Annotated in this window: 109 protein-coding genes and 4 tRNA genes (2 of these 113 running past the window's edge); 27 read left to right on the top strand and 86 right to left on the bottom strand. The window is 67.0% G+C overall.

Features of this window, described 5'->3' with window-relative positions:
• The 4 genes from ntrC to ccsA form a co-directional block, all read right to left on the bottom strand.
• Positions 1-1,388, bottom strand: partial view of a nitrogen regulation protein NR(I) gene (gene ntrC / locus BLS34_RS01565; protein ID WP_028794846.1) — the 5' portion only. It extends 94 nt beyond the left edge of the window; 1,388 of the gene's 1,482 nt are visible here — the first part of the coding sequence; it begins with the start codon at positions 1,386-1,388; its stop codon lies beyond the left edge, outside the window.
• Complete coding sequence (locus BLS34_RS01560; protein WP_093147635.1) at positions 1,385-2,566, bottom strand: two-component system sensor histidine kinase NtrB; 1,182 nt, start codon at positions 2,564-2,566, stop codon at positions 1,385-1,387. Before BLS34_RS01560 ends, ntrC begins: the two co-directional genes overlap by 4 nt.
• Positions 2,563-3,579, bottom strand: coding sequence for a tRNA dihydrouridine synthase DusB (gene dusB, locus BLS34_RS01555; protein WP_093147632.1), 1,017 nt, complete (start codon positions 3,577-3,579; stop codon positions 2,563-2,565). The genes BLS34_RS01560 and dusB overlap by 4 nt, the downstream gene beginning before the upstream one ends.
• 117 nt (positions 3,580-3,696) lie before the next feature.
• Positions 3,697-4,503: a cytochrome c biogenesis protein CcsA gene (gene ccsA / locus BLS34_RS01550; protein WP_093147630.1), complete on the bottom strand. Its 807-nt coding sequence runs from the start codon at positions 4,501-4,503 to the stop codon at positions 3,697-3,699.
• An 87-nt stretch (positions 4,504-4,590) separates the two neighbouring features.
• Here ccsA and BLS34_RS01545 point away from each other — a divergent pair, with 87 nt between their 5' ends.
• From BLS34_RS01545 to BLS34_RS01535, 3 genes are read left to right on the top strand one after another with little or no spacing between them, the layout of a single operon-like run.
• Positions 4,591-5,802 (top strand): bifunctional 2-C-methyl-D-erythritol 4-phosphate cytidylyltransferase/2-C-methyl-D-erythritol 2,4-cyclodiphosphate synthase, encoded by a 1,212-nt coding sequence (locus BLS34_RS01545; protein WP_093147627.1) that lies wholly within the window; start codon positions 4,591-4,593, stop codon positions 5,800-5,802.
• Complete coding sequence (locus BLS34_RS01540; RefSeq protein ID WP_093147625.1) at positions 5,799-6,296, top strand: phosphatidylglycerophosphatase A family protein; 498 nt, start codon at positions 5,799-5,801, stop codon at positions 6,294-6,296. Before BLS34_RS01545 ends, BLS34_RS01540 begins: the two co-directional genes overlap by 4 nt.
• A 20-nt stretch (positions 6,297-6,316) precedes the next feature.
• Positions 6,317-6,802, top strand: coding sequence for a CinA family protein (locus tag BLS34_RS01535; protein WP_093148116.1), 486 nt, complete (start codon positions 6,317-6,319; stop codon positions 6,800-6,802).
• A gap of 196 nt (positions 6,803-6,998) precedes the next feature.
• Here BLS34_RS01535 and BLS34_RS01530 read toward each other — a convergent pair whose 3' ends face one another.
• The 6 genes from BLS34_RS01530 to pdhA form a co-directional block, all read right to left on the bottom strand.
• Entirely contained in the window at positions 6,999-7,433 is a 435-nt protein-coding gene (locus BLS34_RS01530) for a type II toxin-antitoxin system RatA family toxin (RefSeq protein WP_093147622.1), read from the bottom strand.
• A gap of 19 nt (positions 7,434-7,452) precedes the next feature.
• On the bottom strand, positions 7,453-8,505 hold the full coding sequence (gene lipA / locus BLS34_RS01525; protein WP_093147620.1) for a lipoyl synthase: 1,053 nt from the start codon (positions 8,503-8,505) through the stop codon (positions 7,453-7,455).
• 43 nt (positions 8,506-8,548) lie between these two features.
• Complete coding sequence (lpdA, locus tag BLS34_RS01520) at positions 8,549-9,961, bottom strand: dihydrolipoyl dehydrogenase (RefSeq protein WP_093147618.1); 1,413 nt, start codon at positions 9,959-9,961, stop codon at positions 8,549-8,551.
• Between the two features lie 13 nt (positions 9,962-9,974).
• Positions 9,975-11,297, bottom strand: a complete 1,323-nt coding sequence (locus BLS34_RS01515) for a pyruvate dehydrogenase complex dihydrolipoamide acetyltransferase (protein WP_093147616.1) — start codon at positions 11,295-11,297, stop codon at positions 9,975-9,977.
• Positions 11,298-11,310: 13 nt separating this feature from the next.
• Positions 11,311-12,759: a pyruvate dehydrogenase complex E1 component subunit beta gene (locus BLS34_RS01510; RefSeq protein WP_093147614.1), complete on the bottom strand. Its 1,449-nt coding sequence runs from the start codon at positions 12,757-12,759 to the stop codon at positions 11,311-11,313.
• Between the two features lie 90 nt (positions 12,760-12,849).
• Entirely contained in the window at positions 12,850-13,815 is a 966-nt protein-coding gene (gene pdhA / locus BLS34_RS01505; protein ID WP_245701885.1) for a pyruvate dehydrogenase (acetyl-transferring) E1 component subunit alpha, read from the bottom strand.
• Here pdhA and BLS34_RS26345 point away from each other — a divergent pair.
• Positions 13,805-13,963 (top strand): hypothetical protein, encoded by a 159-nt coding sequence (locus BLS34_RS26345; protein WP_211228908.1) that lies wholly within the window; start codon positions 13,805-13,807, stop codon positions 13,961-13,963. The two genes, pdhA and BLS34_RS26345, sit on opposite strands and share 11 nt — an antisense overlap.
• A 124-nt stretch (positions 13,964-14,087) precedes the next feature.
• Here BLS34_RS26345 and BLS34_RS01500 read toward each other — a convergent pair whose 3' ends face one another.
• The 3 genes from BLS34_RS01500 to eno form a co-directional block, all read right to left on the bottom strand.
• The gene (locus tag BLS34_RS01500) at positions 14,088-14,441 is read right to left on the bottom strand and encodes an FtsB family cell division protein (protein WP_245701884.1); all 354 of its coding nucleotides are present in this window, start codon (positions 14,439-14,441) and stop codon (positions 14,088-14,090) included.
• Positions 14,442-14,562: 121 nt separating this feature from the next.
• Positions 14,563-15,117, bottom strand: coding sequence for a hypothetical protein (locus BLS34_RS01495; protein ID WP_028794855.1), 555 nt, complete (start codon positions 15,115-15,117; stop codon positions 14,563-14,565).
• 33 nt (positions 15,118-15,150) lie between these two features.
• Positions 15,151-16,437, bottom strand: a complete 1,287-nt coding sequence (gene eno, locus BLS34_RS01490) for a phosphopyruvate hydratase (RefSeq protein WP_028794856.1) — start codon at positions 16,435-16,437, stop codon at positions 15,151-15,153.
• 228 nt (positions 16,438-16,665) lie between these two features.
• Here eno and BLS34_RS01485 point away from each other — a divergent pair, with 228 nt between their 5' ends.
• Entirely contained in the window at positions 16,666-17,091 is a 426-nt protein-coding gene (locus BLS34_RS01485; RefSeq protein ID WP_028794857.1) for a hypothetical protein, read from the top strand.
• A 135-nt stretch (positions 17,092-17,226) separates the two neighbouring features.
• Positions 17,227-17,715, top strand: coding sequence for a cupin domain-containing protein (locus tag BLS34_RS01480; RefSeq protein WP_051244815.1), 489 nt, complete (start codon positions 17,227-17,229; stop codon positions 17,713-17,715).
• 111 nt (positions 17,716-17,826) lie between these two features.
• Here BLS34_RS01480 and BLS34_RS01475 read toward each other — a convergent pair whose 3' ends face one another.
• The 6 genes from BLS34_RS01475 to tpiA all read right to left on the bottom strand — a co-directional run bounded on the left by BLS34_RS01475 (position 17,827) and on the right by tpiA (position 23,872).
• The gene (locus BLS34_RS01475) at positions 17,827-18,555 is read right to left on the bottom strand and encodes a class I SAM-dependent methyltransferase (protein WP_093147610.1); all 729 of its coding nucleotides are present in this window, start codon (positions 18,553-18,555) and stop codon (positions 17,827-17,829) included.
• A 71-nt stretch (positions 18,556-18,626) separates the two neighbouring features.
• Positions 18,627-20,027, bottom strand: coding sequence for a tetratricopeptide repeat protein (locus tag BLS34_RS01470; protein ID WP_093147608.1), 1,401 nt, complete (start codon positions 20,025-20,027; stop codon positions 18,627-18,629).
• 42 nt (positions 20,028-20,069) lie between these two features.
• Positions 20,070-20,915 carry a 3-deoxy-8-phosphooctulonate synthase gene (kdsA, locus tag BLS34_RS01465; RefSeq protein ID WP_093147606.1) on the bottom strand — a complete coding sequence of 282 codons (846 nt, stop codon included), beginning with the start codon at positions 20,913-20,915 and terminating at the stop codon, positions 20,070-20,072.
• Positions 20,916-20,935: 20 nt separating this feature from the next.
• Positions 20,936-22,570, bottom strand: a complete 1,635-nt coding sequence (locus tag BLS34_RS01460) for a CTP synthase (RefSeq protein WP_028794862.1) — start codon at positions 22,568-22,570, stop codon at positions 20,936-20,938.
• A 112-nt stretch (positions 22,571-22,682) separates the two neighbouring features.
• Positions 22,683-23,006, bottom strand: coding sequence for a preprotein translocase subunit SecG (gene secG / locus BLS34_RS01455; RefSeq protein ID WP_028794863.1), 324 nt, complete (start codon positions 23,004-23,006; stop codon positions 22,683-22,685).
• 98 nt (positions 23,007-23,104) lie between these two features.
• Positions 23,105-23,872 (bottom strand): triose-phosphate isomerase, encoded by a 768-nt coding sequence (gene tpiA / locus BLS34_RS01450; protein ID WP_281241196.1) that lies wholly within the window; start codon positions 23,870-23,872, stop codon positions 23,105-23,107.
• Positions 23,873-24,064: 192 nt separating this feature from the next.
• On the opposite strand from tpiA, the gene BLS34_RS01445 reads away from it, so the two are divergent.
• Entirely contained in the window at positions 24,065-25,957 is a 1,893-nt protein-coding gene (locus BLS34_RS01445) for a peptidyl-prolyl cis-trans isomerase (protein WP_093147603.1), read from the top strand.
• On the top strand, positions 25,954-27,459 hold the full coding sequence (gene trpE / locus BLS34_RS01440; RefSeq protein WP_093147602.1) for an anthranilate synthase component I: 1,506 nt from the start codon (positions 25,954-25,956) through the stop codon (positions 27,457-27,459). Before BLS34_RS01445 ends, trpE begins: the two co-directional genes overlap by 4 nt.
• A gap of 93 nt (positions 27,460-27,552) precedes the next feature.
• On the opposite strand, the gene BLS34_RS01435 is transcribed toward trpE, so the two are convergent.
• Entirely contained in the window at positions 27,553-28,785 is a 1,233-nt protein-coding gene (locus tag BLS34_RS01435; protein ID WP_093147601.1) for an MFS transporter, read from the bottom strand.
• Positions 28,786-28,889: 104 nt separating this feature from the next.
• On the opposite strand from BLS34_RS01435, the gene BLS34_RS26720 reads away from it, so the two are divergent.
• Both BLS34_RS26720 and BLS34_RS01425 read left to right on the top strand, forming a co-directional pair.
• Complete coding sequence (locus BLS34_RS26720) at positions 28,890-29,201, top strand: hypothetical protein (protein ID WP_425441414.1); 312 nt, start codon at positions 28,890-28,892, stop codon at positions 29,199-29,201.
• Between the two features lie 73 nt (positions 29,202-29,274).
• Positions 29,275-29,772: a hypothetical protein gene (locus BLS34_RS01425; RefSeq protein ID WP_028794868.1), complete on the top strand. Its 498-nt coding sequence runs from the start codon at positions 29,275-29,277 to the stop codon at positions 29,770-29,772.
• A gap of 82 nt (positions 29,773-29,854) precedes the next feature.
• Here the strand turns inward: BLS34_RS01425 and BLS34_RS01420 are convergent, their stop codons facing one another.
• The 9 genes from BLS34_RS01420 to BLS34_RS01380 form a co-directional block, all read right to left on the bottom strand.
• Positions 29,855-31,033: a hypothetical protein gene (locus tag BLS34_RS01420; RefSeq protein ID WP_093147598.1), complete on the bottom strand. Its 1,179-nt coding sequence runs from the start codon at positions 31,031-31,033 to the stop codon at positions 29,855-29,857.
• A gap of 142 nt (positions 31,034-31,175) precedes the next feature.
• The gene (locus BLS34_RS01415; RefSeq protein WP_028794869.1) at positions 31,176-31,943 is read right to left on the bottom strand and encodes an aldolase; all 768 of its coding nucleotides are present in this window, start codon (positions 31,941-31,943) and stop codon (positions 31,176-31,178) included.
• 81 nt (positions 31,944-32,024) lie between these two features.
• A tRNA-Pro gene (locus BLS34_RS01410) sits at positions 32,025-32,101 on the bottom strand.
• A 145-nt stretch (positions 32,102-32,246) separates the two neighbouring features.
• Complete coding sequence (locus tag BLS34_RS01405) at positions 32,247-32,759, bottom strand: MerR family transcriptional regulator (RefSeq protein ID WP_028794870.1); 513 nt, start codon at positions 32,757-32,759, stop codon at positions 32,247-32,249.
• 20 nt (positions 32,760-32,779) lie between these two features.
• Entirely contained in the window at positions 32,780-33,082 is a 303-nt protein-coding gene (locus BLS34_RS01400) for an integration host factor subunit alpha (RefSeq protein ID WP_028794871.1), read from the bottom strand.
• 66 nt (positions 33,083-33,148) lie between these two features.
• On the bottom strand, positions 33,149-34,183 hold the full coding sequence (locus tag BLS34_RS01395) for a beta-ketoacyl-ACP synthase III (protein ID WP_028794872.1): 1,035 nt from the start codon (positions 34,181-34,183) through the stop codon (positions 33,149-33,151).
• Complete coding sequence (plsX, locus tag BLS34_RS01390; protein WP_028794873.1) at positions 34,180-35,241, bottom strand: phosphate acyltransferase PlsX; 1,062 nt, start codon at positions 35,239-35,241, stop codon at positions 34,180-34,182. Before plsX ends, BLS34_RS01395 begins: the two co-directional genes overlap by 4 nt.
• A 186-nt stretch (positions 35,242-35,427) precedes the next feature.
• Positions 35,428-36,009, bottom strand: a complete 582-nt coding sequence (locus BLS34_RS01385) for a YceD family protein (protein WP_051244816.1) — start codon at positions 36,007-36,009, stop codon at positions 35,428-35,430.
• Positions 36,006-36,488: a ubiquinol-cytochrome C chaperone family protein gene (locus BLS34_RS01380; protein WP_245701883.1), complete on the bottom strand. Its 483-nt coding sequence runs from the start codon at positions 36,486-36,488 to the stop codon at positions 36,006-36,008. Before BLS34_RS01380 ends, BLS34_RS01385 begins: the two co-directional genes overlap by 4 nt.
• Before the next feature lie 158 nt (positions 36,489-36,646).
• Here BLS34_RS01380 and BLS34_RS01375 point away from each other — a divergent pair, with 158 nt between their 5' ends.
• Positions 36,647-37,102 (top strand): outer membrane protein assembly factor BamE, encoded by a 456-nt coding sequence (locus tag BLS34_RS01375; RefSeq protein WP_038014219.1) that lies wholly within the window; start codon positions 36,647-36,649, stop codon positions 37,100-37,102.
• A gap of 71 nt (positions 37,103-37,173) precedes the next feature.
• Here the strand turns inward: BLS34_RS01375 and BLS34_RS01370 are convergent, their stop codons facing one another.
• Entirely contained in the window at positions 37,174-39,267 is a 2,094-nt protein-coding gene (locus tag BLS34_RS01370) for a sodium-translocating pyrophosphatase (protein WP_028794876.1), read from the bottom strand.
• Positions 39,268-39,478: 211 nt separating this feature from the next.
• Complete coding sequence (locus BLS34_RS01365; protein ID WP_093147593.1) at positions 39,479-40,666, bottom strand: MFS transporter; 1,188 nt, start codon at positions 40,664-40,666, stop codon at positions 39,479-39,481.
• A gap of 201 nt (positions 40,667-40,867) precedes the next feature.
• On the opposite strand from BLS34_RS01365, the gene BLS34_RS01360 reads away from it, so the two are divergent.
• Complete coding sequence (locus BLS34_RS01360; protein WP_175474058.1) at positions 40,868-41,563, top strand: PAS domain-containing protein; 696 nt, start codon at positions 40,868-40,870, stop codon at positions 41,561-41,563.
• Here BLS34_RS01360 and BLS34_RS01355 read toward each other — a convergent pair.
• From BLS34_RS01355 to rpiB, 10 genes are all read right to left on the bottom strand, one after another.
• On the bottom strand, positions 41,520-41,999 hold the full coding sequence (locus BLS34_RS01355) for a flagellar basal body-associated FliL family protein (protein WP_028794879.1): 480 nt from the start codon (positions 41,997-41,999) through the stop codon (positions 41,520-41,522). The two genes, BLS34_RS01360 and BLS34_RS01355, sit on opposite strands and share 44 nt — an antisense overlap.
• Before the next feature lie 14 nt (positions 42,000-42,013).
• Positions 42,014-43,006 (bottom strand): thiamine-phosphate kinase, encoded by a 993-nt coding sequence (gene thiL / locus BLS34_RS01350; protein WP_093147589.1) that lies wholly within the window; start codon positions 43,004-43,006, stop codon positions 42,014-42,016.
• A 25-nt stretch (positions 43,007-43,031) separates the two neighbouring features.
• A complete protein-coding gene (gene nusB / locus BLS34_RS01345; RefSeq protein WP_038014222.1) occupies positions 43,032-43,532 on the bottom strand; it encodes a transcription antitermination factor NusB in 501 nt (166 codons plus the stop codon).
• Positions 43,529-43,975: a 6,7-dimethyl-8-ribityllumazine synthase gene (ribH, locus tag BLS34_RS01340; RefSeq protein ID WP_028794881.1), complete on the bottom strand. Its 447-nt coding sequence runs from the start codon at positions 43,973-43,975 to the stop codon at positions 43,529-43,531. Before ribH ends, nusB begins: the two co-directional genes overlap by 4 nt.
• Positions 43,976-43,991: 16 nt before the next feature.
• Positions 43,992-45,146 (bottom strand): 3,4-dihydroxy-2-butanone-4-phosphate synthase, encoded by a 1,155-nt coding sequence (gene ribB, locus BLS34_RS01335; RefSeq protein WP_093147587.1) that lies wholly within the window; start codon positions 45,144-45,146, stop codon positions 43,992-43,994.
• Entirely contained in the window at positions 45,146-45,775 is a 630-nt protein-coding gene (locus tag BLS34_RS01330; protein WP_093147585.1) for a riboflavin synthase, read from the bottom strand. Before BLS34_RS01330 ends, ribB begins: the two co-directional genes overlap by 1 nt.
• A 9-nt stretch (positions 45,776-45,784) precedes the next feature.
• Positions 45,785-46,921 (bottom strand): bifunctional diaminohydroxyphosphoribosylaminopyrimidine deaminase/5-amino-6-(5-phosphoribosylamino)uracil reductase RibD, encoded by a 1,137-nt coding sequence (gene ribD, locus BLS34_RS01325; protein WP_245701882.1) that lies wholly within the window; start codon positions 46,919-46,921, stop codon positions 45,785-45,787.
• Between the two features lie 25 nt (positions 46,922-46,946).
• A complete protein-coding gene (gene nrdR, locus BLS34_RS01320) occupies positions 46,947-47,417 on the bottom strand; it encodes a transcriptional regulator NrdR (RefSeq protein WP_028794884.1) in 471 nt (156 codons plus the stop codon).
• 20 nt (positions 47,418-47,437) lie between these two features.
• Complete coding sequence (glyA, locus tag BLS34_RS01315) at positions 47,438-48,745, bottom strand: serine hydroxymethyltransferase (protein ID WP_093147583.1); 1,308 nt, start codon at positions 48,743-48,745, stop codon at positions 47,438-47,440.
• 84 nt (positions 48,746-48,829) lie between these two features.
• On the bottom strand, positions 48,830-49,279 hold the full coding sequence (gene rpiB / locus BLS34_RS01310; RefSeq protein WP_028794886.1) for a ribose 5-phosphate isomerase B: 450 nt from the start codon (positions 49,277-49,279) through the stop codon (positions 48,830-48,832).
• Positions 49,280-49,595: 316 nt separating this feature from the next.
• On the opposite strand from rpiB, the gene BLS34_RS01305 reads away from it, so the two are divergent.
• A complete protein-coding gene (locus BLS34_RS01305; protein ID WP_028794887.1) occupies positions 49,596-50,045 on the top strand; it encodes a Ros/MucR family transcriptional regulator in 450 nt (149 codons plus the stop codon).
• Positions 50,046-50,087: 42 nt separating this feature from the next.
• Here the strand turns inward: BLS34_RS01305 and BLS34_RS01300 are convergent, their stop codons facing one another.
• Entirely contained in the window at positions 50,088-50,291 is a 204-nt protein-coding gene (locus BLS34_RS01300; RefSeq protein WP_028794888.1) for a DUF6898 family protein, read from the bottom strand.
• A gap of 80 nt (positions 50,292-50,371) precedes the next feature.
• Between BLS34_RS01300 and BLS34_RS01295 the strand changes: the two genes are divergently transcribed.
• Entirely contained in the window at positions 50,372-51,601 is a 1,230-nt protein-coding gene (locus BLS34_RS01295; protein ID WP_093147581.1) for an acyl-CoA dehydrogenase, read from the top strand.
• Between the two features lie 136 nt (positions 51,602-51,737).
• Here the strand turns inward: BLS34_RS01295 and BLS34_RS01290 are convergent, their stop codons facing one another.
• The 20 genes from BLS34_RS01290 to BLS34_RS01195 all read right to left on the bottom strand — a co-directional run bounded on the left by BLS34_RS01290 (position 51,738) and on the right by BLS34_RS01195 (position 70,719).
• Positions 51,738-52,163: a hypothetical protein gene (locus BLS34_RS01290; RefSeq protein ID WP_093147578.1), complete on the bottom strand. Its 426-nt coding sequence runs from the start codon at positions 52,161-52,163 to the stop codon at positions 51,738-51,740.
• A 661-nt stretch (positions 52,164-52,824) separates the two neighbouring features.
• Positions 52,825-53,076 (bottom strand): DUF1467 family protein, encoded by a 252-nt coding sequence (locus BLS34_RS01285; RefSeq protein WP_028794890.1) that lies wholly within the window; start codon positions 53,074-53,076, stop codon positions 52,825-52,827.
• Positions 53,077-53,082: 6 nt separating this feature from the next.
• The gene (mce, locus tag BLS34_RS01280) at positions 53,083-53,487 is read right to left on the bottom strand and encodes a methylmalonyl-CoA epimerase (RefSeq protein WP_028794891.1); all 405 of its coding nucleotides are present in this window, start codon (positions 53,485-53,487) and stop codon (positions 53,083-53,085) included.
• A 14-nt stretch (positions 53,488-53,501) separates the two neighbouring features.
• Positions 53,502-55,181 carry a ribonuclease J gene (locus tag BLS34_RS01275; RefSeq protein ID WP_028794892.1) on the bottom strand — a complete coding sequence of 560 codons (1,680 nt, stop codon included), beginning with the start codon at positions 55,179-55,181 and terminating at the stop codon, positions 53,502-53,504.
• Positions 55,178-55,996 carry a type III pantothenate kinase gene (locus BLS34_RS01270; RefSeq protein ID WP_028794893.1) on the bottom strand — a complete coding sequence of 273 codons (819 nt, stop codon included), beginning with the start codon at positions 55,994-55,996 and terminating at the stop codon, positions 55,178-55,180. The genes BLS34_RS01275 and BLS34_RS01270 overlap by 4 nt, the downstream gene beginning before the upstream one ends.
• A 64-nt stretch (positions 55,997-56,060) precedes the next feature.
• On the bottom strand, positions 56,061-57,512 hold the full coding sequence (gene nuoN / locus BLS34_RS01265; protein ID WP_028794894.1) for an NADH-quinone oxidoreductase subunit NuoN: 1,452 nt from the start codon (positions 57,510-57,512) through the stop codon (positions 56,061-56,063).
• Between the two features lie 19 nt (positions 57,513-57,531).
• Positions 57,532-59,043: an NADH-quinone oxidoreductase subunit M gene (locus BLS34_RS01260; protein WP_028794895.1), complete on the bottom strand. Its 1,512-nt coding sequence runs from the start codon at positions 59,041-59,043 to the stop codon at positions 57,532-57,534.
• A gap of 4 nt (positions 59,044-59,047) precedes the next feature.
• Entirely contained in the window at positions 59,048-60,979 is a 1,932-nt protein-coding gene (gene nuoL, locus BLS34_RS01255; protein ID WP_028794896.1) for an NADH-quinone oxidoreductase subunit L, read from the bottom strand.
• A 4-nt stretch (positions 60,980-60,983) separates the two neighbouring features.
• Positions 60,984-61,292, bottom strand: coding sequence for an NADH-quinone oxidoreductase subunit NuoK (gene nuoK, locus BLS34_RS01250; protein ID WP_028794897.1), 309 nt, complete (start codon positions 61,290-61,292; stop codon positions 60,984-60,986).
• A 1-nt stretch (position 61,293) separates the two neighbouring features.
• Positions 61,294-61,902, bottom strand: a complete 609-nt coding sequence (locus BLS34_RS01245; protein ID WP_028794898.1) for an NADH-quinone oxidoreductase subunit J — start codon at positions 61,900-61,902, stop codon at positions 61,294-61,296.
• Positions 61,903-61,998: 96 nt separating this feature from the next.
• Positions 61,999-62,487: an NADH-quinone oxidoreductase subunit NuoI gene (gene nuoI, locus BLS34_RS01240; RefSeq protein WP_028794899.1), complete on the bottom strand. Its 489-nt coding sequence runs from the start codon at positions 62,485-62,487 to the stop codon at positions 61,999-62,001.
• Between the two features lie 20 nt (positions 62,488-62,507).
• Entirely contained in the window at positions 62,508-63,512 is a 1,005-nt protein-coding gene (nuoH, locus tag BLS34_RS01235) for an NADH-quinone oxidoreductase subunit NuoH (protein WP_093147576.1), read from the bottom strand.
• 22 nt (positions 63,513-63,534) lie between these two features.
• Positions 63,535-65,634, bottom strand: coding sequence for an NADH-quinone oxidoreductase subunit NuoG (gene nuoG / locus BLS34_RS01230; RefSeq protein ID WP_093147573.1), 2,100 nt, complete (start codon positions 65,632-65,634; stop codon positions 63,535-63,537).
• A gap of 30 nt (positions 65,635-65,664) precedes the next feature.
• A complete protein-coding gene (gene nuoF, locus BLS34_RS01225) occupies positions 65,665-66,969 on the bottom strand; it encodes an NADH-quinone oxidoreductase subunit NuoF (RefSeq protein WP_028794902.1) in 1,305 nt (434 codons plus the stop codon).
• 1 nt (position 66,970) lies between these two features.
• Positions 66,971-67,642 (bottom strand): complex I 24 kDa subunit family protein, encoded by a 672-nt coding sequence (locus tag BLS34_RS01220; RefSeq protein WP_028794903.1) that lies wholly within the window; start codon positions 67,640-67,642, stop codon positions 66,971-66,973.
• On the bottom strand, positions 67,639-68,817 hold the full coding sequence (locus BLS34_RS01215) for an NADH-quinone oxidoreductase subunit D (RefSeq protein WP_093147571.1): 1,179 nt from the start codon (positions 68,815-68,817) through the stop codon (positions 67,639-67,641). The genes BLS34_RS01220 and BLS34_RS01215 overlap by 4 nt, the downstream gene beginning before the upstream one ends.
• Positions 68,817-69,455 (bottom strand): NADH-quinone oxidoreductase subunit C, encoded by a 639-nt coding sequence (locus BLS34_RS01210; protein ID WP_028794905.1) that lies wholly within the window; start codon positions 69,453-69,455, stop codon positions 68,817-68,819. The genes BLS34_RS01215 and BLS34_RS01210 overlap by 1 nt, the downstream gene beginning before the upstream one ends.
• A 65-nt stretch (positions 69,456-69,520) precedes the next feature.
• Positions 69,521-70,060 (bottom strand): NuoB/complex I 20 kDa subunit family protein, encoded by a 540-nt coding sequence (locus tag BLS34_RS01205; protein ID WP_028794906.1) that lies wholly within the window; start codon positions 70,058-70,060, stop codon positions 69,521-69,523.
• Entirely contained in the window at positions 70,051-70,416 is a 366-nt protein-coding gene (locus BLS34_RS01200) for an NADH-quinone oxidoreductase subunit A (RefSeq protein WP_028794907.1), read from the bottom strand. Before BLS34_RS01200 ends, BLS34_RS01205 begins: the two co-directional genes overlap by 10 nt.
• 226 nt (positions 70,417-70,642) lie before the next feature.
• Positions 70,643-70,719: transfer RNA gene (locus tag BLS34_RS01195), tRNA-Asp, on the bottom strand.
• A 280-nt stretch (positions 70,720-70,999) separates the two neighbouring features.
• On the opposite strand from BLS34_RS01195, the gene BLS34_RS25770 reads away from it, so the two are divergent.
• Together BLS34_RS25770 and BLS34_RS01190 are read left to right on the top strand one after the other, a co-directional pair.
• On the top strand, positions 71,000-71,425 hold the full coding sequence (locus BLS34_RS25770) for a hypothetical protein (RefSeq protein WP_051244819.1): 426 nt from the start codon (positions 71,000-71,002) through the stop codon (positions 71,423-71,425).
• A gap of 17 nt (positions 71,426-71,442) precedes the next feature.
• Positions 71,443-72,153, top strand: a complete 711-nt coding sequence (locus tag BLS34_RS01190) for a DUF2161 family putative PD-(D/E)XK-type phosphodiesterase (RefSeq protein ID WP_245701881.1) — start codon at positions 71,443-71,445, stop codon at positions 72,151-72,153.
• Between the two features lie 27 nt (positions 72,154-72,180).
• On the opposite strand, the gene BLS34_RS01185 is transcribed toward BLS34_RS01190, so the two are convergent.
• The 10 genes from BLS34_RS01185 to BLS34_RS01140 form a co-directional block, all read right to left on the bottom strand.
• A tRNA-Val gene (locus BLS34_RS01185) sits at positions 72,181-72,256 on the bottom strand.
• Between the two features lie 112 nt (positions 72,257-72,368).
• The gene (locus BLS34_RS01180; protein WP_028794908.1) at positions 72,369-72,641 is read right to left on the bottom strand and encodes an HU family DNA-binding protein; all 273 of its coding nucleotides are present in this window, start codon (positions 72,639-72,641) and stop codon (positions 72,369-72,371) included.
• A gap of 239 nt (positions 72,642-72,880) precedes the next feature.
• Complete coding sequence (gene lon, locus BLS34_RS01175) at positions 72,881-75,295, bottom strand: endopeptidase La (RefSeq protein ID WP_028794909.1); 2,415 nt, start codon at positions 75,293-75,295, stop codon at positions 72,881-72,883.
• A gap of 129 nt (positions 75,296-75,424) precedes the next feature.
• Complete coding sequence (gene clpX, locus BLS34_RS01170) at positions 75,425-76,702, bottom strand: ATP-dependent Clp protease ATP-binding subunit ClpX (protein ID WP_028794910.1); 1,278 nt, start codon at positions 76,700-76,702, stop codon at positions 75,425-75,427.
• Positions 76,703-76,866: 164 nt separating this feature from the next.
• Positions 76,867-77,502: an ATP-dependent Clp endopeptidase proteolytic subunit ClpP gene (gene clpP / locus BLS34_RS01165; RefSeq protein WP_028794911.1), complete on the bottom strand. Its 636-nt coding sequence runs from the start codon at positions 77,500-77,502 to the stop codon at positions 76,867-76,869.
• 122 nt (positions 77,503-77,624) lie between these two features.
• Positions 77,625-79,205, bottom strand: a complete 1,581-nt coding sequence (tig, locus tag BLS34_RS01160; protein ID WP_093147569.1) for a trigger factor — start codon at positions 79,203-79,205, stop codon at positions 77,625-77,627.
• Between the two features lie 85 nt (positions 79,206-79,290).
• A tRNA-Leu gene (locus BLS34_RS01155) sits at positions 79,291-79,375 on the bottom strand.
• An 87-nt stretch (positions 79,376-79,462) separates the two neighbouring features.
• Positions 79,463-79,909, bottom strand: coding sequence for a GFA family protein (locus tag BLS34_RS01150; RefSeq protein WP_093148106.1), 447 nt, complete (start codon positions 79,907-79,909; stop codon positions 79,463-79,465).
• 60 nt (positions 79,910-79,969) lie between these two features.
• Positions 79,970-81,403, bottom strand: a complete 1,434-nt coding sequence (locus tag BLS34_RS01145; protein ID WP_093147566.1) for a malonyl-CoA decarboxylase domain-containing protein — start codon at positions 81,401-81,403, stop codon at positions 79,970-79,972.
• 95 nt (positions 81,404-81,498) lie between these two features.
• A complete protein-coding gene (locus BLS34_RS01140; RefSeq protein ID WP_028794915.1) occupies positions 81,499-83,088 on the bottom strand; it encodes a peptide chain release factor 3 in 1,590 nt (529 codons plus the stop codon).
• 154 nt (positions 83,089-83,242) lie between these two features.
• Between BLS34_RS01140 and BLS34_RS01135 the strand changes: the two genes are divergently transcribed.
• Positions 83,243-85,045 (top strand): adenylate/guanylate cyclase domain-containing protein, encoded by a 1,803-nt coding sequence (locus tag BLS34_RS01135; RefSeq protein ID WP_093147563.1) that lies wholly within the window; start codon positions 83,243-83,245, stop codon positions 85,043-85,045.
• Here the strand turns inward: BLS34_RS01135 and BLS34_RS01130 are convergent.
• Positions 85,038-86,072: a Gfo/Idh/MocA family protein gene (locus tag BLS34_RS01130; RefSeq protein ID WP_093147561.1), complete on the bottom strand. Its 1,035-nt coding sequence runs from the start codon at positions 86,070-86,072 to the stop codon at positions 85,038-85,040. The genes BLS34_RS01135 and BLS34_RS01130 overlap by 8 nt on opposite strands.
• Before the next feature lie 83 nt (positions 86,073-86,155).
• Here BLS34_RS01130 and BLS34_RS01125 point away from each other — a divergent pair, with 83 nt between their 5' ends.
• Positions 86,156-88,681 carry a mechanosensitive ion channel domain-containing protein gene (locus BLS34_RS01125; protein WP_093147559.1) on the top strand — a complete coding sequence of 842 codons (2,526 nt, stop codon included), beginning with the start codon at positions 86,156-86,158 and terminating at the stop codon, positions 88,679-88,681.
• Positions 88,682-88,952: 271 nt separating this feature from the next.
• Here BLS34_RS01125 and BLS34_RS01120 read toward each other — a convergent pair whose 3' ends face one another.
• Complete coding sequence (locus tag BLS34_RS01120; protein WP_093147557.1) at positions 88,953-90,578, bottom strand: acyl-CoA synthetase; 1,626 nt, start codon at positions 90,576-90,578, stop codon at positions 88,953-88,955.
• A 79-nt stretch (positions 90,579-90,657) separates the two neighbouring features.
• Positions 90,658-90,930 (bottom strand): LuxR C-terminal-related transcriptional regulator, encoded by a 273-nt coding sequence (locus BLS34_RS01115; protein ID WP_093147555.1) that lies wholly within the window; start codon positions 90,928-90,930, stop codon positions 90,658-90,660.
• Positions 90,931-91,021: 91 nt separating this feature from the next.
• On the opposite strand from BLS34_RS01115, the gene BLS34_RS01110 reads away from it, so the two are divergent.
• Positions 91,022-91,360, top strand: coding sequence for a hypothetical protein (locus BLS34_RS01110; protein ID WP_093147553.1), 339 nt, complete (start codon positions 91,022-91,024; stop codon positions 91,358-91,360).
• 135 nt (positions 91,361-91,495) lie between these two features.
• The gene (locus BLS34_RS01105) at positions 91,496-92,155 is read left to right on the top strand and encodes a DsbA family oxidoreductase (protein ID WP_028794920.1); all 660 of its coding nucleotides are present in this window, start codon (positions 91,496-91,498) and stop codon (positions 92,153-92,155) included.
• Between the two features lie 57 nt (positions 92,156-92,212).
• Here BLS34_RS01105 and BLS34_RS01100 read toward each other — a convergent pair whose 3' ends face one another.
• The 4 genes from BLS34_RS01100 to BLS34_RS01085 all read right to left on the bottom strand — a co-directional run bounded on the left by BLS34_RS01100 (position 92,213) and on the right by BLS34_RS01085 (position 98,001).
• Positions 92,213-93,172 carry an ABC transporter transmembrane domain-containing protein gene (locus tag BLS34_RS01100; protein ID WP_038014227.1) on the bottom strand — a complete coding sequence of 320 codons (960 nt, stop codon included), beginning with the start codon at positions 93,170-93,172 and terminating at the stop codon, positions 92,213-92,215.
• Position 93,173: 1 nt separating this feature from the next.
• On the bottom strand, positions 93,174-93,998 hold the full coding sequence (locus BLS34_RS01095) for a formate/nitrite transporter family protein (protein WP_028794922.1): 825 nt from the start codon (positions 93,996-93,998) through the stop codon (positions 93,174-93,176).
• A 219-nt stretch (positions 93,999-94,217) separates the two neighbouring features.
• Entirely contained in the window at positions 94,218-97,715 is a 3,498-nt protein-coding gene (gene mfd, locus BLS34_RS01090) for a transcription-repair coupling factor (RefSeq protein WP_093147551.1), read from the bottom strand.
• Between the two features lie 19 nt (positions 97,716-97,734).
• Positions 97,735-98,001: an FAD assembly factor SdhE gene (locus tag BLS34_RS01085; protein ID WP_093147549.1), complete on the bottom strand. Its 267-nt coding sequence runs from the start codon at positions 97,999-98,001 to the stop codon at positions 97,735-97,737.
• Between the two features lie 127 nt (positions 98,002-98,128).
• Between BLS34_RS01085 and recG the strand changes: the two genes are divergently transcribed.
• A complete protein-coding gene (gene recG, locus BLS34_RS01080; RefSeq protein WP_093147547.1) occupies positions 98,129-100,207 on the top strand; it encodes an ATP-dependent DNA helicase RecG in 2,079 nt (692 codons plus the stop codon).
• A 26-nt stretch (positions 100,208-100,233) separates the two neighbouring features.
• Positions 100,234-100,674, top strand: coding sequence for a type II 3-dehydroquinate dehydratase (locus BLS34_RS01075; RefSeq protein ID WP_028794926.1), 441 nt, complete (start codon positions 100,234-100,236; stop codon positions 100,672-100,674).
• Between the two features lie 18 nt (positions 100,675-100,692).
• Here the strand turns inward: BLS34_RS01075 and BLS34_RS01070 are convergent, their stop codons facing one another.
• The 5 genes from BLS34_RS01070 to BLS34_RS01050 all read right to left on the bottom strand — a co-directional run bounded on the left by BLS34_RS01070 (position 100,693) and on the right by BLS34_RS01050 (position 106,385).
• Entirely contained in the window at positions 100,693-101,637 is a 945-nt protein-coding gene (locus tag BLS34_RS01070; protein WP_093147545.1) for an alpha/beta hydrolase, read from the bottom strand.
• 128 nt (positions 101,638-101,765) lie between these two features.
• Positions 101,766-103,379 carry a TRAP transporter large permease gene (locus tag BLS34_RS01065; RefSeq protein WP_051244822.1) on the bottom strand — a complete coding sequence of 538 codons (1,614 nt, stop codon included), beginning with the start codon at positions 103,377-103,379 and terminating at the stop codon, positions 101,766-101,768.
• A 3-nt stretch (positions 103,380-103,382) separates the two neighbouring features.
• The gene (locus BLS34_RS01060) at positions 103,383-104,042 is read right to left on the bottom strand and encodes a TRAP transporter small permease subunit (protein ID WP_093147543.1); all 660 of its coding nucleotides are present in this window, start codon (positions 104,040-104,042) and stop codon (positions 103,383-103,385) included.
• Positions 104,043-104,209: 167 nt separating this feature from the next.
• Positions 104,210-105,160, bottom strand: coding sequence for a TRAP transporter substrate-binding protein (locus BLS34_RS01055; RefSeq protein ID WP_245565616.1), 951 nt, complete (start codon positions 105,158-105,160; stop codon positions 104,210-104,212).
• A 316-nt stretch (positions 105,161-105,476) separates the two neighbouring features.
• The gene (locus BLS34_RS01050; protein WP_093147541.1) at positions 105,477-106,385 is read right to left on the bottom strand and encodes a sugar kinase; all 909 of its coding nucleotides are present in this window, start codon (positions 106,383-106,385) and stop codon (positions 105,477-105,479) included.
• Positions 106,386-106,580: 195 nt separating this feature from the next.
• On the opposite strand from BLS34_RS01050, the gene BLS34_RS01045 reads away from it, so the two are divergent.
• The 4 genes from BLS34_RS01045 to BLS34_RS01030 are packed head-to-tail and all read left to right on the top strand — an operon-like array spanning position 106,581 to position 110,195.
• Positions 106,581-107,285, top strand: coding sequence for an RraA family protein (locus BLS34_RS01045; protein WP_093147539.1), 705 nt, complete (start codon positions 106,581-106,583; stop codon positions 107,283-107,285).
• A gap of 10 nt (positions 107,286-107,295) precedes the next feature.
• Positions 107,296-108,270 carry a hydroxyacid dehydrogenase gene (locus BLS34_RS01040; protein WP_093147537.1) on the top strand — a complete coding sequence of 325 codons (975 nt, stop codon included), beginning with the start codon at positions 107,296-107,298 and terminating at the stop codon, positions 108,268-108,270.
• Between the two features lie 27 nt (positions 108,271-108,297).
• A complete protein-coding gene (locus BLS34_RS01035; RefSeq protein WP_175474057.1) occupies positions 108,298-109,068 on the top strand; it encodes an HpcH/HpaI aldolase family protein in 771 nt (256 codons plus the stop codon).
• The gene (locus BLS34_RS01030; RefSeq protein WP_245701880.1) at positions 109,065-110,195 is read left to right on the top strand and encodes an Ldh family oxidoreductase; all 1,131 of its coding nucleotides are present in this window, start codon (positions 109,065-109,067) and stop codon (positions 110,193-110,195) included. The genes BLS34_RS01035 and BLS34_RS01030 overlap by 4 nt, the downstream gene beginning before the upstream one ends.
• A 44-nt stretch (positions 110,196-110,239) precedes the next feature.
• Here BLS34_RS01030 and BLS34_RS01025 read toward each other — a convergent pair whose 3' ends face one another.
• Both BLS34_RS01025 and rpmF read right to left on the bottom strand, forming a co-directional pair.
• Positions 110,240-111,520 carry a GGDEF domain-containing protein gene (locus BLS34_RS01025; RefSeq protein WP_028794935.1) on the bottom strand — a complete coding sequence of 427 codons (1,281 nt, stop codon included), beginning with the start codon at positions 111,518-111,520 and terminating at the stop codon, positions 110,240-110,242.
• Between the two features lie 272 nt (positions 111,521-111,792).
• Positions 111,793-111,978: a 50S ribosomal protein L32 gene (rpmF, locus tag BLS34_RS01020; RefSeq protein WP_028794936.1), complete on the bottom strand. Its 186-nt coding sequence runs from the start codon at positions 111,976-111,978 to the stop codon at positions 111,793-111,795.
• Between the two features lie 178 nt (positions 111,979-112,156).
• Here rpmF and BLS34_RS01015 point away from each other — a divergent pair, with 178 nt between their 5' ends.
• Positions 112,157-113,218: the 5' portion of an alpha-D-ribose 1-methylphosphonate 5-triphosphate diphosphatase gene (locus BLS34_RS01015; protein ID WP_093147534.1), read on the top strand. It continues 78 nt past the right edge of the window; 1,062 of the gene's 1,140 nt are visible here — the first part of the coding sequence; it begins with the start codon at positions 112,157-112,159; its stop codon lies beyond the right edge, outside the window.

Below are 113,218 nucleotides of genomic sequence, written 5' to 3'. Positions count from 1 at the left end.
GCGCGAATCTGATTGCCCCGCGTCGCCCTCAGGCTCAGCGAGATCAGCGGCCGCTCCACCTCGCGCAGCACCCGCTCGTGCAGGCCGGAGGCGGGAAGCTCGTCCTTGTGGGCGTTGAAATAGGCCGACAGGTGCCGTTCCACCGCGCTGGACAGGTTCTCGTCGTCGACCGCCGGGGCCACCCCGTCGCCGTCGACCATCGGCGGCTCGGCCAGCTCGGCATCGATCGCCTCGGCGCCGATGATTTCCTCGACATAGAGCGCGGCGAGGCGGCGGCAGAGGTTCTCCAGCTCGCGCACGTTGCCGGGCCAGGAATAGGCCTGCAGCCGGGTGATCGCGCCGGCGTCCAGGTGCTTGCTCGGCAGGCCCTCGGCCGGCATCTGCGCCAGGAAATGGCGGGCCAGGTCGGGCACGTCCTCGCGTCGTTCCCGCAAGGCCGGCAGGCGGATCGGCACCACGTTCAGGCGGTAGAACAGGTCCTCGCGGAACAGGCCCTGGCGGATCAGCTGGCGCAGGTCGCGGTGGGTGGCGGCGACGATGCGGACATTGGCCTGGATCGGCGTGCGGCCGCCGACGGTGGTGTACTCGCCTTCCTGCAGCACGCGCAGCAGACGGGTCTGCGCCTCCAGCGGCATGTCGCCGATCTCGTCCAGGAACAGGGTGCCGCCCTGGGCCTGCTCGAACCGGCCGGTGGCGCGCACGGTGGCGCCGGTGAAGGCGCCCTTCTCGTGGCCGAACAGCTCCGACTCGATCAGTTCGCGCGGGATGGCGGCCATGTTGATGGCGACGAACGGCCCCTCGGCGCGCTTGCCGTAATCGTGCAGGGCGCGAGCCACCAGTTCCTTGCCGGTGCCGCTCTCGCCGGTGATCATCACCGTCAGGTCGGTGCCCATGAGCCGGGCCAGGACCCGGTAGATCTCCTGCATGGCCGGCGAGCGGCCGATCAGCGGCAGGGTGTCCTCGTTACGCTCGGCGAGCTGGCGGACCTCGCCTTCCTGTTCCTTCACGCCGGGCGCCGGGGCGGCCAGCGCCTTGCCGACGGTCGCCACCAGTTCGTTCAGGTCGAACGGCTTGGGCAGGTATTCGAAGGCGCCGCGCTCGCTCGCCTTGACGGCGGTCAGCAGGGTGTTCTGGGCGCTCATCACGATGACCCGCAGGTCCGGACGGATCTTGCGGATGCGCGGCAGCAGGTCGAGGCCGTTATCGTCCGGCATCACCACGTCGGTGATCACCAGATCCCCCTCGCCGTCCTCGATCCAGCGCCACAAACCGGCGGCCGTGCCGGTGCTGCGCACGGAATGGCCGAGCCGGGTCAGGGCATGGCCGAGAACGGTCCGGATCGCGCGATCGTCGTCGGCGATCAGGATGGACGCCGCCCGCTGGCTCATATGCTGGTGCTCCCACCGCTGTCGGTTTCCGGGGCGGACGGCTGATCGCGCCGGCGGCGCACCCGGCGCGGCTTCGGCGTGTCGACGATCGGCAGGGTGAGACGCAGGATGGTCCGGCGCGGCACCGAATCCACCTCGATCACGCCGCCATGGTCGGCCACCGCCTTGGCGACGAAGGCCAGTCCCAGCCCGGATCCGTTGGTCTTCGTGGTCACGAAAGGTTCGAACAGGTTGGCCTGAAGCTCCTCGGGGATGCCGGGGCCGTTGTCCTGCACGGTGACCTGCAGCGGCAGATGCACCCGCTCGCGCGAGCCGGCGACGGCGACCCGCATGCCGTGGCGGTAGCTGGTGGTCAGCGTGATCTCGCCCCCCTCCTCCGGCACCGCCTCGCTGGCGTTCTTGATCAGGTTGAGAAACACCTGCACCAGCAGGTCGTGGTTGCCGAGCACCGCCGGAAGCGACGGGTCGTAGCGCTCGATGAAGGTCGCCTTGCGGCCGAAGCCGTTCTGGGCGACCCGGCGGCAGCGCTCCAGCACCTCGTGGATGTTGACGGCCGTGCGCTCGATCGGCCGTTCGTCGCTGAACACCTCCATGCGGTCGACCAGGGCGCAGATCCGGTCCGTCTCGTCGCAGATCAGGCGGGTCAGGATCTGCTCGTCCCCGTGCACCGACTGTTCGAGAAGCTGGGCGGCCCCGCGGATGCCGGACAGCGGGTTCTTCACCTCATGGGCCAACATCGCCGCCATGGCGCTGACCGACCGCGCCGCCCCGCGATAGGAGAGCTGGCGGTGCATCTTCGACGCGATGGTGCGCTCCTGAAGATTGACCGCCACCGCACCCGGCACTTCCGGGATCGGCGCGATCTGCACGTTCACCACGATCTGCCCGATGCGCGGGGACTCGATCTCCAGGTCGTAGTCGCTGAGCCCCGATTGGGAGGCGCGGGACTGGGCGACCATGCCCAGCAGCGGGCTGTCCTGGGGCACCCAGTCGGTCAGGCTGCGGCCGGCCGCCGCCGCCACGCTGGAGGCGAGAAGGTTCTCCGCCGCGATGTTCAGCGACAGCACGCAATTGTCGCCGTCCAGCACGATCACCGCCCATGGAAGGGCGTTCAGGACCGTGTTGCCGTCCAGATAGGAGGGGAGCTTGCCCGGCTCCAATGTGGCCACTGCCGTCATGCGGCGATCCTCCCCGCATTTTCATTGCCCGACTTCCCGTCGGAGCCGAAGTCGGCGAAGAACCGGTCGATCTCGGCGAAAACGACCGACGGCTCCGTGGTGTTGTTGACGCGCTGACGGAAGGCGGCCGAGCCGGCCAGGCCCTCGGTGTACCAGCCGATATGCTTGCGGGCGTTGCGGATGCCCGACTGCACGCCGTAATGGCTCAGCATCGCGTCCAGATGCTCGGCCAGAATGTCGCGGCGTTCCCGAGCGTCCGGGTCGGGCCGCGGCGTCTCGCCGTTGAGCGCGGCGGCGACCTGTGCCGGCAGCCAGGGCCGGCCGTAGCAGCCGCGCCCGATCATCACCCCGTCGGCGCCGGACTCCGCCAGGCAGGCCCGGGCGGTCGCGATATCGACCACGTCGCCATTGGCGACCACGGGCAGCGACACGGTGTCGACCACCGCGCGGATACCGGACCAGTCGGCGGTGCCGGTGTACATCTGGCAGCGGGTGCGGCCATGCACGGTGATCAGCCGGATCCCGGAGGTCTCCGCGATGCGGGCCAGTTCCGGCGCGTTGCGGTTGTCGGCGTCCCAGCCCAAGCGCATCTTCAGCGTGACCGGCAGGTCGACGGCCCCCACCACCGCCTCCATGATCCGGCCCGCCAGCACCTCGTCGCGCATCAGCGCCGAGCCGGCGTATCTGTTGACGACCTTCTTGGCCGGGCAGCCCATGTTGATGTCGATCGCATCGGCACCGCGATCGGCCATCATGCGCGCGGCCTCGGCCATCACCTCGGGCTCCCAGCCGGCGATCTGCACCACAGCGGGCGTATCCTCGGCGTCGATCTCCGCCTTGCGGGTCTCTTCCAGGACGTCGCGCAGCACCGCGTGGCTGGCGATCATCTCGGTGACCACCAGCGGCGCACCCAGGCGGCGCGCCAGCCGGCGGAAGGGACGGTCGGTCACCCCGGACATCGGCGCGACCACGACGGGCGCCGACAGGGTATGGGATCCGATTTGAATGCACATTAAATAGGCATCCACCGATTGTGATCAATGTTTGGGCAAGATAGCCGGGAATCTATGTATCGCAAAGGGTCTATGCGTCCCGGCCCGGATCGATCCGCTCCGCGCCCCCGAAACGCGTCAGTTCCCGACCAGCGCGTGCACCGCTTTCACACCGGGATAGGCAAGGGTGAGAAGCAGATAGACCGCGAGAACGCCGCGTACCGCGCGCCGGCCCCGCAGACCCAGCCGGGCATGGGCGAACAGGATTCCCCCTACCACGGCGAAGGCGCCGAGCGACAGAACGGACTTGTGGTCGCCGCTCAGCCAGACATGACCCGCTGTCACGTTCAGGGCGATTCCCGACAGGATGCCGACACCCAGAACGATCTCGGCGGTGGTCAGCAGACGGAACACCAGCGCCTCGGCATCGGCGACTGACGGCAGTCCGGCGCTCATGCCGCCGGAGCGCTTGGCCTTGAGCGCGCGCTCCTTGAGGACCACGCCGAGACCGGCCACCGCCGCCAGGGTCGCCAGCGCATAGGTCGCCAGCGACACCACGATATGCAGGATCACCCAGCCCTCGGGCATGCCGCCGACGCCGCCGACCGCCGGCGCGTCGAGCACGCTGGCCAGGGCGACCATGATCAGCAGATACGGGCCGAGCAGGCCGGCGAGCCGGGCCATGGTCCGCGACAGCGCGGAGACCGCCGCGAACAGGCCGACCGTCGCCGCTGCCGACACCCACAGGGCCGCCCCCAGGCCGCCGTCCCAATGGTCGCCGAACCGCACCAGGGTCCAGCCGACCACGCCGAGGGCGGCGACCGCCACCGCGATCCAGAACCGCCGGTCGCGGGCCGGCTGCGGCCGCGACGCCAGCAGCGCCATCGGCAGGATGGAAACCACCGCCGACAGATTGACCAACAATGAGTTGCCCAGCAGAGACATGGGCCGTTGCCTACACTAAGATCCGCCCCCACTCCAGCGGCCACGATAGACCCTATTTTCTGCAATGACTTCCCGGATCGTCCACCCATGACCACCATTGCCCTGATCGTCGCCGCCGGTAAGGGCGAACGCGCCGGCGGCGGCGTGCCGAAACAGTACCGGCCGCTCGGCGGCCTGCCCGTTCTGCGCCGGGCCGTGCTGGCCTTCAGCCGGCATCCCCGGATCGACGCGGTACGGGTGATGATCGCCGAGGAGCATCGCGCCCTGTACGACGCGGCGGTGGCGGGTCTGGATCTCGGCGCGCCGGTGATCGGCGGGGCGGAACGCCAGGCCTCGGTGCTGAACGGGCTGGAGAGCCTGGCCGATGCAGCTCCGGAGATCGTGCTGATCCACGACGCCGCCCGGCCGCTGGTACCGGCCGGCGTGATCGACCGGGTGCTGGACGCGCTGGACGCGGCTCCCGCTGCCCTGCCCGTGCTGGCGGTGGCGGACACCCTGAAGCGCGGCGAGGGCGGGCTGGCCGCCGGCACCGTCAGCCGCGACGGTCTGTGGCGGGCGCAGACGCCCCAGGGCATGCGGTTCGACGCCGTGCTCGACGCCCATCGCCGGGCCGCGGCCGAGGGTGTGACCATGACCGACGACGCGGCCCTGATGGAATGGGCCGGACACGCGGTGGCGCTGGTGGCCGGATCGGAGGATGCGATGAAGATCACCACGGCGCAGGACTTCGCGCTCGCCGACCGGCTGCTGGCCGGCGCCCTGGAGACGAGGGTCGGCACCGGTTTCGACGTGCACCGGCTGGGCGCCAAGACGCCCGGCGGGGTCGACGGCGTGGCGCTCGGCGGCATCGTCATTCCGCACGACCAGGCCCTGCTCGGCCATTCCGATGCCGATGTCGGCCTGCACGCGATCACCGACGCCCTGCTCGGCGCGCTCGGCGACGGCGATATCGGCGCCCATTTCCCGCCCAGCGACCCGCAATGGAAGGGGGCGGCCTCCCATATGTTCCTGGCCGATGCCTGTCGGCGGGTGCGAAAGGCCGGCGGCGCTATCCGCCACCTGGACCTCACCGTGATCTGCGAGCGGCCCAAGGTCGGCCCGCACCGCGAGGCCATGCGCGCCCGCATTGCCGAGATCTGCGGCGTGCCGGTGGCCCGGGTGTCCGTGAAGGCGACCACGACCGAGCGGCTTGGCTTTCCTGGCCGCGGCGAGGGCATCGCCGCCCAGGCCGCCGCGACCATCGCCCTGCCCGCGCCTGATCTTACCGTGCCCGACCTTACCGACCAGGAGGACCTGTGAGCGACCGCCCCGCCCCGGCGCGCCCGTCCCTCGCCTCCCCGGCGGTGCTGATCGCCACCGGGCTCGGCACCGGCTACCTGCCGAAGGCGCCGGGCACCTGGGGCTCGCTGCTGGCGGCCGTGCTGGCCTGGCCGATCGCCCAGGCCGGCGGCACCCCGGCGCTGCTGGTGGCGGCGGTGCTGGCGACCGGGGTCGGCACCTGGGCCACGGGCGTCTACATGGCGCGCACCGGCACGCACGATCCGGGTTCCGTGGTGATCGACGAGGTCGCCGGGCAGTGGCTGGCCCTGGCCCTGTGCCCGCTGCATCCGCTGTGGTGGGTCGTCGCCTTCGTCGCCTTCCGCGCGGCCGACATCACCAAGCCGTTCCCGGCGAACCGGATCGACCGCGACATGCGCAGCCCGTTCGGCGTGATGCTGGATGACCTGGTGGCCGGCGCCTATGCCGCCCTGGTGGTCTGGATCGCCGCCGCCTGGCTGTGGACGACACCTTGATCTTTGCCTCGGAGGTTCTGATGCTCCCCGCCCCGCTTCTCGCGCTTGCGACCGACGTTCTGGACCGGGCCAAGGCGCGCGGCGTGATGATCGCCACCGCCGAATCCTGCACCGGCGGCCTGATCGCCGGATGCCTGACCGAGATCGCCGGGTCCTCGGCGGTGGTGGAGCGCGGGTTCGTGACCTATTCCAACGAGGCCAAGACCGAGATGCTGGGGGTGGCGGCCGACACGATCGAAGCTGTGGGCGCGGTGTCGGAGGAAGTGGCCCGCGCCATGGCCGAGGGGGCTCTGGCAAGGTCCCGGGCGGGGCTGACCGTGGCGGTCACCGGTGTGGCCGGGCCGGGCGGCGGCTCGGCGGAGAAGCCGGTCGGTCTGGTGCATTTCGGCTGCGCGCTGGACGGGGGCGAGACGCTGCACCGCCGGGAAGTGTTCCCCGGCGACCGTTCCGCCGTGCGCGAAGCGACGGTCCGCACAGCGCTTGAGATGCTGCTGGGACGGTTGTAGGCGGACACGCGGCAACGGAGTCGGCTGGGTCCCGGCCGACCTCCGGGTCAGGCCCGGAGCTCGCCGGGATGACGATAAAATATAAATGAAATCATAAGATTAAATACACTCACCCCGTCATCCCGGACGCATCCCGGACTTGATCCGGGGGCGGGCCGGGACCCAACCCGGGCGCTCGGGGCTTGTCCCGCGTCCCTTACCCGTACAGCGTCTTCGCCCGATCCTCGAAGGCCTGGACCATGCGGCGGACGGCCTCGTTGAAGAACAGGCCCATCACCCGCTGCAGCACCATGTTCTTGAACTCGAAATCCACGTAGAAATCGATCATGCAGCCGCCCTGCTCCTGCGGGACGAAGACCCAGTGGTTGTTCAGGTAGCGGAACGGACCGTCCGTATAGGTCACGTCGAGCCGGTGCTCCTCGGGGTGCAGCTCGACCCGGGAGGTGAAACGCTCGCGGATCAGTTTGTAGCCGATCATCAGGTCGGCGAAGAACACGCTGCCCTCGCGCTTCTTGATCCGCGCGCCGACGCACCACGGCAGAAACTCCGGGTAGGTCTCCACGTCGGCGACGAGCGCGTACATCTGGTCCGGGGAATACGGAACGATGCGCTTTTCGGCGTGTGTCGGCATTCAGCGGCGATCGGGTCGGTTAGTCGGCGGCGGGCGCGGCGGCCGCCGGCTCGATCGGTGCAGAGTTCGGCGCAGTACCGGGAGCGAGAACCGCGTCGGCCTCGCGCACCGGCTTGCCCGCCAGCCGCGCGTCGCGGGCGGCGCGGAGCCGGGCGAAGTCGTCGCCGGCGAAATACGACGAGCGGGTCAGCGGCGAGGACGAGACCATGAGGAAGCCCTTGTTGAAGGCCCGGCTCTTGTAGGTGTCGAACTCCGCCGGCTCCACGAACCGGTGGACCGGATGGTGCTTCGGCGTCGGCTGCAGGTACTGGCCGATGGTCATGAAATCGACCTCGGCCGAACGCAGGTCGTCCATCACCTGATGAACCTCCTCCGGCCCCTCGCCCAGGCCGACCATGATGCCGGACTTGGTGAAGATCGACGGGTCCATCTCCTTTACCTGGTGCAGCAGGTGTAGCGAGCCGAAATAGCGCGCGCCCGGCCGCACTGTGCCGTAGAGCCGCGGCACGGTCTCCAGGTTGTGGTTGAACACGTCCGGCTTCGCACCCACGACAATGGCCAGCGCATCCTGCTTGCGCCGGAAATCGGGGGTCAGCACCTCGACCGTCGTGCCGGGCGAGTGCTTGCGGATCTGCAGGATGGTCTCGGCGAAATGTCCCGCCCCGCCGTCGGGCAGGTCGTCGCGGTCCACCGAGGTGATGACCACATGGTTCAGCCCGAGCTTGGCGACCGACTTCGCCACGTTCTCCGGCTCGTGCGGATCGAGCTGGTCCGGCCGGCCGGTCGCGATGTTGCAGAAGGCGCAGGCCCGGGTGCAGACCGAGCCCAGGATCATCATCGTGGCGTGCTTCTTCGACCAGCATTCGCCGATATTCGGGCAGGCCGCTTCCTCGCACACGGTGTGGAGGTTGTGGTCGCGCATGATCTTGCGCGTCTCCTGATAGGTCGCCGAGGTCGGCGCCTTCACCCGGATCCAGGCCGGCTTGCGCTTCTGCACCGGATTGTCCGGCTTATGCGCCTTCTCGGGATGGCGGACCCGCGCCTTGTCGGCAGATGTGGTCGCCTCTGTCATTGCTCGGTCCTTTGCAGGCTCGATCCGTGCGGAATTGCGAACCTCAGAAGTGGATGGCCCGGCCGTAGGCGTCAAGGACGGATTCGTGCATCATCTCGCTGAGGGTCGGGTGCGGGAAGATGGTGTGCATCAGCTCCGCCTCCGTGGTCTCCAGGGTCATGGCCACGCCATAGCCCTGGATCAGCTCGGTCACCTCGGCGCCGATCATGTGGGCGCCCAGGAATTCGCCGGTCTTGGCGTCGAAGATGGTCTTCACCATGCCCTCGGGCTCGCCGAGCGCGATCGCCTTGCCGTTGCCGATGAACGGGAACTTGCCGACCTTCAGCTCGTGGCCCTTTTCCTTGGCCTGCGCCTCGGTCATGCCGACGCTGGCGATCTGCGGGCGGCAGTAGGTGCAGCCAGGCACCAGGTTGGTGTTCAGCGGATGCAGGCCCTTCACCCCGGCGATCTTCTCCACGCAGAGCACGCCTTCGTGGCTGGCCTTGTGGGCGAGCCAGGGCGGGCCGGTCAGGTCGCCGATGGCGTAGACGCCCGGCTCGCCGGTCTCCATCCATTCGTTGGTCACCACGTGGGTCTTCTCGACCTTCACCTTGGTGCCGTCTAGGCCGATATCCTCCACATTGCCGACGATGCCGACGGCGAGAATGACCCGGTCGACCTCCAGGGTCTCCTTCTTGCCCTTCACCTCGATCTCGGCCTTGGCCCCCTTGGCGGTGGCCTCCAGCTTGTGGACCTTCGCACCCGTGTGGATCTTCATGCCCTGCTTGGTGAACTGCTTCAGGGCAAAGGCGGAGATCTCCGCGTCCTCGGCCGGCAGGATGCGGTCCACGACCTCGACCACGGTCACTTCCGCGCCCATGTCGTGATGGAAGCTGGCGAACTCCATGCCGATGGCGCCGGAGCCGATGACCAGCAGCTTCTTCGGCATGGTCTCGGGCACCATCGCTTCCTTGTAGGTCACGATGGTCTTGCCGTTCGGCTCCATGCCCGGGAGCGTGCGCGCACGGGCACCGGTGGCCAGAATGACGTGCTTGGCGGTGTAGGTGCCGGCCGACTTGCCGTCCTTGGTCACCTCCAGCTTGCGCAGCTTGCCGTCGGTGCCGGCGAGCTTGCCCTGGCCGTCGATGACGGTGACCTTGTTCTTCTTCAGCAGGTGGCCGACGCCCGAGGAAAGCTGCTTCGCGACATCGCGCGACCGCTTAACCACCTTCTTAAGATCGAACGATATGTCCTTGGCGGAAAAGCCATAGGCGTCGAGGTTGTGCAGGATGTGCCCGACCTCCGAGGAGCGCAGCAGCGCCTTGGTCGGGATACAGCCCCAGTTCAGGCAGATGCCGCCGAGATGCTCGCGCTCGACCACCGCCGCCTTCATGCCGAGCTGGGCGGCGCGGATCGCGGCGACGTAGCCGCCCGGCCCGCCGCCGACCACGATGACGTCGAATTGGGTATCGGCCATAACGCGCCTCCCCTTACAGCAACATGGTGAGCGGATCTTCGATCAGCTTCTTGAAGGCCGCCAGGAACTCGGCCCCGACAGCACCGTCCACCACCCGGTGATCGACCGACAGGGTGCAGCTCATCACCGTGGCGACGGCCAGCGCGCCGTCCTTGACCACCGGACGCTGTTCGCCGGCACCGACCGCCAGGATCGCGCCCTGGGGCGGGTTGATGACGGCGGCGAAGTCCTTGATGCCGAACATGCCCAGGTTGGAGATCGAGAAGGTGCCGCCCTGGTAGTCTTCCGGCGACAGCTTGCCTTCCCGTGCCCGGCCGGCGAGATCCTTCATCGCAGCCGAGATCTCGATCAGGCCCTTGGAGCCGGCATCGCGGATCACCGGGGTGATCAGACCGCCCTCGATCGCCACGGCGACGGAGATGTCGACCTGGTCGTAGATCCGGATCGCCTTCTCGGTCCAGGTGGCGTTGGCCGCCGGAACCTGCTTCAGCGCGATGGCCGAGGCGCGGATCACCAGATCGTTGACCGACAGCTTGTATTTGTCGGACTTGGCGTTCAGGTCCTTGCGAACCTTCAGCAGATCGTCGATCTCGCAATCGACGGTCAGGTAGAAATGCGGGGCGAACTGCTTGGATTCCGTCAGGCGCTTGGCGATGACCTTGCGCATGTTGGTGTTCGGAATTTCCTTGTAGCTCGGCAGGCCCGGCACGTCCGGCGACGGCGCCTGGGCCGGTGCGGCGGCTGCAGCAGCCGGAGCCTGGGCGGGAGCGGCAGACTGTGCAGCGGCCTTCTTCGGCGCGCCGCCTTCCATCGCCTTCTCGATATCCGCCTTCACGATGCGGCCGTTCGGGCCGGAACCGTCGACGTCGTTCAGATCGAGACCGGCCTGCTCGGCCATGCGCTTGGCCAGCGGGCTGGCGAAGACGCGCCCGCTGCTGCCGCCGCTCTTGGCCGGGGCCGGCGCGGGCTTCTCCTGCTGAGCCGGCTTCGGCTCGGGCTTGGCCTCCCGCTTCGGCTCCTCCTTGGGAGCCTCTTCCTTCTTCGGGGCGGGCGCAGCCTCGCCGCCATCGGCGGGGATGTCGTCGGCGCTCTCGCCCTCTTCGAGCAGATAGGCGATCACCGCGTTCACGGCCACGCCCTCGGTGCCGTCGGAAACCACGATCTTGCCGATCGTGCCCTCGTCGACGGCTTCCACTTCCATGGTCGCCTTGTCGGTCTCGATCTCGGCGATCACGTCGCCCGGAGAGACGGTGTCGCCCTCCTTGACCATCCACTTGGCGAGGTTGCCCTCGGTCATGGTCGGCGACAGGGCCGGCATCAGAATGGGAGTAGGCATCGCTCGGTCCCCCTCAGGCGCGGTAGCAGGCGGCTTTGGCCGCGGCGACGATATTCTCCACCTGCGGCACGGCCAGCTTCTCGAGATTGGCGGCATACGGCATCGGCACGTCGGCGCCGGCGACCCGGCCGACCGGGGCGTCCAGATGGTCGAAGGCGACCTCCATCACCTGGGAGGCGATCTCCGAGCCGATGCCGGAGAAGGCCCAGCCCTCTTCGGTGGTGACCAGACGGTTGGTCTTCTGCACCGAGGTGACGATGGTCTGGATGTCGAGCGGGCGGATGGTGCGCAGATCGATGACCTCGGCCTCGATCCCCTCCTCCGCCAGCTTCTCGGCAGCCTCGAGCGCCTTGCCGACCATGATCGAGAAGGCGGTGATGGTCACGTCCTTGCCCGACCGCACGACCTTGGCCTTGCCGATCGGCAGCACGAAGTCCGGATCCGTCGGCACGTCGAAGGACTGGCCGTACAGAACCTCGTTCTCCAGGAAGATGACCGGGTTCGGATCGCGGATCGCCGCCTTCAGCAGGCCCTTGGCATCGGCCGCCGACCAGGGCGAGACGACCTTGAGGCCCGGGCAGTGGGCGTACCAGCTCGCATAGCACTGGGAGTGCTGGGCGGCGACGCGGGAGGCGGCGCCGTTCGGGCCGCGGAACACCAACGGACAGCCCATCTGGCCGCCGGACATGTACAGCGTCTTGGCGGCGGAGTTGATGATCTGGTCGATCGCCTGCATGGCGAAGTTGAAGGTCATGAACTCGACGATCGGCTTCAGGTTGCCGAAGGCGGCGCCGACGGCGAGGCCGGCGAAACCGTGCTCGGTGATCGGGGTGTCGATGACCCGGTCGGCGCCGAACTCGTCCAGCAGCCCCTGGGTGACCTTATAGGCGCCTTGGTACTCGGCGACCTCCTCGCCCATGAGGAAGACTTCCTCGTCCTTGCGCATCTCCTCGGCCATGGCGTCGCGCAGGGCCTCGCGCACGGTCTGGCGCGTGGTGTCCTTGAAGAACTTGGCCTCGTCGATGTCGTCGGGGAGCTGGGTCGCGGTCGCCAGCGGCGAGCCGGGATCGCCCGCGGGCGCGGAGACCGCGGCCGGACGCTTCGGCGCATCCGCCAGCTCCGACGATGCCTCGTCCCTCTCATCGCCGTCGTCGGACTTGGTCTCGGCCTTCGGCGCCGGGGCGTCGCCGCCATCGGCGGGGATGTCGTCGGCGCTCTCGCCCTCTTCCAGCAGATAGGCGATCACCGCGTTCACCTGAACGCCCTCGCTGCCCTCGGAGACGACGATCTTGCCGACGGTGCCCTCGTCGACGGCTTCCACCTCCATGGTCGCCTTGTCGGTCTCGATCTCGGCGATGACGTCGCCGGCGGAGACCGTGTCCCCTTCCTTCACCATCCATTTCGCGAGGTTGCCCTCGGTCATGGTCGGCGACAGGGCCGGCATCAGAATGGGAGTAGGCATTCGGTGTCCCCCCTCTCGGGTGCAGCGGTCATGTCGCCCCTCGGGGCCGGACCGCGCGTTCTGTTTCGCTCGCGACCTTGGCGGGCGCGCTCAGCGCGCCTCGATCAGCACGTCGGTCCAAAGTTCCTCGACGTCCGGCTCCGGGCTCTGCTGCGAGAAGTCGGCGGCGTCGGTGATCAGGTCCTTCACCTCGCGGTCGACCTTCTTCAGCGTGTCCTCGTCCACGCCCTGCTCCAGCACCAGACGGCGCAGGGTGTCGATCGGGTCGTGCTCCTGGCGCATCTTGTTGACCTCCTCCTTTGACCGGTACTTGGCCGGATCGGACATGGAGTGGCCGCGATAGCGGTAGGTCTTCATTTCCAGGATGTACGGGCCCTTGCCCTCGCGGCAGTGCTTGACCGCCTTCTCGCCGGCGGCCTTGACCGCCAGGACGTCCATCCCGTCGACCTCTTCGCCGGGAATGCCGTAGGCGTGTCCGCGCTGCGCCAGGGACGGACCCGCCGCCGAGCGCTGCTGCGAGGTGCCCATGGCGTATTTGTTGTTCTCGATGATGAAGATCACCGGAAGCTTCCACAGCGCCGCCATGTTGAAGCTCTCGTAGACCTGACCCTGATTCACCGCCCCGTCGCCGAGATAGGTGAGCGAGACCCGGTCGGTCTTGCGGTAGCGGTGATTGAAGCCGAGGCCGGTGCCGATCGGCACCTGGGCGCCGACGATGCCGTGGCCGCCGAAGAAGTTCTTCTCACGGCTGAACATGTGCATCGAGCCGCCCTTGCCCTTGGAGTAGCCGCCGATGCGCCCGGTCAGCTCCGCCATCACGCCGCGGGCTTCCATGCCGCAGGCGAGCATGTGGCCGTGGTCGCGATAGGAGGTGACGACCGTGTCGCCGTCCTCGATCGCCGCCTGCATGCCGACGACCACCGCCTCCTGGCCGATATAGAGGTGACAGAAGCCGCCGATCAGGCCCATGCCGTAAAGCTGGCCCGCCTTCTCCTCGAAGCGCCGGATCACCAGCATGTCGCGGTAGAAGCCGACGAGCTCGTCCTTGGACGGCATGGCCGGTTTCGCGGACGCGGATTTGGTGGTTCGGGACGTGCGTTTGGCGGCGGCGGGCTTCTTCGCGGCACCCGAGGAATTCGAGGCCGATTTCGTCGTGGCTGCACGGGCCATGGGTCTCCCCCTGTTCGTGGCCGGGGCGCGTTGAATCCACGCCAACTCGGTATCCACACAACTAAGGGAAAGGCGTTACATTTTCAAGATGCCTAACATCTTGTGTTGCAACGCAAAAACGTAACTTAACTTGATTTTGGTTAAGCCGTCGAAATCGCTCAGCGAACGGCCGCTTGGAGCACCAGACCGTCCTTCGGGACGAGGCCGTTGCCGATCACCACCGAGTTGGACGGAACATAGCCGAGCACCAGGCGGGCGCGCTCCTCGAGCATGTCGGTGTCCAGGTTGTTCGGATTCAGGCGCGCGACCTTGTTCTCCAGCGCCTCGCGTTCGGAGGCGACCTCCGCAAGCACGTCGCTGGCCTCGGCGATCTCGATATCGAGCCGCTGCCAGGCCCGCAGACCACGATCGCCCTCGACCGCGTGATAGGCGAAATACGCCATCAGCAGCGAGGCCATGAGAGGGCCGAGAACCTTGGGAACGCGGCGCTTCAGTTCAGCGGACAGGGACACCGAACCCTCCAATCTGCGAATACGACGCATTGAATCATGAAGGGGATTAACGGTCACCGTGAACAGAACGCGAATCGACGCCCGGCCAAGGGCGAATCCGCGCCACTGTTGCAGAAATGACTCAGACTTTCGGGGCGCGCCGCTGGGCGTGCTTGCGTGCCCGTTCGCGCCAGGCGTTCAGCACATCGGCGATGATGATGGCGTCGCCGGAGCCGTCCTCGAAGACCAGACCGACCGGCAGGATCTGGGTCTTGCCGGTCAGGAAGCGGTTCATCGCGCGGCCAATCCCGGTGCCTCGGTCGGCGTCGAACACCACATAGGCCAGCTTCGCCCCGCGGGCGGTGCCCCGGCCGGAGACCGAGAACTCCGAGACCTCGTCCCAGCCATACCGGCGCACGGTCCACAGCTTGGCGACGGTCAGTCCGTCGCGGTCCAGATGCACCTGCAGCCGGTTCAGCACGTTCGTCGCCAACAGGAACAGAGCGCCGGCGACGATGCCGATCCCCACCATCGCCGCCCCGGTCTCCAGCCGCGGCTCCTCGCCGGACATCAGCCCGAATCCCGAGGCGACCACCACGGCGCAGGCGAGCGGGAACACCCCGCGGCGCCATCCCGGCAGCGTCAGCGTGGCGCTGTCGCCCAGCCGGGACGGATGGGTGCGCGGCTTCTCGGCCACGGCGCGGTCCTTGCGGCCGGTCCCGACCGGCGCTCAGCCGGCCAGCGGTGCGAGCGACTGGCGGCCGGCGTAGCGGGCTGCCGGGCCGAGCGCCTGTTCGATGCGCAGGAGCTGGTTGTACTTGGCGATCCGGTCGGAACGGGACAGCGAGCCGGTCTTGATCTGGCCGGCATTGGTGGCCACCGCGATATCGGCGATGGTGGTGTCCTCGGTCTCGCCCGAACGGTGCGAGATCACCGTGCCGAAGCGCGCGCCCTGGGCGGTGGTGATGGTCTCCAGGGTCTCCGACAGGGTGCCGATCTGGTTGACCTTGACCAGGATGGCGTTGCCGCTCGCCTCGGCGATGCCGCGCTTCAGGCGCTTCGGGTTGGTGACGTACAGGTCGTCGCCGACGATCTGCACCGTCTTGCCGATCTCGGCGGTCAGCGCCTTGAAACCGTCCCAGTCGTCCTCGGCCAGGGCGTCCTCGATCGACACGATCGGGTAGCGCGCGCACAGATCGGCGTAGAGCTTGATCATGCCGTCGGTGTCGAGCGTCTTGCCCTCGCCCGCCAGCTCGTACTTGCCGTCCTTGAAGAACTCGGTGGAGGCCGGGTCGAGGGCGATCATGACGTCCTCGCCCGGGGTGTAGCCGGCCGCCTCGATCGACTTCATGATCGCACCCAGCGCCTCGTCGGCGCCCTTGAAGCTCGGCGCGAAGCCGCCTTCGTCGCCCACATTGGTGTTATGGCCGTCGGCCGCCAGCCGCTTCTTCAGCGCCTGGAACACCTCGGCCCCGCAGCGCAGCGCCTCGGCGAAGGTCGGCGCCGCCACCGGCATGATCATGAATTCCTGGAAGTCGATCGGGTTGTCCGCATGGGCGCCGCCGTTGATGATGTTCATCATCGGTGTCGGCAGCACATGGGCATAGGCGCCGCCCAGATAGCGCCACAGCGGCTGCTCCATCTCCGACGCCGAAGCCTTGGCGACGGCCATGGACACGCCCAGCAGGGCGTTGGCGCCCAGCCGGCCCTTGTTCTCGGTGCCGTCCAGCTCGATCAGCGCCCGGTCGATCAGAAGCTGCTCGGAGGCCTCGCGGCCGGACAGGGTGTCGAAGATCTCGCCGTTCACCGCGTCGACGGCGGCGAGCACGCCCTTGCCGCCATAGCGCTTGGGATCGCCGTCGCGCTTCTCCACCGCCTCGTAGGCGCCGGTCGAGGCACCCGACGGGACGGCGGCGCGGCCGATGGCGCCCGTCTCCAGCGCCACATCAACCTCGACGGTCGGATTGCCTCGGCTGTCCAGGACTTCGCGGGCGGTGATGTCGATGATGGCGCTCATGTCTGTCCTCTACACAGGAAGGGTGGCGGTGGATGCGGTCGGTGCGTCCAGTGGGCGCGCACTCAATAGCCTTGCTCCCGGCTGCATTCAACACGCCAAGTTCAACGGGACGTGACCGATCGGCCGGTTCCAGGTTGCGCGGCGGGTTTGTAATTCACCCGCAGAAGGACTAGATTAGCAGTGTTGCCCGACTGACAGATCGGGAAGCGACGAATTAAGGAGCGCGACATGGCAATCGCCGGCGTCGACACACAGGGCGGTTCACAGCTTACCGCCCTACGGAATTTCCAGCAGCCGGACCGGACGGACGAAACCCGTACGCAGGAAGCACGCGAGGCGCGTTTCGGCGCCAACGACACGTCCGAGACCGAGGCGCGGCAGGACCGCTTCGGCACCGAGAGCAGCCCGCCACCGGGTCAGGGCCAGGGCCAGGGAACGAGCGTTCCGGGAACCTCCCTCGACAACCAGTCGCTGAGCGCGCTCATCCAGGCGACCCAGGAGCAGGACACCCAGTCGGCTCAGGCCGCCAGCCAGGACGAGGAGCGCCAGGAAGAGGCCAGTGCCGCCAACAGCACGAACTCGCTGGTGCCCGGCGCGAGCGAGCAGAGCGGTACCGGCTCCGGCGACGGACGGGGCGTTTCCTTCCTCGTCTGACCGCCTCCCTGAACGCAGGCACCGCGGCGGCCTTCGGGCCGCCGTTTTCATTTCCGCGCGGCCTTCGGGCCGCCGTTTTCATTTCGGCCGGTGCCTGTAGACTGCCCGGAACGCTGGTTGCGAGAGGGATGACCGATGGCCGATAGCCCCACCACGCCCTCCTACCCGGCCCTGTCGGTTCCAAGCGAGACCGGCAACGGCTATCCGGAGCCCTACGCCGAGCCCTCTTCCGGCCGCATCAAGCGCAAGCTGGGCAATCACGGCGGCATCACCAATTTCGGCGTGAACCACGTCACCCTGCCCGCAGGCTGCCAGTCGTCACTGCGTCACTGGCACACACGGCAGGACGAGTTCGTCATGGTGCTGACCGGCGAGCTGGTGCTGCAGACCGACGCGGGCGAGAGAGCGCTCGGCCCCGGCGACTGTGCCGCCTTCCCCAAAGGCACGGGCGACGGTCACGCGCTGCAGAACCGTTCGGATGCCGAGGCCACCTATCTGGAGATCGGCGACCGCGCCGAGGGCGACGAGGTCGATTACTCCGACATCGACATGGCCGTCCGCTGGATCGACGGCGCGGAATACTTCGTGCGCCGCAGCGACGGCTCGGTGATCCAGAAGGCCTAGGGCGGGTACTCAGAAACGATCGGGGGCGATGATCGTTTTCCGTACGTCTGCGGCGGTTGATCAATCGACTGCATACGTCGGGGATGCGGGACGGCGCTGCCGTTCGCGGCGTCAGAGCTTTCGCCACACGGATACGTGTTTGCCGCTCAGATGGTCGAAGGGCGAGCGATCCCAATCGGACCATCGGAACTCCAGCTTCATACCGGCAATCTCTGCCATCAGATCGAGTTCAGATGGCCACGCATAGCGGAATGGGATCGAAACGTGCGTGTGGCGGTCATCGTCCATCCAAACGTGGTTCGACCTGTAGGTCTGCGTAGCAAGGTCAAACACATCGACGCCGAAGTGTCGGAGGTCGCTCGCGAATGCCAGCATCGTTTCGCCAAACCCCATCTTTTGGATGGGCGGTACCTGCGTCTCGACAAGAAACCGCCCTCCAGATGCCAGATGCAAGGCAGCGTTCTTGAAACAGGCAACCTGCGCCTGCTGTGTCGTCAGATTATCGATGGTATTGAAAACAAGAAAGACGAGCGAAAAGTTCCCGGCAACGCGTACCGACGTCATGTCGCCGATCACGACCTCGATAGGTGCCGAGGTTTCCTTTGCGCGCAACTTTTCGACCATGGCGCTGGAAAGCTCGATACCCTTCACGAGCGCGCTTCGCTCGGCAAGCGGTATGGCTATTCGGCCCGTTCCGACGGCGAATTCAAGGATCTCCCCGCCATCGGACAAGTCGATCAGACAATCAACGGTCTGCCGGATTAAGGCAGGGTCATTGCCGCCGTGATTCTGATCGTACGTTTCCGCGATTCTTTCGTCGAAATATCCATCGCGGCTCACGAGATCGATCTCCTCAATGCAGTTAGGCGCGCCGCGATGAGGCTGTGGTCGGGCGTTTATGAGACCACGCCCTAACCCGCGGCGGCCGACAGCAGCCCCGCCGCCCGGGCCTGGGCCAGGTCGGCCGCCTGATCCCGCCCGGTCGCCTTCAGCGCGGCGGCGTACTTGCCCCAGCTCCAGGCCGAATTCGGCTTCGCCGCCGTGCGTTCGGCCAGCAGCGCGCGGGCCAGCATCGGATCGGCCTCCACCGCCGCGGTGACCAGCATCTCCTCGAACACGTCGCGCTGGGCATGGCTGCCGCCCATGCAGTACAGGTCGTAGCGCACCGGGTAGAGCGCTTCCACCACCGTCGCCGCGTCGCCCCTGGCGAGTGCGGCCATCGCCTCGGCCGTCGCTGTGCCGACCCGGGCGGCGACCCGGCCCTGGGTGGTCGCGGCGTTGGCGTAGCTCTCCAGATGGCTCGCCAGGGTGGCCGCGGCCTGCGCCTCCCCGCCCTTGATCAGCGCCATCAGGTAGTGCAGCGACACGAAGATCAGCTCGTGATCCTCGGCGTGGCGCAGGGAGACCCGGGCCAGCTCCTTCCAGCGGTCGCCGACATCGACCCCGTACATCTCCAGCCGCCACAGCAGCGACGCGCCGTTGCAGACGTCGAGATACATGTCGGCGTCCAGGTCGGAGGCGATCTGCCGGTCGTACAGCGCCAGAACCGCGTCGATCTCGCCCCGCTCCAGATGGAACAGCGCCTGGTGCCAGTACAGGTGGAAGCGGAAGTTGTTGGTCGCGGACCAGTCCCGCTCGAGCCCGGCGACCCAGTCCACGCCCTCGCGGTGGCGGCCCTGCATCTCCATGATATGGGCGACCGCGTGCACGGCCCAGGCATCGGCCGGGTTGCGCTCGACGGCCTCTCGGCCGAACGGCTCGGCGGCGGCGTAGTCGCCCGCCTCCTCCAGCCCGAAGGCGTGCATGCCGAGCAGGAAGCCGTAATCCGGGTCGTCCTTGCTCCAGTCCGGCAGCACCCGGGCGGTGCTGTCGCGCATCATCCGGCCCTCGCCGGCGTAGAAATGGTTGAAATGGGCCAGCCGCAGGGCGAGCGCGTCCTTGGGATACTCCAGCACCGCCCGCTCCCAGCAGGCGGTGGTGCGGTCGACATCCTCGGCACACCAGGCCTCCAGGGCGGCCAGATGCAGCGCCTCGCGCTCGGTCACGCCGTGGGTCTCGGCCCGGGTCTTGGCCTCGGCCAGCACCTTCTTGGCGCGCTCGGCCATCGCCCCGCTGCCGAACAGCTTGAACAGATAGCCCTTGGCCACATGGGCCAGCGGCATGTCCGGATCGGCGGCGAAGACCTGCTTGAGCCGGTCGCCGATATCCCGGCCGAAGCCGAGATAGGAGGTGACCATGCCGTCGAAGGCCTCGACGGCCTCCGGCCGCGCGGTGGTGTAGGTCAGGCCGTAGCGGCCTTCCTGGAGTGCCATGAAGCTCCTTGCCCGCCCGCTGTCGGGCGTGATCGGATTCCCTCAGTCGAGCGTGATCGGGTTCGCTTTGGCAATGCTATCGAAGGCTTTGAAGGTCGCCAACAGGCCGCCGACCTGATCGAGCGGCACCATGTTCGGGCCGTCCGACGGAGCGCTGTCCGGCTCCGGGTGGCATTCCATGAAGACGGCGGCCACACCGACCGCCAGGGCTGCGCGGGCGATCACCGGCACGAACTCGCGCTGGCCGCCCGACGAGCCGCCCTTGCCGCCCGGCTGCTGCACCGAGTGGGTGGCGTCGATCACCACCGGATAGCCGTCGCGGGCCATTTCCGGCAGGCCGCGCATGTCGGAGACCAGGGTGTTGTAGCCGAAGCTGGTGCCCCGGTCGGTCAGCAGGATCTGCTGGTTGCCGGTCGCGACCACCTTGGCGGCGATGTTGGCCACGTCCCAGGGGGCGAGGAACTGCCCCTTCTTGATGTTCACCGCTTTGCCGGTCTCGCCGGCGGCGACCACCAGGTCGGTCTGCCGGCACAGGAAGGCCGGGATCTGGAGCACGTCCACATACTCGGCGGCGATGGCGCATTGCGGCGGCTCGTGCACGTCGGTCAGCACCGGGCAGCCGAATGTCTCGCGCACCTCGGCCAGGATCTGCAGACCCTGGTCGATGCCCACGCCGCGCCCGGCGTTCAGGCTCGTGCGGTTCGCCTTGTCGTAGGACGACTTGAAGATCAGCGGCACGCCCACCTCGCCGCAGACCTTCACCAGTTCCCCGGCGATCTCCAGCGCATGCTCCCGGCTTTCGATCTGGCACGGACCGGCGATCAGCGTGAACGGACGGTCGTTGGCGACGGCGAGGTCGCCGATGCGAACGGTGCGGGAGGCAACCATGGGATCAGCCCTTTGCTGGATCAGACCAGACGCGACTGCTCCACCGCCGCGGCGATGAAGCTGGTGAACAGCGGATGTGGGTCGAACGGCTTGGACTTCAATTCCGGGTGGAACTGGACGCCCACGAACCACGGATGGCTCGGCAGCTCGATGATTTCCGGCAGTACCCCGTCCGGCGACATGCCGGCGAAGCGCAGCCCCGCCTGCTCCAGCGCGCCCTTGTAGTTGATGTTCACCTCGTAGCGGTGCCGGTGGCGCTCGTGGATCAGGCTGTCGCCGTAGATCTCATGCACCCGGCTGCCCTCCTCCAGCCGGCACTCATAGGCGCCGAGCCGCATGGTGCCGCCGTAGTCGCTGTCCGAATCGCGGGTTTCCGTGACGTTGCCCCGGGTCCATTCGGTGAGCAGGCCGACGACCGGCTCATCGCAGGGACCGAATTCGGTGGAGCCGGCGCCCGGAATCCCGCCGCCGGACCGTGCCGCCTCAATGCACGCCATCTGCATGCCGAAGCAGATGCCGAAATACGGGATCTTGCGTTCGCGCGCGAAGGTGACCGCCGCGATCTTGCCTTCCGAGCCGCGCTCGCCGAAGCCGCCGGGCACCAGGATACCGTGGACGTCCTCCAGCCGGATGACGGCCTCGCTCTCGGTCTCGAAGATCTCGCTGTCGATCCACTCCAGCTCGACCTTGACGTTGTTGGCGATGCCGCCGTGGGTCAGGGCCTCGGCCAGCGACTTGTAGCTGTCGAGCAGGCTGGTGTACTTGCCGACGACGGCGATCTTCACGTGGCCTTCCGGGTTGGCGACCCGGTCCATGATGCCGGTCCAGCGCTCCAGATTCGGCTCGCTCTCGTCCAGCAGCAGGCCGAAATGGCGCAGCACCTCGGTGTCCAGCCCGTCCTCGTGGTAGCGCAGCGGCACCTCGTAGATCGACGAGGCGTCGAGCGCCGGGATCACCGCTTCGGGACGGATGTTGCAGAACTGGCCGATCTTGCGGCGCTGGTCGCTCGGGATCTCGCGGTCGCAGCGGCATAGCAGGATGTCCGGCTGGATACCCACGCTCTGCAGTTCCTTCACCGAGTGCTGGGTCGGCTTGGTCTTCAGCTCGCCGGCCGAGGGGATGAAGGGCACCAGGGTCAGATGCAGGAACAGCGAGCGCTCGTGGCCGAGTTCGTTGCCGAGCTGGCGAATCGCCTCCAGAAACGGCAGGCCCTCGATATCGCCGACCGTACCGCCGATCTCGCACAGGACGAAGTCCTCGTCCGTGATGTCGCCCTTGGCGAATTCCTTGATGGCGTCGGTGACGTGCGGGATGACCTGGATCGTCGCGCCGAGATAGTCGCCGCGCCGCTCCCGGGTGATCACGTCCATATAGATCTGGCCGGTGGTCACGTTGTCGCTCTTTCGGGCGGACACGCCGGTGAAGCGCTCGTAATGGCCGAGATCGAGATCGGTCTCCGCCCCATCATCGGTGACGTAGACCTCGCCGTGCTGATACGGGCTCATGGTGCCCGGATCCACGTTCAGATAGGGGTCCAGCTTGCGCAGCCGGACTTTATAGCCGCGCGCTTGCAGCAGCGCGCCCAGGGCGGCAGAGGCGAGACCTTTTCCCAAAGAGGAGACCACGCCGCCGGTAATGAAGATAAACCGCGTCATGGGCGTTCCTTATACATCATCGGGTGCGATCCAAGCACGCGTTGTGACCATCCGGCGCCACGAATGCGATGCCGGTCGAGAACGGGCGGGAATTTCCCGCCGAATCAATGATTTACTGCGAGAGAGGTGCAGCCGGAGCCGACGGCTCGGCAGGCAGTTCGACGGCCGGAGCCTGATCGACGATGGACGAGGACTTGTTCTGGGACGCGAGAATCGCAAGCGTCAGGCTGGTCGCCATGAAGCAGGCGGCGAGAATCGCCGTGATCCGGGTCAGCAGGTTCGCGGTGCCGCGCGCCGACATGAAGGACCCGAGGCCGCCACCGCCGCCACCGCCGCCGCCGATGCCCAGGCCGCCGCCCTCGCTGCGCTGAAGCAGCACGGTGACGATCAGCGCCAGCGCGATCATGAGATGTACGGTGAGAATGATCAGTGACATGTCGAACCCCGGTCTTCGGTCGGCGCGGGTTGTAGCGTTTCCGACGCCGCTTGGCCAGTCTGTCGTGCGGCCTGCCCGTCAAGGCACCCGCGGCGCGGTTACGGCGTGGCCTTGGCGATGCCGAGGAAGTCCTCCGCCTTGAGCGACGCGCCGCCGACCAGGGCGCCGTTCACGTTCGCCACCGACATCAGCTCCTTGGCGTTGCCCGGCTTCACCGACCCGCCATAGAGCAGGCGCACATTGGCCGCGTCGCCGCAGAGATCGCCCAGCACCTTGCGAATATGCGCATGGACGGCGGCGACGTCATCGGCGGTCGGCGTGCGGCCGGTGCCGATCGCCCAGACCGGCTCGTAGGCCACGACCAGGGTCGCGCCGGTCAGCCCCTCGGGCACGGAGCCGCGGACCTGGCTCTCGACCACGTCCAGCGCCTTGCCGGCGTCGCGTTCGGCCTCGGTCTCGCCGACGCAGACGATCGGGATCAGCCCCGCCCGGCGCGCGGCCTCGGCCTTGGCGCGGACGGCGGCGTCATCCTCGCCGTGATCGGCGCGGCGCTCGGAATGGCCGACGATGACATACGTACAGCCGAGATCGGCCAGCATCTCCGGCGAGACGTCGCCGGTATGGGCGCCGTTCTGCGCGGTGTGGCAGTCCTGGCCGCCCAGGGCGACGCCGCTGGAGCCCAGCACCACGCTGACCGGGGAAAGATAGACCGATGGCGGGCAGACCGCGAGATCGACCGCAACGGAGCCGACATTCTGGGCCAGAGCCGACGCCAGCACCTCGCTGGAGACGCGGTCCATGTTCATCTTCCAATTGCCGGCGATCAGCGCGCGTGGAGCCACGGCGAAACCCTCCTTGGTCGTCACTCGATGTCCTGAAACGTGGGGACGCTCTAGCACGGGGCAAGTGCCGCCGCCACCCACCAGCCCCCTCTGCCGCCCTGTTCATGCCCGTTCCCTCCCCCGTTCCTGCCCGAAGCCTTGCGTTTCAAGGCGGACGGAGCCTACAACCCTGATCCGAACGACCATCCGCGACCCGCTGCATCAGGCCGCCAGATCATGCTCCAGTTTATCCGCTCCAAGGTCACCTCCATCTTCGTGAAGATCCTGTTCGTTCTTCTGATCGCCAGCTTCGCGATCTGGGGGATCGGCGACACGATCTTCGGCAGCCCGGCCGGCCGGGCCGCGGTGGAGGTGGATGGCGACGTGCGCGTCACCGCGGTCGAGGCGGCGGAGGAGTTCGACCGGTCGCGGCGGCGGCTGGGCATTCCCGTCACCGTGGATCAGGCGATCCAGATCGGCCTGTTGGACCAGACCCTGCAGAACCTGACCGTGCAGAGCCTGATGGTGGTGGCCACCAACCGGCTCGGCCTGTCGGCCAGTGACGACCAGATCGTCCAGCTGATCCACCAGCAGTTCCGCGACAGCCTCGGCCAGTTCGACCGCACGGCCTACCAGACCTTCCTGGCCTCCAACGGCTGGACCGAGTCGGAGTTCGTCTCCCGCGCCCGCCGCGACCTGGCCCGCAACCAGCTCCTCGGCGCGGTGGCCACCGGCAGCGCGAAGACCGTGCCCGACAGCATCGTGAAGACGCTGCACGACTACCGCGAGGAGCGCCGGATCGCCGCCGCGGTGCGGATCGACGCCGCCACCCTGCCGGCGCCGGACGCCCCGGACGAAGCGACGCTGAGCGCCTATTACGAAGAGAACAAGCAGGACTACGAGACGCCCGAGTATCGCGGCATCAGCTGGATCGCCGTCTCGCCGCAGTCCCTGGCCGAGAGCATGGAGATCCCCGAGGACGAGCTGCGCACCCTGTTCGAGGAGCGCCGCGAAAGCTTCAACACCCGGGGCTCGCGGACGGTCGACCAGGCCCTGTTCCCGGACGAGGCGGAGGCGCGGACCGCCTTTGAGCGGATCCAGGCCGGCGAGGACTTCGCCGCCGTCGCCGAGGAGATCACCGGCATGACCGCCGCCGAGCTCGATTTCGGCGAGGTAAGCCGCGGCGACCTGCCCGAGGGGACCGCCGACGCGGTCTTCGCCGTCACCGAGCCCGGCACGGTCACCGAACCGGTCGAGAGCCCGTTCGGCTGGCACCTGTTCCGCATCCGCGGGGCGGAGGTCAGCGCGCCCGCCACCTTCGCGGACGTGCGCGACGAGCTGCGGCGCGAGATCGCCCTGGAACGCGCCTATGACGAGGTGTTCGAGCGCTCCAACGCGCTCGAGGACGCGCTCGCCGGCGGCTCCACCCTGGAAGAGGCGGCGCAGTCGCTCAACATCCCGCTGAACCAGATCCCGTTCGTCGCCCGTGACGGCAGCCAGCCGGCCGGCGGCATCGTCGCCACCCTGCCCGGCGAGCCTTTCCTGAAGACGGCCTTCGAGACCGAAACCGGGAGGCAGAGCGTGCTGACCGAGACCCGGGCCGGCACCTATTTCATCCTGCGCGTCGACGGCGTGGAGCCGCCGCGCATCCCCGAGCTGGGCCAGATCCGCCCGCGGGTGATCGCCGACTGGACGACCGAACAGCGCCTGGAGCAGGCCGAGGACATCGCCGACGCCATCGTCTCCGCCGTTTCCGACGGCACGCCGCTGTCGGAGGCCGCGGCCGAGCACGGGCTGGAGGTCGAGCGCCTGCCGGCCATCACGCGCCGGGGCCAGGCCCTGCCGTCCGGCTGGCCGCCGGCGGTCGCCGGGGCCCTTTTCGAGCAGAAGGCCGGCGGCGCCAGCGCCGTCAGCAGCGACCAGGGTGCCGCCGTGATCTCCCTGGTGGACGTGATCGAGGGCGGTGGCGACATGGCCGCCCCCCAGGATCAGGTCCGCCGCGAACTCGCCGGTGCCGTCTCCAACGACCTGATCGAGCTGCTGCTCGCCGACCTGGAGACCCGCCACGAGGTCACCGTCAATCCCGGCGCGGTACGCCAGCTGTTCACCGTGAGCGAAGGCCTGCAATGACCACGAGTCCGGATTTCGATGCGTTCCGCGAGGCGTATGACGCGGGGCGGGCGCAGGTGGTCTGGACCACCCTGGTCGCCGATCTGGAGACGCCGGTCTCGGCGATGATGAAGCTGGCGGACGGCCGGGCCAACGCCTTCCTGCTGGAATCCGTCGAGGGCGGGGCCGTGCGCGGTCGCTACTCGATCATCGGCCTGAAGCCCGACCTGATCTGGCGGTTCTACAAGGACAAGGCCGAGATCAACCGCCAGGCGCGGATCGACACCGATGCGTTCGAGCCGCTGTCGGAGCCGCCGCTGGCCTCCCTGCGGGCGCTGATCGCCGAGAGCCGAATCGACCTGCCGGCCGAGGTGCCGCCGATGGCGGCGGGGCTGTTCGGCTATATGGGCTACGACGCCATCCGCCTGTTCGAGGATATCCCGGACGACAATCCGGACACCCTCGGCATCCAGGACGGCATCATGCTGCGGCCGACCATCGTCTGCGTCTTCGACAACATCGACGACATGGTCACCATCATCACCCCGGTCTATCCGGACGCCGAGATGGGCGCGCGGGCGGCCTATGCGGCGGCGGCGGAGCGACTGGCCGACGTGGTGTCGGATTTCGAGCGCTCCCTGCCCTACCGCCGCGAGCGACCGGGGGCGGTCGACGCCCTGCCGGAGCCGGTCTCCAATACCGGGCGCAAGCGCTATCACGAGATGGTCCGCAAGACCGTCGAATACATCAACGCGGGCGATGCCTTCCAGGTGGTGCCGTCGCACCGCATGTCGGTGCCGTTCACCCTGCCGCCCTTCGCGCTGTACCGCTCGCTGCGCCGGCTGAACCCGTCGCCGTTCCTGTTCTTCTTCGATTTCGGCGCCTATTCGATCGTCGGCTCCAGCCCGGAGATCCTGGTGCGGCTGCGCGACGGGGTGGTGACGATCCGCCCGCTGGCCGGTACCCGCAAGCGCGGCGAGACGCCGGAGGAGGACAATGCCCTGGCGGCGGAACTGCTGGCCGATCCCAAGGAACGGGCCGAGCACCTGATGCTGCTGGATCTGGGCCGCAACGACGTCGGCCGGGTCGCCAAGATCGGCACGGTGGAGGTGAAGGACCAGTTCACCATCGAGCGCTACAGCCACGTCATGCACATCGCCAGCCATGTCGACGGGGAACTTGCCGAGGACAAGGACGTGCTGGAGGCGCTGTTCGCCGGCTTCCCGGCGGGCACGGTGTCCGGCGCGCCGAAGGTGCGGGCGATGGAGATCATCGACGAGCTGGAGGTGTCGCGCCGCGGCGTCTATGCGGGTGCTGTCGGGTATCTGTCGGCCAATGCGATGGACACCTGCATCGCCCTGCGCACGGCGCTGGTGAAGGACGGCACCATGTACGTCCAGGCCGGCGGCGGCGTGGTCGCCGACAGCGACCCGGAAGCCGAATGGCAGGAAACCCAGAACAAGGCCCGCGCCCTGATTCGCGCGGCGCAGGAAGCGGTCCGCTTCGCGGCGCGTCGGAGCTGAGCACCCAGCCCAATAAGAGCCGTCATCCCGGCCGGCTCCCGGATCAAGTCCGGGACCCACCGGGATGACGAGTAGTTTTAGGCTGCGGCCGCCCTATTCCGCCGGCTGCGCCACCGGCTCGGTCCGGCGCCCCGCCGGCAGCAGCAGCCCGGCGATCGCCCCGCCCGCCGCGAACAGCGCCAGCAGCACCAGCAGCGGCTCGAAATCGCCGGCGAGATCGTAGAGCTGGCCCACCAGCGGCACGCTGATCGCCGACACGCCCAGCGACACCAGGAATTTCACCCCGAAGGCCGTGCCCCGCCAGGCCGGCGGCGAGTAGCGGGCGAACAAACTGTTCTCGGCCGGCACGAAGGCGGTGTTGGTCAGCACCATCATCGCCGCCACCGGCAGCAGCAAGGGGCCGGCCAGGGTCGCGGCCACGGCCAGGAACGGGATCTGCAGCGCCCAGCAGGTGATGTAGACCCGCTTCAGGTCGAACCGGTCGGCCATCCAGCCGCCCAGCACCTGGGCCAGGGCCGACACGCCGTAGATCAGCGACACCAGCAGGCCGACGCCCGCCGTGGTGCTCACCATGCCGACAAGGCGCTGGTCGAACAGCTTGGGCATGGCGAAGGAGGTCGACTGATAGATCAGGCCGGAGAGCGCGATGGTCACCATCAGCACCATCGCGCCGCGCAGCATGTCGCCGCGGCTGGCCTCGGTGGCCGCCGCGTGATGGACCGCCCGGTTGTCCTCCACCAGCCCCAGCATGATGGAAACGACGAGCCCGACGCCGACCAGCACGCAGACCGCCCCCGGCACGAAGAACGCCCATTGCCAGCCCAGGGTGGCAGCGAGCGTGCCGGCGACAACGGCGCCGCCGGCGGTACCGAGCGAGCCGAACACGCCGTTGATGCCGAGCGCGCGGCCGCGGGTGGCCGGGTCGCGGGTCACCCAGGCGATGCCGACCGGGTGGTAGATCGACGCGAACAGCCCGATGCCGCCCAGCCCGACCGCCATGGCGAACGGCCCGTCGGCGAAGCCGGTGGCGACGCACATGCCGCCGGTGCCCAGGAAGAACAGCGCCATCATGCCCGGCGCGCTCCACCGGTCGGCCAGCCAGCCGGCGGGAACCGCGGCGGCGCCGAACAGGATCTGCCCCACCAGCATCAGGGCGATCAGCTCGCCGAACCGCATGTCCCAGGCGCCCTCCAGCGACAGGACCACGGTCGGATAGAGCAGCATCAGCAGGTGCGAGAACGTGTGACCGACGCAGGAGAAGCCGAGCGCCAGGCGGGACGAGACCGGCATGGCCGAGACGGGAAGCGGCGAAACAGGCGGGGACATGAGCGTTTCCTCTTTGCCCCGTTATCCCACGCAACGCAAACGGGCGACAAGCCGTCGCCGCACGCTTGCCGCGGGCCGATCGGCTTTCTACAGTCGGATCCATGGTGGGGACGGGTAAATCAGCGGGCAAGACCGCCGGCAAGACGGCAGAGAAATCTGCAGGGAAGTCGGCGGGGAAGTCGGCGTCCAGGGCCGGGCCGACCGCCGAGCAGCGGGCCTGGCTGACCCGCGGTCTGGATCAGCCGGGCGGCAAGTTGCCCCTGTTCGACCACAACGGCCAGCGGGTCAGCACGCGGATGGTGCGGGCCTGCATGGACAAGGGCTGGGCCGAGCCGTGGTTCGAGAATCCCCTGAAACCCGACTGGCTGGTCTGCAAACTGACGGCCGACGGCCGCAAGGTGGTCGGCGGCGGCTGACCAGCCACGCCGGGCGCGGCTGGACAGGGTCGCGGCGGGCGGCCATGATCCAGCAGCTTTTTCGGGGACATGCATGACACTCGACGACTATCTGACGGTGGTCGCCACCAGCAAGCCGGAGGACTGGCGCGCCACGGTGCTGCCGACCTTCATGTTCCGCGTGGTACCGATCCGGGCAGCCGGCGGCGGAACCGTCGATTTCGAACTGCAGGAACACACAACCACCCTCACCTTCCTGCGCGACGTGCGTTTCGGCATGGCCTGGGGCATGGTCGGCGAAAAGAACTACAAGGAAGAATGGATCGAGAAGCTGCCCAATAAGCGGGCTCAGGGCGTGCTGATCGACTTCCTGTTCAACGGCGCCATGGTCTATCGCGACATGCTGGTGGCGGTAGACGGCTGGCGCTGCATCCTGCCCCAGCCGGTCAACGAGACCGGGCCGGTCTTCAAGGTGCCGCAACGCCGTCTGGACATCGCCCGGCTGATCCACCGCCTCGTCGGTCCAGAGACCAGCTTCGACTCCTATTTCAAGCGGGTCGGCATGCAGGCGAACGAGCAGCCATGGCCGTAATTTAGTTCATATTTTCAAATTACTGAACGAAGAGTCTCACGTTAAACAGCAGGTCTATACCATCGCCTGGGAACCTATCGTCTCACTCCGCCGCTAGCGACGCAGCCGGACGCCCGGCCCGCGCATGCAGGCGCTCTTTGACACGCTCGGTGACCTCTTCACGCGTCCGTTTAACGCCGGCAGGCCGGTCCAGTCCGAACACGGCACGGGTCATCGCATCCTGGGTGTGAACCAAGGGCAGGCCGCCATTGTGAGGCGCAACGGTTGCCAACAGAGGATTGGCGATCGGCATCATCATCACATTCTGAACCGCCAGGGACTTGCGGCTGGCGGCGCGAGTCGGAGACGCGGGCTGATCGATATATCCCCCGAACATGAACGGAACGATGCGCGCCGCCATCAGGTCCTTGAGCGCGGTCTGGATCGGATTGGATCCTCCGCCGGTACATTGCGCGAAGAAAACTCCCGTCGGCTTGAGAACCTTTGCAATGAGCGCCGAGTAGTACCGCATTGCCTCGGGTGAGAACTCGGTGAGATTGGCGTTGGACATGACCACGTCGTACTGGTTCTCGAGCACCCGTTCCAAGCGCCACCAGGGGAACTGCTCCACCCGGGGCCGCGCGGTATATTCGATGCGGATCTCTTTCTCGTAGACGCCCGACCCAAGAATATCGGGCCGGATGGCGCTCAGCTCTTCCAGTCCGATCCCGGCGGTCTTCGGAGCGCCGACCGACGCGTGAGCATGATCCAGAAAGCCATGGCCATACACATACCGGTTGATATGGGTCTGCAGGAGATAGAAGGCTTCAGCGCACTCGATCTGATGGTACTGCTCAATGGCCTTGTCCTGGCTGACAAAGAACGAGATCAGACCCGATCCGGAGCCAATCTCCAGCACCCTCGCGCGTTCGGGGATTCCCTTCAGCTTCTTGGCCGCAGCGTACTGCATCATCATGCCGGAAAGCGGTAGAACGATCTCCCGCGTCCCGAAGGTCGCCAGGCAGAACTGACAGTACCGGACGAGCCCGTCCACGAGCTCGTCCAGTTCATCGTCATGCAGTCCGTCCATCTCGGTCATCATCGCATCGAAGCGACTTTCGTGCATGACATCGAGATATGCCCGCAGGTCTTCGTGGCACTCGACCCTCACGGGAAAGCCATACTCGGCGAACGCCACCGGGTGGTGCATCATCGACTGGCGGACCGAATTGATGTCGCGCGCTCCGGAACGCTCGGCTAGCCGATAGCTGGCAGTGTCCATCGAAGACCTCCTGGCTGAATCCGCGTGCCGATTGCAAACACCATGAACGGTGCGGGAACTCGATCTATAATTGTAGCTTAGGCAATAATTTTAGCTGCAGCGCAAATATTCGGCAGTTTGCCATGAACAAATGGCGGACCGGTCAGTCCTTGTAGTCCGGCTCGTCCCGGTCGAGCAGACGCATCAGGGCGGCGAAATGCCGGTGGGCCTGGGCCCGCTCGGAGTTGGAGGCCATCTGGTCGGCGGTCATGCGGGCCACGTCCTGCGGCACCCGGCGCAGCGGCGCGTTGGTCGACATGGCGATGACCTGGGCCTGGGCCGCGCGCTCCAGGTAATACAGATCGTCGAACGCCTCGGCGATGTTGCGGCCGGTCACGACCACGCCGTGATTGGCGAGGAAGGCGACCCGCTTGCCGCCCTGAAGCGCGGCGGCGATGCGCTCGCCCTCGGAATCGTCCAGAGCGAGCCCGTTGTACAGGTCGTCATAGGCGATCTGGTCGTAGAATTTCAGCGAGGTCTGCAGCACCGGCTCCAGCCGGCCCGCCTCCAGCATGGTGATCGCCGTGGCATAGGGCATGTGGGTGTGCAGCACCACCTTGGCGTCCGGCACCAGGCGGTGGATGTGATAGTGGATGAAGAAGGCGGTCGGCTCCGGCGGCTCCTTGCCGTCGACGGCGTTGCCGTCGGAATCGACCTCGACAAGGTCGCTCGCCCGCACCTCCGACCAGTGATAGCCGTGGGGATTGATCAGGAAGCGGTCGTCCTCGCCGGGCACGACCGCGGAGAAGTGGTTGCAGATCCCCTCGTGCATGCCCATCCGCACGGCCCAGCGCAAGGCTGCCGCCAGTTCGATGCGGGTCTTGGTGCGGGCGTCGAGGCCCTCGGACTCGGGAACGGCGGCAAGCGACATGGGTCTCTCCAACGACAATCGGCACGTATTCGGGATCGGCCAAGAGTATCGGGGGAGGACGGGGGCGTCGAGAGATCAAGATGGTCGGAGCGGCGGGATTCGAACCCACGACCCCCACACCCCCAGTGTGGTGCGCTACCAGGCTGCGCTACGCTCCGACGCGGCGGACTATAGGCGATCCGCCAGGGGGCCACAACACGAAGCGACCCCGAATGTCAGGTCTTTTTCACCAAGGATTTCGGCTGGGATCTCGGCAGAGATTCTGGCGGAGAGTGTGCCCGGACTCGGGCCGGAATGCCGGCGTCAGGTCCGCGCCGCGGCGAGCAGCTTCTTCAGGGCGGTCAGCTCGTCCAGCACGGCCTTGACGGCCGCGCGGTCGACGCTCGCCGGCGCCCCGGGCTCCTCGCCCGACGCCATCGGCTCGTGGGAGCCGCCGTTGCCATTGCCGTTGCCGTTTCCATTGCTCGGCGCCGGCGCGCCCTCCGCATCGCCGGACTGCACCGCCCGGGCGGTCTCGCCGGCGGTCGGCATCCGCACCGCGCCCTCGCGCAGCAGCTTCTGCACGCCCTTGATCGTATAGCCTTCGCGGTACAGCAGCTCGCGGATACGGCGCAGCAGCGCGATATCCTCGGGGCGGTAATAGCGCCGCCCGCCGCCGCGTTTCAGCGGCCGGACCTGGTTGAACTTGGTTTCCCAGAACCGCAGGACATGCGGCGGGACATCCAGATCGTCGGCGACTTCGCTGATCGTGCGAAATGCCGCCGCCGACTTGCCGTTGCGGCGCGGCGCGGACGAGGTTGCTTGCGTGTCGGCCATTGCGCCCTACCCCTCCGGGGTCAGTCCTCCGACTCTCGGTTGATCCGGTTCTTCAGGACGTGGGACGGACGGAACACCAGAACGCGGCGCGGCAGGATCGGAACCTCCTCGCCCGTCTTGGGATTACGCCCGATCCGCTCGCCCTTCTGGCGGACCGAGAAGCTGCCGAACGACGAGATCTTCACCATCTCCCCGCGAACCAGCGCCTCAATCATTTCATCAAGAACCGACTCGACGAGGTCCGCCGATTCGTTTCGGGACAGGCCGACTTCCTGGTAGACGGCCTCGCTCAAATGAGCGCGGGTGATCGTTTCGCCGGTCATGCGCACCCCCGTTGTGGAACAGAAAGGTACCCCGTACGAATCGAACCGTCAATTAATTCGGTGATTTCAGGCGATTGGCGCGACTTCCTCGCGTGCCGTCTCGGTCCCGGCCCGCTCCATGCGCGCCGGAATGCCAAAGCGGACAAGCCCGGCACCCCAGGCGAGCCCGCCGCCGATCGCTTCCAGCAGCAGCAGATCGCCCGGCCGGACCCGGCCGTCGCGCACCGCCTCGTCCAGCGCCAGGGGCACCGAGGCGGCCGAGGTATTGGCGTGGCGCTCGATGGAAACCACCACCTTCTCCGCCGGCATTTTCATGCGGTTGGCCATGGCGTCGATGATCCGCCGGTTGGCCTGGTGCGGGATCAGCCAGTCGACGTCCGACGCCGACAGACCGTTGGCATCCAGCGATTCGTCGATCACGCTGGACAGCTTGGAGACGGCGTGGCGGAACACTTCCTTGCCGTTCATGCGCACATGGCCGACGGTCTTGGTCGCCGACGGGCCGCCATCGACATACAGGATGTCGCGCTCGCGGCCGTCGGAATGCAGGTGGGTGGAGAGCACGCCCCAGCCGTCGCCGGCCGCCTCGGTCGCGCGCAGCAGCACCGCCCCCGCCCCGTCGCCGAACAGCACGCAGGTGGTGCGGTCCTCCCAGTCCAGCAGACGGGAGAAGGTCTCCGCCCCGATCACCAGCGCGGTGCGGGCCTGGCCGGCCTTCAGGAAGTTGTCGGCCACCGCCAGGGCATAGACGAAGCCGGCGCAGACCGCCTGCACGTCGAAGGCCGCGCCGTTGAGCGCCCCCAGCGCCTTCTGGACCTTGGTCGCGGTCGCCGGGAAGGTGTCGTCCGGGGTGGTGGTGGCGACGATGATCAGGTCGATGTCCTCGCCCTCGAGACCGGCCATGTCGAGCGCGTTGCGCGCCGCCTTGATCGCGAGGTCGCTGGTCAACTCGCCCTCGCCAGCAAGGTGGCGTTGCCGGATGCCGGTGCGCTGGCGGATCCAGTCGTCCGAGGTATCGACCCAGGTGGACAGCTCCTCATTGCTGACCACCCGTTCGGGGAGGTAGGACCCGGTCGCGATCATCAGGGACCGTTTCATCATGCCGTTGCCACCGCTGTTGGTTGCTCGTCCGGCCGGTCGAGGCGGCCGTTGGTCAGTTCTTCGCGGACTTTCTCGATGAATCCATAACGCTTCATATCGGCCGCGACCCCGATCGCGTTGGCGAAGCCGAGCGCGTCGGTGCCGCCGTGGCTCTTCACCGCGATGCCGTTGAGGCCGAGGAACATGGCCCCGTTGTAGCGCCGCGGGTCCATGCGCTGGCGCAGCTGGCCGACGGCGCCGCGGGCCAGCAGGTAGCCGAGCTTGGACATCAGCGAATTGCGGAAGGCGTCGCGCAGGAACTGGCCGATCAGGCGCGAAGTGCCCTCCGCCGTCTTCAACGCGATATTGCCCGAGAACCCGTCGGTGACAACCACGTCGACCGTCCCGGCCGGGATGTCGTCGCCCTCCACGAACCCGTGGAACTCGAAGGGCATGTCGGTCATGCCGCGCAGGATCGTCGCCGCCTCGCGGACCGAGTCGTTGCCCTTCTGCTCCTCGATGCCGACATTGAGAATGCCGACCACCGGGCGCTCCAGTCCGAGCACGGTGCGTACGAAGATCTGTCCCATGATCGCGAACTGCACCAGGTTGGTGGCGTCGCAGGTGATGTTGGCGCCCAGATCCAGCATGGCGCTCTCGCCGCGGCGGGTCGGGAAGAAGCCGGCGATGGCCGGGCGGTCGATCCCCGGCATGGGGCGCAGCACCAGCTTGGCGATCGCCATCAGCGCGCCCGTGTTGCCGGCGGAGACCACGCCGTCCGCCCTGCCCTGGCCGACCAGATCGATGGCCAGGCGCATGCTGGAGCCCTTGCCCTGGCGCAGGGCCACCGACGGCTTGTCCTCGTCGGCGATCGCCTTCTCCGTATGGACGATCTCCGGGGACTGCGCCTTCAGCCGCTTGGTCTTCTCGACCAGCGGTCGGATTCGCGCTTCATCGCCCACCAGGATGATCTTGAGCTCGGGATAGCGCTCCAGTGCGATATCGGCGCCCTGGACGACCATATCCGGTGCCTTATCCCCACCCATAGCGTCCAATGCGATCGTCAGACCGTCCGACACTCGTCGACCCTCATCGTCGCCTCTCCAACGGTCCCCAGTCCCCACAGACCGGTTGAATCGATCATGCGGACTCTAGCGTTCCCGCCAGCGCGCGTCGACCGCTCCCGGAAAATCGCTTCCGGCCCAACCGGCTCCTGCGAGCCGGGCGCGTCTTGTACGCCACATCCGGTCCGCCGGACAACCACGTTACCGTTTCTTGACATTGCTGTCTTTCAGCATGGCCAGCGCGGCGAAGGGCGAAGCAGCGCCTTCCGCCTCGGCCTCGGCGTCGTCTCCGGCACCGCCATCCGTCCGGTCGACAGGCGGGACGCCCGGCGCACGCGGATAGGGATCGATGGACAGGGACAGAACCTGGGCGATCACCTCCCCCACATCGAGCACGTCGCCCTCAAGCGGCTCGGGATCTTCCGCCACCGGGTCCAGTTCGACCTCGTATCCGTCGATCTCGCGGCTGTCGTCGAACAGCTCGTCGATCTCGCCCTCGACCTCGGCGGCGACCGGCTCCAGCGTGACCACGCATTCCTGGACGACGCCGGCCTTCAGCGCGCCCTTGAGCTCGATCCAGCCGGTGTCCGTGCGCCGGCGCAGGGTCGCCCTGGCGGTGAACGCCGTCAGCTCGATCAGCCCGAAGCGCCGGGCCAGCGCGGCCCGGGCCTCGGGGCCGGCCTCCAGGGTGATGGTCTTGGCCGCCTGGCCGATGCGGGTTACCGGAATCGGCTCCATCAGCGGACTCTGGGTCGGCGTCTCCGGCGGCGTCTGCTCGGTCATCGGATTTCCTCCGGCGCGGACGCCGTCACCGCGGGGAATCGCACGACGCCCCGCATCAGTTCCTCGATCGGCATGGCGTCGATCCCTTCCCGAGCCCGGCCGACATAGGCGGCCAGGGCCGAGGCCTGAGGCGCGTCCTCGGCCCCCTGCTCGGCCCTCTGATAGACATTTCGGGCGATCGCGGCGGTCAGATCGCCGTCGCCCGCCAGCGCCTCCTCATAGGCAGCGCAGCGGCCGTAATAGGCCCGCACCATGTCCTTCACCTTCTTGCCCACGCTCATGTCGCCCACGCCGATGGCGCGCAGGGTCCGGTCCATGTCGTGGAAGAACGTGTCGAACAGCGCCTGGGCCATCTTGCGGGCGGCCGGACGGTCGGCGGCGGACAGCCGGCGAAGCACGAGGTGCAGATGCAGCACGAGCAGATCGAAACGGCCCTCCAGATGGTCGGCGACACCGAATTCGGCATAGAAAGCGGGCACACGCGCCTGGTCGACGACGGCGTCATACAGCCGTTCGACCGATTGGCGGGTCTCGTCCCTCTTGAAAAACCGTGCGAAAATCTTTGTTCTCCGTTACTCCGACAGCGACCATACCGTCGCCCCGCACCATGCGGGATACTCAGATACCAGGATCCGCGATGCGCCCGCCCGTCACGCCCTCACGTTTCCGCTCCGCCCTGGCCGGCGTGGCCCTGGCCGTCACGGTCGCCGCCTGCAGCGCGCAGGTCGCGACCCACGGCAACATGGTGGATGTGGACGCCCTCGCCAAGATCGAACCCGGACGCACGCCGCAATCCGAGGTTCTGGCGCTGCTCGGCTCGCCCTCCAGCCAGGCCAATTTCGGCGAGCCGACATGGTACTACATCGGCCAGCGCACCGAACGCCAGGCGTTCTATCGCCCGGAGACGATCGAGCGCCGAGTCGTCTACGTCGATTTCGAGCCGACCGGGGCGGTGAAGTCGATCGGCACGCTGGATCTGGAGGACGGCAAGAAGATCGCCATCGTCGACCGCGAGACGCCGACCGCCGGCCAGCGCATCACCCTGCTCAAGCAGCTCATCGGCAACGTGGGGCGCTTCACCCCGACCGAGTAGGTCTTCCGCCATCGGAATCACAAAGGCCCCGGAGAGTTTCCGGGGCCTTTGCCGTTTGTGTGTCGGGTCGATCAGGCCGCCAGGGCTGCCAGCAGCAGGATCGCCACGATGTTGATGATCTTGATCATCGGGTTCACGGCCGGGCCGGCGGTGTCCTTGTAGGGATCGCCGACCGTGTCGCCGGTCACCGCGGCCTTGTGCGCCTCGGAGCCCTTGCCGCCGTGGTTGCCGTCCTCGATGTACTTCTTGGCATTGTCCCAGGCGCCGCCGCCGGCGGTCATGGAGATCGCCACGAAGATGCCGGTCACGATGGTGCCCAGCAGCATCGCGCCCAGCGCGGTGAAGGCCGCCGACTGGCCGGCGATCCACAGCACGATGAAGTACATGACCGGGGGAGCCAGCACCGGCAGCATCGAGGGCACGATCATCTCCTTGATCGCCGCCTTGGTCAGCATGTCGACGCAGGTCCCGTATTCCGGCTTTTCCGTGCCCTGCATGATGCCGGGCTTCTCGCGGAACTGACGGCGGACCTCCTCGACGACCGCACCGCCCGCGCGGCCGACCGACTGCATGCCGAGCGCGCCGAACAGGTAGGGCAGCATACCGCCGATGAACAGACCGACCACGACGAACGGATCCTGCAGGCGGAACTCAACCGTCAGGTCCGGGAAGTAGTATTTCAGGTCCTCGGTATAGGCTGCGAACAGCACCAGGGCCGCCAGACCGGCCGAGCCGATGGCATAGCCCTTGGTCACCGCCTTGGTGGTGTTGCCGACAGCGTCCAGGGCGTCGGTGATGGTGCGCACTTCCTCCGGAAGCTCCGCCATCTCGGCGATGCCGCCGGCGTTGTCCGTCACCGGTCCGTAGGCGTCGAGCGCCACGACCATGCCGGCCAGGGCCAGCATCGTGGTCGCCGCCACGCCGATGCCGAACACGCCGGCACACAGGTAGGAGACGATGATGCCGCCGGCGATGATGATCGCCGGAAGCGCGCAGGCCTCCATGGAGACCGCGAGGCCCTGGATCACGTTGGTGCCGTGACCCGTCTCCGACGACTTGGCGATCGAGCGCACCGGCCGGTATTCGGTCGACGTGTAGTACTCGGTCACCCAGATCAGCAGCCCGGTCACCACCAGGCCCGTCAGGGCGCAGTAGAAAAGGAAGCGGCCGTTCACCGTGGTATCGCCCATGGCGATCTCGTCGGTGGTGCCGAACAGGTAGAAGGTCACGCCGGCGATCAGCACCGCCGACAGCACCGCCGAAACGATGAAGCCCTTGTACAGCGCCGCCATGATCTTCTGGCTGGAACCGAGCTTCACGAAGAACGTGCCGATAACCGACGACAGGATGCAGACCGCACAGATCAGCAGCGGGTAGGCCATCATCGTCATGATATCGGCGCCGGTGAAGAAGATCGCCGCCAGCAGCATAGTGGCGACGACGGTCACCGCGTAGGTCTCGAACAGGTCGGCGGCCATGCCGGCGCAGTCGCCGACATTGTCGCCCACGTTGTCGGCGATCACCGCCGGGTTGCGGGGGTCGTCCTCCGGAATGCCGGCCTCGACCTTACCGACGAGGTCGGCACCCACATCGGCGCCCTTGGTGAAGATGCCGCCGCCGAGACGGGCGAAAATCGAGATCAGCGAGGCGCCGAAGCTCAGCGCCACCAGGGCCTCCAGGATATGACGCAGGCCGACGGGATCGCCGGCGTCATAGATCGACTGCAGCACCAGGTAGTAGACCGCCACGCCCAGCAGGCCGAGACCGACCACCAGCATGCCGGTGACCGCGCCCGACTTGAAGGCCACGTCCAGAGCCGCGACCATCGACTTGGTCGCCGCCTGGGTGGTGCGGACATTGGCGCGCACCGAGACGTTCATGCCGACATAGCCGGCCACGCCCGACAGAACCGCGCCGATGACGAAGCCCAGCGCCACGGTCAGGCCCAGGGTCACGAGCAGAATGACCGTCACCACCGCGCCGACGATGGCGATCGTGGTGTACTGACGGTTCAGGTAGGCGCTCGCCCCCTCCTGAATAGCAGCGGCGATTTCCTGCATGCGCTCGGATCCGGCACTTGCAGACAGGATCGACCTGCTCGCCCACCAGCCGTAGATCAAGGCGGCAACGCCGCACAGGACTACGAACAGAAGCTTTTCATCCATCTTTGGAAGCCCTTCCATCCCTCTAAGGAGACCCCGGTGCCGATCTTTTGCGACGGCTTGGCGAGATCTCTAATGACAACAGCCGGAGGGTAGAATTCGCGTGCCTTTGCCCCCGGTTCAAAAGCCAAGGGACAATAGCAAATAATGCTGTCCATTCAACTATCCCCGGTTTTTCTAGGGGTTTGAGGCCCGGGGGTTCAGGAAGCAGGCTTCAGGCGGCCGCGGCGCGGCGGCGGCTTCCATACCAGATGAGGGCGACGCCGACGGCCACGGCGAGCGGCAGGATGCCGAGATTCACCGCCTGCCAGCCGAAGTTGTGATTGATGTAGCCCGACGAGAACGCCGCCACGGTCGAGGCGGAGAACACCAGGAAATCGCCGAAGCCCTGAACCTTGGCGCGCTCCGCCGGACGGTACGACTCGGTGAGCAGCGTGGTGCCGCCGATGAACAGGAAGTTCCAGCCGATGCCGAGCAGGACCAGGGCGGAGAAGAACTGCAGGAGTTCGATGCCCGAGAAGTTGATGGCGATGCAGAGCAGGTAGGCGAGCACCCCCGTCAGCATGATCCGGATTACCCCGAACCGGTTGATCAGCGAGCCGGTGAAGAAGGACGGCGCGAACATGCCGACCGCGTGCCACTGGATCACGAAGGCGGAGTCATGGAACGCGAATCCGCAATCCTCCATGGCCAGCGGGGTCGCGGTCATCACGAAGGTCATGCTGCCGTAGCCGACCATCGCCCCCATGACCGCGACCAGGAAGGTCGGCTGGCGCGCGATCTCCAGCAGCGGGCGCCCCTTCTCCGCCCGGCTCGCCGCGCTGGGGCGCGGGATCTGCACGAAGGCCAGGAACACCAGGCTCAGGGCCTGAACCGCGGCGATCGCCACGAAACTGCCGGCGAACATGATCGGCGCGAACCAGTCGTAGGACGCCTTGGCCAGTTCCGGGCCGAGCAGGGCTGCGACCACACCGCCGGCCAGCACCAGCGAGATCGCCCGCGGCCGGAAGCTGTCCGACGCGGTGTCGGCGGCGGCGTAGCGGTAGAGCACGGCGAAGCCCTGGAACGACCCGATCATCATGGACGCCAGGCAGAACAGCACGAAATTGCCGGAGAAGATCGCCGAGACGCCGACGAACGCGCCGGTCACGCCGATCAGCACGCCGGTGACGAAGCCGAGGCGCCGTCCGACATGGCGCATGTAGAGGGCCGCCGGCATGGTGGTCAGCATCGTCGCGGTGAACTGGAAGGCCAGCGGCAGCGTGGCATAGGCGGGATCCGGCGCCAGGGTCTCCCCGGCGAGCGCCGTCACCGTCATGTTCATGATCATCCCGGACATCGACAGCGCCTGGCAGATCGCCAGCAGCGTCACGTTCTTCACCGAGGGATCGCGGAGGGACATTCGGGAGGCTCCTGGGAGAGCGGGGTTCCGCGGATTGCGGGCGGAAACCGGGAAAGGGCGGGACCAGACCCGTACTCCCCGCAGCGCATGGCGTCCAGTCCCGAACTCCGGCGACAGCGGCCGGTGCCGCCCGGTCTTCGCAGGTTGTTAACCATTGGTCTGTTAACGAAAACATTGCTACCAGACGCTCCAGGTACCGACATGCAGCATCCTTCCCCGCCCGATGCGTCCCGGTTCGCAGATGCGCTTCTCGCGCTCTGCCGCCAACGCCTGCGCTATCAGCCGACGTTCGCGATCGCCGAGCTCTGGGCCGCCTCTCTGCTGAAGGCGCCGCCGGGCGGTCTGCCAGGATTCGATCCGCTGGACGCGGCGCCGATGCTGCCGCACATCTACATCCTTGAACGCGAGGGCGACGCCCTGCGCTATCGGGTGTCGGGCGAGTCGGTGAACGAACTGTTCGGCTCCAGCCACACCGGCAAGCTGCTGAGCGAGGTGGTGCCGCCCGGGATCTACAGCCTGGTGGCGCCGTATTTCCGGGAGGTCTTCGCGCTAAAGGCGTGCATCTTCAAAGGCCACGTCATCCATAGCGGCCACAGCGCGGCGGAGTTCGAGCGCCTGCTGCTGCCGGTTCGCCGCAACGAGACGCTCCAGCTCCTGGGGGTCCTGTCGCTGAGCACGACCAGTCGCCTGCGAACCGACGATGCGGCCCCGGCGCCGGTCGAGAACGGCTTCCACTTCACCCAGATCGGGCTGTCCGACGGCACGGTGACCGAGACCCATATTCCGCTGCGGGACCTGCCGGTGGAGGACCTGCCCTTCAAGGAGCATGTGCGCCTGCTGGGGCACAGGGAGATCACCCAAGGGGTCTCTCAAAAAGGTTCTGAAACAGTATGTTGACAATATAACCTTTACCTATTGTCTCATCCAGTTTCGCCAGCAGTCGTTCCTTCAGGAACTGTCGGTCGGAGATCCCGGGCTCGATGTCCAGGGACGCCAGCGCGTGGACATAGGTGAGGATCGTATCGATGATCCTCGGCATCTGCTGGTTGACGTAGTTCTGCTTCTCCCCGAACTCGACCTCCAGCAGGATGTCCATCACTAGGAAGCTGGTGACGTCGCCTCCCTCGAAGAGCGGGATGGTCAGCGGATCGACGTCGATCAGGGTGGTGTTCTCCGGCTTGACCGGCTCCTCGGGCTCGGTCGACTCCGCCACCTCGATGCCCATCAGCGTCTGTACCTGAGGCGGCAGCAGGTCGGGAGCGAAGGACGCCACGCCGAACAGTCCGCCGCCGACCAGCGCCAGCAGGACGACGAGGATGATCACGATCTTCATCGTTCAGCGCTCCGTCAGAAGTGACGCCAGCCCCGGGCGGTCAGGCCGTCGAGCGGGGCACCGTGATGATCGAGGACCTCGACTCCGGCGCCGGACTGTACCCGACCGATACGGGTGACGGATACGCCCGCCTCGCGGCCGGCCGCCTCGATCGCGTCGGCGGCCTCCGGAGCGGCGGTGAACAGCAGCTCGTAATCGTCGCCGCCGGTCAGCACCTCGGCGAACAGATCGGGATCGTCGCTGACCAGATCGGCCACCGAGGCGGAGATCGGAACCAGGGGCGCCTCGATCACCAGACGGCAGCCGGAATGGGTGGCGATATGGCCGGCGTCCTGCACCAGACCGTCGGAGACGTCCAGGGCCGCGGTCGCGAGGCCTGCCAGCCGGGGGCCCAGCGTCACGCGCGGTGCCGGCAGGCGGTAGCGGTCCGCCAGGTCGGCGAACCGGCCGGACAGCAGGCCCTGGGCCACCCGCAGGCCGAGCGCGCCGTCGCCGATGGTGCCGCTGACCCAGACGTCCTGACCGGGAGCGGCGCCCGAGCGGCGCAGCACGCCGTCGCGCGGCCCCCGTCCGAAGGCGGTGATCGACAGGGTGACGGGTCCGGGGGTGGAGACGCTGTCGCCGCCCAGCAGGTGGATGCCGAACTCCGCCTGGTCGGCCGCGAGGCCGCGGGAGAACGCCGCCAGCCAGCGCTGCGGCTCCGCCATGTCCTTGGGCAGGGCGAGCGCCAGGGTATAGCCGTACGGCACCGCGCCCATGGCGGCCAGATCCGAAAGGTTCACCCGCAACGCCTTGCGGGCCACCAGCTCCGGTGGATCGTCCGGCAGGAAGTGGACGGCGGAGACCAGGGCGTCGACCGTCACCACCCATTCCTGCCCTTCGGCCAGGGGCGGCAGGGCGGCGGCGTCGTCGGTCAGCCCGAACGCGCCCGGCGCGTCCTTTGCCAGCGGCGCGAAGAACCGCGCGATCCGGTCGAATTCGCCGAGCGCTTCGGAATCCTCGGTCATGGCCGGGCCGTCCCCATGCGCGCGCTCAGTCGGTCCGGTCGGCGATCTCGCCCTCGCGCAGCAGGCGCGCAAGCCGGTCGAGGACCGCGTTCACGAGCGCCGGCTCGCGGCCGGAGAAGAAATCGCGGCCCAGTTCCACGTATTCGGTGATCACCACCTTGGCCGGGACATCGCCGAAGGACAGCAGCTCATAGGCGCCCAGGCGCAGGATGGCGCGCAGCAGCACCTCCAGGCGGCCGAGCTTGAACTCCGGCTCCAGGGCATTGGTGAGCATCGGGTCGATGGTCGGCGTGTCCCCGACCGTGCCCAGCACCAGCTTCTCGAAGAACAGCGCGTCCACCGGGCGCGACTCGGCATCGTCGACGATGCCGCTGAAACCGCGGGAGACGAAGGACGGCACCACCTCGTGCGGCGACGCCGAGGCGACCTCGATCTCATAAAGCGCCTGCGCCGCGGCGAGACGGGCGAGACGGCGGGCGACGGTCTTGCCGCGGCCGTGCCTGGCGGATTTGTCCGACTCGCTCATGACAGGCCGAACTGATGGCGTAGGGACACCATCGCCAGGCAGGCCTCGGCGGCGTCCCGGCCCTTGTTCTTGCCGGTCTCGACCCGGGCGCGCGCCCAGGCCTGATCCCCGTTCTCGACCGTCAGGATCCCGTAGCCGATCGCCAGGTTCTCGCGGACGGACAGCTCCATCAGCCCGCGCGCACTCTCGCCGCAGACATAGTCGTAATGGGTGGTCTCGCCCCGGATCACGCAGCCGAGCGCGATGTAGCCATCATAGGCAGCCCCGCCCTTCATCGAACCCTGATGGGCCATGGAGATCGCCGCCGGGATCTCGAAGGCGCCCGGCACGGTCACCCGGTCGTACTCGACGCCGGCGGCCTCCAGGTGCTGGACGGCGCCGCGGACGAGCTCGTCGGCGATGTCCTCGTAAAACCTGGCTTCAACGATCAGGACTCGGGGCATGGTCTTCTTCTTCTTCTCACACGTCGACGGGGATCGGGCGCTGTTCGACGACGCTGAGGCCGTATCCGTCGAGCCCGATGATGGTTCGTTTGGTGTTGGACAGCAGCACCATCTCGTGGATGCCAAGGTCCAGCAGGATCTGGGCGCCGACGCCGTAGTCGCGCAGCTCGGCATGGGGCACCCGCCCCTCCGCCTCGGCGCGCAGCTTGTCGCGCACCCGGTCGGACAGGGAGGTGGCGCTCGGCTCGCGGATCAGCACGACCACGCCGCGGCCGGCCTCGCCGATCAGCTTCATGGCCGACCCCAGGGTGCCGCCGCGCTTGCCGCTGTCGTCGCCCAGCACGTCGTCCAGCACGTTCAGCGCGTGCATGCGCACCAGCACCGGGTCCTTGGTGGTGATGTCGCCCTTCACCAGGACCACATGCTCGGCATAGGTCACCTTGTTGGTGTAGACGATCATCCGCCAGTCGCCGCCGAACTTGCTGCGCAGGGTGGTCTCCACCGCGCGGTCGACGACGCTCTCGGTGCGCCGGCGATAGGCGATAAGGTCGGCGATCGTGGCGATCTTCAAGTTGTGGAATTGGGCGAACTGCACCAGATCCGGCAGCCGCGCCATGGTGCCGTCGTCGTTCATGATCTCGCAGATCACGCCGGACGGGTTCAGCCCGGCCATGCGGGCGATGTCGACCACCGCCTCGGTATGGCCAGCGCGCACCAGTGTGCCGCCCTCGCGCGCCATCAGCGGGAAGACGTGGCCCGGCGTGACGATGTCCTCGCGGCCGCGCTGCGGGTCGATGGCGACCTGAATGGTATGGGCGCGGTCATGGGCCGAGATGCCGGTGGTCACCCCCTCGCGCGCCTCGATGGAGACGGTGAAGGCGGTCTCGTGCCGGGTCTCGTTGCGCGACGACATCAGCGGCAGGCCGAGCTTGTCGATCCGGTCGCGGGTCAGCGACAGGCAGATTAGCCCGCGGGCGTGCTTGGCCATGAAGTTGACGACTTCCGGCGTGGCCATCTGGGCGACCACGCAGATATCGCCTTCGTTCTCCCGGTTCTCGTCGTCGACCAGGATGAACATCCGTCCGGAGCGGGCCTCCTCGACGACTTCCTCGATGGAGGAGAGCGCGCCGGTATAGACCTCCGACAGGGAGTGCGGTTGCTGCTCGGACATCACGATCCATTCGTTCGGCTGATCAGCGACGAGACGGGCACCGTCCCGGTCTCGGCGAGGCGCGCAACGTACCGCGCAAGAAGATCCACTTCCATGTTCAAATTGTCCCCGACGGACCGCTCGCGGAAGGTGGTGTGATCCCAGGTATGGGGGATCAGGTTGAGCTCGAAACGCCGGCCCTGAACCGCGTTCACGGTCAGCGACACGCCGTCGAGGCAGACCGAGCCCTTGGTGGCGACGAAGCCCTCCAGTCCCTCCGGCGCCTCCACCGACAGCCGGTGGCTGTCCCCGTCGCGACCGACGGCGACCAGCCTGGCCATCCCGTCCACGTGGCCGGTGACCAGGTGGCCGCCCAGTTCGGAGCCCAGGGTCAGCGAGCGCTCCAGGTTGATCGGCGTGCCCTCGACCCAGGTGCCGAGCGTGGTCTTCGACAGGGTCTCGGCGGAGACGTCGACGGAAAAGCTGTCGGCAGTCTTCTCGACAACGGTCAGACAGGCGCCGCCGCAGGCGATGGACGCGCCGATATCGACGCTGTCCATGGCGTAGCCGGTGGCGATGACGAAGCGCGTGTCGCCGCGCTGCTCGACCGACCGCACGCGGCCGATATCTGTGATGATGCCTGTGAACATGGCCGCAACCTATGTCCGTCGGCGCAGAGTTTCCAGAGTATCTGCACCAAGACACTCGATCCCGTCCGACCGGAATCGCGGCGCGCCGTCCAGATCGGCGACCGAAAGCCCGTCCAACGCGGCTCTTCCGTCGCCGCCGATGGCCACCGGCGCACGGAACAGGGCCAGGGTATCGACAGCGTCGGCCTTCAGAAAAGCTGCCGCCACGGCGGCTCCCCCCTCCACCAGAACGCTGTTGATGCCCCGTTCGCCCAGGGCGGCCAGAGCCGCGTGGATCTCGGGGCGGCCGTCAGGGGCGGTGGCGACGGGGATCACCGCCACGCCCCGCGCCTCCAGAGCGCCGCGCCGGTCCGATGGCGCCCCCTGCCCGCAGATCACCCAGGTCGGGGTCTGCGCGGCGGTGGCGACGAGGCGGGCGGATCGCGACAGGGCGAGCCCGCTGTCGAGCACCACCCGCACCGGCGACTGCGCCTCCAGCCCCGGCAGACGGCAGGTCAACGCCGGATCGTCGGCCGTGGCGGTGCCGGCGCCGACCAGGATGGCGTCGTGGCGCGCCCGCATCAGGTGGCCGCATGCCCGTGCCTGCGGCCCGGTGATCCATCGGCTGGCGCCGGTGGCGGTGGCGATGCGGCCGTCCAGGCTGGTGGCGAGCTTCAGGGTGACCGTCGGCCGGCCGATGCGGGTGCGCGACAGATATCCGGCGAGCCCGGCCTCGGCGGCGGCGGTCTCCACGCCGGTCACCACCGCGATCCCGGCCGCGCGCAGCATCGCCAGCCCGCCGCCGTCGACCCGGGGGTCCGGATCCTCCACGGCGACCACGACCCGGGCGACGCCGGCCTCGATCAGCGCGTTGGAACAGGGCGGCGTTCGGCCCCAATGGGCGCAGGGCTCCAGGGTGACATAGGCCGTCGCCCCCCGCGCCGCCTCGCCCGCCATCGCCAGGGCATTGGCCTCGGCATGGGGTCGGCCGCCGTCGGAGGTCCGGGCGCGGGCGACGATCTCGCCGTCACGGACCAGGACGCAGCCGACGGAGGGGTTCTCCGCCGTGCGCCCGAGCCCGCGCCGGGCGAGCCGCAGCGCGACCGCCATGAAGGCGCGGTCGGCTGCGGTGATGGTGGATGCGGTGATGGTGGATACGGAGGTCATGGCGGACCGCCCTGCCTTTCGGCGGTCAGTCGTCGTTGTAGTTGCCGCCGCTCTGAATTTCCTCGACGAAGTTCTCGAAGTCCTTCGCCTCGCGGAAATTCTTGTAGACCGAGGCGAAGCGCACATAGGCGACCGGGTCCACATTGGCGAGCGCGTCCATGACCATCTCGCCGATGACCTCGGACGGGATCTCGCTCTCGCCCATGCTCTCCAGGCGCCGGACGATACCGGTCACCAGACGCTCTATGCGCTCGGGATCGACCGGCCGCTTGCGCAGGGCGATCTGGATCGACCGCGCCAGCTTGTCCCGGTCGAAGGGCGCGCGCTTGCCCGTCTTCTTGACCACCGTCAGCTCGCGAAGCTGCACCCGCTCGAACGTGGTGAAGCGGGCGCTGCATTCCGGGCAGAACCGGCGGCGCCTTATGGCGGTGTTGTCCTCGGTGGGACGCGAGTCCTTCACCTGGGTGTCGTCGTTACCGCAGAACGGACAGCGCATGCCTCTACTCCCTCACTCGCTCAGGCCGCGCCCGGATAGATCGGGAAGCGGTTGCACAACGCCTCGACCTTGGCCCGGACCTGGGCCTCGACCTGGCCGTCGCCCTCCGGGTTGCGCGCCAGACCGTCCAGCACGTCGCCGATCAGCTCGCCGACCTGTCGGAACTCGGCCACGCCGAAACCGCGGGTGGTGCCGGCCGGGGTGCCCAGGCGCACGCCGGAGGTGATCATCGGCTTCTGCGGGTCGAACGGCACGCCGTTCTTGTTGCAGGTGATGCCGGCGCGCTCCAGGGCGTGCTCGGTATCGCGGCCGGTCAGCCCCTTGGGCCGCAGGTCGACCAGCATCAGGTGGCTGTCGGTGCCGCCGGAGACGATATCCAGGCCCCGGCCCTTCAGCACCTCGGCCAGCGCCTTGGCGTTGTCGACCACGGCCTGGGCATAGGCCTTGAACTCGGGACGCAGCGCCTCGCCGAAGGCGACCGCCTTGGCCGCGATCACATGCATCAGCGGACCGCCCTGCAGACCGGGGAAGACGGCGGAGTTGATCTTCTTGCCGATATCCTCGTCGCGCGACAGGATCATGCCGCCGCGCGGGCCGCGCAGGGTCTTGTGGGTGGTCGTGGTCACCACATCGGCATGGGGCAGCGGGCTCGGCAGCACGCCGCCGGCGACCAGGCCGGCGAAATGCGCCATGTCGACCATGAACAGCGCGCCGACGCCGTCGGCGATCTGGCGGAAGCGCACGAAGTCGATCTCGCGCGGATAGGCCGAGCCGCCGGCGATGATCAGAGCCGGCTTGTGCTCCTTGGCCAGCGCCTCGACCTGATCGTAGTCGATCGTGCCGGCTTCCTTGGTCACGCCGTAGCCGATGGCGTTGAACCACTTGCCCGACAGGTTCGGCTTCGCGCCATGGGTCAGGTGACCGCCGGCGTCCAGCGACATGCCGAGAATCGTGTCGCCCGGCTTCAGCAGGGCCAGGAACACCGCCTGGTTGGCGGACGCCCCGCAATGGGGCTGCACGTTGACGAACGGGCAGTCGAACAGCTTCTTGGCCCGGTCGATGGCGAGCTGCTCGGCGATGTCCACGAACTCGCAGCCGCCGTAGTAGCGCCGGCCCGGATAGCCTTCGGCGTACTTGTTGGTGAGAACCGAGCCCTGGGCCTCCAGCACGGCGCGGGAGACGATGTTCTCCGAGGCGATCAGCTCGATCTGGGACTGCTGTCGGTGCAGCTCCTTGGTGATCGAGCCGAGCAGCTCGGCATCGCTCTCGGCCAGGGAGGCGCCGAAAAAGGTTTCGGCATTGGTGTGAAGATCATTGGCGAGGGTCATGAAGAGATCGGTCTCCTTCGGACCTCAGTCTGGTGTCAGGTGGTGGCGGTTGTCGCCCGGCTCGGGGCCGATGGCGGCGGCGCCTTACAGTTCCGGCGGATTGGTCATCTTGCCGACCCGCCTGGTGTGGCGGTCGCCGCCGAAGTCGGTGGTAAGAAACGTTTGCAGGCAGTCCCGGGCAACCTCGACGCCGAGCAGCCGCCCGCCCAGGGCGATCACGTTGGCATCGTTATGCTCCCGGCACAGCCGCGCGGTGGTTACATCGTGGCACATGGCGGCGCGCACCCAGGGATATCTGTTGGCGGCGATGCTGATTCCAAGGCCGGTGCCGCAGACCAGCACGCCGCGGGACGCGGTTCCGTCCTTCAGGGCGCGGGCCATCTCGACGGCGAAATCCGGATAATCAACCGACGCCGCGCCGTCCGTCCCGAGATCCAGCACCTCGAATCCTTTCTCGCGCAGAAAATCCACGAGGTCGGTCTTCAGCGGATAACCGGCATGATCGGACGCAATGGCGATCGCGGCAGAGGTCATAGTCGAAGGCTCCGGGGCAGGTTCGTCCCTATATAAGCCAACTTGCCGGTGCGATGCCACAAAAGCTGGCACGACTCGGTATTGAAATCCTGTGAGTTTTCACCATCTGCCCAGCTTCTGGCGCAACACGCGCGATCCCGACCGACTTTCCCTTCAATGACAAATTTCATGGGGAAATTATTTCAACAGCCGTGCAATAAGTGCTGTCCCATACTTAAAGTTAGTCACTGAAATTCTTGCAGAATGTATTGACTTGCCTTGTCGCCTGTGTCAGCACATCTGTTATGCAATGTTCCCCACAAAATTGAGCTTTTCAATGAGCGAAGACGCCAAGACTGAAACAGCCGCCGGTAAATCGATGATCGAAATGACGACCCAGGTCGTCGCGGCTTATCTGAGCAACAACTCGGTCGCCTCCAATCAAATCGCGGAGGTGATCAATACGGTTCACGATGCGCTCAACAATCTGAATGAGGGTGGCGGCGAGCCGGAGCCGGAGCCGCTGAAGCCTGCCGTTCCGATCAAGAAGTCGGTGACGCCGGATTACATCGTTTGCCTGGAAGATGGCAAGCAGTTGAAGATGCTGAAGCGTCACCTGCGCACCACCTACGACATGACTCCAGAGGATTATCGGGCGAAGTGGGGGCTGCCGGCCGATTATCCGATGGTGGCGCCGAACTACGCGGCTCAGCGCTCGGAGTTCGCCAAGAAGATCGGCCTCGGCCGTCAGACCTCCCGCCGCGGGGGGCGTCGCAAGAGCGCGTAACCGCCGACTTTTCGATTTTTCGAATAGTGGACGGCCGTCGGCTTACCGGCGGCCGTCTTTCTTTTGCTTGTTCATCACGTATTCCAGCTTGCGGATCGCCAGCTGGCGCAGGGCCGCCTCGCCGCGCGTCGGATCGCCGACGATCGAGACCTCGGTACCCGTAACCGGATCGATGGCGCTCACCTTCACGTAGGCGCCCCGCGAAATGAACTCCAGAATCACTCGATTGTCGTTTCTAGGGGGCATTCTCGTCTCTGGATGTTTGGACGCTACGCATTGCCGCCGTATATAAGAACGAACGAACCAAGATTACGAGGTAGATCGACATGGCCCCGCCCGTCGCCGCCGACGCTGACAAGCCGGCATCCGACATCAAGAAGCGTCCCGATTTCGTCTGGGATGATCCGCTCCTTCTGGAGGACCAGCTCACCGAAGAAGAGCGCATGATCCGAGACTCCGCGCGGGACTACTGCCAGGAGAAGCTCCTGCCGCGCGTGACCGAAGGTTTCCGCCACGAGACCTTCGACCGGGACATCATGACCGAAATGGGCGCGCTGGGTCTGCTCGGCGCGACCATCCCCGAGGAATACGGCGGCGCCGGCGTGAACCACGTCTGCTACGGCCTGATCGCCCGCGAGGTCGAGCGCGTCGATTCCGGCTACCGCTCGGCGATGTCCGTGCAGTCCAGCCTGGTCATGCACCCGATCTACACCTACGGCTCCGAGGAGCAGCGCAAGAAGTACCTGCCGAAGCTCGCCAGCGGCGAGTGGGTCGGCTGCTTCGGCCTGACCGAGCCGGATCACGGCTCCGATCCGGGCGGTATGAAGACCCGCGCGGTGAAGGTCGACGGCGGCTACAAGGTGTCCGGCGCCAAGATGTGGATCACCAACTCGCCGATCGCCGACGTGTTCGTGATCTGGGGCAAGACCGAGGACGGCAAGATCCGCGGCTTCGTGCTCGAGAAGGGCATGGAGGGTCTGTCGGCCCCGAAGATCGAGGGCAAGTTCAGCCTGCGCGCCTCCATCACCGGCGAGATCGTGATGGACGGGGTCTTCGTCCCCGACGAGAACCTGCTGCCGAACATCTCCGGCCTGGGCGGCCCGTTCGGCTGCCTGAACAAGGCACGCTACGGCATCTCCTGGGGCGCGCTGGGCGCGGCCGAGGCCTGCTGGCACGCGGCGCGAGACTACACCATGGAGCGCACCCAGTTCGGCCGGCCGCTGGCCGCCAACCAGCTGATCCAGAAGAAGCTGGCGGACATGCAGACCGAGATCACGATCGGCCTGCAGGCCTGCCTGCGCCTGGGCCAGCTGCTGGACCAGGGCCGCGGCGCGCCGGAGGCGATCTCGCTGGCCAAGCGCAATTCCTGCGGCAAGGCGCTGGACATCGCCCGCATGGCCCGCGACATGCACGGCGGCAACGGCATCTCCGACGAGTACGGCGTGATCCGCCACGTGCTCAATCTGGAGGCCGTGAACACCTACGAAGGCACCCACGACGTGCACGCCCTGATCCTGGGCCGCGCCCAGACCGGCCTGCAGGCGTTTACCGGGTAAGGCAGACGTCCAGGGAGGGCTCCGCCGCCGCGGGGCCCTCCCCATGACGTCATCCTGACTTGCGTCAGAATGACTGGGAGTGCCGGTACCGTCAGAGGCTCGATCCTGACTTGCGTCAGGATGACGGGATGGTTGGCTACTGCGCCTCCGCCGCCCGGCAGAGATCGGCCAGGGCGGCGGCTTCCCCATTGTCGAGACGCTCGCCGTTGAAGGTCAGGGCGCCGGACAGCAGATCGTACTTCACCGTCCCCACCACCGCCTGGCCCCGAGGGGCCAACGGCGTGTCGGACGCCACCCCGTAATTCGACAGCAGGTCGTAGGTGACGTCGAAGGTCACCTCGGTCGGAGTCTTGATCGTCACGGAGCCCGGAAGGTCGGCGGGCGCGACGGCATTGCCGTTCACATCGACGCCGGGCTTATAGGCCACGTCGGCGCTCGGCTGATGGCGCACCAGCCGCTGGCAGTCGGTCGCGGTCACGGTGATGGTGGAGGCGCGGACGGTCGAATCGCCGGCCGCTTCGAGGACGAACACAGCACAAAAACCGATGGTGGCGGCCAGCACCCGGTGCCTCGCGCGATCCGGCGACCTTCGGAACGTAAAGTGACGCGCGTCCATGACCGGTTCTCCTAACTGCGAGATACAAACATACTCGTTAGGATGCGAACGTGTTCAAAAATTGTCCGCAAATGACTTTTTTTGGTCGACGCGCCCGGTGCGATCCCCTATCTTTCGCGGGCAAAGAAAAGACCGCACCGGCGTAGCCGGCACGGCCCGAGTTTAGGGAGGAAACGCCATCAGGCGTATGTGATCGCCAACGATCACAGTCAGGAAAATAGTCCTGACCAAAGGGAGTGGCAAGGCTTTATCGCCTCAGCCGCTCTTTTTTTTGGCAAAAATCATGCAGGTGTGCATTTTTTAGGCAATTGTCACTTTTAGAAGCGGGCATTTGGCACAGTCTTGTGCACCGCAGCATGTTTCCGCGCTGCAACCGCGGCCTTCTTCCCCTTCCCGTCTTCCCGGCCTCGCGCCGGGACCCGGAAAAGGAGCGGCTGGATCGTCTTAAAAAGTCGTGAGTCGGTCCCGCAAGCGGTCACCCTGGATCCCGGCGCAAGGTCGGGAAGACGGCAGGAGGACACGGGAGGACGGCAGCGGCGGAGGAGCAGCGGCGGAGGAGCAGCGGCGGAGGAGTGGCGGAGGTGCGGCGACCGGGCCGCCCCTGCCCTCACATCCAGTCCTTGATCATCTCGCGGAACGAGATCAGATCGGAGCGGATGATCTGGTCGATGATGACCCACAGGACCGCGGCGATCAGCGTCGTGGCGACGAGCTTGATCGCCAGCATCGGCTTCTTCGGCGCACCGGCGTCGTTGCCCGGCTGCACGGCGTCGTCGCGGCGCACGCCGACCGGCAGGGCCATGAACAGCACCCACCACCACAGAATGACGTAGACGACAATTCCGGAGACCAGATCCATGGGGGCTCAGACCTGCTCGAGTTCGACCAGGGTCCCGGCGAAGTCCTTGGGGTGCAGAAACAGCACCGGCTTGCCGTGGGCGCCGGTCTTCGGCTCGCCGTCGCCCAGCACCCGGGCGCCGTCGGCCTTCAGCCGGTCGCGCGCTGCCAGGATGTCGTCCACCTCGTAGCAGACGTGGTGGATGCCGCCGGACGCGTTCTTCTCCAGGAAGCCGGTGATCGGCGAGCCGTCGCCCAGGGGATGCAGCAGCTCGATCTTGGTGTTCGGCAGCTCGACGAAGACCACGGTCACGCCGTGCTCCGGCAGCTCCAGGGGCTGCGAGACGGCCGCCCCCAGGGTGTCGCGATAGGTGGCGGTCGCCGCCTCCAGGTCGGGAACGGCGATGGCGACGTGGTTCAATCGGCCGATCATAGTCTCGGGCTCCGTCAGATCCTCACGATATGGACGTCGGTCACCGGGCGCTTGTTGAACTCGTCGCGCACGATGCGCCGCACCATGCGCCGGGCCGCCTCGCGCACGGCATCGTCCTCGCGCCGGTCGCGGTTGGACAGCTTGCGCAGGGTCTCCTGCAGGGCGTCGGCGGCGTCCAGGGCGACGTCCTCGGCATCCTCGGGATCGGCGATGCCGACCAGGGAGACGACCGGATCCGCCTGAAGGTTGCCCTTGGCGTCCAGCACCAGGGTGACCGTCGCCGCCCCGTTGTGCAGCATTCGCCGCCGGTCGCGCAAGGTTTCGGACTGCAGGCCGAGGATCTGGCCGTCATCGACCACCTGGGCGCCCTTGCCCTCCACCCATTCCACGATCTCGGCATGGCCGGAGGCGAGCCGGATCAGGCTGCCGTTGGACGGCACCACGGTCTCCGGCACCTGGCAGGCCTTGGCCAGCCGCGCGTGCTCGCGCAGGTGGCGGGCATCGCCATGCACCGGGATCGCGATCTGCGGGCGCAGCATCTGGTACATCTCGGCCAGCTCCTCGCGGGCCGGGTGGCCGGAGACGTGGATGCCGGGCTGGTCCTCGGTGGTGATGATCTCCACCCCGCGGGCGGCGAGCCGGTTCTGCACCCGGCCGATGGCCCGCTCGTTGCCGGGGATCTGGCGCGAGGAGAAGATGCAGATGTCGCCCTCGCCCAGGGAGACGTGCGGATGGGCGCCGTCGGAGATCCGCGACAGGGCGGCCCGGGACTCGCCCTGGCTGCCGGTGCAGATCAGGACGATCTTGTCCTCCGGGAAATAGCCTGCCTCGTCCTCCTTCACGAAGGCCGGGGCGTCCTGCAGATAGCCGTTCTCCTTGGCCGCGTCGTGCATCCGCCACAGGGAGCGGCCGATCAGGGCACACTGCCGGTCGTTGGCGGCCGCCGCCATGGCGATGCTCTCCAGCCGCGCCACGTTGGAGGCGAAGCAGGCGACCGCGATCCGTCCCTGCCCGTCGTACTGGGCGAACAGCTCGGTCATGGCCATGCGGACCTCGGCCTCCGACCCGGTGCGGCCGGGCACGAAGACGTTGGTGCTGTCGCCCATCAGCGCCAGCACCCCCTCCTCGCCCACGGCGCGGATCGCGTCGAAATCGGTCGGCCCGCCGATGAACGGCGTGGGATCGAACTTCCAGTCGCCGCTGTGCACGACCGTGCCGGCACCGCAGCGCAGGACGATCATGTTCGGCTCGGGGATCGAATGGGTGACCCGAATCATCTCGATCTCAAACGGGCCAATGACCGCCGAACCGGCGACCGGGATCTCGATCAGCTCCACCTTCTCCAGAAGCCCGGCATCGATCAACTTGCGCCGCACCAGGGAGGCGGTGAAGGGCGTGCAGTAGATCGGGCAGCCCAGCCGCTCCCACAGATACGGCACCGCGCCGATATGGTCTTCGTGACCATGGGTCAGCAGCAGACCGCAGAGCTTGTCCTTCTGGGCCTCGATGGCGGAGATGTCCGGCAGGATGACGTCCACGCCCGGCGTGGTGTCGTCGCCGAAGGTGATGCCGAGATCGACCATCAGCCACTGTCCGGCATAGCCGTACAGGTTGACGTTCATCCCGATCTCGTCGGACCCGCCCAGCGGCAGGAAGTAGAGGTCGTCGTCGTTGGGGTTGAGCTTCAGGGTCATGCGGCTCCCGTCTGCCCCCGGTTCTTGTCGTGTATCATGCGCAATCCCGCCAATGTCAGGTCGTCGTCCACGATTTCGATGGCCGAGGTCCAGTCGGCGAACAGCGCCGCCAGGCCCCCGGTGCCGACCACCTTCATGGGCCGGCCGTACTCGGTGCGGATCCGCGCGACCAGACCCTCGATCATCGCCACATATCCCCAGAAGATCCCGGAATGCATGGCGGCGCGCGTGTTCTTGCCGATCACCCGGACCGGGTCGTTGTCGCCGGGCATGCGCTCCGGCGGCCGGATCGCCACCCGGGGAAGCTGGGCGGCGGCCATGTAGAGCGCCTCTAGGCTCAGGTTGATGCCCGGGCAGATGATGCCGCCGGCATAGCCGCCGTCGTCCTCCACCACGTCGAAGGTGGTGGCCGTGCCGAAATCCACGACGATCAGCGGCCCGCCATACAACTTGTGTGCCGCGACCGCATTGACCACCCGGTCCGCTCCGACCTCTTCCGGCCGGTCGATCCGGACCTCGATGCCGATCTCGGTCGGGCTCTGTCCGATCACCATCGGGTCGATGCCGAAATGCTTGCGGCACAGGGTCTTCAGGTTGAACAGCGTGGCCGGCACCACCGTGGCGATGATCACGCTGTCGATACCACCGGTATTGAGCGCGTCCAGCGCCATGAGCTGGGTCAGCCACACGGCGTACTCGTCCGCCGTGCGGTCCGCGTTGGTCGAGGTGCGCCAGGAGCCGATCGGCTCCTCGCGCCCGTCTTCATAGACGGCGAACACCGTGTTGGTGTTGCCGCAGTCGATCACCAGCAGCATCTGTCATTCCCGGCCATGGCTAGTTACCGGGCCGTTTACCGGATCGCCGCGCATCCGGCAGGGTCTAGGCCCCGATCAGGCTGGCGGCGGCGGCGGCGGCGGTATCGTAGATCGGCGACAGGCCGAGGAAGAACAGCACCGTGACCACCGCCGAACCGTACAGGATCAACCGCAGGTCGCCGGCCACCGCTCCGTCGAGCGGCTGCTCCGCCTCGTCGAAATACATGATCTTCACGATCCGCAGATAGTAGAACGCGCCGATCACGCTGGCCAGGACGCCGACCACGGCGAGGCCGTAGAGACCGGCATCGAGCGCCGCCATGAACACGTACCACTTGCCGAAGAAGCCGGCGAGCGGCGGGATGCCCGCCATGGAGAACATGAAGATCATCAGCGCCAGGGCCATCATCGGATGGGTGCGCGACAGGCCGGCGAGATCCGACAGGCTCTCCACCAGGCGGCCGTCGCGGCGCATGCCGAGGATGACGGCGAAGGTGCCGACATTCATGAAGATATAGGTCGCCATGTAGATCATGACGCCCGTCACCCCGGCTTCGGTACCGGCGGCCAGACCGACCAGGGCGTAACCCATATGGCCGATCGAGCTGTAGGCCATCAGGCGCTTGATGTTGCTCTGCATGATCGCGGCGAGCGCGCCGACCACCATGGAGGCGAGCGAGACGAACACCACCACCTGCTGCCAGGAGGCCAGCAGGTCGCCGAACGGATCGACCATCACACGCAGGAACAGGGCGATGGCGGCGACCTTCGGGGCGACGGCGAACAGCGCGGTCACCGGCGTCGGTGCGCCTTCGTAGACATCCGGCGTCCACATGTGGAACGGCACGGCGGACACCTTGAAGGCGAGGCCGCAGACCAGGAACACCAGGCCGACCACCAGGCCGGTCGACGGCGCCGCGCCGGTGCCCAGCACCGTGGCCAGGGTCTCGAAGCTGGTGGTGCCGGTGAAGCCGTAGATCATCGAACAGCCGTACAGCAGCAGGCCCGAGCTGAGCGCGCCGAGGACGAAGTACTTCAGGCCCGCCTCGGTGGATTTCAGCGTGTCGCGCCGGATCGACGCGACCACGTAGAGCGCCAGGCTCTGCAGCTCCAGGCCCATGTACAGCATGATCAGGTCCTTGGCGGAGACCATCAGCATCATGCCGAGCGTGGCGAACAGGATCAGCACCGGATACTCGAACCGGCCCGCCTGCTCGCGCTCCAGATAGCCGAGCGACAGGACGATCGAGAAGGCCGATCCCAGCAGGATCAGGATCTTGGCGTACTGGGCGAAGCCGTCCGTGACGAACAGGCCCTGGAAGGCGAGCGCCTCCCCGCCCTTGACCACCACCAGGACGGCCGCGACCGCCAGGGCCGCGATGGTCGCCCAGGACAGCATCTTCAGGCTGCTCTCGCCCTTGAAGACGCCCACCATGAGCAGCGCCAGGCCGGCGATGGCCAGGAAGATCTCCGCCGAGGCCGGCGCCATGATCGGAAGGGTCGTTGCCGCGTCCATATCCGTGCTCCCGGCCGTCTTAACGGGCCGCCAGGGCGGTGCCGGCTTCGCCGAGCGCCACCTTGTAATTCGTGATCAGGTTCTCCACCGAGGCCGACATCAGGTCGGTGAAGGTCGAAGGATAGATGCCCATCCACAGCACCAGGATGACCAGCGGCGCGAAGACCGCGATCTCCCGCGGGCTGAGATCCAGCAGCGCCTTGAGCTGCTCTTTCTCCAGCTTGCCGAAGATGACCCGGCGGTAGAGGTAGAGCATGTAGGCCGCGCCCAGGATCAGGCCGGTCGCCGTGAAGGCCGCGAGCCAGGTGTTGACCTGGAAGGCGCCGGCCAGGATCAGCAGCTCGCCGACGAAGCCCGAGGTGCCCGGCAGGCCGACCGAGGCCATCATGAACAGCATGAAGATCAGGGCGTAGCGCGGCATGTTCTGCGCCAGACCGCCATAGGCGTCGATCTCGCGGGTGTGCATGCGGTCGTAGACCACGCCGACGCACAGGAACAGCGCGCCCGACACGATGCCGTGGGACAGCATCTGGAAGATCGAGCCCTCGACGCCCTGGGTGGTCATGGTGAACATGCCGACGGTCACGAAGCCCATATGGGCGACCGACGAATAGGCGATCAGCTTCTTCATGTCCTGCTGCACCAGCGCCACCAGCGAGGTGTAGATCACCGCCACCACGCTCAGCGTGTAGACCAGCGGCGCGAAATCGGCCGAGGCCTCCGGGAACATCGGGATCGAGAAGCGCAGGAAGCCGTAACCGCCCATCTTCAGCAGCACGCCGGCCAGGATCACGGAGCCGGCGGTCGGCGCCTCCACGTGGGCGTCCGGCAGCCAGGTATGCACCGGCCACATCGGTACCTTCACCGCGAAGGAGGCGAAGAAGGCCAGCCACAGCCAGGTCTGCAGCTCCGGCAGGAAGCGGGTCGCCATCAGCGTCGGGATGTCGGTGGTGCCGGCCTGCCAGTACATCGCCAGGATCGCCAGCATCATCAGGACGGAGCCGGCCAGCGTGTACAGGAAGAACTTGAAGGCCGCGTAGACCCTACGCGCCCCGCCCCACACGCCGATGATCAGGAACATCGGGATCAGGACGGCTTCGAAGAAGATGTAGAACAGGAAGATGTCCAGGGCGCAGAACATGCCCACCATCATGGTCTCAAGGACCAGGAAGGCGATCATGTACTCGCGCACCCGCTTCTGCACCGCTTCCCAGCTCGCCAGGATGCAGATCGGCGTCAGCAGGGTCGACAGCAGCACGAACCAGACCGAGATGCCGTCCACGCCCATGTGATAGGCGATCGACGAGCCCGGGATCCAGTCGACCTTCTGGACCAGCTGGAACTCAGCCGACTGGGGATCGAAATAGGTCAGGATCAGCAGCGAGATCAGAAACACCGAGCCCGACGCCACCAGGGCCAGCCAGCGCGAGGAGCTCGCGACCTGCTCCGGGGTGCCGCGGACCGTCAGAATGAACGCCACCCCGAGCAGGGGGCCGAACGTCACGATCGTCAGAAGCCATTGTTCGAGCATCAGCTCAACCCCCGAAGGCCAGGTACCAGGAGACCAGCGCCACGACACCGATCAGCATGGCGAATGCGTAGTGATAGAGGTAACCGGTCTGCAGTCGGGCCACCTGCCCCGCGCACCAGCGGGTCATGGCGCTCACGCCGTCCGGACCGAACCCGTTGATGATGGTGCCGTCGCCGGTCTTCCAGAACATCAGGCCAGCCTGCCAGGAGCGCTTGACGAACAGCCAGTCGTAAAGCTCGTCGAAGTACCACTTGTTCAGCAGGAACAGGTAGACCGGACGGATCGCGCTGGTGACCTTCGCCGGGATGCCCGGGTTCAGGATGTAGGCCACATAGGCCGCGCCGATGCCGATGACGCCGACCACCAGGGGCAGCAGCTTGACCCAGGTCGGCGAGTGATGCGCCGCCTCGATCACGTTGTTCTCTTCCAGCACCTTGATGGCCGAGCCCCAGAACGCGTCCATCTCGTGGCCGACGAAATACTCGTAGCCGATGAAGCCGCTGAACACCGCGCCGATCGCCAGCACGATCAGCGGAACCAGCATGACCGGCGGCGACTCATGGGCATGGTCGAAGGTGTGCTGATCCATCCGCGGCTTGCCGTGGAAGGTCATGAACAGCAGGCGCCAGGAATAGAACGCGGTCAGCAGGGCGGCGACGATGCCGGCCCAGAAGGCGAACTGCCCGGCCCCGGTATGGGCCGCGAAGGCGGACTCCAGGATCATGTCCTTGGAGTAGTAGCCGGCGAAGAACGGGATGCCGGCCAGCGCCAGGGAGCCGATCCAGAACATGGCGTAGGTCCAGGGGATCTTGCGCCAGATGCCGCCCATGTTGCGCATGTCCTGCTCGTCGTGCAGGGCGTGGATCACCGAACCGGCCGACAGGAACAGCAGCGCCTTGAAGAAGGCGTGGGTCATCAGGTGGAAGATCGCCGCCGGATAGGCCGACACGCCGAGCGCGAAGAACATGTAGCCGAGCTGCGAACAGGTCGAATAGGCGATGACCCGCTTGATGTCGTTCTGGGTGGTGCCGACCGTCGCCGCGAAGAAAGCGGTGGCAGCACCGACGACGGTGACGACGACCAGGGCGGTCGGGGCGTATTCGAACAGCGGCGACATGCGCGCGACCAGGAACACGCCGGCGGTCACCATGGTGGCGGCGTGGATCAGGGCGGAGACCGGGGTCGGGCCTTCCATGGCGTCCGGCAGCCAGGTGTGCAGGCCGAGCTGGGCCGACTTACCCATGGCGCCGATGAACAGCAGGATGGCGATCACCGTCAGGGCGTCGACCTCCTCCCACCACAGGAAGCCGAAGGTGGTGCCGGCCATTTCCGGGGCGGCGGCGAAGATCGCGTCGAAACTCACCGCGTCGAACAGCAGGAAACAGCCGAAGATGCCGAGCGCGAAGCCGAAATCGCCGACGCGGTTGACCACGAAGGCCTTGATCGCGGCGGCGTTGGCCGAGGGCCGGTCGTACCAGAAGCCGATCAGCAGATACGAGGCGACACCCACACCCTCCCAGCCGAAGAACATCTGGATCAGGTTGTCCGAGGTCACCAGCATCAGCATGGCGAAGGTGAAGAACGACAGATACGCCATGAACCGCGGGATCGACGGATCGTGGCTCATATAGCCGACGGAATAGACGTGGACGCAGGACGACACGACGGTGACCACGATCACCATGACAGCGGTCAGCGTGTCCCAGCGCAGCGCCCAGCTCGCCTCGAAGCTGCCGCTGTCGATCCAGGTGAAGAGCTCCACGGTCTGGGCGTTGCCCTGCAGGGCGACTTCCCAGAAGGCGACGATGCCGAGGACCGCGGAGGTGAGCATGGCGCCGCAGGTCACGATCTGCGCGCCGCGGTCCCCCAGTTTCTTGTTCCCGAAGCCGGCGATCAGGGCGCCGATGAGCGGAAGAAAGACGATGGCGGCGTACATCGGCTCAGCCCTTCATCAGATTGATGTCGTCGACCGCGATGGAGCCGCGGTTGCGGAAGAACACCACAAGGATGGCAAGGCCGATGGCCGCCTCGGCCGCGGCGACCGTCAGCACGAACACCGCGAAGACCTGGCCCACCAGGTCGCCGAGATGCGTCGAGAACGCCACGAAGTTGATGTTGACGGCCAGCAGCATGAGCTCGACCGACATCAGGATGATGATCACGTTCTTCCGGTTCAGGAAAATGCCGAAGATCCCCAGGGTGAACAGGATCGCGGCGACCGTGAGGTAATGGCCCAGAGCGATTTCCATCTCAGACCCCTCCCCCGCGGGTCACCTTGACGACCTCGACGACATCCTCCGGACGGCGCAGGTTCTGCTTGTCGATCGACTGGCGCTTGACGCCGGGACGCTGGCGCAGGGTCAGCACGATGGCGCCGATCATGGCGACCAGCAGCACGATGCCGGCGGTCTGAAAGGCCAGGACGTAGTGGGTGTAGATCACCTGGCCGAGCGCCTCGGTGTTGGTGACATCCTGCGGGATCGGCGAGGCGGCCACGACGGCGACCTCAGGCGCGAAGCTCCACACGCCGACGATCAGGATCAGCTCGGCCAGCAGCACCAGGCCGATCAGGCCGCCGATCGGCAGGTAGCGCGCGAAGCCCTGGCGCAGCTCGACGAAGTTGATGTCGAGCATCATCACCACGAACAGGAACAGCACCGCGACGGCGCCGACATAGACGACGACCAGGATCATCGCCAGGAACTCCGCGCCCATCAGGACGAAGAGACCGGCGGCATTGAAGAAGGCCAGGATCAGGAACAGCACCGAATGCACCGGATTGCGCGATGTGACGACCATCACGCCCGATGCGACCGCCACGAAGGCGAACAGGTAGAAGACTAAGGCCTGTAGAGCCATGCCGATCCCTTTCCCCGGTCTTTCGACCCGTCACCGATTAAATTCAACCGGTTATCCCGTATTTCTAAACCGATACCTAAGTTATGCGATGCGCCGTCAGCGATAGGGCGCATCGGCCGTCAGGTTCCGGCTGATCTCGACTTCCCAGCGGTCGCCGTTCGCGAGCAGCCTGTCCTTGTTGTAGAACAGCTCCTCGCGGGTCTCCGTCGAGAATTCGAAATTCGGTCCCTCGACGATGGCGTCCACCGGGCAGGCTTCCTGGCAGAAGCCGCAGTAGATGCACTTCGTCATGTCGATGTCGTAGCGCGTCGTGCGGCGCGACCCGTCGGCGCGCGGCTCGGCCTCGATGGTGATGGCCTGGGCCGGGCAGATCGCCTCGCACAGCTTGCACGCGATGCAGCGCTCCTCGCCGTTCGGATAGCGGCGCAGCGCGTGCTCGCCCCGGAAGCGCGGGCTGAGCGGCCCCTTCTCATAGGGGTAGTTCAGCGTCACCTTGGGACGGAAGAAGTACTTCAGCGTCAGCGCCAGCCCGCCGACCAGCTCGGTCAGCAGCATGCTCTTGGCGCGGTATTGGACGGAAGCCATGGCTCAGCCTCTTCCTTTCCTCACGGAACCCAGTCGAAGGTCACCAGCACGCCGGCCGTGATCACCACCCACAGCAGCGACAGCGGCAGGAAGACCTTCCAACCGAGACGCATGAGCTGGTCGTAGCGATAGCGCGGGAACGTGGCGCGGACCCACAAGAAGACGAACAGGACCAGGGAGATCTTCAGGATGAACCAGATCGGTCCCGGGACCCAATTGAACGGGGCGATGTCGAACGGCGCCAGCCAGCCGCCCAGGAACAGCACCACGGTGATGCCGCTCATCAGGATCATGTTGGCGTATTCGCCGAGGAAGAACAGCGCGAAGCTCATCGACGAATATTCGACGAAGTAACCGGCGACCAGCTCCGACTCGCCTTCCGGCAGGTCGAACGGCGCCCGGTTGGTCTCCGCCAGCGCGGAGATGAAGAACACCACGAACATCGGCAGCAGCGGGATCGCGAACCACACGGTGCGCTGCGCCTCGACGATGGCGGTCAGGTTCAGCGAGCCGACGCAGAGCAGCACGGTAATGATCACAAAGCCGATGGAGACCTCGTAGGAAACCATCTGCGCCGCCGAGCGCAGGGCGCCGAGGAAGGCGTATTTCGAGTTCGAGGCCCAGCCCGACATGATGACGCCATAGACGCCCAGCGAACTGACCGCGAACAGATACAGCACGCCGACATTGATGTCGGCCAGCACCATTCCCTTGTCGAACGGGATCACCGCCCAGGCGATCAGGCTGAGGATGAAGGTCAGCATCGGGGCCAGCAGGAAGATGATCTTGTTGGCGCCCGCCGGCAGGATGGTCTCCTTCGACAGCAGCTTCAGCGCGTCGGCGAACGGCTGGAACAGACCGAACGGCCCGACCACGTTCGGCCCTTTGCGCAGCTGGATCGCGCCGATCACCTTGCGTTCGAAGAAGGTCAGGTAGGCCACCGCCACCAGCAGCGGCACCACCAAGGCCATGATCTGGGCGACGATGATCGCGCCCGGGATCACGTATGTATCGATGAACTCCATTACCCGCGCCCTGCCCCGCCGCTCATCCGTCCGTTCCGGTCGCCGCGCCGGCGCGCTTCGGCAGCACGAAGGCTTCCGTGCACTCGGCCATCGTCTTCGACGCGCGGCTGATCGGGTCGGTCATGTAGAAGTTATCGACCGGATACGCAAACGGCGTGTCATCGGTCGCGCCGGCGGCGCCGAACGGTCCCCATTCCGCCGGCTCGATCGTGTCGATCGCGGCGAAGGTCGGGAAATCCTTGCGCAGGGCCACGCGGACGTCCTCCAGCGTGGTGAAGGGCAGCGTCTTGCCGACCGCCTCGGACAGCGCCCGCAGGATCTTCCAATCCTCGCGCGCCTCGCCCGGCGGGAAGGTCGCGGCCACGCCCATCTGGATCCGGCCCTCGGTATTGGCGTAGAGCCCGTCCTTCTCGGTATAGGCGGCCCCCGGCAGGATCACGTCGGCGCCATGGGCACCGTTGTCGCCGTGATGGCCCTGATAGACCACGAAGGCGTCGCCGAACTCGCTCGCCACCTCGTCGGCGGCCAGCAGATAGACCAGCTTCACCGCGCCCGACTTGGCACCCTCGACGATGCCGGCCACGTCGCGGCCGCCCTCGCCCGGCAGGAAGCCCATGTCCAGGCCCGCGACCCGCGAGGCGGCGGTGTGCAGCACGTTGAAACCGTTCCAGGCCGGGATCTCGGTGCCCTCGTCGTCCTTGGAGGCGGCGATCACCATGCCGGTGTCGTCGGCTATCTTGCGGGCGGCGGCGAGCACGGCGGCACCGTCCTCGCGGGTCAGCGCGCCCATGCCGACGACGATCATCGGCCGCTTGGCATCCTTCAGCACCTTGGCGAAGGCGTGGCTGCCGTCGGCGACCTCGGCCAGGGTCTTCGGACCCGCACCCAGGTGCTCGTAATCGTAGGTCAGGTCGACCGGCGCGCCGATCAGGCCGATGGCGACCGGCGCCGCCATCCAGCGCTTGCGGATGCGGGCGTTGACCAGCGCCGCTTCCCAGCGCGGGTTGGTGCCGACCAGCAGGATGGCGTCGGCCTCTTCGATCCCGGCGATCGTGGTGTTGAACAGGTGGCCCGAGCGGGCACCCCCGCCGATCTTCGCGCCGTCCTGGCGGCAGTCGATATTGGCGCTGCCCAGATCGCCCATCAGGCGCTTCAGCGCGTACATCGACTCGGCATCCACGGTGTCGCCGGCGATGGCGGCCATCTGGTCGCCCTTCAGCCCCTTCATCGCACCGGCCACGGCGGCAAAGGCCTCCGGCCAGCTCGCCGGCTGCAGCTTGCCGTCCTTGCGGACATAGGGCCGGTCCAGGCGCTGGCGCTTCAGGCCGTCGCAGGCATAGCGGGTCTTGTCGGAGATCCACTCCTCGTTGACGTCCTCATGCAGCCGCGGCAGCACGCGCAGCACTTCGGCGCCGCGGGCGTCGACTCGGATGTTGGAGCCGACCGCGTCCATCACGTCGACGCTCTCGGTCTTCTTCAACTCCCACGGGCGGGCGACGAAGGCGTAGGGCTTGGAGGTCAGCGCGCCGACCGGGCACAGGTCGATGACGTTGGCCGACAGCTCGCTGTCGAGCGCCTTCTCCAGATAGGTGGTGATCTCGGCGTCCTCGCCGCGGTTCAGCATGCCCATGTCGGTCACGCCGGCGATCTCGGTCGAGAACCGCACGCAGCGGGTGCAGTGGATGCAGCGGGTCATGATCGTCTTGACCAGCGGGCCCATGTACTTGTCGGTCACCGCGCGCTTGTTCTCGTCGTAGCGCGTCGAGTGGTAGCCGTAGCCCATGGCCTGGTCCTGCAGGTCGCACTCGCCGCCCTGGTCGCAGATCGGGCAATCCAGCGGGTGGTTGATCAGCAGGAATTCCATCGTGCCCTTCTGGGCCTTGCGGGCGACGTCGGACTGGGTGTGGATCACCATGCCGTCGCCGGCCGGAAAGGCGCAGGACGCGATCGGCTTCGGCGCCTTCTCCATCTCCACCAGGCACATGCGGCAGTTGCCCGCGACCGACAGGCGGTCGTGGAAGCAGAAGCGCGGCACCTCGGCGCCCGCGGCCTCGCAGGCCTGCAGAACGGTGGCTCCCTGGGGGACCTCGACCTCAATTCCGTCGACTGTCAGCTTCGGCATCGTGCCCTCTCTCCCGACCGTTCCTGGCCGTTACTCGGCGGCCTGGGCGGTCGCCGTCACCGGCTCGCCCGCCTTATGCGCCGCGATCCGACGTTCCATCTCCGGGCGGAAATGCCGGATCAGGCCCTGGATCGGCCACGCGGCCGCGTCACCCAATGCGCAGATCGTGTGACCCTCCACCTGGCGGGTCACCTCCTCCAGCGTGTCGATCTCGTCGACATCCGCCTCGCCGCGGACCATGCGCTCCATCACCCGGTACATCCAGCCGGTGCCCTCGCGGCACGGGGTGCACTGGCCGCAGCTCTCATGCTTGTAGAAGGCGCTCAGCCGGGCGATCGCCTTCACCACGTCGGTCTGCTTGTTCATGACGATGACCGCCGCGGTGCCGAGGCCCGAACGGACCTCGCGCAGCGAATCGAAGTCCATGAGGATCTCGTCGCAGGTCGATTTCGGCATCAGCGGCACCGAGGAGCCGCCCGGGATCACCGCCAGCAGGTTGTCCCAGCCGCCGATCACACCGCCGGCATGCTTCTCGATCAGTTCCTTGAGCGGAATGCCGAGCTCTTCCTCGACGTTGCACGGATTGTTCACGTGCCCGGAGATCGAGAAGATCTTCGGCCCGGAATTCTTCGGCCGGCCGATGGCGGCGAACCACTCGGCCCCGCGCCGCATGATCGTCGGCGTGACCGCGATCGACTCGACGTTGTTCACCGTGGTCGGGCAGCCGTACAGGCCGACGCCGGCCGGGAACGGCGGCTTCAGACGCGGCTGGCCCTTCTTGCCCTCCAGCGACTCCAGCAGCGCGGTCTCCTCGCCGCAGATATAGGCGCCGGCGCCGCGGTGCAGGACCACGTCGAAATCGTAGCCCGAGCCGCAGGCGTTCTTGCCGATCAGACCGGCGTCATACGCCTCGTCGATGGCGCGCTGCAGCGCCACGGCCTCATTGTAGAACTCGCCGCGGATATAGATGTAGGCGGCCTTGGCCCGCATGGCGTAGCCGCCGACCACGCAGCCTTCGATCAGCTTGTGCGGATCGTGGCGCATGATCTCCCGGTCCTTGCAGGTGCCGGGCTCCGACTCGTCGGCGTTGACCACGAGGTAATGCGGCTTGTCCTTCACCTCCTTCGGCATGAAGGACCACTTCAGGCCGGTCGGGAAACCCGCGCCGCCACGGCCGCGCAGGCCGGAGGCCTTGATCACCTCGACGACGTCCTCCGGGGACATCGACAGGATCTCCTTGGTGTTGGACCAGTCGCCGCGCTTGCGCGCGCCGGCAAGGCTCGGGTCGAACCAACCGTAGAGGTTGGTGAAGATGCGATCGTCGTCCTTCAGCATCTCAGTCGTCTCCGCCGGCAGAGGCCTGTTTCTCGGCGAACCAGGGCGGTACCCCGTCGCTGTCCTTCAGCGAGACCAGCGAGGTCGGACCGTCCTTGGACATCGAGCCCTTGCGGCCCAGCATCGAACCGACCTCGGGGGCCTTGCCGGCCTTCAGGTCGTCGATCAGCTTCGCCGTCAGCTCGTAGTCCAGGTCCTCGTAGACATCGTCGTTCACCTGCACGACCGGCGCGTTGGCGCAGACACCGAGGCACTCGACCTCGAGCAGGGTGAACTGACCGTCCGCCGTGGTGGTGTAGTTCTTCGACAGGCCGAGCTTGTCCTTGATGCAGCGCATCACGTCGTCCGACCCGCGCAGCCAGCACGGGGTCGTGGTGCAGGCCTGCAGGAACCACTTCCCCACCGGGGCGAGGTTGAACATCGTGTAGAAGGTCGCGACCTCCATCACCCGGATACGCGGCATGTCCAGCGTGGCGGCGATGGTGTCCATCGCCTTCAGCGGGATCCAGTTGTCGTGCTGGCGCTGGGCCAGGTCGAGCAGCGGGATCACCGCGCTGGCCTGGCGACCGGCGGGGTACTTGGCGACGATCTCCTCGATCGTGGCCTTGCTCTCCGCAGTCCACTCGAAGCTGTCCGGCTGGAGATGGGCCTCGGCGATCGGTTTGGTGCTCATCGGTCGATCTCCCCGAACACGATGTCCAGCGATCCGATGATCGCCACCGTGTCCGCCAGCATGTGTCCGCGTCCCAGGAAGTCCATGGCGGCCAGGAAGGCGAATCCCGGCGCGCGGATCTTGCAGCGATACGGTTTGTTGGATCCGTCGGACATCAGGAACACGCCGAACTCGCCCTTCGGCGCCTCGACCGCCGTGTAGGTCTCGCCGGCGGGGACGTGATAGCCCTCGGTATAGAGCTTGAAGTGGTGGATCAGCGCTTCCATCGAGCGCTTCATCTCGCCGCGTTTCGGCGGCGTCACCTTGCGGTCCAGCGCCTTGACCGGCCCGTCCGGCATCTTGTCGATGGCCTGGTGGATGATCTTCAGCGACTGGCGCATCTCCTCGATGCGGACCAGGTAGCGCGCATAACAGTCGCCGGTCTTGCCGATGGGGATGTCGAAGTCGAAATCCTCGTAGGAATCGTACGGCTGCGCCGTGCGCAGATCCCAGGCCGCCCCCGCCCCGCGCAGCACCGGACCGGAGAAGCCCAGATCCAGGGCCTCGGCGCGGGTCACCACGCCGATATCCACGGTGCGCTGCTTGAAGATCCGGTTGTTGGTCAGCAGGCTTTCAAGGTCGTCGATGAAGGCCGGGAACCTGTCGGCCCAGGCCTTGATGTCCTCCAGCAGGCCTGCCGGAAGATCCTGGTGCACGCCGCCGGGACGGAAATACGCCGCATGCAGACGCGCGCCGGAGGCCCGCTCGTAGAACTCCATGAGCTTCTCGCGCTCCTCGAAGCCCCAGAGCAGCGGCGTCATGGCGCCGACATCGAGCGCAAAGGTTGTGATGTTCAGCAGGTGGTTCAGCAGCCGGCCAATCTCGGCGTAGAGCACGCGGATGTACTGGCCGCGCTTCGGCACCTCCAGCCCCAGCAGCTTCTCGACGGCCAGGGCATAGGCATGCTCCTGGTTCATCGGCGCGACGTAATCGAGCCGGTCGAAATACGGCACCGCCTGAAGGTAGGTCTTGTACTCGATCAGCTTCTCGGTGCCGCGGTGCAGCAGGCCGATATGCGGATCGGCGCGCTCGACCACCTCGCCGTCCATCTCCAGCACCAGGCGCAGCACGCCGTGGGCCGCGGGGTGCTGCGGCCCGAAATTCATGGTGAGCGGTTTGATCTGCGATTCGGCCATCAGCTCGCCGCCTCTTCCTCGGCCTTTTCGTCGCCCGGGAGCAACGACTGCGCGCCTTCCCACGGGCTCAGGAAGTCGAAATTGCGGAACTCCTGGACCAGCTTCACAGGCTCGTACACGACCCGCTTCTGCTCGTCGTCGTAGCGGACCTCGACATAACCGGTCAGCGGGAAGTCCTTGCGCATCGGATGCCCCTCGAACCCGTAGTCGGTGAGGATCCGGCGCAGGTCCGGGTGATCGGCGAAGAAGATGCCGTACATGTCCCAGGCCTCGCGCTCCCACCAGTTGGCGGAATGGAAGACCGCGGTCGCCGACGGCACCGGGGTGTTCTCGTCGGTCGCGGTCTTCAGCCGGACGCGCGTGTTCTGGCTGATCGAAAGCAGGTTGTAGACCACGTCGAACCGGGGCTCGCGCTCCGGATGGTCGACGCCGCACACGTCCATCAGCGCCTTGAACTGGCACTGGGTGTCGTCGCGCAGGAAGGTCAGGACCTTGATGAGGTTGTTGGACGCGCAGCGCAGCGAAAGCTCGCCCTTGCTGATCGCCACCTCGCTCACGTCGCTCCCGAGCTGGGCCTCGATATAGCCCGCCAGCTCCTTGAGCGCGGAAGCCGTCTCATTTGGCGTCGCCGTCTCCATGTCGTCGCTCGCCCCGTCCTCGCTGTTAGCGGCGGCAGCCCGCCGACTTGTCCCAGAACCCGCGATCAGCGGGCGATCGTCGCCGTGCGGCGGATTTTGCGCTGGAGCTGCATCACACCGTACAGCAGCGCCTCGGCCGTCGGCGGACAGCCCGGCACGTAGATGTCGACCGGCACGATCCGGTCGCAGCCGCGCACGACGGAATAGGAATAGTGGTAGTACCCGCCGCCATTGGCGCAGGAGCCCATCGAGATCACCCAGCGCGGCTCGGCCATCTGGTCGTAGACCTTGCGCAGGGCCGGCGCCATCTTGTTGGTCAGCGTGCCGGCGACGATCATTACGTCGGACTGGCGCGGCGACGGCCGGAAGATGATGCCGAAGCGGTCCAGGTCGTAGCGGCTGGCCGCGGTGTGCATCATCTCAACGGCGCAGCAGGCCAGACCGAAGGTCATCGGCCACAGCGACCCGGTGCGGGCCCAGTTGAACAGCTTGTCGGCCTGGGCGACGACGAAACCCTTCTCCTGGAGCTCGTCGCCGACGGCGGACAGGACCGCGTCCTGGTCGGCGCCTGCCGGCACCGGACGGTCGGACTGCATCACTCCCATTCCAGGGCTCCCTTCTTCCACTCGTAGACGAATCCGATCGTCAGCACCCCGAGGAACGCCATCATCGACCAGAAGCCGAACAGCCCGATATCGCCGAGCGAGACCGCCCAGGGGAACAGGAAGGCCACTTCGAGGTCGAAGATGATGAACAGGATGGCGACCAGATAGAACCGCACGTCGAACTGCCGGCGCGAATCATCGAAAGCCTCGAATCCGCACTCATAGGCGGAGAGCTTTTCGGAATCGGGCCGCTGGTGACCGATGACGAACGAGGCCGCCACCATGACAGCGGAAAGTCCGATCGCGATCACCAGGAACACCAGGATAGGCAGGTATTCGGTCAACATGGCGTTCATGGGGAAGTCCCCTTTTATCTCTACGGCTTTAGTGCCGTTTTCCAGCGATCCGAAACCGGGTCCGGTCGCGCACCGCACAATGCGGCGGACTATAGTGCGGTGCAACCCGTTTCGGAAGGCCGTTGGTCGATTTCAGGGCGCGGCCTAAGCGCGCGGAACGGCCGTTCGCGCATGGCGACAGCTCCCCGGGAGGGGAACGTTCCGACGTCGTCGCAATGTCGAAGAGTGGCGGGAGTGACGGGACTCGAACCCGCGGCCTCTGGCGTGACAGGCCAGCGCTCTAACCAACTGAGCTACACCCCCTCCGGGAGACGTCGGGGCGGTTCGAAGGGTGTGCCGCCCGGCGTCGAGGCGCGTGGTGTACTCGCTACCCCGGGGGCTGTCAACAACCCTCGCTGCGCTTTTTTGACGGTTTTTGCGGCCCGGCCATCGGGCCCTGGCGCATCCCAAGGGTTCCTGCCGGTCCGGGCCTCAACGTTCCCCCCGAGCCGCAGGCGCGGCGAGGCCCGCGGGCACGGTCCCCCTTCCCGGCAAAAGGCGCTAAACTGTTAAGGTAGCGTGAAGACGCCCTGGGAGGGCCGCCTTGGACCAGATGAATGCCGGCGACTACGAGCGCCTTCTGAAGCTGATCAACATGCTGGGCAGCGACAGCGACGGCGAGGTTCTGAACGCGACCACAGCGATCAACCGGCTGCTCAACGCCCATGGGCTGGCCTGGAGCGACATCCTGCTGCCCCGCAAGCTGCTGCCGGTGCGCGCCAATGCGCCGGAGGAAGCCGACGCCGCCGCTCCCGTGGATCCGGAGACAGTCGGTCCCCCGCCCCTGGGTCAGGCGACGCCGCAGCAGATGTACGACCTGCTGCTGGCCAGCGGGAATGTCTCGGTCGACGCCAAGCGGGACATCCGCCGGCTCGCCGACGCCATCAAGGGCGGCCGGCTCACCCCCTCGGCCCGGGGCGAGCTGCAGACGATGTACAACTACGCCATCCTGCGCCGCACCCGGATCTGAGCCGGAGGGGCCGGACGGTGAAGGAATCCGATCTCTATCTGCCGGTGAAGCGGTTCCTGGAGGCGCGCGGCTATGAGGTGAAGGCGGAAGTGACGGGCTGCGACGTGGTCGCCCGCCTGCCCGACCCGGACACCCCGCCCCTGGTGGTCGAGTTGAAGACCGCCTTTTCCCTCGACCTGGTCCTGCAAGGAATCAGCCGCCAGCGGCTCAGCGACGACGTCTATCTGGCGGTCCCGGCCCCCGACACACCGGCCAAACGCAAGAACTGGCGCGGCCGCAGGCGGGCCCTGCTGCGGCTCTGCCGCCGCCTGGAACTGGGCCTGATGCTGGTGGACCCCGCCGCCCGGCCGGAGCGCGCCGTGGAGATCGTGGTCGATCCCCGCCCCTACAAGCCGCGGCGCGACCGCAAGGCGCATCACCGGCTGGCCACGGAGTTCTCCAAGCGGGTCGGCGACCCGAACCTGGGCGGGGTGACCCGGCGCACGATCGTCACCGCCTATCGTCAGGATGCGATTCGCTGCGCCGAGGCCCTGGCCTCCGGCCCGCAACCGGTCAAAGCGATTCGCGACACCGCCGGGGTCGCGCGCGCGGCGGCGATCCTGCAGAAGAACCATTACGGCTGGTTCGAGCGGGTATCCCGGGGCACGTACCGGCTCACCGTGCTCGGCATGGCGGCGCACCGCGAACGGGTCGAACGGCTCAAGGCCGCGGAACACGCCGCAGCCTGATCAAGATCCCGAAACTGTCCGGATGGATGGTGGGCGGTGACGGGTTCGAACCGCCGACCTAGCGGGTGTAAACCGCTCGCTCTCCCAGCTGAGCTAACCGCCCCCAAAGAGATGATCCGACTTCGCCCCGACTTTGGCACAGCTCGGGGGCGAGCCGGAAAAGAAAACGCCAGCCTTCCAGGGAAGGCTGGCGCTTAGTACTCCAGGAAACCGCGTTAGTTGACGGCGTCCTTCAGACCCTTGCCCGGCTTGAACTTGGGCAGCTTGGAAGCCGGGATGCTGATCTTTTCACCGGTGCGCGGGTTGCGGCCCTCGCTGGCGGCACGGGCCGCCACGGAGAAAGTACCAAACCCGACAAGACGGACATCCCCGCCGGACTTCAGAACGCCAGTGATGGAGTCGAACACTGCGTCAACAGCCTTGGCCGCGTCGGACTTGGAGAGATCGGCCGCCTCGGCGACCTGAGCAATGAGATCATTCTTGTTCACTTTAGGAGCCCCCCAATGTGGCTGGGTAAATCATAAATGGCGTCGTCTGGGCGACGTTAGCGGCCCAGACTCTATGCCGCTCATTCTGTGTCCGTCAACGTTCGTGAGGACCAGAATTCAAGGTTTTCTGCGGTTTTCGAGCTTGACTTCAAAGCAAGATCATCACTTCGCCCCCTGAATGCAACCGGCCGCTGCACTGAGTGAGCGGCCGGAGAAGCATATAGGGAAGTGAAAGGATGTCAGTGCGTTACCACACCTTCGACCCCTTCGGGCTTGGCCGGTTTGGACAGGCTTTCGATGCCCGCCTTGTCCGGATCCAAGGTCGCCGGGTCGATCGGAACCGGCTGCGAAGTCAGGGCGTGCCCGATCACCTCGTCGACCGTCCCCACGGGGATAATCTTCATACCCTTCTTGACGTTATCCGGAATCTCCGCGAGGTCCTTCTCGTTGTCGCGCGGGATCAGGACGGTCTTCAGACCACCGCGCAGGGCGGCCAGAAGCTTCTCCTTCAACCCGCCGATCGGCAGCACCCGACCGCGCAGCGTGATCTCGCCGGTCATCGCCACGTCGCGGCGCACCGGAATGCCGGTCAGCACCGAAACGATGGAGGTGACCATGGCCACGCCGGCCGACGGACCGTCCTTGGGGGTCGCCCCTTCCGGAACGTGCACGTGGATGTCGCGGGATTCGATGACCTTGGGCTGGATTCCGAAGGTCAGCGAGCGCGATTTCACGAACGACTCGGCCGCCTGGACCGACTCCTTCATCACATCGCCGAGCTTGCCCGTTGACGTGACCTTGCCCTTACCCGGGAGGGTCAGCGCCTCGATCGACAGCAGCTCGCCGCCGACCTCGGTCCAGGCCAGACCTGTGGTGACGCCCACCAGGTCGGTCTCCTCGACCTCGCCATAGCGGTAGCGGCGCACACCGGCGTACTTGTCCAGGTTCTTCGGCGTGACGGCGACCCGCTTCTTGCCGTTCTGCACGATCTCCTTGACCGCCTTGCGGGCCAGGTTGGCCAGCTCGCGCTCCAGGTTCCGCACGCCCGCCTCGCGGGTGTAGTAGCGGATCAGGTCGTACAGGGCCTCGTCGGAGATCGTCCACTCACCCTTGCGCAGGCCGTGATCGGCGATCTGCTTCTCGATCAGGTGGCGGCGGGCGATCTGGACCTTCTCGTCCTCGGTGTAGCCCGAGAGCCGGATGACCTCCATGCGGTCGAGCAGCGGCTGCGGCATCCGCAGCGTGTTCGCCGTGGTCACGAACATCACGTCCGACAGGTCGTAATCGACCTCCAGATAGTGGTCCTGGAAGCTGTTGTTCTGCTCCGGATCGAGCACCTCGAGCAGGGCCGAGGACGGATCGCCCCGGTAGTCCTGGCCGAGCTTGTCGATCTCGTCGAGCAGGAACAGCGGGTTCGAGGTCTTGGCCTTCTTCATGCCCTGGATGACCTTGCCCGGCAGCGCCCCTATGTAGGTGCGCCGGTGGCCGCGGATCTCCGCCTCGTCCCGCACGCCGCCGAGCGACATGCGCACGAAGTTGCGGCCGGTCGCCTTGGCGATCGACTTGCCGAGCGAGGTCTTGCCGACGCCCGGCGGGCCGACCAGACACAGGATCGGGCCCTTCACCTTGCCGACCCGGGCCTGCACGGCGAGATACTCCAGGATTCGTTCCTTGACCTTCTCCAGGCCGTAATGGTCGGCATCGAGCACGACCTCGGCGTGGGAGATGTCCTTCTTCACCTTGGAGCGCTTCTTCCAGGGGATGTTGACCAGCCAGTCGAGGTAGTTGCGCACCACCGTCGCCTCGGCGGACATCGGGCTCATGTTGCGGAGCTTCTTGAACTCCTGCAGCGCCTTGTCCTTGGCCTCCTTGGAGAGCTTCGTCTTGTGGATCTGCTCTTCCAGCTCGGCCAGGTCGTCGCGGCCGTCGTCGGTCTCGCCCAGCTCCTTCTGAATGGCCTTCATCTGCTCATTCAGATAGTACTCGCGCTGGGTCTTCTCCATCTGCCGCTTCACGCGGGTGCGGATGCGCTTCTCCACCTGGAGAACGCCGATCTCGCCTTCCATGAAGCCGTAGACCCGCTCCAGCCGGTCCATCACGCCGGCGCTTTCCAGCAGCTCCTGCTTGTCCGAGATCTTCAGCGCCAGATGCGAGGCGACCGTATCGGCGAGCTTCGCCGGCTCCTCGATCTGGTTAACGGAAACAAGTACTTCCGGCGGGATCTTCTTGTTCAGCTTGATGTACTGCTCGAACTGACCGACCACCGCGCGGGACAGGGCTTCGACTTCCTGTTCGTCGCCGGCATCCTCTTCGATCGTCTCCGCCTCGGCCTCGAAGAAGGCGACGGTGGAGGTGTAGCGGTGGATCTTTGCGCGCTGACCGCCCTCGACCAGCACCTTCACGGTGCCGTCCGGCAGTTTCAGCAGCTGCAACACCGTCCCGATGGTGCCGATGTCGTAGATGTCGCCCGGTGCGGGATCGTCGTCAGCGGCATTGCGCTGAGTTACGAGCAGGATCTTCTTGTCGTCCTGCATGACGTCCTCGAGGGCCCGCACCGACTTGTCGCGCCCCACGAAGAGCGGCACGATCATGTGCGGGAACACCACGATGTCCCGAAGCGGGAGGACGGGATAGACCTCGTTTCCTGCGGTCACGTCAATTGGCCTCGATATAAGCGCCTCCCCCGTGACGAAAATGCGTTGGCGTCACACAGGGCGGGGGATGAACCCTGCGCACGAGGACATTAGGTGGCGCGCGGACCCCCGAGGATCAAGGCTTCTCGGTCACGCGCCCGCGTTTGCATCCTCTCGGCGTTCGCCATGGACGAAGATCGGCTTGGCCCCGGACGCGACGACATCACCGTTGATGATGATCTCCTCGACGTCGTCGGCCCCCGGCAGGTCGTACATCGGATCGAGCAGAATGCTCTCCATGATCGACCGCAGGCCGCGGGCACCGGTCTTGCGCTCGATCGCCTTCTTGGCGATGGCCGTCAGGGCGTCCTCGCGGAACTCGAGCTTCACGTCCTCCATCTCGAACAGCCGCTGGTACTGCTTGACCAGGGCGTTCTTCGGCTTGGTGAGTATCTCGATCAGCGCCTCTTCGTCCAGGTCCTCCAGGGTCGCGATGACCGGCAGACGGCCGACGAACTCGGGAATGAGACCGAACTTCAGCAGATCCTCCGGTTCGACCCCGCGCAGGATCTCGCCGGTGCGGCGGTCGTCCGGCGCGCGGACATCGGCGCCGAAGCCGATGGACGAGCCCTTGGAGCGGTTGGAGATGATCTTCTCCAGCCCGGCGAAGGCGCCGCCGCAGATGAACAGGATGTTGGTCGTGTCCACCTGCAGGAACTCCTGCTGCGGATGCTTGCGGCCGCCCTGGGGCGGCACGCTGGCGACCGTGCCTTCCATGATCTTCAGCAGCGCCTGCTGCACGCCCTCGCCCGACACGTCGCGGGTGATCGAGGGGTTGTCCGACTTGCGGCTTATCTTGTCGACCTCGTCGATATAGACGATGCCGCGCTGCGCCCGCTCCACGTTGTAGTCGGCGGATTGCAGCAGCTTGAGAATGATGTTCTCGACATCCTCGCCGACATACCCGGCCTCGGTCAGCGTGGTCGCGTCGGCCATCGTGAACGGAACGTCGATGATCCGGGCCAGGGTCTGCGCCAGCAGGGTCTTGCCGCAGCCCGTCGGGCCGATCAGCAGAATGTTGGACTTCGCCAGCTCGACATCGTTGTTCTTCGCCCCGTGGGCCAGCCGCTTGTAGTGGTTATGCACCGCCACCGACAGGATGCGCTTCGCCGTGTATTGGCCGATGACGTAATCGTCCAGTACCGTGCAGATGTCCTGGGGGGTGGGCACGCCGTCGCGGGACTTCACCAGCGTGGTCTTGTGTTCCTCGCGGATGATGTCCATGCACAGCTCGACACACTCGTCGCAGATGAACACCGTCGGGCCCGCGATAAGCTTGCGGACCTCGTGCTGACTCTTTCCGCAGAAGGAGCAGTAGAGGGTGTTCTTGGACTCGCTGGAGCCGCTGCCGCTACCAGATTTGCTCATGGTTCTCGGCCCTGTTTACCTGTTCCATCGGTTCTATGTTAGCCACCCGGCCCGCATAGTCACAATGCGAAATATCCCACGCCATCAGTAAAAAACCCTTTACCGACGGTATACCGCGAGAAACCGGATTCGACTTTTCGGATCGGAAGGACAAACGGGACCCGTCAGTCCGCGCCGTCTTCCACGGGACTCGCGCGCTTCTCGATCACCTCGTCGATGATGCCAAAGCCCTTCGCGGCCTCCGGGGTCATGAAGTTGTCACGCTCCATGGCCTTCTCGATATCGTCCAGTTTCTGGCCCGTGTGCTTCACGTAGATCTCGTTCAGACGCGAACGCACCGACAGGATCTCGCGGGCGTGGATCTCGATATCCGTCGCCTGACCCTGGAAGCCGCCGGACGGCTGATGGACCATGATCCGGGCGTTCGGCAGCGCGTAGCGCTTGCCCGTCGCACCGGCGGTCAGCAGCAGCGAGCCCATGGAGGCCGCCTGGCCGATGCAGACCGTGGACACGTCGGGACGGATGTACTCCATGGTGTCGTACATCGCCAGGCCGGAGGTCACCACGCCGCCCGGCGAGTTAATGTACATGGAGATGTCCTTCGTCGGGTTCTCCGCCTCCAGGAACAGCAGCTGGGCGCAGACCACGCTGGCGACCGCATCGTTCACCGGGCCCATCACGAAGATGATCCGCTCCTTGAGCAGGCGCGAGTAGATATCGTACGCGCGCTCGCCGCGGTTGGTCTGTTCGACCACCATCGGCACCAGGGAGTTCATGTAGATTTCGGCCGGGTTGGCCATAGTGCCTCTTCCTTCGTCCGGTTGGTCGCGGGCTCTTGCCCAGCCCCTTTAACTATCACGCCCCGCTAATATGGGTCGTCGGAAGCGCCGGCACCAGTGCGTCGGTTGCCGGCGCTCTCCACTCAGGCGTCGGAATCCGCCTCGGCGTCGGAATCGTCCGCCTTCTTCTTCGACTTCGACGCCGTCTTGGCCTTCGAGGAAGCGGCCTTCGGCTTGGCCGCGGCCTTCTTCTTCGCCGGCTTCTTCTCGGCGTCGTCCGCCTTCTCCGCGGCCTCGTCCTCGGCGTCCGGATCGCGGAACAGTTCCTCGGCGGTCACGGTCTTGTCGGTGACCTTGGCCATCTCGACCACGAAGTCGACGACCTTGTCCTCGAACAGCGGGGCGCGGACCTGGGCCAGGGCCTGCGGGTTCTTCTGGTAGTAGTCGAAGACGAACCGCTCCTGCCCCGGGAATCGGGCGGCCTGCTCCTGGATCGCGCGGGAGACTTCCTCGTCGGTCACCTGGATGTTGTTCTGGCGGCCGACCTCGGAGAGCAGCAGGCCCAGGCGCACGCGGCGCTCGGCGATGCCGCGGTACTCGGCGCGGTCCTCCTCGCTGAGCTTCTTCTCGTCGGCGTCGTGGCCGGCGTCGTGATCATGCGCGTGATCGTGGTCATGCCCGTGGTCATGATCATGGTCGTGGTCGTGATCATGGTCGTGGTCATGATCGTGATCGTGATCATGGCCCGCTTCGCCCTCGGAATGGTGGACGACCTGGTGGACGATGCCCTTGTACTCCTCCTCGACCATCTTCGGCGGCACCTCGAAGGAGTGCTTATCGGCCAGGATGTCGAGGAGCTGACGCTTCATGCGGGTGCGCGTGGCGGTCAGGTACTCGCCCTTCATCTGCTCGCCGATCGCCTCTTTCAGGGCGTCCAGCGAGTCCAGACCAAAGCGCTGGGCGAAGGCGTCGTCGATTTCGACCGGCTTCGGCTCGCGGATCTCCTTAAGCGTGACGTCGAACACGGCTTCCTTACCGGCCAGGTGCGAGGCCTGGTAGTCCTCCGGGAAGCTGACGGTGACCGCCTTCTCGTCGCCGGCATTCGCGCCGACGAGCTGCTCCTCGAAGCCCGGAATGAAGGTGTTGGAGCCGAGTTCCAGGTGGTGGTCCTGGGCGGCACCGCCGTCGAACGGCTCGCCGTCGATCTTGCCGACGAAGTCGATGACCACGACGTCGCCATTGGCGGCCGGGCGGGCCTCCTCGATCGGCGCCGACTCCTTCTGACCCTCGGACATGCGCTTCAGCGCGTCGTTGATGTCGTCGTCGCTCGGCTCGGCGACCACCCGCTCCAGCTCCAGGGTGGAGAAATCGACGGTCTCGATCTCCGGCATCAGCTCGACCGAGAGCTTGTACTCCAGGTCCTTGCCCTTCTCGTAGGAGGTGATCTCCACGTTCGGCTGGGAGGCCGGACGCAGGTCACGCTCGTCCAGGGCGCGCTGGGAGCTCTCGTTGACCGACTTCTCGATCACCTCGCCGAGCAGCGAGTCGCCGTAGCGCTGACGCAGCAGTGCCGGCGGCACCTTGCCCGGACGGAAGCCGGGCATGTTCACCTGCGGCGCGAGCTCGACCAGACGGCCGTTCAGCTCGGCGTCCAGGTCCGCGGCCGGAATGGTGATGGTGAATTCGCGCGTCAGTCCCTCGTTGAGGGTTTCGTTCACTTGCATAAGGAAAAATCCCGCTCGAACAGGGCCATTTTCGTGGCGTGGGCCAGTGTGTCTCTTCCCCGCCGGGCCGCGCGTCCTGGCCGCATGGTGCGGGTGGAGGGACTTGAACCCCCATGGCTTGCGCCACTGGAACCTAAATCCAGCGTGTCTACCAATTCCACCACACCCGCGCCGGGCAAACGCGCCCACATTGGGGACGCGCACTGCTATATGACGGCGGGGGCGGCGTCAACCGTGCCCGGGTAACCGCCGCGCGCCTAGCCGCCCTGTTCGGCCGGCATGTCCGGGCCGCCGGCGACCGCATGGCCGCGATATCGGGGCAGATCGTCGGTGATGGCGTACCAGGGCGCCTTGGAGGCGACGAAGATGTGCCTGTCCGGACGGATCGAGGGCGCGTCGGTCAGCGTGCCCATGGCGACATGCACCCAGGCGCCGTCGCGCACGATCGAAAACAACAGGGAGCCGCAGGTCCGGCAGTGGACGTCGCCCGCCTGTCCCGCACCGTCGGTATCGCCGTAGACCATGACCATCGCCGTGCCGCCGACCAGGCGCAACCGCTCGCGCTCGATCCCGGCGAAGGGCTTGAAGGCCGAACCTGTCGCCCGCCGGCAATCGCCGCAGTGGCAGTTGGCGGCGTAGGAAAAACCATCGGCGACCAGATAGCGGACCGCTCCGCACAGACACTGGCCAGACAGGTCCCTCACCGCGCCCACCCGCCGCCGGGGGCGCCGGTCCGTGGGCGCAGATCGGCCCCTGGGCGGAAATCAGCCCTTGGACAGGCTGCGGATCTGCGAGGACTGGGCGATGCGCCCGTCATCGGTATAGGCCTCGTGGTTGTCGTCGATATCGGCCAGTCGGTAGAGGTAGTTGATCATCATGCCGCAGGACTGGCGGAAGCCGTTGGCCGAGCGGTCGCCCAGCCAGTTCAGCCGTTCCATGCGCGCGCCGTTCGACAGGTGGAAATGCGCCACCGGGTCGCCGGCGCCGCTGCCGCTCCGCCGCTTCTCCGTCGTCAGGTAGCGTGCCGCACCGCGCATCAGCGGGCCTTTCAGCGCCTCCGACAGTCCCTCGTCGTCCCACCAGCCGTCGACGCCCAGGCCGGCCCTGATCAGGTCGAGATCGGACACGTCCTTGCCCGGCTCCAGCACCTGGACCAGGGCCTTGCGCTCGGATGCGGTCAGCGACAGCCCCTCGCCCTCCTCCAGCCGGGCATTGAGCCAGCGGCGGTAGCCCGGAATCGGCGACAGGGTGGCGAAGGTCTTCAGGTTCGGCATCTCGTTCTTCAGCACGTCGACGACGCGCTTGATCAGGAAGTTGCCGAAGCTGATCCCGGCCAGCCCGCGCTGGGCGTTGGAGATCGAATAGAAGATCGCGGCGTCGGCGTTCCTCGGATCGCTGGACGGCGCGTCCTCGTCGAGCAGGGTCTGGACGTTGTCCGACATGCCGCTGACCAGCGCGACCTCGACGAAGATCAGCGGCTCGTCCGGCATGTTGGGATGGAAGAACGCGAAGCAGCGGCGGTCGCTGTCCAGGCGGTTCTTCAGATCCTCCCAGGAGCGGATGGCGTGCACCGCCTCGTAGGCGATCAGCTTCTCCAGCAGGGCGGCCGGCGCGCTCCAGGTGATGCGCTTCATCTCCAGCAGCCCGACGTCGAACCAGGCGGCCAGCAGATCCTTCAGGTCGCCGTCGAGATCGGCCAGTTCCGGTGTCTCGCGGGCGAAGGGGATGAGTTCGGCGCGCAGGTCGACCAGGAACTTCACCCCTTCCGGCAGGGCGGTGAAGCGCCGCAGCAGGGTGCGCCAGCGCGGAACCAGCGCCGTCCGCAGGGACCGTTCGGCCCGTCGGCGGCCTTCCTCGTCCTTGGCCTCGCGCAGCTTGGCGATGGCGGTGTCGACCGCCACGTGGTCGGCGCCGAACTCGGTCGCCAGCAGCGACAGGAAGCGATGGCGTCCGGTCTGGTTCAGGGACAGATAGGACCGGCCCAGATCGGCGGCCCGAACCCGGGCCGTGACCTCGCCGCCCTTGTCCGACAGGCAGTCCGACATCTGGCCCCGGATCTTCTCAAGATCGTCGGTCGGCAGGTCCGGGCGCGGCGCGCCGGTCCAGTAGTGGCGGGTGGAGACGGAGATGTCCTCCCACGCACCGCGGAGGTTGCGCAGGGTCCGGTCGAGAAAACTTTCAACGGTCGCGTCGCTCATGGCCGCAGCATGCCTCCAACCCATAATCCCGACAACACACTTAACCCGCGGCGCTATGCGAATTTATGACGCCCCGATCCGGTGCGCCGGAGCGCTCAGGTCGCCGGCTCCTTGGTGGCCAGCAGCCGCAGCTTCGGCCAGGTCTCCGCCGTGTGGTTCAGATGCCAGCCGTTGCGGGCCAGGAAGACCGGGTCGCCGTCATGGTCCTCGGCCAGATCGCCCTGGTGGGCGTCGATGAACTTCTTCAGCTCCGCCGGATCGTCCGCCGCCAGCCAGCGCGCGGTATGAAGACCCGCGGTCTCGAAGGTCACCGGCACGTCGTACTCGGTGCGGATGCGGTCGGCCAGCACCTCGAACTGCAGGGCGCCGACCACGCCGACAATCCACTGGCTGCCCAGGCGGGTCTTGAAAGCCTTGGCGGCACCTTCTTCAGCCAATTGCTCAACGGCGCGCGACAAGTGTTTCATTTTCATGGGATCCGTCGGCCGGACCCGTTGCAGCAGTTCCGGGGCGAAGCTGGGGATCCCCTTCACGTGCAGGTCCTCGCCCTCGGTCAGGGTGTCGCCGATCCGCAGGTTGCCGTGGTTCGGGATGCCGATGATGTCGCCCGGCCAGGCCTCCTCCGCCACCTCGCGGTCGCGGGCGAGGAACAGCACCGGGTTGTGCATGGTCATCATCTTGCCGCTGCGCACGTGCTTCAGCTTCATGCCGCGCTTGAAATGGCCGGAGCTGAGCCGCACGAAGGCGATGCGGTCGCGATGCTTGGGGTCCATGTTCGCCTGGATCTTGAAGACGAAGGCCGAGACCTTGTCCTCCGCCGGGGAGATCGAGCGCTCGACCGCCGGCTGCGGGCGCGGCGAGGGCGCGTAGTCCGCCACCCCCTCCAGCAGCTCGCGCACGCCGAAATTGTTCAGCGCGCTGCCGAAATAGACCGGCGTCATGGTGCCCTGTCGGAACGCCTCCAGGTCGAATTCCGGGCACAGGCCGCGCGCCATCTCCACCTGTTCGCGCAGCTCGGTCACCAGATCGGCCGGCAGCAGCTCGTCGAGCTTCGGATCGTCCAGACCGTTGCACTGGATGCCCTCGGCCGGGCGGTCGTTGTTGCCGCGCTCCACCAGGATCAGCCGGTCGTGGATCAGGTCGTAGCAGCCCTTGAAGCGCTGCCCCATGCCGATCGGCCAGCTCGCCGGGGTGACGTCGAGGGCCAGGGTCTGCTCGACCTCGTCCAGCAGCTCGAACGGGTCCCGGCCCTCGCGGTCCAGCTTGTTGACGAAGGTGACGATCGGCACGTCGCGCAGGCGGCAGACCTCGAACAGCTTGCGGGTCTGCGCCTCGATGCCCTTGGCGGCGTCGATCACCATGACCGCGCTGTCGACGGCGGTCAGGGTCCGGTAGGTGTCCTCGGAGAAATCCTCGTGGCCCGGCGTGTCCAGCAGGTTGAAGGTCCGGCCCAGATATTCGTAGGTCATCACCGAGGACGCCACCGAGATGCCGCGCTCCTGCTCGACCTTCATCCAGTCCGAGCGCGCACGCCGGCGCTCGCCGCGGGCCTTGACCGCGCCGGCCAACTGGATCGCGCCTCCGAACAGCAGCAGCTTTTCGGTCAGCGTCGTCTTGCCGGCGTCCGGATGCGAGATGATCGCAAACGTGCGGCGCCGGTCCACTTCCTCGGCCAGGCTGGGCATGGACATTTCCGCTCGGTGTAGAGACCGGCGCTAGATAAACCCCGGGCGGGCTGTCATCAAGTAAAGGCTCGGCCATCGCCACGCATAGGCTCGGCGCCGACCGCAACGGCGTGGGGCTGGACGGCGCGCTGTCGGGCGCTTATGGACGTATCCGATGTTCTCGCGCAAAAAGCCCGTACTGCGTCCGCGCAGCGTTCCGATCGCCTGGCTGCTGCTCGGCGGGGTCGGCACATTGGTCACCCTGTCCCTGGTGATCGTCCTCGCCACCGGCTTCATCGCCGCCGGCCGGAACACCGTCGACCTGATCCGCGAGCGGGTGTCGGAGGTCATGGCCGTGGTCGCCACCCGCACCGCGACTCACCTCCGCCCGGCCGAGGATCACGCCCGTGTCGTCGCCGACATGATCGCCAGCGAGAATTTCGATTTCCGCTCCGCCGATATCGACCGGATCCGCCTGACCATGGCCGCCATGCCGCAGATCCGCGGCACCGCCATCGTGCTGAAGGACGGCCGCACGATCCGCGTCGGCCGCAACGATCTGGTCGCGCGCGGGACCTGGAAGGATCTCGGGATCACCCCGGAAGGCTTCGAGGCCCGCACCCGGGTCGACGGCGTGACGTGGAGCGACCCGGTCTGGGCCGCCGATATCGGCCACGCCATCGTCGTCGCCCAGTATCCGATCCGGGCCAATGGCGAGGTACTCGGCTTCGTCGCCAGCGGCATCACCACAGGCGACCTCTCCACCTTCCTGGCCCGGCTGTCCAGCCCGTCGGTCCGAGCCTTCCTGCTCGACTCCAGCAACCATGTGGTCGCCCACCACGACCCGCACATCAATCGGTTCGACGAGCACCGCAGCGCGACGCCGACCGCCGAGGAGCTGGGCGACGAGGTGCTCGCCGCGTTCATCCGGGGCGATTCCCGCGACACCAGCCTGCTGCGCGGTCTGGAGGGGCTGAAGACCGCGATCGTGGAGGTCGACGGCGTCGAATACGCCATCATCACCCAGCATCTTCCCGCCGTCCTGCCGCTGGAATGGACCGTGGGCGTTGCCGCGAGCACCGAGAGCTCGGAGATCCTGTTCACCCGGCTCTACGCCATCCTGATCGCCGGCGGCGCCGTGCTCGCGCTCACCCTGTTCCTGCTGTGGCGGGTCGCCCAGTCGGTGCGCCAGCCGGTCACCGCCCTGGCGCTCGCCTCCGACAGCATCCGCCGCCTGGATCTGGACTCCATTCCTGACGCGCCGGAGACCACCGTCGCCGAGCTGCGCGACGCGTCCGCCGCCTTCCACAGCATGGTGGGCACCCTGCGCTGGTTCGAGATCTACGTGCCGCGCCGCCTGGTCAAGCGGCTGATGGACGCCTCCCAGACCGACGGCTTTCCGACGCGCAGCCGGGAGGTGACGGTGATGTTCACCGACATCTCGGGCTTCACGACCCTGTCGGAGAACAAGGGCGCCGGCGAGATCTCCGAGCTTTTGAACGCGCATTTCTCGCTGGTCGCCCGCTGCGTGGAGGCCGAGGACGGCACCATCGACAAGTATATCGGCGACAGCGTCATGGCCTTCTGGGGCGCGCCCAGCCGGCAGGAGGATCACGCCGCCCGCGCCATCCGGGCCACCCAGGCCATCGCCAGGGCCGTGCACGCCGAGAACGAGGTGCGCGCGGCGGCCGGCGAGCCGCCGGTCAGGATCCGTATCGGCCTGCATTCCGGCACCGTCGTCGTCGGCAATATCGGCGCGCCAGGCCGGATCAACTACACCCTGGTGGGCGACCCGGTGAACGTGGCCAACCGGATCGAGCAGCTCGGCAAGGAGGTCGATCCGCAGGGCGAGGTGGTGGCGCTGGCCAGCGCGGTGACGGTCGAGGGCGCCGGGGATCCGCCCGCGGCGGCGCAGAACCTGGGCGACCGCACCCTGCGCGGCCTCTCCCACCCGATCGGGATCTGGCGGCTCAGCTGACGGCCCGGACGTCCAGCCGGCGTCCGGCCTCGCTGGAGCGGTAGGCCGCGTCCACCAGTTCCATGTTGCGCAGATAGGCCCGGCCCTCGTTCTGCGCCGCCGCGCCGGCGCGCCAGGCCTCCACGATATGGGCGTTGGTGGCGAAGACGCAGTCGCCGCCGAAGCCCCGGTTCTGCCAGGCATAGCCGTGTTCCGCCTCGGCCCCGCCATGGGGTTTCCAGTGCAGGCCTCCGGACCCGTCGAGCCGCAGCACGCCGCCCTCGCCCTCCAGCCACATCTCGCCCATGGTCAGGCGCGTGTTCTCGGCGACGTGGTCGTTCAGCCGGTTGCCGTCCACCAGCCCGGTCGCCGCGGTCTCGAAGCCCAGCAGAATGTAGCCGGCATCCTCTCCGGCGATCGCCGGATTGATCCGCCGCAGATCGGCATAGAGGCTGGCGACCTCGCCCATCAGCATGCGGAAGGTGTCGATCAGGTGCACGGCGGTCTCGTGCACCAGGAAGCGGTCCATTTTCTGGAAATAGGGTTGCCGGTCGAGATAGGCGCGCGGCCCCTGCCCGTCCCCCGGCCGCATCCGGAAGGCGACCGAATGCAGCGCTCCGAACCGGCCCCCGTCGATCAGCCGCCGGGCCTCGCGGAACCAGGGCTGGAACCGGAAGTTCTCGTGCACCGCCAGCCGGATCCCGGCGGCCTCGGCCTCATCCACCAGCCGGCGCGCGGCCTCCAGGTCGGGCGCGAGCGGCTTCTGGCAGATCACGTCGATCCCGCGCGCGGCGCAGAGCGCGACCAGCGGCGCATGGGTGGCCGGCGGGGTGACGATGTCGACAAGGCTTGGACCGGTTTCGTCCAGCATCCGCGCCACGTCGTCGAACACCGTGGCGGCGGGATGATGGGCCGCGCGCACCGCCTCGGCCTTCGCGGGCTCCCGGTCGCAGACCGCGACAACCTCCACGCCCGGCATCCGGGCCCAGGCCTCGTGATGAAACGCCGCGAAATAGCCGCAGCCGACGATGGCGATCCGATCCGTCATCCGCCTCCCCCTTTTCTTGTTGCCGCCCAGGCTCGTCCAGACGCCGCTTGTGCGCAAGCGCGTGCCATGGCACATCGCCCCCTATGTTGCGCTCCGCCTTCCTTGTCGGCTCCGTCCTTGCGGCCGTGGCGTGGAGCCTCGCAGCCGGGAACGTCCACGCCCAGCCGGCCAGCCCCCCCTCCACGAGCAGCCTGCAGGACACCATCACGCGCTCGCTCGGGCCGTCCCCGGCGCCCGACACCGACCATGTCCTGGAAGAAACCGACGGCGATATCGCGCGCTGGGAACAGGCGCTGGAGGTGTTCCGGCTGATCGGCGGCCGCGCCGATCTCAGCCAGGAGCAGCTCGCGGTCATCCGTACCCAGATCGTCGACACCAAGGCGGTGATCGAGGAGCGCCGGCGGCAGCTCGACGCCCAGATCTCGCAGCTCCATGCCCAACTCGACTCCCTGGGCCCGCCCCCCGAAGACGGGCTGGAGCCGGACGCGGTCCTGCGGCGACGCGGCGAGCTGACCGAGCGCATCCGCGAGGTCGAGGGCCGGCACAAGGAGATCGGCCTGCTGATCGAGCTGGCCGACCAGTTGGTCGAGCAGATCGGCGTCGCCCGGGTCGCGGAGCTGCGCGAGCGGCTGTTCACCCAGTATCCCACGCCGCTGCGCCCGGAGGTGCTCCTGACCGGGCTGCGCGACGGGCTGGACGTGCTGGCACGGATCATCTCCGCCCCGCTCATGGATCTGAGCCGGGGACTCGAGCGCAGCCTGTCGGCGCTGCCGCCGCTGATTACGGTGACGGTCATCGCCCTGGCGGTCTGGCTCGCCTCCCTGTTCTGGCTGGAGCGCCGCTTCGGCCCCCATGGCGAGCCGACGTCCTATTCGCGCAGGGTGCTGGCCGCCATCGTCGTCGCCATCTCGCGCGGACTTGCCCCGGCTGCGGTGATCGCCGCCCCGGTCTTCGTGATCGAACAGCTCGCGGTCACCTCGGGGCTCGCCACCATCGTCCTGGTCTCCGCCCAGGAAGCGCTGGTGCGGTTCCTGCTGCTGACCGGACTGATCCGCGCCGCCCTGGCGCCGCACAACACGCCTTGGCGCCTGCCCGACATTCCGGACGAGTCGGTCTCGGTCATCTGGCGCCGGTCGCTGATCCTGCTGACGACCCTGCATGTCGCGCTGTTCCTGATCGAGGTGGCGCAGAACCTGAACATCTCGCCGGAACTACGCTCGGGCTTCGCGCTCGTCTTCAGCGTGCTGATCGCCACCAACCTGCTGGCCCTGTTGCGCCGGGACTATTGGGAACCGCAGGCCCAGGCCGCCGACGGGGAGGACGAGTCCGACGACGCCCGGACCGGCATCGATCCGGGCACCGTGATCCGCTGGCTCCTGATCCTGGTCGCCGTCGCGGGCGTCGCCTTCGCCCTGATCGGCTACAGCGAGGCCGCGATCTGGCTGCTGTCCAAGCTGATCGACGTCAGCTTCCTCGCCCTGGCCCTGATCATGGCGCGCGGCCTGGTGCGCGACCTCGGCGGCATCGTCGACGACCCGACCACCCGCGCCCATCGCTGGGTCCAGCGGATCGCCGGCGCCAGCGACGCGGCGATCACGCGCACGATCTTCTGGTTCAACATCCTGATCGATCTGGCGACCTTCGCCGGCGCGATGCTCGGCATCGCCCTGATCGTCGGGATGAGCGCCGGCGATCTGTATCTGATCGTGATGCGGGCGCTGGAGGGGTTCGATGTCGGCTCGGTGCGGATCTCGCCCGGCAGTCTGCTGGCGGGGCTCGTGGCCTTCTTCGTCGCCCTGGTGATCACCCGGATGATCCAGCGCGGCCTGGTGCGCCGGATCTTCCCGCATACCCATATCGACTCGGGCGTACAGCACTCGGTGACCGCCGGCATCGGCTATATCGGCGTGACCCTGGCGCTGCTGACCGCGGTGGCGACGGTCGGTTTCGATCTGTCCAATCTGGCGCTGATCGCCGGTGCGCTGTCGGTCGGTATCGGCTTCGGCCTGCAGGCGATCGTGAACAACTTCGTCTCCGGCCTGATCCTGCTGGCGGAGCGCCCGATCAAGGTCGGCGACTGGATCAAGATCGGCGCTTTCGAGGGGACGGTGAAGCGCATCAACGTGCGCGCCACCGAGATCCAGACCTTCCAGCGCTCGGAAGTGATCATCCCGAACTCCGAGCTGATCACCTCGGCGCTGATCAACTACACCCACAAGGACAAGTACGGCCGCATCGACGTCGCCGTGCCGGTAAGCTACGGCGAGGATCCGAAGAAGGTGGGCGACATCCTGCTCGACGTCGCCTCCGAACACCCGATGGTCGCCACATGGCCAGAGCCGTACCTGTATTTCCACGGCTTCGACGACGTGGCGATGCGGCTGCAGCTCCGGGTCTATCTGATCGACATCAACAACTTCCTGACGGTGACCAACGATCTGCATTTCGGCGTGGCCGAACGCCTGCGCGCCGCGGGCATCGCCTTCCCGCGCCCGCACACCGACACCCGCCTGCGCCGCGACGACGTGCAGGACCGGATGCTCGGCCCGGTGCCGGCGGACCGCGATTTCGACCATCAGGCGCCGAAGGGCGGCGAGATGGACAGCTAAAGGTCTGGGTGCGCTGCCCGGCCCGTCGACGCGCTCCGGCCTTGAGCCGGCGCCGCTCAGGGCGAGGGTATCGGTAGTGTTAAATATCCGTCATCCCACGATCGGCCGGGATGACGACTGGATTTATGAGATGACCTCACCCTGAGAAGCCGCTGGACTTGATCCAGGGGAGCGACCTATCGAAGGGTCGCCGCTGCGACAACCGGCTGTCCGCTGCGAACCCAGGTCGGCGGGTCTGGAAGCCGGTCTCGGCAGCCATGACCGCCCTCCCCTACATCGCGACGGCCTGCTCCCGCAGCACGAACTTCTGGATCTTGCCCGTCGAGGTCTTCGGCAGGTCGGTGAAGACGATGGTCTTCGGCACCTTGAAATGCGCCATGTTCTCCCGGCAGAAGGCCACCACCTCCTCCACGGTGAGATCGGCGCCCGGCTTCGGGGTGACGAAGGCGCAGGGCGTCTCGCCCCACTTCTCGTCCGGCCGGGCGACCACGGCCGCCTCCATGATCTTCGGGTGGCGGAACAGCACGTCCTCCACTTCGAGCGAGGAGATGTTCTCGCCGCCGGAGATGATGATGTCCTTGGAACGGTCCTTCACCTCGGCATAGCCGTCGGGATGCATCACCGCCAGGTCGCCGGAGCGGAACCAGCCGTCGACAAAGGCCTTGGCGGTGGCGGCCGGGTTCTTCAGGTAGCCCTTCATCACCGTGTTGCCGCGGATCGCGATCTCGCCGATCGTCTTGCCGTCGCGCGGCACGTCCTCGCCGGTCTCCGGGTCGACCACGCGGAACCCCTCCAGGGTCGGATAGCCGACACCCTGGCGGGCCATCTTGCGGGCCTTGTCGTCGAGCATCAGCTCGTTCCATTCCGGCGGCCAGGCACAGATGCCCGACGGACCGTAGGTCTCGGTCAGCCCGTACAGGTGCATGACCTTGAAGCCCATCTGCTCCATGCCGGAGATCACCGCACTCGGCGGGGCGGCCCCGCCGGTGCCGATCCATATCTCGTGGTCGAAGCGGCGCTTCACCTCGTCGGGCGCGTGGATCAGCATGGTCAGCACGATCGGCGCGCCGCACATATGGGTGACCGTATGCTCGCCGATCAGCTCGAAGATCAGTTTGGGGTCGACCTTGCGCAGGCAGACATGGGTGCCGCAGGCCGCCGTCACGCCCCAGGTGAAGGTCCAGCCGTTGCAGTGGAACATCGGCAGGGTCCACAGATACCGGGAGTTCCGGTCGACCTGGAAGGCGATGGCGTTGCCCATGCCGTTCAGGTAGGCGCCGCGGTGGTGGTAGACCACGCCCTTGGGATCGCCCGTGGTGCCCGACGTGTAGTTCAGGCAGATCGCCTGCCACTCGTCCTTCGGCCAGGACCAGGCATAGTCCGGGTCGCCTTCCGCCAGGAAAGCCTCGTAGTCGCACGCGCCCAATGGGTCTCCGCTCTCGGCCAGGATGTCGTCGATCCACACGACCGTCGGCGCGCCCTCGGACTGGGACAGGGCGTCGGCCATGACGCCGGTGAACTCGCGGTCGACCAGCACGACCTTGGCGGCGCCGTGATCCAGAATGAAAGCGACGGCAGACGCGTCCAGGCGGGTATTGATCGCGTTCAGAACCGCGCCCGCCATCGGCACGCCGTAATGCGCCTCCAGCATCGCCGGCGTGTTGGGCGCCAGGATCGCCACCGTATCGCCGGTGCCGATCCCGCGCCGCACCAGGGCGGAGGCCAGGCGCCGCGCCCGGGCGTAGGTCTGCGCATAGGTCTGGCGCAGGGTGCCGTGGATCACCGCCACCTTGTCCGGATAGGTGTGGGCGGCCCGAGCCAGGAAATCGCTCGGTGTCAGCGGCGCGTAGTTCGCCGGGCGTCGGTCCAGGTCGCGGTCGTAGATCGAGTCGGTCATTGGCAGTCGTGTCCTTGACGAGCGGGACTTAACCATTTCCGTGGGCCGGGCAAACGTCAAGCGTGCGATCGGCTCCTGCCTACCGCGCGAGCCCGCAGACCGGACTGCGGGCGATCCAGGCGACGACCCCGGCCTTGTCCGTCGTCCCCAGCTTCGCCTGAAGGTTCTTCAGGTGCCAGCGCACGGTGCTGGTCTTGGTGCCGCGCGCCTCCGCCACCTCCGACAGCGGCCGGCCGGCCAGCGCGGCGAACAGCACGGCCTGCTCGGTGGCGAACCCGAACCGGGGCCTGCCCGCCAATGTGCAGCAGTGGATCGCCAATGCGCCACGCAGTGAGCCGCTGGCGCCCCGCATATCCCGTCCCTTTCGCGCAGTCCCCGAGTCCCGAGCGAGGTCGCGCCGCAGAGCGTGATCCGCAAACCGGTCTCGTTGTCAGGAGGTTCCTATGAAGAAAACGATGATCGCACTCGGACTCGGTCTGACGATCTGTCTCGCCGCTCTGGTCACCGCCCCGGGTGCCTGGGCGTGCGATATCTCGAACAGTCACACACACCCGATCGGTTCCAGGGACTTCGACCGTATCGCCGCGTCGACCAGCCGGGCACTTCGACAGGCCTACGACAACGAAACGTGCATCATCCTCGACGGCGGTCATGCCGACGGATCCGAATGCGTTGCCGGGTCTGGAAACCTTCACACCACGGTGAGTGCCGGCAACAGGACGTATCATGTGTTTGACTACATGGTGGACAACAACGACAACGTGGTGTCCAGCAACGGATAGTACTGCACGACCGATCGGAAGAACGGCCCTATCGTTCGCTGACCCGGCACGTACCGTCCATCAGGGCCGCATACTCCCCGGCCCCATCGCCATAGATCGGTTGTATGCGCCGGGGGTGCACGTTAGGGTCTGTTCATGCGTATCGACATTTTCTCCGACGTCGTCTGCCCCTGGTGCTTCATCGGCAAGCGCCGGCTGGAGCGAGCCTTGGCCCAGCGTCCGCAGGAGCAGGTGGAAATCCACTGGCGCGCGTTCCAGCTCAATCCCGACATGCCGGTTCAGGGCATGCCGCGCCAGACCTACCTACAGACCAAGTTCGGCGGGCCGGAGCGGGCGGCGCAGATCTACGAGACGATCCGCGAGAACGGCCGCAAGGAAGGCCTCGACTTCCAGTTCGACAAGATCGGCACCACGCCCAACACGGTTCGGGCCCATCGGCTGATCCGCTTCGCGTCGGAACGCGGCGCGTCGGACGCTCTCGTGGAGCGCCTGTTCACCGGCTATTTCTACGACGGTCAGAATATCGGCGACGTGGAGACGCTGGCGGACATCGCCGCCGAGGCCGGGCTCGACCGGGACGAGGCGATCGAGTTCCTGAACAGCAACGAGGCCGTGGCCGACGTGCTGGCGGAGACCCGCTTCGCCTACGAGAACGGCATCAACGGCGTGCCCTGCTTCATCTTCGACCGGCGCTATGCGCTGGCCGGCGCACAGGAGCCGGAGGCCTTCTTCCCGCTGTTCGAGCTGGTCCAGAACGAAGCCGCCGCCCGGCCGGCCGCAGCCAACACGGCCTGACCGCCTGACCGCCCGACCGTTTACCCGTTACGCCCGTCTCCTGTTACGCCCGCCCTGCTACGCCCGCGTGTCCATCCAGCTGGCGACCTTGTCGTGCTTCACTTCGGTCTGGGCGTAGGTGCGGTAATAGTTGATCAGGTCCCGCAGCGGTTCCGCCATCCGATTGAACCCGGAGATGAAGGCGACGATCACGCCGACCTCGGTCTGGCCCTGAACCACCATCCAGCCACCGAACCCGAGCACCATCAGAGGGGCGGCGGCGTTCAGGAAGTTCAGCGCCACCTTGCCCAGGAACTTCCAGACGAAGAAGCGCATGCGGTTGCCGAACACCCGACGGATGTCGTTGTCGGTGCGCATCTGGTCGTCGGCATCGTCAGACCGTTCGGCGACGTCTTCGCTCAGCGACCGGATCAGGTCGATCCGCCTGTCGACCAGGGCGTTCAGTTTGCGCTGGATCACGGGGATCAGGACGATCTGGGGTCCGAGGAAGACCACGCTGACCAGCGCGATCATCGGCTCCACCGTCACCATGTAGATCACGATCGCCAGCAGAACCCCGACCTGGGCCAGCGGGTCGGAGATCCCGTCTCCCACGAAGCCGCCGATCGCCTCCAGCTCGTGGTTGACGATCGACACCGCCGTGCCGCCCTGCCCGTCTCCCGTCGGCTGGCGGCCGTGCAGGTCGATGATGTGCCGGCGGCAATAGGCGATGACGCTCTCCGCCAGCCAGCCCTGGTAGATCCGCAGGGTGAACTTGACCCCGGCATTGAGGGTGATCACTCCGAGATAGATCAGCGCCAGGATCATCAGCAGATCGGCGTTCCCCTGGCTCAGCGCGTCGTCGATGATGCGGCGCTGCAGCTCCAGCGGCACAACGGTGAGACCCGCGACCATCAGCGCCAGCGCGCAGGCCGGCAGCTGGTACCAGCCGCTCATGCGCCACATGAACGACACCAGATTCGATGCCGGCCGGTCGTCGCCCGTCCGGTCGATCCGCTTGGGCCTGCTCAGAAACACCTCAGATCTCCTGGTATACCTGTCCGTAGGAAATGAACGCGAACAGGACCGTCCCGCCGATGACATTGCCGATCAGAGCCGGCAGGAAGAACCCGAAGACCGCGCCCGACAGGGTGATGTTGTCCACCATCACCAGGGCGGCGATCTCCATGGTGCCGGCGATCACGTGGGAGAACTCGCAGAGCGCGATGACATAGGTGATCACGAACACCGCCATCAGGCTGGCGCCCCGGCTGTTGGCGTTCACCCAAACCAGCGCCGCCACTAGGAAGCCGGCGCCGACCCCTTTGGTCATGGTTACGAGGAACCCGCCATCGACCGAGTGCCGGCCGAGATCCACCACGGCCTCGCGCATCTCGGGAGGGATCGAGGGCAGCAACATCAGGAACGCGGCGAAGATCACCACGCCGACGATGTTCGCCGTCAGCACCACGCTCCAGTTGCGCGCGAGCGCCAGGAAATTCCGGCGGGTCGGCGCATGGCAGATCGGCAGCACGGGGGTGATGGTGTTCTCGGTGAACAGCTGAAGGCGTCCGAGGACGACGATGATGAAGCCGACCGTATAGCCCATGTCGCCGAGTAGGGAGGCCCAGCTCGCCTCGCTGTCCAGCCTGCCCACCACCGCCGCTTCGGCGATGACGGAGAAGCCGATGGCCAGACCGGCCGCCAGGCCTGAAAACGCCAGAGAAACGGTCGGGCGGCTCAGCTCCTCCACTCCGTTGAGGCGCACGACCTCGAACATCTCGTCGGAGGAGAGCGGTTTCAGCGCGTCGATGCGCTCAGCGCTCTTTTCGGCTTCGTCCTGTTCCGTTCGCTCGTTCGTCATCCGGCCGCCCGCTCCCCAATCGGAATAACCCGTCAGATGATTCCGATTGGGGTCCCGTCAATGGTAAACCCGCGGGAAGCGACGACGGTTCCCCATTTAGACGGACGGGGGACGTCAGACCAGGAAACAGAATGGTGGCCAGATAGGGCCGCCGGAAGCCGGTATCGGTCAGCCGCGCCATATAGCAGTCCAGCGTCGCGAAGACCGGTGCGGCGACCATCAGGCCGCCATCGCGGCCAGTTCCTCCATCAGGCGCGTCAGGCCAAGCACCCGCTGCTCCGGCTTGTTCCAGGCCCGGCGGTAGACCAGCTTGTGATCCGGGCGGAGCTGCACGGACCCCGCCTGCTGCTGCATGAAATTCACCAGCTTCTGCGGGTTGGCGAAGGTGTTGTTGCGGAAAGCGACGATGGCACCCTTCGGGCCCGCATCGACCTTCTCGATCCCGGCGGAGCGGCACAGGCCCTTGATGGCGACCACCTTCAGCAGGTTCTCCACCTCCGGCGGGGTCGGCCCGAAGCGGTCGGCCAGCTCGGCGGCGAACCCGTCGATCTCGTCCTTGTCGACCAGCATGGCGATGCGGCGGTACAGGCTCATGCGCACCGACAGGTCGGGCACATAGGCGTCTGGGATCAGCACCGGCATGCCGAGGGCGATCTGCGGCGTCCAGGACGTGTCCTCGGCGACCGTCCCTTCGCCCGCGCGGGCCGCCTCCACCGCCTCGCGCAGCAGTTCCTGATACAGCTCGATGCCGACTTCCTTGACCTGGCCCGACTGCTCGTCGCCCAGCAGGTTGCCTGCCCCGCGGATGTCCATGTCGTGGCTGGCCAACGAGAAGCCCGCCCCCAGCGTGTCCAGGGTTTGCATCACCTCCAGCCGGCGCTTGGCGATCGGCGGCAGGACCTTGGTCGGATGGGTGGTCAGATAGGCATAGGCCCTTGTCTTCGACCGCCCGACCCGGCCGCGGAGCTGATAGAGCTGGGCCAGGCCGAACATGTCGGAGCGGTGGATGACGATGGTGTTGGCCGACGGGATGTCGAGGCCGGACTCCACGATGTTGGTGGACAGCAGCACGTCGTAATTGCCGTCGGTGAAGGCCGTCATCACGTCCTCCAGCTCGGTCGGCGCCATGCGGCCATGGGCCAGGCCGATGCGCAGGTCCGGCACCAGCTTGATCAGCCGCTCGTGCACCCGGCTCAGGTCCTCGATGCGCGGGCAGACATAGAAGGTCTGACCGCCGCGATAGCGCTCGCGCAGCAGGGCCTCGCGGATGATCACCCCGTCATAGGGCATGACGAAGGTGCGCACCGCCAGCCGGTCGACCGGCGGCGTAGCGATCAGGCTCATCTCGCGCACGCCGGACAGGGCCATCTGCAGGGTGCGCGGGATCGGCGTCGCCGTCATGGTCAGGACGTGGACCTCCTTGCGCAGGTCCTTCAGCCGCTCCTTCTGGGTCACGCCGAAATGCTGCTCTTCGTCGACGATGACGAGGCCGAGATTGTCGAACTGGATCTGCTTGGACAGCACCGCGTGGGTGCCGACCACAATGTTCACGTCGCCGGAGCGCAGGCCCTCGCGGATCTCGTTGGCGTCCTTGGTTGTGACCAGCCGGGAGAGCTGGGCGACCCGCATGGGGAAGCCCTGGAACCGGTCGCGGAAATTGCGGTAGTGCTGGCGGCAGAGCAGCGTCGTCGGCACCACCACCGCGACCTGATAGCCCTGCCCCGCGGCGACCAGCGCCGCGCGTAACGCTACCTCGGTTTTGCCGAAGCCGACATCGCCGCAGACCAGCCGGTCCATCGGCCGCGAGGACGCCATGTCCTCCAGCACATCGTCGATGGCCTTGAGCTGGTCCTCGGTCTCGGTGAAGGGGAAGCGGGCGCAGAACTCGTCATAGGTACCCGGCGGCGGGTACAGCGGCTCGGTCTTGCGCAGCTCGCGCTCGGCGGCGATGCCGATCAGCGCCTCGGCCATGTCCAGCAGCCGCTTCTTGACCCGGGCCTTGCGCGCCTGCCAGCCGGCGCCGCCCAGCTTGTCGAGCTGCGCCTTGGTCTCCTGGCTGCCGTAGCGCGACAGCACGTCGATGTTCTCGACCGGCACGAACAGCTTGTCGCCGCCGAGATATTCCAGGCGCAAAACGTCGTGCGGCGCGCCGCCGATCTCCAGCGTCTCCAGCCCGAGATAGCGGCCGATGCCGTGCTCGGAATGGACGACGTAGTCGCCCGCCTCCAGGGAGGAGACCTCGCGCAGGAAGTCCTCGCCCCGGCGCTTGCGCCGCCTGGACGGGCGGACCAGCCGCTCGCCGACGATGTCCGGCTCGGAGATGACGGTCAGCGCGCCCCGGCGGTAGCCGTGCTCCAGCGGCAGCACCGCCGTCGCCACCGTGGCCGGCGGCAGAGCCATGGCGGCCTGCAGGCTGGGAGCGGGCTCGATCGCGTCGATGCCGTGGTCGCGCAGCAGATGGGCCAGCCGGTCGCAGGAGCCTTCGCTGTAGCCGGCGACCACGACCCGGCGGCCCTTGCCGATCTCGTCCACCACCGCGTCGCGCACCGCGTCGTAGACGGCGGAGCCGCCGCGCGCGCGGGCTTCGGCCAGATCGACGCCGGACTGCGCGCCGAAATCGATCACCGCACCGTCCTCCGGCAGGGAGAACGGGGTGAAGGCGCCGACCGCCCGGTCGGCCATCAGCACCGACCAATCCGCCGGCGCCAGATACAGCGCGTAGGGGTCGAGCGGCCGGTAGATGCCGCCGGCCTCCGCCCCGCCGGCGCGCAGCATCTGCACCCGGGCGTCGTGATACTCCTGGATCTGCTCGAACCGGGCCGAGGCGGATTCCTCCGCCTGATGGTCCAGGGTAACCGGCGCGTCGCCGACATAGTCCAGCACGGTGCCCAGACTCTCGTGGAACAACGGCAGCCAGTGCTCCATGCCGCCATGACGTCGGCCGGCGGAGACCGCCTCATAGACCGGATCGGCGGTCACCTCGGCGCCGAACTGGGAGCGGTAGCCGGAGCGGAAGCGCTGGATCGTGGTCTCGTCCAGCAGCACCTCGCCGACCGGCAGGAAGGCCACGCTCTTACGCTTGCCGGTGGTGCGCTGGGACATCGGGTCGAAGCGCCGGATCTCCTCCAGGTCGTCGCCGAAGAAGTCGAGCCGCACCGGCTCCTCTGTTCCCGTCGGGAACACGTCCACGATGCCGCCGCGCACAGCGTATTCACCGGGCTCGCGCACCGTGTCGGAGCGGTTGTAGCCGTTGCGGGTGAAGAAGGCGGTGAGTTCGTCCAGTGGCATGGACTGGCCGACTTTCAGCACCAGGGTGGCGCCGTCAAAGAAGCTCTTGGGCGGCACCCGCTGCAGCACGGCGTTGACCGTGGTCAGGACGACCGTCGGCTTGGCGCTGCGCTTGCGGGCGGCGAGCCGCGCCAGGGTGTCGATCCGGCGGCTGACAATCTCAGTATTGGGCGACACCCGGTCATAGGGCAGACAGTCCCACGCCGGGAGTTGCATCACCCGCAGATCCGGGTCGAAGAAGGCGATGGCCCGGGCCAGGGCCGCGACTCGGGTATCGTCGCGCGCCACATGCAGCAGCAGGCCGCGCGCATTGGCGAGTGCGGCGATCGCCTCCGCGTCCACCCCTTCCGGGGCCGACGCGATGGCCACGCGGCCGACGGCGGTCGGGAAGTCGGCAAACAGCCGGTCGTGGTCGCCCACCATGTCCATGGGCCGGTCCTTCTTCTTATCAGGCCTGGGTCAGTTTGAAGTCGCGCAGCATCTGCAGCACCGGCGTATCGAATTCCGCCGGCGGCGTCTCCTGCCCGGTGATCCAGGTATAGAGCCGCGGGTCCTCGATGCTGAGCAGATGCTCGTAATCGTCCAGATCGGAGTCCGACAGCGACCCGAGATGTCTGTCGGCGAAGGCGCCGAGCAGCAGGTCGGTCTCCTTGGTGCCGGTATAGGTGCTGCGGTAGCGCAGGCGCTTGCGGCGGGCGTCCAGGGCCTCGGTCATGCCGCACTCCTCTTCAAGCTGTCCCGTCCCGATGGCTTGTCATGGTCTCGCAATGCCGGGCTGTGGGATATAAAGCAGGGACAGACCCGAGACCACCCCCGGCACGCCGACTGGACGAGTTGCGACATTGCGCCCCGAGATCCTCTTCCCGCTCTTCGCCGATGTGTCCCAATTGTCGGGCATCGGACCGCGCTATGCCAAGCTGATCGAGAAGGCGGCCGGCCCGCAGATCGTCGACCTGCTCTGGCACCTGCCCAGCGGCATGGTCGACCGCCGGTTCTCCCCCACGGTGGCCGACGCGCCGGACGGGATGATCGCCACCCTCACCGTCACCACGATGCGCCACGAGCCGGGACGCGGCCGCGCGCCCTACCGGGTGATCTGCGCCGACGAGACCGGCGAGATCGAGCTGGTGTATTTCCACGCCAAGGGCGACTGGCTGGAGAAGCTGCTGCCGCACGGCCAGAAGCGGGTGATCAGCGGCAAGGTCGAGCGGTTCCGCGGCAAGGCGCAGATGCCGCATCCCGACCACGTGGTGCCGCTGGAGGAGGCCGACAGCGTGCGCATCGTCGAGCCGACCCATCCGTCCACCGACGGTCTGCACCAGCGCACGATCCGCAAGGCCATCGAGGGCGCGCTGGCCCGGGTGCCGGTGCTGGACGAGTGGATCAACGCCACCCTGGTCCAGGCGCGCGGCTGGCCGGCCTGGGGCGCGGCGGTCAAGGCGGTGCACCATCCGCAGAACCGGCTGGAGATGGAGCCCGACTCCCTGCCCCGGCAGCGGCTGGCCTATGACGAGATCCTGGCCAACCAGTTGGCACTCGCCCTAGTGCGAGCCCGGATGAAGAAGCAGAAGGGTCGGGTCATCAAGGGCGACGGCCGGCTGCGCGACGCGATCCTGAAAAACCTGCCGTTCAGCCTGACCGGCGCCCAGCGCACGGCGCTCTCAGAGATCGAGGGCGACATGGCCGCGCCGAACCGGATGCTGCGGCTGCTGCAGGGCGATGTGGGCAGCGGCAAGACCCTGGTGGCGCTGGTCACCATGGCCAACGCGATCGAATGCGGCGCCCAGGCGGCGCTGATGGCGCCGACCGAGATCCTGGCGCGCCAGCATTTCGCCACCATCGAGCCGCTGGCCCGCGCCGTCGGCATCCGCTGCGAGATCCTCACCGGCCGGGACAAGGGCAAGACCCGTAGCACCATCCTCGGCCGCATCGCCGAGGGCACGGCGCAGATCGTCGTCGGCACCCACGCCCTGTTCCAGGAGGAGGTGGAGTTCCGCGACCTCGCCGTGGCGGTGATCGACGAGCAGCACCGCTTCGGCGTGCACCAGCGCATGGTGCTGGGCCAGAAGGGTCAGGGCGTCGACATCCTGGTGATGACCGCCACGCCGATCCCCCGGACGCTGGTGATGACCGCCTATGGCGACCTGGACGTCTCGCGCCTGACCGAGAAGCCGCCGGGCCGCCAGCCGATCGACACCCGCGTGGTCTCCAACGACCGGTTGATGGACGTCATCGACGGCATAGCCCGGCGCATGGATTCCGGCGCCAAGGTCTACTGGGTCTGCCCGCTGGTGGAGGAATCCGAGGTGCTGGACGTGGCCGCCGCCGAGGAGCGCGCCAGCACCCTGCGCGAACGGTTCGGCGACCGGGTCGGGCTGATCCACGGCCGCATGAAGGGGCCGGAGAAGGACAAGATGATGGCGTCCTTCAAGGAAGGCTCCGTCGATCTGCTCGTCGCCACCACGGTGATCGAGGTCGGGGTCGACGTGCCGGACGCCACGGTGATGGTGATCGAACACGCCGAGCGCTTCGGCCTGGCCCAGCTTCACCAGCTGCGCGGGCGGATCGGGCGCGGCGACAAGGCCTCCACCTGCCTGCTGGTCTACGCCGCGCCGCTGAGCGAGACCGGCCGGGCCCGGCTGTCGGTCATGCGCGACAGCGAGGACGGGTTCGGCATCGCCGAGGAGGACCTGAAGCTGCGCGGCGCCGGCGAGGTTCTGGGCACGCGGCAGAGCGGCCTGCCGACCTTCCGCATGGCCGACGCCGCCGCCCATAACGACCTGTTCGAAGTCGCCCGCGACGACGCCCGGCTGCTGCTGAACCAGGACCCGGAGCTGGAGGGCGCGCGCGGCAAGGCGGTGCGCACCCTTCTCTACCTGTTCGAGCGGGATGCCGCCGTGCGATACCTGCGGGGCGCATAAAAGTCAGAAGACCAAGGGAGGAACCGGTGAAGCTGCTGCTGATCCAGGGCGCCAACATGGAATGGCTGGGCCGCCGCCAGCCGGAAGTCTACGGCACCACGACCGCCGCCGAGCTCGACGCGCTGCTGCTGGCCGAAGCCCGGCGGCACGGAGTCGATTTGGACATCTACTATACAAACGTCGAGGGCGAGGCGATCACCCGGATCTACCAGGCCGCCCGCGACGGGATCGACGGGCTGATGATGAACCCGGCCGGCTTCAACTACGCCGGATACGCCCTGCGCGACTGCCTGCGCGGGGTGGAGCTACCCTATGTGGAGGTTCACATGTCGAACATCGAGCGGCGCGGCATCCCCTCCATCCCGTCCAGCGAGGCGGACGGGATGATCACCGGGATGGGCATCGATTCCTATCTGCTCGGCCTCGATGCCCTGATCCGGGTGGTGAAGAAGAAACGGGCGGACTGACCGCCGTCCTTCCCCGGTTCAGGCGGCCGGCATCCCGAACGCCGCGCGGATCGACCGGGCGGACTCCACGATGGTCTGACGCGCCACGTCGACGATCGCGAAGGCCCGCAGGTAGCCGTGGATCATGCCGGGATAGTCGATGTACTCGACCGGCACGCCGTCGGCCTTCAGCTTCTCCACATAGGCCCTGCCCTCGTCCTTCAACGGGTCGAACCCGGCCGTGGTCACCAGAGCCGGGGCGACGCCGACAAGGCTCTCCGCGCGCAGCGGCGAGCACAGCGGGTTGAGCCGGCTCGCGGGATCGGGCGCGTAGAAGTTCTTGTACCAGTCCATCGCCGACTTCGTGAGGAAATAGCCCTCGGCGAAGGCGTCGATCGACCCGCCCTCGGCCGCCAGGTCCACATTGGGATAGATCAGCCATTGGAAGCAGGGCGGAATCGGGTCGCCCCGGGTCTCGTTACTGACCACGGCCGCCAGATTGCCCCCGGCGCTGTCGCCGCCGACCGCCACCCGCGTAGGATCGATGCCAAGGCGTTCGGCCTGCGCCACGACCCAGCGGAAGGCGGCGATCGCGTCCTCGGCCGCCCCCGGAAACGGCGTCTCGGGGGCCAGGCGGTAGCCGATGGAGATCACCGTGCACGGCACCGCCTCGGCGATCGCCCGGCAGATCGGATCGTGGCTGTCGAGCGAACCGAACACCATGCCGCCGCCGTGGTAGTAGACCAGCACCGGCCCCGGACTCTCGGCCGCGTCCTCCGGCCGGTACAGCCGGTAGACGATCGCGCCCTCCGGCCCGTCGAGGCTGCCGTTCTCCACCGCGCTGAAGCGCCCGCCATAGGGTTTGGCCCGGTCGACGGATTCCTGCACCCGCCGCCGCGCCTCGACCGGATCGTCCGTGTCGAAGGGCGAGCCAATGTCGTTGATCGCGGCCATCAGCTCAACGCATTGCGGATCCAGCGCCATGGTCTTCCTCTCCTCGGGGGCTCTTGTCGACTCTTGGTGACCTGATCGTAGCGCGCCGGTTCCACAATGAGAACGGCCGCTCCGGAGGTCCGGAGCGGCCGCTTTGGTCGGTGTTCAGATCAGCCTTGCTAGCGTCCGAGGATCTGCTCAGGCAGCCAGAGCGCCAGCCCCGGGAATTCGAGGACCAGCAGGATGCCGACCACCTGCAGAGCCACGAACGGGATGATGCCGAAGTAGATGTCCTGCATCTTCACCGAGGATGGTGCCACGCCCTTCATGTAGAACAGCGCGAACCCGAATGGAGGCGTTAGGAACGAGGTCTGTAGGTTCGTCGCCACTAGGATGGCGAACCAATATATGACCTGTGCCTCCAAGAACTGCGTTTCCGCCACGTTCGACGGCTCCGCATACCCCAGATGGTTCGCGAAGGCCGGCGCCAGCGCCCGGATGACCGGGGCGAAGACCGGCAGGATGATGAGCGTGATCTCCAGGAAGTCGAAGAAGAAGCCCAGCAGGAAGATCGTGAACATCAGCATGAACAGCAGCGACCAGGGATGCAGGTCGAGCCATTCGATGAACTCGATGATCAGGTCCTCGCCGTAGACGTTCCGGAAGATCGTCGAGAACGCCGTGGCACCGACGAAGATGAAGAAGATCATCGCGGTGGTCAGGGCGGTCCGGTGGATCACCTGGGTCAGGACCTGGCGGGTCAGCGTCCGGTTGAACCAGGCCAGGATCAGGGAGCCGAAGGCACCCACACCCGCCGCTTCCGTCGGCGTCGCCCAGCCGGCGAAGATCGAGCCCAGCACCATGACGATCAGGAAGATCGGCGGCACGAAGCCCCTGAGCACACCGCCCAGCATCGTGTCGCCTTCCACGCGTCCGAGGAGCATGCAGGCCGCGAAGATCGCCAGGAAGCCGGACAGCCCCCAGTTGATCGTCTCGTCACCGATGAACGTGGTTCCGAGATAGGCGATCAGAACGATCCCCGCCACGATGAAACAGACACGGGCAACGTTCTTCTTCTGCGTCGGGTCGAGAACGATCGCATCGTCGGGCAGCGGCGGCGCTAGTTGGGGGCGGATGCCGCTGATCAGCAGAATGTAGGCGAAGTACAGACCGGAGAGCACCAGTCCCGGGAAGATCGCCCCGATGAACAGGTTGCCGACCGACACCGCGAGCAGGTTGGCCATGAGGACCAGCATGATCGACGGCGGGATCAGAATGCCGAGCGTCGCAGAGGCGGCGATCGTGCCTGTGGCAAGTGCGGGATGGTAACCACGATGCAGCATGGCCGGCAGGGCCAGCAGCGTCATCATGACGACCGAGGCGCCGATGATGCCGGTGGTCGCCGCCATGATCGTGCCCATGACCGTGACCGAGAGCGCCAGGGCGCCCGGCACCCGCCGCAGCATGACCTGCAGGATATGCAGCAGGTCTTCGGCGACACGGGATTTCTCCAGCATGGTTCCCATGAAGACGAAACATGGGACCGCCACCAGGATCGGGTTCTGCACGGCACCGGAGGCCCCGTCACCACCCCAGACGCGTTGGATGACCTGGAAGAACACCGCGACGTCGAGGAATTCCAGGTAGATGGCGACACCGCCGAAGATCACCGAAATGCCGCCGAGCGCGATGGCCACGGGCAGACCCGTGAACAGCGTCAGCGCCAGCGCCAGGAACATGTAGGCGCCGATAAACTCATAGAGGTGATCGTAGATCGCGTCGAAGAACTCCATCGGTCAGTCTCCCCCACGCTTGAGGGCTTCTTCCGCCAGACGGCGGGCCTCCTCGAGCTCGTCATTAGCGTCCGCGAAGATCTCCAGGCCTTCTTGCGCCTCGTCCTGGGCGTCCTGGTCGCCGAACAGATAGGCGATCAGCCGGAACAGCGTCGCCAGGATCGCCATCATCGTCACGATGAAGCCCCACAGCATGAAGCTCTTGATGAACCAGCGCTGGCCGATGCCGGTCATCGATTCCGAGCCCTCGCCCTGATGGAAGGACAGCTCGGTCATCTGGTAGGCGTAGAAGATCATCAGCACGACGAAGGGGAAGCCGAAGAAGATCAGGCCGCAGATCTCGATCCAGGCCTGGGGCCGGCGCGAAAGCAGCTCCCGAAACACGTCGACCCGGACATGCGCATTCGCCAGGTATCCGAAACCGAAAGTCAGCATCAGCAGAGCCGCGTGGAAGTGCCACTGCAGGTCCTGCAGGATCGTGGAAACCGAATAGCCGGACGCCGCCGTATATTCGGCAAAAAGCAAACGCGTGAAGTCGATCTTCCGCGTGATGACGTCGAAAATAATCACCAGGATCAGGGGGATCATGATCCAGCCGATCGTCTTGCCGATCCATCTGGCGATCCCGTCCAGGAGTCCGGCGACGCTTAGAAGTGCACCCATCTCTCTGCTTTCGGTTGGTTGCTACGCCTCGGCCTCGACGCACGCATGCGCCGGCCGCGTCCAATCTGACAGTCGGTAAAGAAACGGCGGCGCTTCTCGCCGCCGTAAGCTAAGCAGTCAGAGCAACCGGGGGTGGTCGTCCCACCCCCGGCCAGGCGTCGTGAGGCTTACTTGAGGTAGCCCATCTCGCCCCAGACCTTGTACTCCTCGTGGAACGCCGTGTAGCTGTCCCAGAGTTTCTGAACGTCGGGGTTCGCGGCGAGCTCCTCCTGCAGGACCTCTTCCCACTTCTCGCGCAGAGTATTCAGGACGTCGTCGGACCAGGTGACGTTGGTGACGCCGTCCTTCTGGTTGGCGATCATCGCCGCCGGCTGAAGCGCCTCGCCCTCGGCCAGCTCAACGCCGATATTGGCTTTGCAGGCGACCTCGAACTGGGCCTTCTTCACGTCTTCCAGGCCTTCCCAGTTGGCCTTGTTGACCAGGACCTCGTTGGTCGTCGACTGCTGGTGCCAGCCCGGGAAGTAGTTGTACTTCGCGATCTGGTAGAAGCCGTAGGACCGGTCGATGGCCGGCATGGAGAATTCGGTCGCGTCGATCGTACCGAGCTCCAGCGCCGGGTAGATGTCGCCGCCGGCAAGCTGCTGGGTGGACACGCCGAGCTTCTGCATGACCTTCGCGCCGACGCCGAAGAAGCGCATCTTCAGGCCCTTCAGCTGGTCGAGGCTCTCGATCGGCTCACGGAACCAGCCGGAAGTCTCCGGCGGAATCATGCCGCAGTAGAAGTACTCGATGCCGTCGCGGGCATAGAGCTCCTTGCCGATCTCAACACCGCCGCCGTACTGGAGCCACGCGTTGAACTCGAGCGCGCCCGGGCCGAACGGCCAAGTGGACAGGAACGCGAAAGCCGAGTTCTTGCCCTGGTTCGCGCCCGGCGTACCGTAGGCCGCGTCGAACGCGCCCTGGCTGATCGGGTCGTAATAGGCATAGCCACCGGCCAGTGCACCCGGCTCGAACAGCTTGATGTCGAAATCGCCGTCCGAGATCTTGTTGACCCAGTCGGTGATGCGAACTCCGACAGGGCCGAGCACGGCGACGTTCGTACCGAACGCCGAATGCATCTTCCATCGGACCTTCTTGGCCTCAGCGTCACCCGCACCAGCCGACAGGACAAACGCCGCCGCAGCTGCCACGAGGCCAGCCTTCTTCAACAAATTCAACGACATAGAGGTAACCTCCCTTTTTATTGCGGGTTAGTTTTTGTTATGCCCGCATTTCACGATCAACACGATCGATTGATCGCCGACACCTTACCGGAAAACGTCCGGTTTATGTCAATAGACCATTTGCCATTTGGCAAGGATACAGGGGTTGTCGTCTCACCGTTGCTGTTTTGAAGCATAAATGAAGATGGAATCTCCATCCGAATTCTGTGGTTTAACTCAATACCGGTTGGACCTCCCCGAAGCGGGGGATCGGCGAAACCGCTCCGTATCCGGTGGTCGTCAGGGCCGCCGCGACCGCGGCATATCGACCCGCGTCGACCGCGTCGGCACCGGCCGCCAGCCTGGCGAGAAAGGCGCCGTCAAAGGTGTCGCCCGCCCCCGTCGCGTCGACCGGCGTGACCCTGTGTGGCGGAATGACCACACGCGTCGTTGTGGTTGCGATCATCGCCCCCGCCTCCCCCATCTTCAGGGCGACGACCCGAGGCCCCATGGCGAGATACGCATCGGCGATGGCATCCGCGTCCTCCAGGCCGGTGAGGACCCGCGAATCGTCGATCGACGGCAGGGCGATCGTGCACCGCGTCATCGCCGCATGCATGGTCGCGCGGGCCTGCTCCAGGTCCCAGAGCTTCAGCCGGAGGTTGGTGTCGTAGGCGACCTCGCATCCCGCCTGCCGGGCGGCCTCGATCAGGGCGGTTCCGGCCGCAAGCGGACCCGCGCCGATCGCCTGGCTGATCCCCGAGAGCTGAACGATCCGCGTCCGCCGCAGCGCCGCGACCGGCAGATCGGCGGCGGTATAGCGGCTGGCCGCCGAGCCCGCCCGGTAATAGGCGAAGTCCCGGCCGGCCGGGCTGGGGGTGATGATGTAGAGGCCGGTGGGTGCCGTGGAGTCGACCCGCACGAACTCGGTCGACACCGCCTCGCGCTGCCACAGGTCCAGCAACTCGCGCCCGAAGGCGTCGTCGCCGACGGCGGTGATGTAGCCCGCCCGCGCGCCCTGGCGGGCCGCGGCGATGGCGCAGTTGGAGGTATCGCCCCCGTATCCGGCCTTGTAGTCGCCGGAGCCCATCCGGGTGAGTTCCATCATCGCCTCGCCGAAACACAGCAGGTCGAAATCCATCCCGTCTCTCCTCCCTTGGGCATTTCCTCAGGCGGTCTCGCGCCGCCGCCGGACAGCCTATGGACTGTTCCACATTGCGAAAAGCTCACCTTGGCCGCTTGCGCCCCCTTACGGCTTCGGGCCACCATCGTAGGCGGCAAGAGGGGTGGGCCGACCGGCGCCGCCCAAGACAAAAGCATCCATAGGGAAGAAACGATGACCGACATCACGGCGGCTGATCTCGAACGCCTGACCGAGTGGGACACCCCCACGATCTGCAACGGCCTGGAAGTGACCAACCCGGAGCGGCGCGCCCTGGGCTTCACCACCGGCGTGATGTTCTGCGCCTTCCCGGAGCTGAAGCCGATCTGCGGCTACGCCCGCACCGCCACGATCCGCGCGATGGTGGCGCCCAAGCGCACCGGGGCGGAGAACGTCGCCTCGCGCCAGGCCTATTACGAGTATGTCGCCAAGGGCGGCCCGGCGCCGTCCATCTCCGTCATCCAGGATCTCGACAGCGAGCCCGGCTTCGGCGCGTTCTGGGGCGAGGTGAACACCTCCATCCATAAGGGGCTCGGCGCCCTCGGCGTGATCACCGACGGCTCGATCCGCGACCTCGACGCCAGCGCCCCCGGCTTCCAGCTCCTCGCCCGCAAGGTCGGGCCGAGCCATGCCCATGTCCATGTGGTCGACCATGGTGGCCAGGTGAACATCTTCGGCATGGTGGTGAACGACGGCGACATCGTCCACGCCGACCGCCACGGCGCCGTGGTGATCCCGCCGGAAGCGGTGAAGAAGCTGCCGGACGCCATCGACCTGCTGACCCGCCGCGAGGCGGTGATCCTCGACGCCGCCCGCGCCCCGGATTTCAGCTTCGACAAGCTCAAGGCCGCCATGGGCCAGTCGGCCGACATCCACTGAGGCCGACATCATGAGCACGAACAAGAAGAAGGTGCTGATCGTCGGCCCGATCCACGAGCACGGGATGGCCCTGCTCGAAGGGCGCGACGACATCACGGTGGAGGTCATCGACACCCTCGATCCCGAAGTGATCAAGCGCCACGCCGCCGACGCCCACGGCATCGGCGTGCGCGTCGCCCAGATCAACCGGCTGGTCATCGACAACGCGCCGAACCTGCAGGTCGTCTCGCGCCACGGCGTGGGATACGACAGCGTCGACCAGGACGCGCTGACCGAGCGCAAGATCCCGCTCTGCATCGCGCCCCGCTCAAACGCCCCGTCGGTGGCGGAGCAGGCGATGATGTTCATGCTGGTCCATGCCAAGCAGATGCATGTGCTGGACCCGATGGTCCGCGCCAATACCTGGAACCGCAGGTCGGAAGTGGAAGCCTTCGACCTCGCCGGCCGGACCCTGCTGATCTGCGGCCTGGGCCGGATCGGCTCGCGGCTGGCCAAGCGGGCGCTCGCCTTCGACATGAAGGTGTTCGGCTACGACCCCTATATCGACCCCGAGAAGATCCGGGCGATGGGTGTGGAGCCGGTGGCGGACTTCCACACGGTCCTGGGCGAGTGCCACATGGTCAGCGTCCACTGCCCGCGCAACAAGGAGACCATCGGCCTGATCGGCAAGAAGGAGTTCGACGCCCTTCCCGCCGGCGCGCTGGTGATCAACTGCGCGCGCGGCGGCATCGTCGACGAGCCGGCCCTTCTGGACGCGGTGAAATCCGGCCATCTGGTCGGCGCCGGGCTGGACGTGTTCGACGTGGAGCCGGCGATGGACCATCCGTTCTTCGGTGAGAAGAACATCCTCATGACCCCGCATTCGGCCGGCATGAGCCTGGAGGCGCGGCAGCGTTCCTCCTACCAGACCGTGGAGAACATCCTGGCGGTCTTCGACGGCACCCTCGACCCCGACGTGGTCGTCAACAAGGAGGTCCTCGGCTAAGGGGACCCCACTTCCGGAGGAAACATCATGAAAAGCCGCCTGCACGACGTCTGGGCCGCCGATCGCGGCGCGCTCAACGGCTGGCTCTCCATCCCGTCCACGGTGACGGCAGAGATCACGGCGCTTCAGGACTACGACAGCCTCACCCTCGACCTGCAGCACGGGCTGGTGGACTACCAGAGCGCGCTGGAGCTCATGCAGGCGGTGACCGGATACGGCAAGACCGTGCTCGCCCGCGTGCCGTGGAACGAGCCCGGCATCATCATGAAGCTGCTGGACGGCGGCGCGCTTGGCATCATCTGCCCGATGATCAACACCGCCGAGGAGGCCGCCCGCTTCGTCGGCGCCTGCCAGTACGCCCCGCGCGGCTACCGCTCGTCGGGGCCGACCCGGGCCGGGCTGATCTATCCCGACTACTTCAAGAACGCCAACGACACGATCGTCACCCTGGCGATGATCGAGACGGTGCAGGCGGTGGACAACCTGGACGCCATCCTGGCGACCCCGAACCTGACCGGCGTCTATGTCGGCCCGGGCGACCTCGCCGTGTCCATGGGCAAGCCGCCGGCGCTCGACCACACCGACCCGGAGATGGCCGGCGTGATCGACGGCATCCTGCAGAAGACCAAGGCTGCCGGCCTGAAATGCGGCATGCACTGCCTGAACCCGCCGTTCATGGCGGACGCGGTGAAGCAGGGCTTCGACTTCCTCACCCTGGCCAGCGACGTGCGGATCTTCACCGCCGCCCAGGCCGCCGGCGTGGCCGAGTTCCGCAAGCTCGGCGGGGGCGACCGATGAGTGCTGTTCGGCGCGAAGGCAAGGAGGTCTTCGTCCCGGTCGAGGTGATGGAGCGGGTCGGCAAGGCCACCTTCGAGGCGAGCGGCTGCTCGCCTCAGGAGGCCGAGACCATCATCACCCGGCTGGCCGGCGCCAACCTGCGCGGCCATGACAGCCACGGTGTGATCCGCGTGCCGCGCTACGTGCAGTGGATCGACGACGGCCGGCAGGTGCCGAACCAGACCATCGAGGTCATGCTCGACCAGCCGAGCTTCGCGGTGATCGACGGCCGATTCGGCTTCGGCCAGAGCATCGGCGAGCAGACGGTCGATATCGGCATCGCCAAGGCCAAGCAGCACGGCGTGGCGATGACCGCCCTGCGCAATTCCGGCCATCTCGGCCGCATCGGCGACTGGGCCGAGCGGGCGGCGGCGCAGGGCATCGTGTCCATCCACATGGTCAACGTGCGCGGCTCGCTGATCGTCGCCCCGTTCGGCGGTGTCGACCGGCGCGGCAGCACCAACCCGTTCTGCGCCGGGATTCCGATGCCGGACGACGACCCGATCATCCTCGACTTCGCCACCTCCCTGGTGGCCGAGGGCAAGGCGCTGGTGGCGCTCAAGGGCGGCAAGCCGCTTCCCGCCGGCTCCCTGGTCGATGCCGACGGCACGATCACCAGCGACCCGAAGCCGCTCTACGGCGAGACCCCGCCGGGCCAGTATCCCGACCCGGCCAGGGGCCCCGGCGCCCTGCGGGCCTTCGGCGACCATAAGGGGTTCGGCATGAACTTCCTGATGGAGATGATGGCGGGTGCTCTCACCGGCTCCGGCACCGCCGGCGCGCTCGGCGAGGAACAGAACCGGCCGTTCTGCAACGGCATGTTCTCCATCTATGTGAACCTGGAGGCGGTCACCGGCGTGCCCACCCATATGGGCCACCCGTTCGCCGAGGAGGTCCGCAACTACGTGGAGTTCGTGAAGTCGGCGCGCCCGACCGAACCGGGCGGCCATGTGCTGATCCCGGGCGAGAAGGAGAAGATGGTGATGGCGGAGCGGCTGAAGACCGGTCTGCCACTGGCGGCCGAAGCCTGGGACGACATCGTCGCCACCGCCCGGTCCAAGGGCGTCAACGACGTCGAGATGCGCTGACGGCCCGGGCCGGTCCGAGTAACGGACCGGCCCGCTCCTCGCTCCTACCCCAGCACCACCCCGTCGCGGCCGACCACCCGGTCCTTGCCGGCCGCCTTGGCCTCGCGCAGGCGGGACTCGGCAACCGCGTAGGCGCGATACAGGTCGCGACCATCCTCCGGCGCGGTGGCGACGCCGACGCTGACCGTCACGATCGCGCCGCGCTCCGACATCTCCGCCCGGGCGGTGGTGCGGCGCAGCAGCTCCGCCAGATCCACCGCGGTCGGATGGTCCAGGCCCTGGGCCACGACGGCGAAGGTACCCCCGCCGTGACGGAACAGGTGGCAGCGCCCATCGCCCATGGTCCCGATCAGCAGGCGCGCCAGGTCACGCAGGATGAGATCCCCGGCGGGCCGCCCCTCACCGTCGTTGATCCGGCCCAGACCGTCCACGTCGATGGCCAGCAGGCTCACCGGTTCGCCGGTCGCCAGGGTCGGCCCGACCAGATCCTGCCCCATGGCATCGAACCGCCCACGGTCGAGCGCCCCGGTCAGTCGGTCCCGGCCGCTCTCGCCCAGCAGGTCGAGATACCGCTCGCGATAGGTCAGCGTATCAAACACGTCGGAAAGCTGCGCCGGGAGCAGATCCCGGGTCCGGCGCTCCACCAGCCGCAGATAGGCGAAGACCATGAGGCTGAAGACCAATGCGGCCCCCATCTTCGCCGCCCAGCCGCCATACAGCACATGCCAGGGCGCCCCGGTGACGTAGTGCAGCGCCATGAAGAAGCCGAACTGGTCGAAGGTCAGCATCGCCGCCGAGGCGAGGAAGATCCGGGCGAGCTGATGGCTCCGCAACCAGCGGCCGAGTTGCTCGTAGAGCAGGATGACGCCGATGGAATCGAGGAACAGCAGCGCCGTCCCCCAGACCATCAGCCAGCCCATCTCGTCGACGAAGGCGATGTTCGGCTCGCGTCCGGGCACGGCGGGCACGACCTCGTGGTTGCGCAGCACGACCACCAGCCCGACGATCAGGAAGTTGCCGATCAGCAGGCCGTAGATCGGCTGCCGCACGGTCGCGGCGTCCTCCTTGATATAGAGCAGGAGGATCATCAGCAGCTTGCCGGAGAACAGCACCGTGGAGCCCGGCGAGATGATCCCGAAGGGCAGCTGGATGTAGAACACCGCCGCCAGATAGGTCTCCAGGAAGTGCATGACCCCGAGCGCGCACAGGAACACGCCGAGTCCGACCCGGCGGCGCGCCCAGAACAGCGCGGCCATTACGCAGAAATAGGAGAACGCTTGGGCCAGCAGGAGGAAAAAGTTGCTGGTTTCCAGCGTAATAGCCATGCGAAAGGCGCCCTTCGTGCGAGTTCGCGACCAGTCCTACACGCCAAACGGCGCGGCGACAACGCCGGTAACTGCATGCCTGAGCCGTTTTCGCCGGAGGTCTTCCGCTTGGCGGCAAGCGCCGTTGCGACCCGCCATCCGTGCCCCGTCGTCACCGGGTTTAAGGGCGCGATCGTCCCAAGGCCGGAGGTCGGACGCGAAAAAGCCCCGATGCGGCACACCGGGGCTCTTCAATCTCGACGCGGCGCTCGACGAACACCGCCGGACCGGGATCAGACCCGCTCCTTGACCTTCATCACCTGGCGACCGCGATACATGCCGGTCTTCAGATCGATGTGGTGCGGCCGGTGCAGCTCGCCGGTGTCCGGGCTCTCGACATAGGCATCGGACGTCAGCTTGTCGTGCGCCCGGCGCATGCCCCTCTTGGACGGGGTAGTTTTACGCTTGGGAACCGCCATCGTTCGCACTCCAATAGAAACACGGTGCCGCGGGCACCCCCGCAGCGGAGCGCGGTATATACGGAACTTGGCGGTGCGACGCAAGGGTTCCTGTCCCCCGCCGACACATAAAGGTAACTTGCCCGCACAACCGTCGCCGCATACTCGACTCACCCCACAGGCCGCACAAGCTCCCGCCATGTCCCTCGCCTTCAAGAATGCCCGGATCGTCCTCCCCGATGCCGTGATCGACGGAACCCTGTCGGTGGCCGGATCGCAGATCTCCGCCGTCGACGACACCGCCGCCGCCCCGCCGGACGCGGTGGATTGCGCGGGCGACTACCTGCTGCCCGGGCTGGTGGAGCTGCATACCGACAATATCGAGAAGCATTTCCAGCCGCGGGCCCAGGTGTTCTGGGACGCGGTCTCGGCCGCCGTCGCCCATGACGGCCATATCGCCACCTCCGGCATCACCACGGTCTACGATTCGCTCTGCCTGGGACTGACCGAGAAGGGCGAGCTGCGCGCCGCGCATGTGGGTCCGATCATCCAGGGCATCGCCGATGCCCGGACCGCCGGGATGCTGCGGGCCGATCACCGGATCCATCTGCGGTGCGAGGTCATCGGCGAGGAGGTTCTCGACCAGCTCGGCGAGCATGACGACAACGCGCTGGTCGGGCTGGTCTCGCTGATGGACCACGCGCCGGGCCAGCGCCAGACCGCCGATATCGAGGTCTGGCGCCGCCTGCGCCGCGAGGTGGACGGCCAGAGCGAGCAGGAAATCGCCGAAGCCTACCAGCGCCTGACCGAGGCCTCGCGCACCCGCGGCCCGCAGCAGCGCCGCGCGGTGGCCGACTGGGCGCGGGAGCGCGGAATCAGCCTCGCCAGCCATGACGACGAGACCGAGGCGCATGTCCGGGAATCGGCCGAGATCGGCTGTTCCATCGCCGAGTTCCCGACCACCCGGGTCGCCGCCGAGGCCTGCCGCGCCCATGGGCTGGCGGTACTGATGGGCGGGCCGAATCTGGTCCGGGGCCGCTCGTCCTACGGCAACATCACGGCGCGCGACCTGGCCGCCGCCGGGCTGCTGGACATCATCTCGTCGGACTACGTGCCGGCGAGCATGCTGCACGGGGCGTTCTCGCTGGTGGAGCATGTGGCCGGCTGGGACGTCCCGCGCGCGGTCGCCACGGTGACCGCGACGCCGGCACGCTACGCGGGACTGGACGACCGCGGCGTGCTGGAGCCGGGCAAGCGGGCG

This window comes from Thalassobaculum litoreum DSM 18839 (assembly GCF_900102465.1).
GTDB lineage: Bacteria > Pseudomonadota > Alphaproteobacteria > Thalassobaculales > Thalassobaculaceae > Thalassobaculum > Thalassobaculum litoreum.
Note: the sequence above shows the minus strand (reverse complement) of the source record. Positions and strands in the feature narration are given on the sequence as shown.

Bases quoted from the DNA above. Each gene is read 5' to 3' on its own strand.
- BLS34_RS01560 (WP_093147635.1), bottom strand. From the start codon at position 2,566: ATGACGGCAGTGGCCACATTGGAGCCGGGCAAGCTCCCCTCCTATCTG.
- dusB (WP_093147632.1), bottom strand. From the start codon at position 3,579: ATGTGCATTCAAATCGGATCCCATACCCTGTCGGCGCCCGTCGTGGTC.
- ccsA (WP_093147630.1), bottom strand. From the start codon at position 4,503: ATGTCTCTGCTGGGCAACTCATTGTTGGTCAATCTGTCGGCGGTGGTT.
- BLS34_RS01545 (WP_093147627.1), top strand. From the start codon at position 4,591: ATGACCACCATTGCCCTGATCGTCGCCGCCGGTAAGGGCGAACGCGCC.
- BLS34_RS01535 (WP_093148116.1), top strand. From the start codon at position 6,317: ATGCTCCCCGCCCCGCTTCTCGCGCTTGCGACCGACGTTCTGGACCGG.
- BLS34_RS01530 (WP_093147622.1), bottom strand. From the start codon at position 7,433: ATGCCGACACACGCCGAAAAGCGCATCGTTCCGTATTCCCCGGACCAG.
- lipA (WP_093147620.1), bottom strand. From the start codon at position 8,505: ATGACAGAGGCGACCACATCTGCCGACAAGGCGCGGGTCCGCCATCCC.
- lpdA (WP_093147618.1), bottom strand. From the start codon at position 9,961: ATGGCCGATACCCAATTCGACGTCATCGTGGTCGGCGGCGGGCCGGGC.
- BLS34_RS01515 (WP_093147616.1), bottom strand. From the start codon at position 11,297: ATGCCTACTCCCATTCTGATGCCGGCCCTGTCGCCGACCATGACCGAG.
- BLS34_RS01510 (WP_093147614.1), bottom strand. From the start codon at position 12,759: ATGCCTACTCCCATTCTGATGCCGGCCCTGTCGCCGACCATGACCGAG.
- pdhA (WP_245701885.1), bottom strand. From the start codon at position 13,815: ATGCCGTCCAAGGACGAGCTCGTCGGCTTCTACCGCGACATGCTGGTG.
- eno (WP_028794856.1), bottom strand. From the start codon at position 16,437: ATGAGCGCCATCATCGACATCACCGCCCGCGAAGTCCTGGACAGCCGA.
- BLS34_RS01485 (WP_028794857.1), top strand. From the start codon at position 16,666: ATGGCAATCGCCGGCGTCGACACACAGGGCGGTTCACAGCTTACCGCC.
- BLS34_RS01480 (WP_051244815.1), top strand. From the start codon at position 17,227: ATGGCCGATAGCCCCACCACGCCCTCCTACCCGGCCCTGTCGGTTCCA.
- BLS34_RS01470 (WP_093147608.1), bottom strand. From the start codon at position 20,027: ATGGCACTCCAGGAAGGCCGCTACGGCCTGACCTACACCACCGCGCGG.
- kdsA (WP_093147606.1), bottom strand. From the start codon at position 20,915: ATGGTTGCCTCCCGCACCGTTCGCATCGGCGACCTCGCCGTCGCCAAC.
- BLS34_RS01460 (WP_028794862.1), bottom strand. From the start codon at position 22,570: ATGACGCGGTTTATCTTCATTACCGGCGGCGTGGTCTCCTCTTTGGGA.
- secG (WP_028794863.1), bottom strand. From the start codon at position 23,006: ATGTCACTGATCATTCTCACCGTACATCTCATGATCGCGCTGGCGCTG.
- BLS34_RS01445 (WP_093147603.1), top strand. From the start codon at position 24,065: ATGCTCCAGTTTATCCGCTCCAAGGTCACCTCCATCTTCGTGAAGATC.
- trpE (WP_093147602.1), top strand. From the start codon at position 25,954: ATGACCACGAGTCCGGATTTCGATGCGTTCCGCGAGGCGTATGACGCG.
- BLS34_RS01435 (WP_093147601.1), bottom strand. From the start codon at position 28,785: ATGTCCCCGCCTGTTTCGCCGCTTCCCGTCTCGGCCATGCCGGTCTCG.
- BLS34_RS01425 (WP_028794868.1), top strand. From the start codon at position 29,275: ATGACACTCGACGACTATCTGACGGTGGTCGCCACCAGCAAGCCGGAG.
- BLS34_RS01420 (WP_093147598.1), bottom strand. From the start codon at position 31,033: ATGGACACTGCCAGCTATCGGCTAGCCGAGCGTTCCGGAGCGCGCGAC.
- BLS34_RS01415 (WP_028794869.1), bottom strand. From the start codon at position 31,943: ATGTCGCTTGCCGCCGTTCCCGAGTCCGAGGGCCTCGACGCCCGCACC.
- BLS34_RS01405 (WP_028794870.1), bottom strand. From the start codon at position 32,759: ATGGCCGACACGCAAGCAACCTCGTCCGCGCCGCGCCGCAACGGCAAG.
- BLS34_RS01400 (WP_028794871.1), bottom strand. From the start codon at position 33,082: ATGACCGGCGAAACGATCACCCGCGCTCATTTGAGCGAGGCCGTCTAC.
- BLS34_RS01395 (WP_028794872.1), bottom strand. From the start codon at position 34,183: ATGATGAAACGGTCCCTGATGATCGCGACCGGGTCCTACCTCCCCGAA.
- BLS34_RS01385 (WP_051244816.1), bottom strand. From the start codon at position 36,009: ATGACCGAGCAGACGCCGCCGGAGACGCCGACCCAGAGTCCGCTGATG.
- BLS34_RS01375 (WP_038014219.1), top strand. From the start codon at position 36,647: ATGCGCCCGCCCGTCACGCCCTCACGTTTCCGCTCCGCCCTGGCCGGC.
- BLS34_RS01370 (WP_028794876.1), bottom strand. From the start codon at position 39,267: ATGGATGAAAAGCTTCTGTTCGTAGTCCTGTGCGGCGTTGCCGCCTTG.
- BLS34_RS01365 (WP_093147593.1), bottom strand. From the start codon at position 40,666: ATGTCCCTCCGCGATCCCTCGGTGAAGAACGTGACGCTGCTGGCGATC.
- BLS34_RS01360 (WP_175474058.1), top strand. From the start codon at position 40,868: ATGCAGCATCCTTCCCCGCCCGATGCGTCCCGGTTCGCAGATGCGCTT.
- BLS34_RS01355 (WP_028794879.1), bottom strand. From the start codon at position 41,999: ATGAAGATCGTGATCATCCTCGTCGTCCTGCTGGCGCTGGTCGGCGGC.
- thiL (WP_093147589.1), bottom strand. From the start codon at position 43,006: ATGACCGAGGATTCCGAAGCGCTCGGCGAATTCGACCGGATCGCGCGG.
- nusB (WP_038014222.1), bottom strand. From the start codon at position 43,532: ATGAGCGAGTCGGACAAATCCGCCAGGCACGGCCGCGGCAAGACCGTC.
- ribH (WP_028794881.1), bottom strand. From the start codon at position 43,975: ATGCCCCGAGTCCTGATCGTTGAAGCCAGGTTTTACGAGGACATCGCC.
- ribB (WP_093147587.1), bottom strand. From the start codon at position 45,146: ATGTCCGAGCAGCAACCGCACTCCCTGTCGGAGGTCTATACCGGCGCG.
- BLS34_RS01330 (WP_093147585.1), bottom strand. From the start codon at position 45,775: ATGTTCACAGGCATCATCACAGATATCGGCCGCGTGCGGTCGGTCGAG.
- ribD (WP_245701882.1), bottom strand. From the start codon at position 46,921: ATGACCTCCGTATCCACCATCACCGCATCCACCATCACCGCAGCCGAC.
- nrdR (WP_028794884.1), bottom strand. From the start codon at position 47,417: ATGCGCTGTCCGTTCTGCGGTAACGACGACACCCAGGTGAAGGACTCG.
- glyA (WP_093147583.1), bottom strand. From the start codon at position 48,745: ATGACCCTCGCCAATGATCTTCACACCAATGCCGAAACCTTTTTCGGC.
- rpiB (WP_028794886.1), bottom strand. From the start codon at position 49,279: ATGACCTCTGCCGCGATCGCCATTGCGTCCGATCATGCCGGTTATCCG.
- BLS34_RS01305 (WP_028794887.1), top strand. From the start codon at position 49,596: ATGAGCGAAGACGCCAAGACTGAAACAGCCGCCGGTAAATCGATGATC.
- BLS34_RS01300 (WP_028794888.1), bottom strand. From the start codon at position 50,291: ATGCCCCCTAGAAACGACAATCGAGTGATTCTGGAGTTCATTTCGCGG.
- BLS34_RS01295 (WP_093147581.1), top strand. From the start codon at position 50,372: ATGGCCCCGCCCGTCGCCGCCGACGCTGACAAGCCGGCATCCGACATC.
- BLS34_RS01285 (WP_028794890.1), bottom strand. From the start codon at position 53,076: ATGGATCTGGTCTCCGGAATTGTCGTCTACGTCATTCTGTGGTGGTGG.
- mce (WP_028794891.1), bottom strand. From the start codon at position 53,487: ATGATCGGCCGATTGAACCACGTCGCCATCGCCGTTCCCGACCTGGAG.
- BLS34_RS01275 (WP_028794892.1), bottom strand. From the start codon at position 55,181: ATGACCCTGAAGCTCAACCCCAACGACGACGACCTCTACTTCCTGCCG.
- BLS34_RS01270 (WP_028794893.1), bottom strand. From the start codon at position 55,996: ATGCTGCTGGTGATCGACTGCGGCAACACCAACACGGTGTTCGCCGTC.
- nuoN (WP_028794894.1), bottom strand. From the start codon at position 57,512: ATGGACGCGGCAACGACCCTTCCGATCATGGCGCCGGCCTCGGCGGAG.
- BLS34_RS01260 (WP_028794895.1), bottom strand. From the start codon at position 59,043: ATGCTCGAACAATGGCTTCTGACGATCGTGACGTTCGGCCCCCTGCTC.
- nuoL (WP_028794896.1), bottom strand. From the start codon at position 60,979: ATGTACGCCGCCATCGTCTTTCTTCCGCTCATCGGCGCCCTGATCGCC.
- nuoK (WP_028794897.1), bottom strand. From the start codon at position 61,292: ATGGAAATCGCTCTGGGCCATTACCTCACGGTCGCCGCGATCCTGTTC.
- BLS34_RS01245 (WP_028794898.1), bottom strand. From the start codon at position 61,902: ATGGCTCTACAGGCCTTAGTCTTCTACCTGTTCGCCTTCGTGGCGGTC.
- nuoI (WP_028794899.1), bottom strand. From the start codon at position 62,487: ATGGCTTCCGTCCAATACCGCGCCAAGAGCATGCTGCTGACCGAGCTG.
- nuoH (WP_093147576.1), bottom strand. From the start codon at position 63,512: ATGGAGTTCATCGATACATACGTGATCCCGGGCGCGATCATCGTCGCC.
- nuoG (WP_093147573.1), bottom strand. From the start codon at position 65,634: ATGCCGAAGCTGACAGTCGACGGAATTGAGGTCGAGGTCCCCCAGGGA.
- nuoF (WP_028794902.1), bottom strand. From the start codon at position 66,969: ATGCTGAAGGACGACGATCGCATCTTCACCAACCTCTACGGTTGGTTC.
- BLS34_RS01220 (WP_028794903.1), bottom strand. From the start codon at position 67,642: ATGAGCACCAAACCGATCGCCGAGGCCCATCTCCAGCCGGACAGCTTC.
- BLS34_RS01215 (WP_093147571.1), bottom strand. From the start codon at position 68,817: ATGGCCGAATCGCAGATCAAACCGCTCACCATGAATTTCGGGCCGCAG.
- BLS34_RS01210 (WP_028794905.1), bottom strand. From the start codon at position 69,455: ATGGAGACGGCGACGCCAAATGAGACGGCTTCCGCGCTCAAGGAGCTG.
- BLS34_RS01205 (WP_028794906.1), bottom strand. From the start codon at position 70,060: ATGGGAGTGATGCAGTCCGACCGTCCGGTGCCGGCAGGCGCCGACCAG.
- BLS34_RS01200 (WP_028794907.1), bottom strand. From the start codon at position 70,416: ATGAACGCCATGTTGACCGAATACCTGCCTATCCTGGTGTTCCTGGTG.
- clpX (WP_028794910.1), bottom strand. From the start codon at position 76,702: ATGAGCAAATCTGGTAGCGGCAGCGGCTCCAGCGAGTCCAAGAACACC.
- clpP (WP_028794911.1), bottom strand. From the start codon at position 77,502: ATGGCCAACCCGGCCGAAATCTACATGAACTCCCTGGTGCCGATGGTG.
- tig (WP_093147569.1), bottom strand. From the start codon at position 79,205: ATGCAAGTGAACGAAACCCTCAACGAGGGACTGACGCGCGAATTCACC.
- BLS34_RS01145 (WP_093147566.1), bottom strand. From the start codon at position 81,403: ATGAGCGACGCGACCGTTGAAAGTTTTCTCGACCGGACCCTGCGCAAC.
- BLS34_RS01140 (WP_028794915.1), bottom strand. From the start codon at position 83,088: ATGCCCAGCCTGGCCGAGGAAGTGGACCGGCGCCGCACGTTTGCGATC.
- BLS34_RS01135 (WP_093147563.1), top strand. From the start codon at position 83,243: ATGTTCTCGCGCAAAAAGCCCGTACTGCGTCCGCGCAGCGTTCCGATC.
- BLS34_RS01130 (WP_093147561.1), bottom strand. From the start codon at position 86,072: ATGACGGATCGGATCGCCATCGTCGGCTGCGGCTATTTCGCGGCGTTT.
- BLS34_RS01125 (WP_093147559.1), top strand. From the start codon at position 86,156: ATGTTGCGCTCCGCCTTCCTTGTCGGCTCCGTCCTTGCGGCCGTGGCG.
- BLS34_RS01120 (WP_093147557.1), bottom strand. From the start codon at position 90,578: ATGACCGACTCGATCTACGACCGCGACCTGGACCGACGCCCGGCGAAC.
- BLS34_RS01115 (WP_093147555.1), bottom strand. From the start codon at position 90,930: ATGCGGGGCGCCAGCGGCTCACTGCGTGGCGCATTGGCGATCCACTGC.
- BLS34_RS01110 (WP_093147553.1), top strand. From the start codon at position 91,022: ATGAAGAAAACGATGATCGCACTCGGACTCGGTCTGACGATCTGTCTC.
- BLS34_RS01105 (WP_028794920.1), top strand. From the start codon at position 91,496: ATGCGTATCGACATTTTCTCCGACGTCGTCTGCCCCTGGTGCTTCATC.
- BLS34_RS01095 (WP_028794922.1), bottom strand. From the start codon at position 93,998: ATGACGAACGAGCGAACGGAACAGGACGAAGCCGAAAAGAGCGCTGAG.
- mfd (WP_093147551.1), bottom strand. From the start codon at position 97,715: ATGGACATGGTGGGCGACCACGACCGGCTGTTTGCCGACTTCCCGACC.
- BLS34_RS01085 (WP_093147549.1), bottom strand. From the start codon at position 98,001: ATGACCGAGGCCCTGGACGCCCGCCGCAAGCGCCTGCGCTACCGCAGC.
- BLS34_RS01070 (WP_093147545.1), bottom strand. From the start codon at position 101,637: ATGGCGCTGGATCCGCAATGCGTTGAGCTGATGGCCGCGATCAACGAC.
- BLS34_RS01065 (WP_051244822.1), bottom strand. From the start codon at position 103,379: ATGGAGTTCTTCGACGCGATCTACGATCACCTCTATGAGTTTATCGGC.
- BLS34_RS01060 (WP_093147543.1), bottom strand. From the start codon at position 104,042: ATGGGTGCACTTCTAAGCGTCGCCGGACTCCTGGACGGGATCGCCAGA.
- BLS34_RS01055 (WP_245565616.1), bottom strand. From the start codon at position 105,160: ATGCATTCGGCGTTCGGTACGAACGTCGCCGTGCTCGGCCCTGTCGGA.
- BLS34_RS01050 (WP_093147541.1), bottom strand. From the start codon at position 106,385: ATGGATTTCGACCTGCTGTGTTTCGGCGAGGCGATGATGGAACTCACC.
- BLS34_RS01045 (WP_093147539.1), top strand. From the start codon at position 106,581: ATGACCGACATCACGGCGGCTGATCTCGAACGCCTGACCGAGTGGGAC.
- BLS34_RS01040 (WP_093147537.1), top strand. From the start codon at position 107,296: ATGAGCACGAACAAGAAGAAGGTGCTGATCGTCGGCCCGATCCACGAG.
- BLS34_RS01035 (WP_175474057.1), top strand. From the start codon at position 108,298: ATGAAAAGCCGCCTGCACGACGTCTGGGCCGCCGATCGCGGCGCGCTC.
- BLS34_RS01030 (WP_245701880.1), top strand. From the start codon at position 109,065: ATGAGTGCTGTTCGGCGCGAAGGCAAGGAGGTCTTCGTCCCGGTCGAG.
- BLS34_RS01025 (WP_028794935.1), bottom strand. From the start codon at position 111,520: ATGGCTATTACGCTGGAAACCAGCAACTTTTTCCTCCTGCTGGCCCAA.
- rpmF (WP_028794936.1), bottom strand. From the start codon at position 111,978: ATGGCGGTTCCCAAGCGTAAAACTACCCCGTCCAAGAGGGGCATGCGC.